This window comes from Actinophytocola sediminis, from assembly GCF_054779715.1.
Genome location: NZ_BAAGXS010000061.1, coordinates 1 through 89,090 on the forward strand (window position 1 = coordinate 1; position 89,090 = coordinate 89,090).

General features: G+C 70.5%; 79 protein-coding genes and 1 pseudogene. 34 read left to right on the forward strand and 46 right to left on the reverse strand.

The genetic code is table 11. The features are described from left to right. Positions 1-288 (reverse strand): hypothetical protein (locus tag ACYVIP_RS29865; RefSeq protein WP_460402313.1); only part of this gene is annotated, 288 nt, incomplete at its 3' end. Between the two features lie 73 nt (positions 289-361). After that, on the reverse strand, positions 362-1,570 hold the full coding sequence (locus tag ACYVIP_RS29870; RefSeq protein ID WP_460402315.1) for a cysteine desulfurase-like protein: 1,209 nt from the start codon (positions 1,568-1,570) through the stop codon (positions 362-364). A 45-nt stretch (positions 1,571-1,615) separates the two neighbouring features. Here ACYVIP_RS29870 and ACYVIP_RS29875 point away from each other — a divergent pair, with 45 nt between their 5' ends. From ACYVIP_RS29875 to ACYVIP_RS29895, 5 genes are all read left to right on the forward strand, one after another. Continuing rightward, positions 1,616-2,356 carry an IclR family transcriptional regulator gene (locus ACYVIP_RS29875; protein ID WP_460402317.1) on the forward strand — a complete coding sequence of 247 codons (741 nt, stop codon included), beginning with the start codon at positions 1,616-1,618 and terminating at the stop codon, positions 2,354-2,356. A 150-nt stretch (positions 2,357-2,506) separates the two neighbouring features. Next, a complete protein-coding gene (locus tag ACYVIP_RS29880) occupies positions 2,507-3,526 on the forward strand; it encodes an Ldh family oxidoreductase (protein WP_460402319.1) in 1,020 nt (339 codons plus the stop codon). Next, positions 3,523-4,857 (forward strand): MFS transporter, encoded by a 1,335-nt coding sequence (locus tag ACYVIP_RS29885; RefSeq protein WP_460402321.1) that lies wholly within the window; start codon positions 3,523-3,525, stop codon positions 4,855-4,857. The genes ACYVIP_RS29880 and ACYVIP_RS29885 overlap by 4 nt, the downstream gene beginning before the upstream one ends. Next, the gene (locus ACYVIP_RS29890) at positions 4,854-6,182 is read left to right on the forward strand and encodes a mannitol dehydrogenase family protein (RefSeq protein WP_460402323.1); all 1,329 of its coding nucleotides are present in this window, start codon (positions 4,854-4,856) and stop codon (positions 6,180-6,182) included. Before ACYVIP_RS29885 ends, ACYVIP_RS29890 begins: the two co-directional genes overlap by 4 nt. Then, entirely contained in the window at positions 6,183-6,947 is a 765-nt protein-coding gene (locus ACYVIP_RS29895; RefSeq protein ID WP_460402325.1) for an SDR family NAD(P)-dependent oxidoreductase, read from the forward strand. It begins immediately after the preceding gene. Here the strand turns inward: ACYVIP_RS29895 and ACYVIP_RS29900 are convergent. Both ACYVIP_RS29900 and ACYVIP_RS29905 read right to left on the reverse strand, forming a co-directional pair. Then, complete coding sequence (locus ACYVIP_RS29900) at positions 6,944-8,098, reverse strand: endonuclease/exonuclease/phosphatase family protein (RefSeq protein WP_460402327.1); 1,155 nt, start codon at positions 8,096-8,098, stop codon at positions 6,944-6,946. The genes ACYVIP_RS29895 and ACYVIP_RS29900 overlap by 4 nt on opposite strands. 57 nt (positions 8,099-8,155) lie before the next feature. After that, entirely contained in the window at positions 8,156-9,331 is a 1,176-nt protein-coding gene (locus ACYVIP_RS29905; protein WP_460402329.1) for an ROK family protein, read from the reverse strand. 80 nt (positions 9,332-9,411) lie between these two features. Between ACYVIP_RS29905 and ggh the strand changes: the two genes are divergently transcribed. After that, on the forward strand, positions 9,412-10,761 hold the full coding sequence (gene ggh / locus ACYVIP_RS29910; protein WP_460402331.1) for a glucosylglycerate hydrolase: 1,350 nt from the start codon (positions 9,412-9,414) through the stop codon (positions 10,759-10,761). 10 nt (positions 10,762-10,771) lie between these two features. On the opposite strand, the gene ACYVIP_RS29915 is transcribed toward ggh, so the two are convergent. The 9 genes from ACYVIP_RS29915 to ACYVIP_RS29955 form a co-directional block, all read right to left on the reverse strand. Beyond that, positions 10,772-11,386: a hypothetical protein gene (locus ACYVIP_RS29915; protein ID WP_460402332.1), complete on the reverse strand. Its 615-nt coding sequence runs from the start codon at positions 11,384-11,386 to the stop codon at positions 10,772-10,774. Continuing rightward, entirely contained in the window at positions 11,383-12,144 is a 762-nt protein-coding gene (locus tag ACYVIP_RS29920; RefSeq protein ID WP_460402334.1) for a bestrophin-like domain, read from the reverse strand. The genes ACYVIP_RS29915 and ACYVIP_RS29920 overlap by 4 nt, the downstream gene beginning before the upstream one ends. After that, entirely contained in the window at positions 12,141-13,271 is a 1,131-nt protein-coding gene (gene ispG / locus ACYVIP_RS29925) for a flavodoxin-dependent (E)-4-hydroxy-3-methylbut-2-enyl-diphosphate synthase (protein ID WP_460402336.1), read from the reverse strand. Before ispG ends, ACYVIP_RS29920 begins: the two co-directional genes overlap by 4 nt. After that, complete coding sequence (locus ACYVIP_RS29930) at positions 13,268-13,489, reverse strand: hypothetical protein (RefSeq protein ID WP_460402338.1); 222 nt, start codon at positions 13,487-13,489, stop codon at positions 13,268-13,270. The genes ispG and ACYVIP_RS29930 overlap by 4 nt, the downstream gene beginning before the upstream one ends. Continuing rightward, positions 13,486-14,418, reverse strand: coding sequence for a 4-hydroxy-3-methylbut-2-enyl diphosphate reductase (gene ispH / locus ACYVIP_RS29935; RefSeq protein WP_460402340.1), 933 nt, complete (start codon positions 14,416-14,418; stop codon positions 13,486-13,488). The genes ACYVIP_RS29930 and ispH overlap by 4 nt, the downstream gene beginning before the upstream one ends. A 38-nt stretch (positions 14,419-14,456) precedes the next feature. After that, positions 14,457-15,494 (reverse strand): family 2 encapsulin nanocompartment cargo protein polyprenyl transferase, encoded by a 1,038-nt coding sequence (locus tag ACYVIP_RS29940; RefSeq protein ID WP_460402342.1) that lies wholly within the window; start codon positions 15,492-15,494, stop codon positions 14,457-14,459. A gap of 1 nt (position 15,495) precedes the next feature. Further along, the gene (locus tag ACYVIP_RS29945) at positions 15,496-16,896 is read right to left on the reverse strand and encodes a family 2B encapsulin nanocompartment shell protein (RefSeq protein WP_460402344.1); all 1,401 of its coding nucleotides are present in this window, start codon (positions 16,894-16,896) and stop codon (positions 15,496-15,498) included. Positions 16,897-16,901: 5 nt separating this feature from the next. Beyond that, on the reverse strand, positions 16,902-18,320 hold the full coding sequence (locus tag ACYVIP_RS29950) for a family 2B encapsulin nanocompartment shell protein (RefSeq protein WP_460402346.1): 1,419 nt from the start codon (positions 18,318-18,320) through the stop codon (positions 16,902-16,904). Between the two features lie 534 nt (positions 18,321-18,854). After that, positions 18,855-19,172 carry a hypothetical protein gene (locus ACYVIP_RS29955; protein ID WP_460402348.1) on the reverse strand — a complete coding sequence of 106 codons (318 nt, stop codon included), beginning with the start codon at positions 19,170-19,172 and terminating at the stop codon, positions 18,855-18,857. Between the two features lie 126 nt (positions 19,173-19,298). Here ACYVIP_RS29955 and ACYVIP_RS29960 point away from each other — a divergent pair, with 126 nt between their 5' ends. Continuing rightward, positions 19,299-20,144, forward strand: a complete 846-nt coding sequence (locus ACYVIP_RS29960; RefSeq protein WP_460402349.1) for a helix-turn-helix domain-containing protein — start codon at positions 19,299-19,301, stop codon at positions 20,142-20,144. On the opposite strand, the gene ACYVIP_RS29965 is transcribed toward ACYVIP_RS29960, so the two are convergent. Further along, positions 20,141-21,121 carry an aldo/keto reductase gene (locus ACYVIP_RS29965; RefSeq protein WP_460402351.1) on the reverse strand — a complete coding sequence of 327 codons (981 nt, stop codon included), beginning with the start codon at positions 21,119-21,121 and terminating at the stop codon, positions 20,141-20,143. The two genes, ACYVIP_RS29960 and ACYVIP_RS29965, sit on opposite strands and share 4 nt — an antisense overlap. An 85-nt stretch (positions 21,122-21,206) precedes the next feature. Here ACYVIP_RS29965 and ACYVIP_RS29970 point away from each other — a divergent pair, with 85 nt between their 5' ends. Genes ACYVIP_RS29970 through ACYVIP_RS29985 form a run of 4 tightly spaced genes read left to right on the forward strand, consistent with a single transcriptional unit; the run spans position 21,207 to position 26,168 of the window. Next, entirely contained in the window at positions 21,207-22,091 is an 885-nt protein-coding gene (locus ACYVIP_RS29970) for a LysR family transcriptional regulator (protein WP_460402353.1), read from the forward strand. Then, positions 22,091-22,957: an NAD-dependent epimerase/dehydratase family protein gene (locus ACYVIP_RS29975; RefSeq protein WP_460402355.1), complete on the forward strand. Its 867-nt coding sequence runs from the start codon at positions 22,091-22,093 to the stop codon at positions 22,955-22,957. The genes ACYVIP_RS29970 and ACYVIP_RS29975 overlap by 1 nt, the downstream gene beginning before the upstream one ends. Then, positions 22,954-25,716: a glycoside hydrolase family 2 TIM barrel-domain containing protein gene (locus ACYVIP_RS29980; RefSeq protein WP_460402357.1), complete on the forward strand. Its 2,763-nt coding sequence runs from the start codon at positions 22,954-22,956 to the stop codon at positions 25,714-25,716. Before ACYVIP_RS29975 ends, ACYVIP_RS29980 begins: the two co-directional genes overlap by 4 nt. A 38-nt stretch (positions 25,717-25,754) precedes the next feature. Then, positions 25,755-26,168 carry a VOC family protein gene (locus ACYVIP_RS29985; RefSeq protein WP_460402359.1) on the forward strand — a complete coding sequence of 138 codons (414 nt, stop codon included), beginning with the start codon at positions 25,755-25,757 and terminating at the stop codon, positions 26,166-26,168. A gap of 81 nt (positions 26,169-26,249) precedes the next feature. Here ACYVIP_RS29985 and ACYVIP_RS29990 read toward each other — a convergent pair whose 3' ends face one another. The 4 genes from ACYVIP_RS29990 to ACYVIP_RS30005 form a co-directional block, all read right to left on the reverse strand. Continuing rightward, on the reverse strand, positions 26,250-28,106 hold the full coding sequence (locus ACYVIP_RS29990; protein ID WP_460402361.1) for a ricin-type beta-trefoil lectin domain protein: 1,857 nt from the start codon (positions 28,104-28,106) through the stop codon (positions 26,250-26,252). Beyond that, positions 28,106-29,320, reverse strand: coding sequence for a family 16 glycosylhydrolase (locus tag ACYVIP_RS29995; protein ID WP_460402363.1), 1,215 nt, complete (start codon positions 29,318-29,320; stop codon positions 28,106-28,108). Before ACYVIP_RS29995 ends, ACYVIP_RS29990 begins: the two co-directional genes overlap by 1 nt. A 114-nt stretch (positions 29,321-29,434) precedes the next feature. Beyond that, positions 29,435-30,811: a hypothetical protein gene (locus ACYVIP_RS30000; protein WP_460402365.1), complete on the reverse strand. Its 1,377-nt coding sequence runs from the start codon at positions 30,809-30,811 to the stop codon at positions 29,435-29,437. Between the two features lie 206 nt (positions 30,812-31,017). After that, a complete protein-coding gene (locus ACYVIP_RS30005) occupies positions 31,018-32,235 on the reverse strand; it encodes an ROK family transcriptional regulator (protein ID WP_460402367.1) in 1,218 nt (405 codons plus the stop codon). A gap of 364 nt (positions 32,236-32,599) precedes the next feature. Here ACYVIP_RS30005 and ACYVIP_RS30010 point away from each other — a divergent pair, with 364 nt between their 5' ends. The 3 genes from ACYVIP_RS30010 to ACYVIP_RS30020 all read left to right on the forward strand — a co-directional run bounded on the left by ACYVIP_RS30010 (position 32,600) and on the right by ACYVIP_RS30020 (position 35,259). Next, positions 32,600-32,752 (forward strand): hypothetical protein, encoded by a 153-nt coding sequence (locus ACYVIP_RS30010; protein ID WP_460402369.1) that lies wholly within the window; start codon positions 32,600-32,602, stop codon positions 32,750-32,752. Between the two features lie 87 nt (positions 32,753-32,839). Continuing rightward, complete coding sequence (locus tag ACYVIP_RS30015; protein ID WP_460402371.1) at positions 32,840-34,546, forward strand: albusnodin/ikarugamycin family macrolactam cyclase; 1,707 nt, start codon at positions 32,840-32,842, stop codon at positions 34,544-34,546. Further along, positions 34,543-35,259, forward strand: coding sequence for a lasso peptide biosynthesis B2 protein (locus tag ACYVIP_RS30020; protein WP_460402373.1), 717 nt, complete (start codon positions 34,543-34,545; stop codon positions 35,257-35,259). The genes ACYVIP_RS30015 and ACYVIP_RS30020 overlap by 4 nt, the downstream gene beginning before the upstream one ends. Positions 35,260-35,395: 136 nt before the next feature. Here the strand turns inward: ACYVIP_RS30020 and ACYVIP_RS30025 are convergent, their stop codons facing one another. The 3 genes from ACYVIP_RS30025 to ACYVIP_RS30035 all read right to left on the reverse strand — a co-directional run bounded on the left by ACYVIP_RS30025 (position 35,396) and on the right by ACYVIP_RS30035 (position 39,664). Continuing rightward, positions 35,396-37,999, reverse strand: coding sequence for an ATP-binding protein (locus ACYVIP_RS30025; protein WP_460402375.1), 2,604 nt, complete (start codon positions 37,997-37,999; stop codon positions 35,396-35,398). A 102-nt stretch (positions 38,000-38,101) separates the two neighbouring features. Continuing rightward, positions 38,102-38,608 carry a YflT domain-containing protein gene (locus tag ACYVIP_RS30030; RefSeq protein ID WP_460402377.1) on the reverse strand — a complete coding sequence of 169 codons (507 nt, stop codon included), beginning with the start codon at positions 38,606-38,608 and terminating at the stop codon, positions 38,102-38,104. Positions 38,609-38,707: 99 nt separating this feature from the next. Beyond that, a complete protein-coding gene (locus ACYVIP_RS30035; RefSeq protein WP_460402379.1) occupies positions 38,708-39,664 on the reverse strand; it encodes an NADPH:quinone oxidoreductase family protein in 957 nt (318 codons plus the stop codon). A gap of 41 nt (positions 39,665-39,705) precedes the next feature. On the opposite strand from ACYVIP_RS30035, the gene ACYVIP_RS30040 reads away from it, so the two are divergent. After that, the gene (locus tag ACYVIP_RS30040; protein WP_460402381.1) at positions 39,706-40,668 is read left to right on the forward strand and encodes a D-2-hydroxyacid dehydrogenase family protein; all 963 of its coding nucleotides are present in this window, start codon (positions 39,706-39,708) and stop codon (positions 40,666-40,668) included. On the opposite strand, the gene ACYVIP_RS30045 is transcribed toward ACYVIP_RS30040, so the two are convergent. The 4 genes from ACYVIP_RS30045 to ACYVIP_RS30060 form a co-directional block, all read right to left on the reverse strand. Continuing rightward, entirely contained in the window at positions 40,632-41,618 is a 987-nt protein-coding gene (locus tag ACYVIP_RS30045; RefSeq protein ID WP_460402383.1) for a pirin family protein, read from the reverse strand. The genes ACYVIP_RS30040 and ACYVIP_RS30045 overlap by 37 nt on opposite strands. A 30-nt stretch (positions 41,619-41,648) precedes the next feature. Then, complete coding sequence (locus tag ACYVIP_RS30050; RefSeq protein ID WP_460402459.1) at positions 41,649-41,969, reverse strand: GNAT family N-acetyltransferase; 321 nt, start codon at positions 41,967-41,969, stop codon at positions 41,649-41,651. 83 nt (positions 41,970-42,052) lie between these two features. Further along, on the reverse strand, positions 42,053-42,469 hold the full coding sequence (locus tag ACYVIP_RS30055) for a hypothetical protein (protein ID WP_460402385.1): 417 nt from the start codon (positions 42,467-42,469) through the stop codon (positions 42,053-42,055). Then, positions 42,462-42,842, reverse strand: a complete 381-nt coding sequence (locus tag ACYVIP_RS30060; protein WP_460402387.1) for a hypothetical protein — start codon at positions 42,840-42,842, stop codon at positions 42,462-42,464. The genes ACYVIP_RS30055 and ACYVIP_RS30060 overlap by 8 nt, the downstream gene beginning before the upstream one ends. A gap of 35 nt (positions 42,843-42,877) precedes the next feature. Here ACYVIP_RS30060 and ACYVIP_RS30065 point away from each other — a divergent pair, with 35 nt between their 5' ends. Continuing rightward, on the forward strand, positions 42,878-43,174 hold the full coding sequence (locus tag ACYVIP_RS30065; protein WP_460402389.1) for a hypothetical protein: 297 nt from the start codon (positions 42,878-42,880) through the stop codon (positions 43,172-43,174). Here ACYVIP_RS30065 and ACYVIP_RS30070 read toward each other — a convergent pair. From ACYVIP_RS30070 to ACYVIP_RS30085, 4 genes are all read right to left on the reverse strand, one after another. Further along, positions 43,111-43,857: a GntR family transcriptional regulator gene (locus tag ACYVIP_RS30070; RefSeq protein WP_460402391.1), complete on the reverse strand. Its 747-nt coding sequence runs from the start codon at positions 43,855-43,857 to the stop codon at positions 43,111-43,113. The genes ACYVIP_RS30065 and ACYVIP_RS30070 overlap by 64 nt on opposite strands. A 63-nt stretch (positions 43,858-43,920) precedes the next feature. Beyond that, positions 43,921-44,430, reverse strand: coding sequence for a hypothetical protein (locus tag ACYVIP_RS30075; protein ID WP_460402393.1), 510 nt, complete (start codon positions 44,428-44,430; stop codon positions 43,921-43,923). A gap of 44 nt (positions 44,431-44,474) precedes the next feature. Beyond that, complete coding sequence (locus ACYVIP_RS30080; RefSeq protein WP_460402395.1) at positions 44,475-45,446, reverse strand: hypothetical protein; 972 nt, start codon at positions 45,444-45,446, stop codon at positions 44,475-44,477. Between the two features lie 278 nt (positions 45,447-45,724). After that, on the reverse strand, positions 45,725-46,297 hold the full coding sequence (locus ACYVIP_RS30085; protein ID WP_460402397.1) for an SPFH domain-containing protein: 573 nt from the start codon (positions 46,295-46,297) through the stop codon (positions 45,725-45,727). Between the two features lie 520 nt (positions 46,298-46,817). On the opposite strand from ACYVIP_RS30085, the gene ACYVIP_RS30090 reads away from it, so the two are divergent. Beyond that, entirely contained in the window at positions 46,818-47,450 is a 633-nt protein-coding gene (locus tag ACYVIP_RS30090; RefSeq protein ID WP_460402461.1) for a GntR family transcriptional regulator, read from the forward strand. 67 nt (positions 47,451-47,517) lie between these two features. Here the strand turns inward: ACYVIP_RS30090 and ACYVIP_RS30095 are convergent, their stop codons facing one another. Continuing rightward, a complete protein-coding gene (locus tag ACYVIP_RS30095; RefSeq protein ID WP_460402399.1) occupies positions 47,518-51,120 on the reverse strand; it encodes a hydantoinase B/oxoprolinase family protein in 3,603 nt (1,200 codons plus the stop codon). A gap of 17 nt (positions 51,121-51,137) precedes the next feature. After that, positions 51,138-52,457: an MFS transporter gene (locus ACYVIP_RS30100; RefSeq protein WP_460402401.1), complete on the reverse strand. Its 1,320-nt coding sequence runs from the start codon at positions 52,455-52,457 to the stop codon at positions 51,138-51,140. A gap of 177 nt (positions 52,458-52,634) precedes the next feature. Between ACYVIP_RS30100 and ACYVIP_RS30105 the strand changes: the two genes are divergently transcribed. From ACYVIP_RS30105 to ACYVIP_RS30120, 4 genes are all read left to right on the forward strand, one after another. Then, positions 52,635-53,006 carry a helix-turn-helix domain-containing protein gene (locus ACYVIP_RS30105; RefSeq protein ID WP_460402403.1) on the forward strand — a complete coding sequence of 124 codons (372 nt, stop codon included), beginning with the start codon at positions 52,635-52,637 and terminating at the stop codon, positions 53,004-53,006. A 179-nt stretch (positions 53,007-53,185) separates the two neighbouring features. Beyond that, positions 53,186-56,431 carry a DUF2961 domain-containing protein gene (locus ACYVIP_RS30110; protein ID WP_460402405.1) on the forward strand — a complete coding sequence of 1,082 codons (3,246 nt, stop codon included), beginning with the start codon at positions 53,186-53,188 and terminating at the stop codon, positions 56,429-56,431. A 38-nt stretch (positions 56,432-56,469) separates the two neighbouring features. Beyond that, complete coding sequence (locus ACYVIP_RS30115; RefSeq protein ID WP_460402407.1) at positions 56,470-57,975, forward strand: FG-GAP repeat domain-containing protein; 1,506 nt, start codon at positions 56,470-56,472, stop codon at positions 57,973-57,975. Between the two features lie 13 nt (positions 57,976-57,988). Continuing rightward, positions 57,989-60,001 carry an N-acetylmuramoyl-L-alanine amidase gene (locus tag ACYVIP_RS30120; RefSeq protein ID WP_460402409.1) on the forward strand — a complete coding sequence of 671 codons (2,013 nt, stop codon included), beginning with the start codon at positions 57,989-57,991 and terminating at the stop codon, positions 59,999-60,001. Between the two features lie 22 nt (positions 60,002-60,023). Here ACYVIP_RS30120 and ACYVIP_RS30125 read toward each other — a convergent pair whose 3' ends face one another. Next, on the reverse strand, positions 60,024-60,632 hold the full coding sequence (locus ACYVIP_RS30125) for an FMN reductase (protein WP_460402411.1): 609 nt from the start codon (positions 60,630-60,632) through the stop codon (positions 60,024-60,026). Beyond that, positions 60,632-61,717: an LLM class flavin-dependent oxidoreductase gene (locus tag ACYVIP_RS30130; RefSeq protein WP_460402413.1), complete on the reverse strand. Its 1,086-nt coding sequence runs from the start codon at positions 61,715-61,717 to the stop codon at positions 60,632-60,634. Before ACYVIP_RS30130 ends, ACYVIP_RS30125 begins: the two co-directional genes overlap by 1 nt. Before the next feature lie 168 nt (positions 61,718-61,885). Here ACYVIP_RS30130 and ACYVIP_RS30135 point away from each other — a divergent pair, with 168 nt between their 5' ends. Further along, a complete protein-coding gene (locus ACYVIP_RS30135; RefSeq protein ID WP_460402415.1) occupies positions 61,886-63,454 on the forward strand; it encodes a chitinase in 1,569 nt (522 codons plus the stop codon). Further along, positions 63,451-64,566, forward strand: coding sequence for a chitinase (locus tag ACYVIP_RS30140; protein WP_460402417.1), 1,116 nt, complete (start codon positions 63,451-63,453; stop codon positions 64,564-64,566). The genes ACYVIP_RS30135 and ACYVIP_RS30140 overlap by 4 nt, the downstream gene beginning before the upstream one ends. Here ACYVIP_RS30140 and ACYVIP_RS30145 read toward each other — a convergent pair whose 3' ends face one another. Beyond that, positions 64,567-66,333, reverse strand: a complete 1,767-nt coding sequence (locus ACYVIP_RS30145; RefSeq protein ID WP_460402419.1) for a DUF2339 domain-containing protein — start codon at positions 66,331-66,333, stop codon at positions 64,567-64,569. A 369-nt stretch (positions 66,334-66,702) separates the two neighbouring features. Here ACYVIP_RS30145 and ACYVIP_RS30150 point away from each other — a divergent pair, with 369 nt between their 5' ends. Genes ACYVIP_RS30150 through ACYVIP_RS30165 form a run of 4 tightly spaced genes read left to right on the forward strand, consistent with a single transcriptional unit; the run spans position 66,703 to position 71,595 of the window. Then, the gene (locus ACYVIP_RS30150; protein WP_460402463.1) at positions 66,703-68,565 is read left to right on the forward strand and encodes a M6 family metalloprotease domain-containing protein; all 1,863 of its coding nucleotides are present in this window, start codon (positions 66,703-66,705) and stop codon (positions 68,563-68,565) included. Next, positions 68,562-70,370, forward strand: a complete 1,809-nt coding sequence (locus ACYVIP_RS30155; protein ID WP_460402420.1) for a M64 family metallopeptidase — start codon at positions 68,562-68,564, stop codon at positions 70,368-70,370. Before ACYVIP_RS30150 ends, ACYVIP_RS30155 begins: the two co-directional genes overlap by 4 nt. Positions 70,371-70,417: 47 nt before the next feature. Next, the gene (locus ACYVIP_RS30160; protein WP_460402422.1) at positions 70,418-70,798 is read left to right on the forward strand and encodes a hypothetical protein; all 381 of its coding nucleotides are present in this window, start codon (positions 70,418-70,420) and stop codon (positions 70,796-70,798) included. Positions 70,799-70,818: 20 nt separating this feature from the next. After that, entirely contained in the window at positions 70,819-71,595 is a 777-nt protein-coding gene (locus ACYVIP_RS30165) for a pentapeptide repeat-containing protein (protein WP_460402424.1), read from the forward strand. On the opposite strand, the gene metH is transcribed toward ACYVIP_RS30165, so the two are convergent. From metH to ACYVIP_RS30185, 4 genes are all read right to left on the reverse strand, one after another. Then, positions 71,580-75,191, reverse strand: coding sequence for a methionine synthase (gene metH / locus ACYVIP_RS30170; protein WP_460402426.1), 3,612 nt, complete (start codon positions 75,189-75,191; stop codon positions 71,580-71,582). The two genes, ACYVIP_RS30165 and metH, sit on opposite strands and share 16 nt — an antisense overlap. Positions 75,192-75,400: 209 nt before the next feature. After that, positions 75,401-77,254: an EAL domain-containing protein gene (locus tag ACYVIP_RS30175; protein WP_460402428.1), complete on the reverse strand. Its 1,854-nt coding sequence runs from the start codon at positions 77,252-77,254 to the stop codon at positions 75,401-75,403. Further along, a complete protein-coding gene (locus tag ACYVIP_RS30180; RefSeq protein WP_460402430.1) occupies positions 77,251-78,264 on the reverse strand; it encodes an alpha/beta hydrolase in 1,014 nt (337 codons plus the stop codon). The genes ACYVIP_RS30175 and ACYVIP_RS30180 overlap by 4 nt, the downstream gene beginning before the upstream one ends. Before the next feature lie 50 nt (positions 78,265-78,314). Next, positions 78,315-79,634: a cytochrome P450 gene (locus ACYVIP_RS30185; protein ID WP_460402432.1), complete on the reverse strand. Its 1,320-nt coding sequence runs from the start codon at positions 79,632-79,634 to the stop codon at positions 78,315-78,317. 188 nt (positions 79,635-79,822) lie between these two features. On the opposite strand from ACYVIP_RS30185, the gene ACYVIP_RS30190 reads away from it, so the two are divergent. Both ACYVIP_RS30190 and ACYVIP_RS30195 read left to right on the forward strand, forming a co-directional pair. Next, positions 79,823-80,614, forward strand: coding sequence for an SAM-dependent methyltransferase (locus tag ACYVIP_RS30190; RefSeq protein ID WP_460402465.1), 792 nt, complete (start codon positions 79,823-79,825; stop codon positions 80,612-80,614). A 46-nt stretch (positions 80,615-80,660) separates the two neighbouring features. After that, on the forward strand, positions 80,661-81,698 hold the full coding sequence (locus ACYVIP_RS30195) for an alpha/beta hydrolase (protein ID WP_460402434.1): 1,038 nt from the start codon (positions 80,661-80,663) through the stop codon (positions 81,696-81,698). 59 nt (positions 81,699-81,757) lie between these two features. Here the strand turns inward: ACYVIP_RS30195 and ACYVIP_RS30200 are convergent, their stop codons facing one another. Next, entirely contained in the window at positions 81,758-82,165 is a 408-nt protein-coding gene (locus ACYVIP_RS30200) for an SRPBCC family protein (RefSeq protein WP_460402436.1), read from the reverse strand. Positions 82,166-82,313: 148 nt separating this feature from the next. Between ACYVIP_RS30200 and ACYVIP_RS30205 the strand changes: the two genes are divergently transcribed. Both ACYVIP_RS30205 and ACYVIP_RS30210 read left to right on the forward strand, forming a co-directional pair. Beyond that, positions 82,314-82,499: a hypothetical protein gene (locus tag ACYVIP_RS30205; protein ID WP_460402438.1), complete on the forward strand. Its 186-nt coding sequence runs from the start codon at positions 82,314-82,316 to the stop codon at positions 82,497-82,499. Positions 82,500-82,568: 69 nt separating this feature from the next. Then, entirely contained in the window at positions 82,569-83,675 is a 1,107-nt protein-coding gene (locus tag ACYVIP_RS30210; RefSeq protein WP_460402440.1) for a phospholipase D-like domain-containing protein, read from the forward strand. A gap of 10 nt (positions 83,676-83,685) precedes the next feature. Here the strand turns inward: ACYVIP_RS30210 and ACYVIP_RS30215 are convergent, their stop codons facing one another. From ACYVIP_RS30215 to ACYVIP_RS30235, 5 genes are read right to left on the reverse strand one after another with little or no spacing between them, the layout of a single operon-like run. Further along, complete coding sequence (locus ACYVIP_RS30215) at positions 83,686-84,096, reverse strand: VOC family protein (protein ID WP_460402441.1); 411 nt, start codon at positions 84,094-84,096, stop codon at positions 83,686-83,688. Next, a complete protein-coding gene (locus ACYVIP_RS30220) occupies positions 84,093-84,953 on the reverse strand; it encodes an AraC family transcriptional regulator (protein ID WP_460402443.1) in 861 nt (286 codons plus the stop codon). The genes ACYVIP_RS30215 and ACYVIP_RS30220 overlap by 4 nt, the downstream gene beginning before the upstream one ends. A 48-nt stretch (positions 84,954-85,001) precedes the next feature. Next, on the reverse strand, positions 85,002-85,355 hold the full coding sequence (locus tag ACYVIP_RS30225; protein ID WP_460402445.1) for a VOC family protein: 354 nt from the start codon (positions 85,353-85,355) through the stop codon (positions 85,002-85,004). Positions 85,356-85,407: 52 nt separating this feature from the next. After that, on the reverse strand, positions 85,408-85,791 hold the full coding sequence (locus ACYVIP_RS30230; RefSeq protein WP_460402447.1) for a VOC family protein: 384 nt from the start codon (positions 85,789-85,791) through the stop codon (positions 85,408-85,410). Between the two features lie 11 nt (positions 85,792-85,802). After that, entirely contained in the window at positions 85,803-86,651 is an 849-nt protein-coding gene (locus tag ACYVIP_RS30235) for an SDR family oxidoreductase (RefSeq protein ID WP_460402449.1), read from the reverse strand. Between the two features lie 112 nt (positions 86,652-86,763). Between ACYVIP_RS30235 and ACYVIP_RS30240 the strand changes: the two genes are divergently transcribed. After that, the gene (locus ACYVIP_RS30240; protein WP_460402451.1) at positions 86,764-87,360 is read left to right on the forward strand and encodes a TetR/AcrR family transcriptional regulator; all 597 of its coding nucleotides are present in this window, start codon (positions 86,764-86,766) and stop codon (positions 87,358-87,360) included. A gap of 90 nt (positions 87,361-87,450) precedes the next feature. Then, a complete protein-coding gene (locus tag ACYVIP_RS30245) occupies positions 87,451-88,137 on the forward strand; it encodes a winged helix-turn-helix transcriptional regulator (protein ID WP_460402453.1) in 687 nt (228 codons plus the stop codon). Positions 88,138-88,144: 7 nt separating this feature from the next. On the opposite strand, the gene ACYVIP_RS30250 is transcribed toward ACYVIP_RS30245, so the two are convergent. Beyond that, positions 88,145-88,270: a hypothetical protein gene (locus tag ACYVIP_RS30250; RefSeq protein WP_460402455.1), complete on the reverse strand. Its 126-nt coding sequence runs from the start codon at positions 88,268-88,270 to the stop codon at positions 88,145-88,147. An 82-nt stretch (positions 88,271-88,352) separates the two neighbouring features. Here ACYVIP_RS30250 and ACYVIP_RS30255 point away from each other — a divergent pair, with 82 nt between their 5' ends. Next, positions 88,353-88,868: a hypothetical protein gene (locus tag ACYVIP_RS30255; RefSeq protein ID WP_460402457.1), complete on the forward strand. Its 516-nt coding sequence runs from the start codon at positions 88,353-88,355 to the stop codon at positions 88,866-88,868. Here ACYVIP_RS30255 and ACYVIP_RS30260 read toward each other — a convergent pair. After that, a pseudogene (locus ACYVIP_RS30260) lies at positions 88,857-89,090 on the reverse strand (MerR family transcriptional regulator); the annotation flags it as partial. The gene ACYVIP_RS30255 and the pseudogene ACYVIP_RS30260 sit on opposite strands and share 12 nt — an antisense overlap.

The window sequence follows — 89,090 nt, forward strand, 5'->3', positions numbered from 1 at the left end:
CGTGGCGGCGGTGAACAGGGTGGCCGGGAGCGTGGCCGGCACGCCGGTGGCGATCGCCTCGGCCAGCGCGGCCGGGGTGGCGCCGGGCGCGCCGGCCGGCTGGGCGTCGGTGAGCCGCAGGCGGGGTCCATCGCAGCGGTAGACCATGGCGAAGGGCAGGCCGGCGGCGGTGAGCGCACCGACCGCCGCGGCGCCGACCTGGTCAGCGTCGGTGATCCCGGCGATCCGGACGGCCAGGTCGCCAAGCGCCAGCACGTGCCGGCGGTCGCGCTCGGGGTCTTCGGTCAAGGTCGACCACCCCCAACCATGCTGGCGCCGTCACGATCATCTCCGTGCCTGGGTTCCCCGGATCGGGCATTTCCTAACGCCCCGTGGCGATGTTGGCGACACCCGTGACCAGGCGGTCGATGTCGGACTCGTCGGTGTAGGGGGCGATGCCGGCGCGGACCGCGCCCTCGGCGCCAAGACCCAGCCAGCGGGCGCACTCCAGCGCGTAGAAGGTGCCCGCCGGGGCGTTCACGTGCTGTTCGGCCAGCCGGCGGTGGACCTGGGCGGGGGTGACGCCCTTGACGGTGAACAGGGTGGTCGGGGTCCGCTCCCGGTTCGGGTCGCCGACGAGGGTGACCCCGGGGATGGCGGCCAGGCCGGCGTCGAGTTGGGACAGTAGCGCGGCCTCGTGCTTGGCCAGCGCGCTCAGCGAGGCGGTCAGGCGTTCGCGGCGGGAGCCGGTGCCGGGGACCAGGTTGGCGAGGAAGTCGATGGCCGCGGTGGTGCCGGCGAGCGACTCGTAGGGCAGCGTGCCGAACTCGAAGCGCTCCGGCACGGCGTCGGTCGCCGGTAGCAGCTTGTCCGGGTGCAACTGGTCGAGCAGATCGGGCGCGGCGTGCAGGAAACCGAGGTGTGGACCGAGGAACTTGTAGGGCGAGCACACGTAGAAGTCGGCCGCGAGGTCGGTCACCGAGACCAGGTCGTGCGGGGTCAGATGCACGCCGTCCACATAGGTCAGCGCGCCGACCGACCTGGCGACGGCGGCGATCTCGGCGATGGCGGGGCGGGTGCCGAGCAGGTTGGACGCCGCGGTCACCGCCACCAGCCGGGTGCGCGGCGTGATCGCCGCGGCGAGGTGGTCGACGGACATGACCCCGGTGGCGCGGTCGAAGCTCGCCCAGTGGGTGGCCGCGCCGGCCGCCGCGGCGACCTGGACCCACGGCCGGATGTTGGCGTCGTGGTCAAGGCGGGTGACCACCACCTCGTCGCCGGCGCGCCAGTTCTTGGCGAGCGTGCGGGCGAGGTCGTAGGTCAGCTGGGTCATGCTGCGGCCGAAGACCACGCCCGCCGGGTCGCCGCCGACCAGGTCGGCGGCCGCCTGCCTGGCGGCGGCCACGATGTTCGCGGCGCGGCGCTCGGCCCTGGTCACGGTGCCCTGGTTGGCCACCGGGGCGCGGAGCACGCCGGCGACCGCGTCGGCGACCACGGCCGGGGACTGGGTCCCGCCGGGGCCGTCGAAGTGGGCGGCGCCTTCGGTCATCGCGGGAAACTCGGACCGCACCGCGGCCACGTCGTAGGTCATCGTTACCTCCAGCACCGGTGATCGCTGCTCACTACATTAGGTCGCATGGGCGAGACCATGTCGGCCGCGGACAAGACGCTGAGCGTGCTCGAGGCACTTGCGGACCATTCCCGGATCGCCGACCTCGCCGCGGCCTCCGGGCTGCCGAAGCCGACCGTGCACCGGATCCTGCAGACGTTGGTACGGCACGGTTTCGCGCGCAGCGACGGGCGGGGCAGCTATGTCGGTGGGCCGAGGATCCTGAGTCTGGCCGGACGTTTCCTGCAGCGGCTGGACATCGCCGAGCTGGTCCGGCCGATCCTGCGTGAGCTGCAGGAACGGACCGGATGGACGGTGCACCTGGCGCTGTTGTCCGGGGACGAGGCGGTGTACGTCGCGAAGGTGGAGGGGGTGGCGCCCTACCATCTGGCCTCCCGGGTCGGGATGAGTCTCAAGCTGCACTGCACGTCGATCGGCAAGGCCGTCCTGGCGGCGATGTCCGATGACGAGGTGCGGGCGCTGATCGGGCGTGCCGGGCTGGCGGCTCGGACCGCGCACACCCTCGTCGACGAGGACGCGCTGCTCACCGATCTGCGAAAGGTACGCGGGCGGGGGTACGCGGAGGACCACGAGGAGAACGAGGCCGGGGTGCACGCGGTCGGCGCGGCGGTGTTCGACCACACCGGTGAGGTGATCGGTGGGGTGTCGGCGGCGGCGTTGGTGGACGTGAGCAAGGCCGACGACGGGCTGCCGGGGCTGGTGACAGCGGCGGCGGGGGCGGTGTCCCGTGCGCTGGGCGCCGGTTAGTCGGTGCGGTCCGACGTGTTTTCGCTGGGTCGCTTGGCCTCCGGTAACCAGCTTATCGGGAGGCACCGACAGTGACGTGCTTCACAGAAAACCGGATCTGTGGCACTATGCGACGGTAGCAATGGAACGCTATTCCGTCAGGTGGAATCCATGCCACGACTGCCAGCTGACGAGGTGCGGGCGTTGGCCGTCCGGATCCTGGTCGCCGCCGGGGCGCCCGCCGGTGCCGCGGAGCGTGTCGCCGGCTCGTTGGTCGAGTCCAATCTGCTCGGTCACGACTCGCACGGCGTGCGCCGGCTCGGGTCCTATCTGCAGAGCATCCACAGTGGACAGATCGACCCTCGGGCCATGCCGAGTTCCGAGGTGGTCCGGCCGGGCAGCGTCGTCGTGCACGGGCGCGGCTCGTTCGGGCAGCTCGCCGCCGGGCACGCGGTGGAGCGGCTGGTCGAGTCGGCGCGTGCCAACGGATCCGGGGTGGCCACCATCCGGGACTGCAACCATGTCGGCCGGCTCGGTGAGTATGCCGGCGGGCTGGCCGAGCACGGCCTGGTCGGCATCGTCCTCGGTAACGCCGATCCCACGGTCGCGGCGCATGGTGGGCGGGAGCGGCTGCTCGGCACCAACCCGTTGGCCATCGCGGTGCCCCGGGCCGGCGGCACCCCGTTGGTCATGGACTGGGCCACGTCCGGGGTCGCCGAGGGGAAGCTCGCGGTGGCCAGGGATCGGGGGGAGCGGATTCCGGAGGGTCTGGTGCTCGACTCCCTGGGGCGGGCGACCACCGATCCCGGTGACTTCTATGCCGGTGGGGTGTTGTTGCCGTTCGGTGGGCACAAGGGATACGGGCTGTCGATGCTCATCGAGATCCTCGGTGGGCTGCTGACGGGCACCGGGATCGGCAGTATGCCCGACTATCGAGGCGGGTTCGGCACTGTTCTGCTGGCCTTCGACATTTCCAACTTCGTTGCAGTGGAACAGTTTCAGGACGGCGTGGCGGAGTTCTGCCTGCGGCTGGCCGGCACGCCGCGCGCCGAGGGTTTCGACGAGGTGCTGGTGCCCGGCCAGATCGAGGAACGCGTCCGCGCCGAGCGGATGCGCGACGGCATCCCCATCACCGACGGCGTGCTGCGCGAACTCCACGCTCTACTGCGGACAGAGGAGGAGCGACGATGACCGATACCGTCAAGGAAACGACCCCCGCCGAGCTCCGCAGAGTGGTCAGTGCCTCCGTGGTCGGCACCGCGCTGGAATGGTACGACTTCTTCATCTACGGCTTCGCCGTCACGCTGGTGTTCAACCAGTTGTTCTTCGTCACCGACGACCCGGCAGTCGGCACCATCGTCGGCTTCGCCACGTTCGGCGTCGGGTTCGCGGTGCGGCCGTTCGGTGGATTCCTCTTCGGACACCTCGGCGACCGGATCGGGCGCCGCGCCACGCTGGTGATCACCACACTGGTGATGGGTGTCTCGACCGGACTCATCGGACTGCTGCCAACCTACGACATGATCGGCGTGGCCGCGCCGATCATCCTGACCCTGCTGCGCATGTGCCAGGGACTCGGCGCGGGTGCGGAGTTCGGCGGCGCGTCGACCCTGCTCGCCGAGCACGCTCCCCAGCGGCGGCGCGGGTTCTTCACCTCCTTCGCCCAGACCGGCGTGCAGATCGGGCTGCTCACCGGCACCGTGGTGTTCCTGCTCGTCGAGTCGCTCGGCGAGCAGACCGTGCTCGCGTGGGCGTGGCGGATCCCGTTCTGGTTCAGCTTCCTGCTGATCGCGGTCGCGCTCTACGTGCGGCTTCGGGTGGCCGAGTCGCCGGTTTTCGTTCGGATGGCGGCGAAGCGCACCACCGTCGCGCTACCGGTGTTCGACGCGCTGCGCCGCTACCCGCGCAACTTCCTGATCGGCATCGGCGCGCACATCTGCGACACCGCCGTGATCTACCTCTACGCCACCTACAGCCTCACCTACATCACCAAGAACCTGGAACAGCCGAGGTGGGTCGGGCTCGCCGGCGTGATCATGTTCAGCGTGCTGGTGATCGCGCTGCAACCGGTCTACGGCAGGCTTTCCGACCGCGTCGGCCGCCGTCCGCTCAACCTGTTCAGCGTGGTGTTCACCGCGGCTTGGGCCTTCCCGTTCTTCCTGCTGATGGACACCAGGGAACCGGTCCTCATCTGGCTCGCGCTGATCATCGCCACCACCATCGGGTTCGCGCCGATGATCGCGGTCCAGCCAGCCTTCTACGCGGAACTGTTCGGCGCGCGGGTGCGCTACACCGGGTTCGCCGCCTCGCGGGAGATCGGTGCCGCGCTCGGCGGGTTCTCCCCGCTCATCGCCGCCGCGCTGGTGGCCAGGGCGGACGGCGATGGCTGGCTGGTCGCGGTCTGGATCATCGGCACCGCGGCCGTCTCGTTCGTGGCGTTCTGGCTGTCGGTGGAGAGCAAGGACGTCGACATCACCGCCGTGGACGTCACCCGCGACGAACCGTCGCCGACGGCCAGGTGACCAGGCTGTCGCTGGCGAGCGCCGGCCGCGGCGCCGACCGGCCAGGCCTCGGTATCGTCCATTTGGGACTCGGTGCGTTCCACCGGGCCCACCAGGCCGTGTTGACCGGGCGCGCGGTGGCCGCCGAACCAGGCGACTGGGCGATCTGCGCGGTGAGCCAACGAAACCCGGCCGTCACCGAGGCGCTCACCGCGCAGGACGGGCTGTTCACGGTGACCGAGCGCGCCGCCGGCCACCAGCGGATCGAGATCGTCGACAGCATCCGGGAGGCGCTGCACGCGCCAGCACTACCGGACCGGCTCACCGCTCTGCTGTCCGAAGTGGACATCGTGACGATCACGGTCACCGAGGCCGGCTACCGGCACGACCCGGCCACCGGCCGGCTGCTTACCGGCGACCGGGAGCTCGCTGCCGACCTGGCCGGTCGCCCGCCCAGGACAGTGATCGGCCAGCTGGTGGCCGGGCTGCGCGCCAGGACCGCGCCGGGGCCGACCGTGCTCTCGTGTGACAACCTGCCGTTCAACGGTCGGCTGGTCGCCGGCCTGGTGCGGGAGTTCTGCCAGCTGCGCGGCGAGTTCGACCTCGCCGACCGGATCGCGGCGACCGTGCGGTTCCCGTCGACCGTGGTCGACCAGATCGTCCCGGCGACCACCGCGTGGGACCGGGCCGTGGTCGCGACCGAGCTCGGCTTCGACGACCGCGCCGCGGTCGTCGGCGAGCCCTACCGGCGATGGGTGATCGAGGACGACTTCGCCGGCCCCCGGCCGGCCTGGGAGCGTGCCGGGGCCGAGCTGGTGGCAGACATCGCGCCCCAGCAGGCGGCGAAACTGCGGCTGCTCAACGGAACCCACTCCGCGCTGGCCTACCTCGGCCTGCTCGCCGGGTGCACCAGTATGGCGCAAACCATTGCCCAGGAAGAGTTCGCCGGCTACGCGGCCCGGCTCGTCCGGGAGGAGACCGGACCGTCGCTCGCCCGCTTCGGCATCACGGTCACCGAGTCCGAACTGGACACTCTGCTCGACCGGCTGGCCAACCCCGAGATCACCCACCTGCTCACCCAGATCGCCGCCGACGGGGAGCGCAAGCTGCCGCAGCGGCTGCTCGAGCCGGCCGCCGAACTGCTCGCCGCCGGCCGGCCACCGCGACTGATCTGCCTGGCGCTGGCGGGTTTTCACCGCTGTCGCGGACTGTCTACGGTGGACTTCTCGCCGCCGGAGCTCGCCGCCGACCCGGTGTTCGCCGAACTGCTCGCGGACGCGGGCAGACGACTGGACCGGGACGGGGTCCGGGTTACCCTACGGCGGCTGGTCGACGAAGGGAGCTAGATGAACCTGCGAGACACCGTCGCCGTGGTGACCGGCGGCGGCACCGGGATCGGCCGGGCGACCGCGTTCGCCATCGCCGAGGCGGGCGCGCGCGGGGTGGTGGTCACCTACTCCCGCTCGGCCGCCGACGCCGAGGAGGTCGCCGCCGAGCTGACCGCCCGCGGCACCGAGGCGATCGCCGAACGCGCCGACATCGCCGACGACGACAGGGTGCGGGACCTCGCGCAGCGGGTGCGCGCGCGGTTCGGCCGGGTCGACGTGCTGGTCAACAACGCCGCCACCACCTACCGGGTCGACCACCACGACCTCGACGGGCTCACCGACGCGGACTTCGCCAACGTGCTGGACGTCAACGTACTTGGCGCGTTCCGGATGGTCCGGGCCTTCGCGCCCGACCTGCGGGCCGCCGGCGGCGCGGTGGTGAACATCGCCTCGATCTCCGGCTACCGCGCGGGCGGCTCGTCGATCGCCTACGGGGTGAGCAAGGCCGCGCTACTGCAGCTGACCCGCAACCTGGCCGTCGCCCTCGCCCCTCGGGTGCGGGTGAACGCGGTCGCGCCCGGGACGGTCGCCACCCGCTGGCAGACCGACCTGCACGGCGTCACCGGGTTCGCCGAACGCGCCAGGATGGAGCGGGAAACGGTGCCACTGCGCCAGACCGCCGGCCCGGAGCACGTCGCGCAGGCGGTGCTCGGCCTGCTCGGCATGGACCTGGTCACCGGCGAGACCGTGATCCTCGACGGCGGCAAACATGTCACGTACTAGACCTCCAGTTCCACCAGTACCGCGGCGTGGTCAGAGGCCTGGTGGGTGTGCTGGGTCAGCTCCGGGTAGACCTCCCACCTGTCCGGTGGGGACTTCCGCGACCCCCACAGTCCCTTGCGGAACAGCCGGCCACCGAGGAACCGGTCCGCGAGCCCACGGGAGAGCAGGATGTAGTCGAGCCGGTTGGCCAGGCCACAGGAGTCGTAGCTACCCGGCCGCCCGGCGGTGTCGAACTTCTCCAGGTCGTAGCAGGAGACCAGCGGACCGTTCCGGTCGAACAGTGGGCTCAGGTTCGGTGCGGGTGCGTTCTCCTGCCGGGGACCCTCGTTGAGGTCACCCAGGACGATCACGTGCTGACCGCGTGCGACCAGCCCGTCGACGATCCGGCGGACCTCGCCTGCCTGCCGCAGTCGCTTCGGCCCACCACCGCCGGACTGGGACTTGAAGTGGTTGACCAGCACGTGTACCCGCTCCCCGGACGGGGTGGCCACCTCGTACTGCGGGCAGTCCCGGCTGAACACCGGACCACCACCGTCCTTGACGTCCACATTGGACCTGATGGACTCGATCGCGAAGCCCCGCTTGGTCATCAGGCCGACGTCGATACCGCGCTCGTCGTTGCCGTCGACCAACATCACGTGCTCGTAGGCGTTGTCGAGCAGCTGGGTGTTGAGCCGGATCAGCGACGGCCGGTCCTCGGCCTCGACGATCCCCAGCACGTCGGCGTCCACGTCCCTGATCACCCGCGCGGTGGTGCGGGTGCCGATCTCGTCGACGGCCTCCTTGGCCAGCTCCACCCAGCCGATCCAACTGTCCCGTCCACTCGCGACGATCTGGACGTCGCGGGTGGGGTCCTTCGGCTCGCTGTCGAAGCTTCCCCGGTTCTTGCGTAACCACGCCCATTTCGGGGCCAGCGTGGGTAACCGCCGGACCGCGCCGTGTTCGTTGACGTGGTAGATCCCGAGGGTCACGAGTAACTCCCGCATCCGCGCGAGGTCGGCGGCCGAGTACCTCGCCTTGCGGATGAGGTCGTTGAACTCCTGGTACGCGCCGAGAACCGGCATCCCCGATTCCCGGTCGACGGTGTCGAACGCCTTCGGCCTGGCGAAGAGGTTCTCCACATTGAACGACGCCACCACCATTGCAGCCATACCAGAAGCAACGTCACCGACCCGCGAGACGTTAGGGCACCCGCCGCCGACCAGGGGTCAGGACGCCGTCAGCCGGTCGACGGCCGATGGCGCGAGCACCGCCGCCGCGGCCAGGCCGGCCATCCCGACCAACTGCGCCCGGTCGCCGAGGACCGCCGGGCCGACGTCCAGGCCCCTGGCCGCCACCTCGTGGGCCTGCTCGCGCAGGGTCTCGCTGAGCCCGTCCAGGAACGGCGGCAGCGCGCCGATCTCGCCGCCGACCCGGACCAGGTGCGGGTTCAGGATCGTCACCACGGTGGCCAGCACGGTGCCGACCAGCCGCCCGGCGTCGGCCACCATGGCCACCGCGCGCGGGTCGTCAACGGCGACCCGGCGGAGCACGTCCGGGAGCGCGCGGGCACCGTCGGCGCGCAGCTGGCGCACCAGGGCCGTGCCGCTGGCGAGCGCGGCCACGCAACCCCGTCGGCCGCAGCCGCAGCGCTCGTCCCGGTCCTCGATGCGGATGTGGCCGATCTCGCCTGCGCAGCCGGTGGCGCCGCGGTGCGGGCGGCCGCCGATCACCACCCCGGCGCCGATGCCCGAGCCGACGGCCACCCCGAGCAGGGTCGAGTCCGGGGCGTCGGCCGCCAGATACTCGCCGTAGGCCAGGGCGTTGGCGTCGTTCTCCAGCAGAACCTCGACCGAGAGGCCGTCGGCGAGCACGTCGCGCAACGGCTGGTCACGCCACGCGGTCATGGTCGGCGGCATGTTCGACACGCCGGTCCGCTGGTCGAGCTGCCCGGGCACCGCGATGCCGGCGGCGGCCAGGTCGGCGTGCCGGCCGAGGGTGCGCAGCTGGCGGCGGGCGGTGTCGAGCATCCACGGCAGCACGTGCGCCGGGGAGTGGCCGATCGGCAGCCGGTCGGTCTGCGCGGCGAGCACGGTGCCGTGCAGGTCGGCGACCCCGACGGTCACCAGGCTCGCGCCGATGGCGCCGACCACCGCGACCCGGCTCGTCTGGTCGACCGCCAGCAACTGGGCCGGGCGGCCACCGCTGGAGGCGCGGTGACCGACCGTGGTGATCAGCCGGTGCCGGTGCAGCACGTCCAACCGTTCCACCAGCGTGGCCCTGGACAACCCGAGGTGTTGTTGCAGTTGTTGGCGGGTCACCGGGCCGACGCTGCGTAACACGGCGACAACATCTCCCGGGGAGGCCGCGCCGCCGGCGCCGGATCGTCGGTTGACGTCGTCCACAGGAGCCACCTAAATTGGTATCCGGTACTTCTGTCCAATTATTAGACATAAGTACGACCCGGGGCAACGTTGGAGGTCACGTGCGACCCGCTGCCGCCAACCACGGACCACGCCGAAGACTCGGCTCGGTGCAGCTCGCCGCCCGCGCTGCCTGGACGCTGGGCGGCAACGACATCGGCACCATGATCACCGCCGCGCCCCGGCTCTACCCGCACATGTGGAGCTGGGACACCGCGTTCATCTCGATCGGCCTGGCCCACCTCAACGTCGACCGCGCGGTGCGCGAGCTGGAGACGTTGTTCGCCGCCCAGTGGCGCAACGGGATGCTGCCGCACATCGTGTTCTCCGAGGGCGGCGGCTACTTCCCCGGCCCGCAACGCTGGGGCGCGGCCGAGCTGAACCAGGACGCCCCGGACTCGCCCCGCACGTCGGGCATCTGCCAGCCGCCGGTGCACGCGATCGCGTTGCGCCGCATCGTGGACATCGGCGCCGGGTCGCCCGCAGTGGCGCGGCTGCTGGCCGACGGCTGGCCGAAGCTCTACCGGTGGCACGAGTGGCTGGTGCGCCACCGCGACCCGCACGGCACCGGCATGCTGGCCATCGTGCACGGCTGGGAGTCCGGTATGGACAACTCGCCGCGCTGGGACATCCCTTACGCGGCCGTGGTTCCCGGGCCGGACCTGCCGCCGTACGTGCGGTTGGACCGGCAGGTCGCCGACTCCGCTGAGCGCCCGAGCGACCTGGAGTACGACCGGTACCTGTGGCTGGTCGAGGAGATGCGCAAGGTCCGCTACGACGCCGCGCAGGTGGTGCGCACGTCGAGCTTCCTGGTCGGCGACGTGTTCGTGACCGCGTTGTTCGCACTGGCCAGTGAGGTGCTCGCGACCCTGGGGGAGGAGAGCGGCCAACCGGCCTGGCAGGTCAGGCAACTGCGCGGCTGGGCAAGGCGTTCGCGCGTGGCGGTCGCCTCGGCCTACGACCCGGCGACCGGGCTGGCCCGCGACTACGACCTGCGCGCCGACCGGTGGCTGTCCACGGCCACCCTCGCCGGGTTCGCCCCGTTGCTGTGCGGCGGGCTGGCCGAGGTGGACGAGCGGCGGATGCTCGCGACGATCCTCGGCAGGGACTGGGCAGGGCACCCGGACCTGTTCGCCGCGATCCCGCCATCGGTGTCGCCGAACGACCCGGCGTTCCGGCCGAGGGAGTACTGGCGCGGTCCGATGTGGCCGGTGATCGCCTGGCTGTTCGGCTGGGCCTTCGAGCACCACGGCTGGACCGGCGAGGCCGGCCGGTTACGCGCGGAGTGCCTGAAGCTGGTCGGGGACGGTACGTTCGGCGAGTACTACCACCCGCTGACCGGTGAACCCCTTGGCAGCAAACAACAGTCGTGGACCGCGACGGTGGTCCTCGACTGGTTGCACTCGGCCTGAGCTAACGCCGTCAGTGGCGCCGCGCACTGCGGGCCGCGGCCGCGCCGGCGGCCAGGACCACGATCGCCACGGTCAGCGCCCACCGGCGTTTCCGCTCGGTCTCCGGCCGGACGCCGAGGGCGACCGGGGCCGCCTGATCGTCCTCTTCGGACCGGTACAGCGGTTCGGTCGTCGGCGGCGGGATCGGCGTTGGGGTCGGTGCCGGTGTCGGCGCCACGGGTGGCGGTTGTGGTGTCTGGACGGGTTGTTGCTGCTGTTCGGTCGGTCGGCGTGGGGCCGGCGCGACGGGTGCCGGCTCCGGCTCCGGTGGCGCTGGTGGTTCCGGTTCTGGCGGCGGTAGCGGCGGCGCCGGGGTGGGTGCCGGCGGCGGCACGGTCGGTGGTTGTGGTGGCGGGCTCGTCGGCTCCGGCCACGGCCATGGCCGGGTCGGCGGCGGCCGCAACTCCACCCCGACCGTCACGACCCCGCCGACCACACAGGCCACTCCGCCCGCCCCGACCACGCAGTCGGCGCCTGGCCGGTCCGGCAGTGCCATCGGCTCCGCGGCCGCCGCCGGCGGCAGTGCGAGCAACCCGGACGCGGCCAGGGTCACGGCGGCGAGGGTGACCGGGACATCGATACTCACCGCAACCGGTCCAGCGCGGCGACGAACGCCGTCGGGTCGACGTCGGCGCTGCCGCCGTACGGGTTCTGCAACTGATAGGTCGCGAACAGCAGCAAGGTCATCGTCGCGGCCAACGTGGCGACGATGACGATGTGCGTCGCCGGCCGGGGACCGCCGAACAGCAGCGGCAGCGCGAGGGACATGATCGTGCCCGCCACCAACGCGAACCACACCACCGCGTTCACCCCACCGTCGGCCGCGGTGTTCAACCGGTCCTGCCGCGCCTGGTAGGCGTTCCAGAGTTGTTCGGAGGCCTCGTTCTTCTGGTCGATGCTCCACTCGTCCGCCGTCGGCGCCGCCGCGACCAGGGTCCGCAGCTGGGAGAGCTCCTGCCAACCCTCGTCGCCCACCTCGCTGCCCTGCTGCATTCTCGGCCACTCCGAGTTGATCACCGTGTCCGCGTAGGCGCGCGCCTGGTCGGCGATCTCGGTATGGGTGTCCCCGGGGAACACCTCCGCCGCCCACACGGCCGCCACGACGGCGTCCGCCTCGCGGTAGGAACCGTCCTCCGCCGCGGCCGCGCCGTCGAACAGGGAGATCAGCACGAACGCGATCAGCACCGCCTGCAGGCCGCCGACGAGCGTGAACACCTGGCCGGCGGCCTCGTTGTTCTCCACCGTCCCCTCGACCGTGCCCGCCCTGCGGATGAGGTACGTGCTCGCCGCGGCCAACAGCGCCGCGCCGGCGACCCACATCAGGCCCATGACGTAGATGTTCATGATTGTCCATCCTGGACGGTCGCGTCGGTCCAGTCCCGCCGCAACGCCTCGTCGAGCAGCGCTTCCACGATCTGGCTTTCCGGTACTGTCCGAACCACCTTGCCACGCACGAAAATCTGTCCTTTGCCGTTGCCCGAGGAGACCCCCAGATCCGCCTCGCGCGCCTCACCTGGTCCGTTCACCACACAACCCATCACCGCGATCCGCAGCGGTGTCTCGAAACCCTCGAACGCGGCGGTCACCTGGTCGGTGAGCCGGTACACGTCGACCTGCGCGCGCCCGCACGACGGGCACGACACGATCTCCAGCCGGCGCGGTCGCAGCCCGAGCGACTCCAGGATCGCCGTGCCGACCTTGACCTCCTCGACCGGCGGCGCCGACAGCGAGACTCGGATCGTGTCGCCGATCCCCTCGGCGAGCAGCACGCCGAACGCGACCGAGGACTTGATGGTGCCCTGGAACAGCGGCCCCGCCTCGGTGACACCGAGGTGCAGCGGGTAGTCGCAGCGCTGCGCGAGCAGCCGGTAGGCGGCGACGGTCACCATCGGGTCGTGGTGTTTCACCGACAGTTTCAGGTTGTCGAACCCGTGCTCGGCGAACAGCGAACACTCCCACAGCGCCGACTCCACGAGCGCCTCCGGCGTCGCCCTGCCGTACTTCGCGAGCAGCCGCGAGTCCAGCGAGCCGGCGTTGACGCCGATCCGGATCGGCACGCCGGCCGCGTGCGCGGCCCGCGCGATCCGCGCGACCTTGTCGTCGAACTTCCTGATGTTCCCCGGGTTCACGCGTACGGCGGCGCAGCCGGCGTCGATGGCGGCGAACACGTAGCGCGGCTGGAAGTGGATGTCGGCGATCACCGGGATGGTCGACCTGGTCACGATCGCCGCCAGCGCGTCGGCGTCGTCGGCCGATGGCACCGCCACCCGCACGATCTGGCAGCCGGCCGCGGTCAGTTCGGCGATCTGGCGCAGGGTCGCGTCCACGTCGGCGGTCACCGTCGTGGTCATCGACTGCACCGACACCGGGGCGTCCCCGCCGACCGGTACCGAGCCGACCATCAGCCGCCTGCTCACGCGTCTTCGCGGATCCGTTCGTGGTGCCGGTATACCGAGGTCGACCAGGGTCATCGCGTTGCCTCCGGGTGGTGGTTCAGTCCTGTGCGGACGGTGGTCGTGATGCGGTCCGCTCGCCGGCGGCGGTCGAGCGCGCCGGTCACCGTCGTGTCCTCCACCGCCAGCACCGGGTGGTGCGCGGCAGACAGCTTGAGCAGGCACGGATTCAACGGAGCTGTCCATTGTGGATCTACGACGGTGACCGGCACGTCATGGGTGGCGAGCTCGGTCATGGCCGGACCGCCAGCGGCAGCGTGAAGTGCACGGTCTCGGTGGCCGCGACGTGCTCGACCACCTCGACCGCGCCGAGCGCGGCGATCACCTCGTCCACCAGTCGGGGAGGCGCTGACGCGCCCGCGGTAAGGCCGACCACCCGCACTCCGGCCATCCATTCAGGACGGATGGCCGACGCGTCGTCCACCAGATAGGCCGGGGTGCCGCCACGGCGCGCGAGTTCCACCAACCGCACTGAGTTCGATGAGTTGGCCGAGCCGACGACGAGCACGAGGTCAGCATCCCGTGCGACCGAGGCCAGCGCATCCTGGCGATTGGTCGTGGCGTAGCAGATATCGTCCGACGCCGGGCCGCGTAGCGTGGGAAAACGCTGGCGCAACACCGCGATGATCGCCGAAGTCTCATCCACCGCAAGAGTGGTCTGGGTCAGATAGGACAGTCGTTCCGGGTCGGGTACCACCACGGTGTTCGCGGCGGCCACGTCCTGCACCAGGATCATGTGCTCCGGTGCCTCCCCGAGCGTGCCGTCGACCTCCTCGTGGCCCGCGTGCCCGATCAGCAGCACCGTGTCGCCCCGCGCGGCGAACCGGCGGGCCTCCGTGTGCACCTTGGTGACCAGCGGACAGGTCGCGTCGATCACGTCGAGGCCTCGGCGCTCGCCCTCGGCGCGAACCGCTGGCGAGACCCCGTGTGCGGAGAACACCACCGTCGCACCGGTCGGCACCTCGGCCAACTCCTCGACGAACACCGCCCCGCGCCGCTCGAGGTCGGCCACCACATGGGTGTTGTGCACGATCTGCCTGCGCACGTAGACCGGCGCGCCGCGCTTGACGAGCGCGTGCTCGACGATCTCGATGGCCCGCTCGACCCCCGCGCAGAACGAGCGCGGGGAGGCGAGCAGAACCTGGTGGGGAACCGGGGGTGGCATGGTGTTTCTCCCTGGACGGTCGCTGGTCGGTGGTCGCGTCAGTGGTCGCGGCGGGTCACCAGGCGGGCGAGCGCGGCCAGTTCGGTGGCCGCGATGCCGTGATCGGTGAGCTCGAGCTGGTCGAGAGCGCGGGTGAGCAGGGTGTCGGCTTCCGCCTGGCTCCATGCCCGCCCGCCGGTCGTGTCCACAAGGGACGCGGCGCGCTCGAGTTCGGTGTCGGTCAGTGGTTCGGTGCGGCCGTAGAGTTCGGTGAGCTCCGCGCCCTCCGGCGTGTCCGACGCCATGGCGAACACGACCGGCAGCGACTTCTTGCGGTTGCGCAGGTCCGAGTACACGGGTTTGCCGGTCGCCGAGGGATCGCCCCAGATGCCGAGCAGGTCGTCGACGTGTTGGAAGGCGAGACCAAGGTGCATGCCGAAGGAGCGCAGCCGTCGCACCCGGGCCTCGTTCGCGCCGCCGAACAACGCGCCGAGCGCGCACGAGCACCCGATCAGGGCGGCGGTCTTGTGCGCGGCCATGGACTGGCACTCGGCGGGCGCGACGGTCGCCCGCTGTTCGAATGCCATGTCCGCGCTCTGCCCGTCGACCAGATCCTGCACGGCCGAGGACAACATCCGCATGCCCCGGTTCGCCGCCTTGTGCTCGCTGGCGGCGATCACGTCCAGCGCCAGCGTGAGCAGCGCGTCCCCGGCCAGGATCGCGGCGCCGGTGCCGAACAGGCGCCAGGCGGTCGGCCGGTGCCGGCGGGTGGCGTCGCCGTCGAGCACGTCGTCGTGCAACAGCGAGAAGTTGTGCACCAACTCCACCGCCACCGCCGCCGGCACCGCCTCGCGCGGTGAGCCACCGGTGACCGCCGCGCTGAGCAGGACCAGGGTCGGGCGCACGGCCTTGCCCGGTGGGGCGGACACCGCCGCCCCGTGCTCGTCGGACCAGCCGAGGTGGTAGCCGGCGATCCGGCGCATCGACTCGGGCAGTGAGTCCACTGCCGCGCGTAGCGCCGGCTCGATCAGCGCCCGGCTCCAGGCAAGGGTTTCCTGCGCGGAGGCGGTGTCCGGCTTGATCTCCTGCGCGACCATCTCAGCGACCGACCTCTACCGACTCGAGCACGCCGAGCGCGTCGGGGACCAGTACCGCACAGGAGAAGTACGCACTGACCAGATAGGACATGATGGCCTTGTCGTCGATGCCCATGAAGCGCACGTTCATGCTCGGCGAGACCTCGTCGTCGATCCCGATCTCGTGCAGACCGATCACGCCCTGCTCCTGTTCGCCGAGGCGCATCGCGATGATCGAGCTGAGGTGGTCGTCGGTGACCGGGATCTTGTCGCACGGCAGCAGCGGCACGCCGCGCCACGACTGCACGGTGGTGCCGGCGACGTCGATGTTGGCCGGGTAGATCGAGCGGGCCGTGCACTCGCGGCGGAACGCGGCGATGGCCCGAGGGTGGGCGAGGAACAGGTCGGACTTGCGGCGCCTGGAGAGCAACTCGTCGAGGTCGTCCGGGGTCGGCGGGCCGGTGCGGGTGAACACCCGTTGTTTGAGGTCGGCGTTGTGCAGCAGACCGAACTCCCGGTTGTTGATCATCTCGTGTTCCTGGCGTTCGCGCAGGGCCTCGACGGTCAGCCGGATCTGTTGCTCGGTCTGGTTCATCGGGTCGTTGTAGAGGTCGGCGACCCTGGTGTGCACCTTGAGCAGGGTCTGCACGAGCGAGAGCTCGTACTCCCTCGGCTTGAGCTCGTAGTCGACGAAGGTGCCTGGCAGGTCGACCTCGCCGGCATGCCCGGAGGAGAGGTCGATCTCGGCCTCGCCGTGCCTGGTCTGCGGGAGCCGTGGTTTGGCGAGCTCGGCCCGGATGTGCGCGCGCAGGCTGTCGGACTGGCCGTCCAACTGCTGGAAGGACTGGGCCGGCAGCACGAGCACGGTGCACGGGGTGAGCGCCTTGACGGAGAAGTCCCATTCGCTGGTCTCGCCGGCGAGCACCTCGTGGCCGAAGTAGGCGCCGTCGGCGAGCACGTCGAGCACGACCGGTTCGCCGAACTCGCTGGTGCCGAGCTTCTGCACTTTTCCGTGCGCCAACAGGATGAGCTGCGAGCGGTTCTGGCCCTTGTGGACTATCAGGTCACCGGGGAGGTACTCCCGCTGTTGGAACTGCTGGGCCAGGGTGGTCAGCGTGTCGTCGTCGGCGAAGTCGCGCAGCAGGGGAAGCTCGCGCAGTTCCGCGGGGATCACCGTCACCCTGCCGCCGACGTTGGCGAACGACAGCCGGCCGTCGCCGATCGTCAGGGTGAGCCGGCGGTTGACCCGGTAGGTGGCGCCCTTGGCCTCGATCCAGGGCAGCATGCGCAGCAGCCAGCGCGGGGTGATGCCGCGCATCTGGGGGACGGACTTGGTGGTCGTGGCGAGGTTGCGGGCGGCCTCGGTGGCGAGGCTGGCGCGGATCGTGTCCTCGGTCCGCGCGTCGGATTCCGTCGTGGTCACGGGGTTCAGTCCTCCCGGCCGAGTTCGACGTTCTCCAGCACGCCGAGCGCGTCGGGCACCAGGATCGCGGCCGAGTAGTACGCGCTGACCAGATAGGACACGATCGCCTTCGGGTTGATGCCCATGAACCGCACGGACAGGCCTGGCTGGTACTCGTCTGGCAGGCCGGTCTGGTGCAGGCCGATGACACCCTGGGTCTGCTCACCGACCCGCATCAGCATGATCGAGCTGGTCCTGGTCGGCGAGATCCCGATCTTGTTGCACGGGAAGACCGGAATGCCGCGCCATCCGGGCACCCGGTGGCCGCCGACGTCCACGGACTCGGGGTAGATGCCGCGTTTGCTGCATTCCCTGCCGAACGCGGCGATCGCGCGCGGGTTGGCGAGGAAGAAGGTCGGGCCCTTCCACACCACGGAAAGCAGCGCGTCGAGGTCGTCCGGGGTTGGCGGGCCGGACCTGGTGTGGATGCGCTGGCCGAGGTCGGCGTTGGCCAGCAGGCCGAACTGCGGGTTGTTGACCATCTCGTGTTCCTGGCGTTCGCGCAGCGCCTCGATGGTCAGCCGGAGCTGTTGCTCGACCTGGTCCATCGGCTCGTTGTAGAGGTCGGCGACCCGGCTGTGGACCCGGAGCACGGTCTGGGCGACGGACAGCTCGTACTCGCGGGGGGCGAGCTCGTAGTCGACGAACGTCGCCGGCAGGTCCGGCTCGCCACTGTGGCCGGAGGCCAGCTCGATCGCGGCCTCGCCGTGGGGGTTGCGCGCGGCGAGCTGTCCACTGTGGAACCGCTCGAGCTGTGCGCGGAGTGACTCGGACTGGTCGAGGAGTTCGTCGAAGGCGCGCTGCGGGAGCACCAGGACCGTGCAGGGAGTGGTCGCCTTGACCGTGTACTCCCACGCGCTCTCCGGGTCGGCAATTGACTCGGCGCCGAAATGGTCACCGTTGGCGAGCGTGTCCAGGACGGTGTCGTTCCCGTAATGTCCAGGACCGATCTTGTCCACTTTTCCGTGGGCGATCAGAAATATCTGGTTCGACTCCCGGCCGAACTCGACGATGACATCTCCGGCGGCGTATTCCTGTTGCTCGAACCGGTCGGCCAGCGCGGTCAGGACGTCGTCGTCGTCATAGTTGCGGAGGATGGACAGTTCGCCGAGTTCTGCCGGAATCACCGAGATGTCGGCGCCGGTGTTGGTGAAGGTCACCCGGCCGTCGCCGACGGCGTAGGTGAGCCGGCGGTTGACCCGGTAGGTGCCGCCGGAAACCTCGGTCCACGGCAGCATGCGAAGCAGCCAGCGGGACGAGATGCCCTGCATCTGCGGCACGGACTTCTTCGTCGTCGCCAGGTTGCGCGCGGCCGTGGTCGCCAGGCTCTGCTGGCTGTGGCCGTTCTGCTCGACGTCGGGCGCCTGAGGTTCGGTCACCGTCACAACGCACACCACCAATCGTTGTCGCCGAAATGGCGTTCGGGGATTTCAAGACGGGGAATTAAGAAATGTGGGGAAAATTCGAGCACGGCAAAACTAACACCGTTGATCATGGATGGAAAAGTCGCCCAACAGAGTGAATGCACCCAGGAGTGGAGTTGGGGCGGAAAGTCCGGAAATCATCACTCGTCACAGTGAGCAGGCGTCGGCGGCGGCGTCGCGGAGCGCAAGGCGTTGCTCCACTTGGGGAATGTTTGCCGGCACTCGGGTGGTCCGCCGCCGAGCGGTCGGGCCAGTCGATCACGAACGTGGCCTAGCCCTTTCGGGTGTGGCTCTACGCTGAGTCTGTCTGTCGGGATTGCCGCCCGACTCACCGGCCGGGACGACACGTCGCCGGTGGGGTCTGCCGATGGTGGCCGCGCGCGGACTCGCACGAGGTGGCCGCGTGCCGCGGGGTCGCGGTGGTTGGCCGGCACGCCGGGTCCCGGTGGGATGGCCGGCGTGCCGGTCGGTTGGTCGGGGGAGCGGCCGGGATACTCAGGGCAACGGGCTGGAGAACACCCGTTCGGCCTTCGGATCGGCGTGTTCCGGCTGGGTCAGCGCCCGGTTGGCCAGCTCGACGAACCGTTGCAGCGCATGCCGTTCGAACACCAGCTCCACCCCGACCTGCCACGTGCCGATGCTGAACTCGAAGTCGTGGTGGGGGTTGATCCGGCATTCCATCGTGGCGTCGATCGGGATGCCGACCCAGGACGACAGCTGTACCGAGTGGTCGACCGGGCCTGGTTCGATCACCTGGTATCCCTCGGCCATCAGCTGCCTTCCTGGTTGACGAGTCAATGGTAGTGCGCTCATTTGTAGGATGCTACATTTGATGATGCTTGAGTCGGAAGTCCTTCGAATGAGTGATGTACAGAAGTAGCGCACTACGGAAGGCTGGCCATCGACGGACCAGGCGCTGCCGGATGGTGAAAGGGGACGATGATGGCGAGGACCGCGTTGAAGCACCAGGTGGCTGCCGGACTGCGAGCGTTGCGGGAAGAGGCCGGGGTCAGCCGGGAGGCGGCCGCCGCGGTCATTCGCGCGAGCGTGCCGACCATCGGGCACATCGAGACCGGGCGCTCGCTGCCAAGCGGGCTCCAGCTCGAGAAGTTGTTGGCGCACTACGGATTTCCCGAGCGGATCCCCACCTACCTCGAGCTGCGCGACCGCGCCCGCGCCGGCCGCGACTGGTGGGCAGCGCTGCCCGGCTCGTTGTCCGCGCACCAGGCCCTGTTCCTCGGCGGCGAGTCGGTGGCCGAGCGCATCGAGTCCTGGGACCCGCTCCAGGTGCCCGACCTCGCCCAGACGCCCGACTACACCCGCGCGCTGCTCACGGCCACCACACCCGCCTGCCCGCCGGCGGAGGTCGACCGGCGCGTCGACCTGCTCGCCGCCCGCCAGCGCGCGGTGCTCGACGAGCGGGCGCCGACCATCGTGTTCCTGCTCGGCGAGACCGCGCTGCGCTGGCCGGTCGGTTCGCCATCGGTCGTCCAGGCCCAGGTCGATCACCTGCTGGAGCTGTCGCGGCGGCCCCGGATCGAGGTCCGGATACTGCCCGTCGACGCCCACCGCCGCCCCGAGGACGGCGGCGCGTTCACCATCCTGTCCCTGCCCGACCTCGGTGGCGACGAACCGAGCGCGGTCTACACCGAGACCCTGGTCTGCGGCTACTACTACGAGGACCCGGTCGACGTCGCGCACTACCGGGCGGCCGTCGCCGACCTGCGGGCGGCCGCGATCGAGCCGAGCGGCCTCCCCGCGTTCCTCCGCGAACTCGGCTACTAGGCCGCGTCGAGGGTCGCCAGTTGCTCGGCGGAGAGCGTGAGGTCGAGTGCGGCGAACGACTCCGCCGCCTGCGCGAAGGTCCTCGGCCCGATCAACGTGACCGGTGCCGGCTCGGTCTGGTGCAGCAGCCAGGCGAGCACCACCTGGTTCGGCGTAACCCCCAGCTCCCCGGCCAACGTCGCGACGGTGGCGAACCGCGCGTCGGCGGCCGGGCCTCGGTAGGCCGACATCACGTGGTGCCCGCGCCTGGCCGGGTTGCCGTACGCGCCCTTGAGCAGCGGCGAGTACGCCACCAACGTCAGCTCCCGGTTGTGCCGCAGGTGATCCAGCTGCTCGGACTCGACGGCGATCCCCCTGGACCCCGTGCCGGCGGTCGGGCGAAGGTACGAGTGCTGCTGTTGCACCGCGACCGGCGCCGGCCAGCCGTGTCGCTCGCACAGCGCCCGGATCCGCTCCAGCCGCCAGGTGCGCACGTTCGACCACCCGAGGTAGCGCGTCTTCCCCGCCGCCACCAGCTCGGCGAGCGCGGACAGGGTCTCCTCCAGCGGGGTGTCCAGGTCGTCGACGTGCACGTAGTAGAGGTCAACGTGGTCGGTGCCCAGCCGGCGCAGGCTGTCCTCCAACTCGCGGCGCAGCGTCTGCCCGCCCGCGCCGGAGTACGGCGCGTTGTTCGGCTGGTCGCGCCAGCGCTCGGGGTCGGCCACCCAGGCCGCGCCCTTCGTCGCCAGGAAAACGTCATCCCGCCGCCGGGAGGACAGCCAGCGGCCGAGCAACTGCTCGCTCTCGCCGCCGGGGTAGCCGGGTGCGTGCCACCAGGCGTAGCCGTTCGCGGTGTCCACAAAGGACCCGCCGAGCTCGAGGTACCGGTCGAGGATGCGGGCCGAGGTCGGTTCGTCGGTCGCGGTACCCATCAGCATGGCGCCGAGGGCGAGCTGGCTGACCCGCTCGCCGGTGCGCCCGAGTTCGATTGACTGCACGGTGCCGACCGTAGGCAGCGACCGACAGATACGTCCAATGCGCGGTATCGACATCATCCATACCGATGACGCATCATCTCTGGTAGTGGAGTTACGACACGTCCGCGCGTTCCTCGCGGTCGCCGACGAGATGCACGTCGGCCGGGCCGCCGAGCGGCTCGCGGTCAACCAGCCGACGCTCAGCCGCCAACTCGCCGCGCTCGAACGCGCCATCGGCGTGCCGCTGTTCGACCGCGCGCGCCGCAGGCTCGAGCTCACCCCGGCTGGCGTGGAGTTTCTCGACGGTGCGCGCGAGCTGCTCCGCCGGGCCGACACCCTGGTCGACGGCCCGCGCCGGGCCCAGCGCGGCGAACTCGGCGTGCTGCGCGTCGGTTTCGTGCAGTCCGCGACCTTCCAGGCACTACCGCGACTGCTCGCCGGGTTCCGCCTGGTGTGCCAGGACGTCGAGGTCGTGGTGAGCGCGATGACCACCTTGCGGCAGAAGGCGGCGCTGCGGGACGGCACGCTCGACGCCGGCCTGCTCCGCCCGACCTTCGACGAGCCGGGCATCGCCACCCGCACGGTCTCCCGCGATCCGTTGGTCGCCGCGTTGCCGGCGGGGCACCGGCTCGCCTGCCGGGACCGGATCGCGCTCGCCGACCTCGCCGGCGAGGAGTTCGTGTGCTACACCCGCGACTCCGGACCCGCGGTCTACGACCGGATCGTCGGATACTGCCTGACCGCGGGCTTCACGCCGACGATCGTGCAGGACGCGTGGGACGTGCAGACGATCGTCGCACTGGTCGCCGCCGGGCTCGGGGTGTCGCTGCTGATCGCGCCGACGCCGCACAGCGACGAGCAGGCGGTGGTCTTCCGGCCGCTGACCGACATCCTGCCGCCGTGGGAGATGGCCATCGCGTGGTCGCCGGCGAACCGATCACCGGTGTTGGCCAGACTCCTCGGCTCGATTCCGAACTATGCTGTCGACTGATGAACAGCCATCAGCCGAGCCGAGTCCTGGTCACCGGGGCGGCCGGCCGGTTCGGCCGGGTGGTGCTCGCCGATCTCGCCGCGCGCGGCGTGCCGGTGGTCGGCATCGACCGCGTGCCCGCCGGCCCCGGCGCCACCGAGAAATTCCTCGTTGGCAACGCTTCGGACGTCGAGCTGGTGCGCGCGGCGCTGGCCGGCGTGGACACCGTGTACCACCTGGCCGCCATCCCGACCCCGACCAACCACCCCGGCGCCGAGGTGTTCACCGGCAACACCGCGGCGACGTTCGTGGTGCTGGCCGAGGCCGCCAGGGCGGGCGTGCGCCGCGCGGTGATCGCCAGCAGCCTGTCGATCACCGGCCTGCCGTTCGGCCCGCGCACGCTGGTGCCGCCCTACCTGCCGATCGACGAGTCGACCCCGTTGCAGGTGGCGGATCCCTACGCACTGTCCAAACAGGCCGATGAGGCGACCGCGGCGATGATCGCCCTGCGCGACGGGATGACCGTCACCCCGCTGCGGTTTCCCTATCTCGTCTTCCCCGACAGCACCGAGCCGGCGGAGCTGGCCGAGCTGTTCACCGTGGACCCGGCGGCGGGGCTGTCGTCCCTGTGGGCCTATCTGGACAGTCGGGACGCGGCCGAGGCGTGCTGGCTCGCGGCCACCGTGCCGCTGGCCGGCTGCCGGCCGATGTACCTCGCCGCACCGGAAACACTGACCCGCCACCGGACCGAGGACCTGCTCGACCGGTTGCTGCCGACCGTGCCTCGGCGCGGACCACTGCCCGGCCGCACCGTGCCGATAGCGCTGACCATGGCGCGCACCCTGTTGGGGTTCGCCGCCGAACACGACTTCCCGGGGGTCACGTGACCTACTTCGCCGACCACGCGCCGTCGTCCGGACTGTGCGCGCCGAGGGCCGCGCTCGACTCCGACGCGCCACGTCTTGACCTGAGCGGTGACTGGCGGTTCCGGCTCTGGCCGACCGCGGAGCTGGCCGAGGACTTCGCCGCGCCGGCGTTCGACGACTCGGACTGGGCGACGTTACCGGTGCCGGCGCACTGGCCGCTGCACGGTTTCGGCGCACCCGCGTACACCAACGTCGTCTACCCCTTCCCCGTCGACCCACCGCATCCGCCGGCGGAGAACCCGACCGGCGACTACCGGTACGCGTTCGACCTGCCGGCGGACTGGGCGGGGGCGGAGGTGTCGCTGCGCTTCGACGGGGTCGACTCGTGCGCGCGGGTGTGGCTCAACGGCGCGGAGCTCGGCTTCTTCACCGGGAGCAGGCTGGCCGCCGAGTTCGACGTCGGCGGGGTGTTGCGGTCGGGGCGCAACCTGCTCGCGGTCCGGGTGCACCAGTGGTCGGCGGCGAGCTACCTCGAGGACCAGGACATGTGGTGGCTGCCCGGCATCTTCCGGCCGGTCACGTTGCTGCGGCGGCCGGCGGCCGGCATCGACGACGTGTTCGTGCACGCCGACTTCGACCACACCACCGGCATGGGCACGCTGCGGGTGGACACCCCGGTGCCCGCGACGGTGGCCGTGCCGGGACTCGGTCTGGCCGCGGTGCCGACCGGGGTCGAGGTGAGCGTGCCGGTGCACCCGTGGTCGGCGGAGTCGCCGACGCTCTACGACGCCACGGTGACCTCGGCGGGGGAGACCGTGCGGCTGCGGCTCGGCTTCCGCACAGTGTCCATTGTGGACGGTGTATTACTGGTGAACGGCGCGCCGCTGGACCTGCGCGGGGTGAACCGGCACGAGTTCCACCCCGACCACGGCCGCGCGGTGCCGGTCGAGACCATGCTGGCCGACGTGCTGCTGATGAAGCGACACAACATCAACGCGGTCCGCACCAGCCACTACCCACCGGACCCCCGCTTCCTCGACCTGTGCGACGAGTACGGCCTGTGGGTGATCGACGAGTGCGACCTGGAGACCCACGGCTTCCACCTCACCGAATGGCGGCGCAACCCGTCGGGTGACGATGCCTGGCTGGCGTCCTATCTGGACCGGATGCGGCGCACGGTCGAGCGGGACAAGAACCATCCGAGCATCGTGCTGTGGTCGCTCGGCAACGAGAGCCACACCGGGCAGAACCTGGCGGCGATGGCGCGCTGGACGCGCGAGCGGGACCCGTCCCGGCCGGTGCACTACGAGGGCGACGCCGACTGTGCCTATGTGGACGTCTACAGCCGGATGTACGCCTCGCACGAGGAGACCGAGCGGATCGGCCTGGCCGGTGGTCCGCTGCCGTTCGTCCAGTGCGAGTACGCGCACGCCATGGGCAACGGGCCGGGTGGGCTGGCCGAGTACGTCGCGCTGTTCGACGAACACCCGCGCTGCGCCGGCGGTTTCGTGTGGGAGTGGATCGACCACGGCCTGCGACACCCGGAGTACGAGTACGCCTACGGCGGTGACTTCGGCGAGCCGGTACACGACGGGAACTTCGTGATCGACGGCCTGCTGTTCCCCGACCGCACGCCGTCGCCCGGGTTGCTGGACGTGCACAAGGCCTACGAGCCGGTGCGGTTCGACTTCGCCGCGGGCGAGGTGACCGTCAGCCCGAAGCGCGGCGACCTGTCCCGTCTCCGGTTCGAGTGGACGCTGCCGGACGGCACCTCCGGCGTGCTGCGCCTGCCGGTCGGCGGCGGGACGGTGGCGTTGCCCAAGCCGCCGGTGTTCCACGACGAGGCCTGGCTGACCGTGCGCGCGCTGTTGTCGGTGGACACCCCGTGGGCGCCGGCCGGGCACGAGGTGGCCTGGGCACAGCACCGGCTGTCCGAGCCGCCCGTGGTGCACGCGCACCCGCCCGGCCTGCCGCCGCGCCCGACCGCCGCCGGCCACATGCTCGGCCAGGCGGAGTTCGACCACAATGGACAGCTGACCGCTTTCGCCGGGATTCCGCTCGGCAGTCCCCGGCTCGACCTGTGGCGGGCGCCGACGGACAACGACCGCGGCGCCCGGCTGGACGAGACCTGGACGGCCATCGGCCTCGACCGGTTGACCCATCGGGTGGACGCCGTGGACGTCGGCGAAGGCCTGGTGACCAGCACCAGGGTCGCCGCGGCGGGCACCGATCGGGGCGTACGGGTCGACTATGACTGGACACCGCTGCGCGACGGCCTGTTACTCGCGGTGCGGGTCGAGCCGGAGGGGGCGTGGCCGGAGCCGATCGCCAGGATCGCGGTGTGCCTGACGCTCCCGCCGTCGTTTGACCGGGTGCGCTGGTTCGGTCGTGGACCCGGTGAGTCCTATCCGGACACCGGCATCGCCAACCGGGTCGGCACCTTCGAGTCCACAGTGGACGACCTGCAGACACCGTATGTCCGCCCGCAGGAGAACGGCCGCCGGGGCGATGTCCGCTGGGCCACGGTGACCGACGCGGCCGGCAGGGGCCTGCGGCTCACCGGGACCTCGACGTTCGGGCTCACGTTGCGCCGCTGGTCGTCGACCGCCATGGCACAGGCCAAGCACCGCAATGAGTTGGCGCCGGGGCAGGCGATCGAGCTGGCCATGGACGTCGGCCACCATGGCATCGGCAGCGCGTCCTGCGGACCGGGGGCGCTGCCCCGGTACGAGCTGTTCCTCCGCAAGAGTCACTTCAGTGTCCTGTTGGAACTGGCGTAGTGTTGTGTTGCGCAGGGCCAGCTCGAGAGGAGCGCATCATGGCATCTCGCCTCAACCCCTATCTCACGTTCGCTGGTGACGCGAAGCAGGCGATGGAGTTCTACCGCACCGTGTTCGGCGGCAACCTGACGGTGAACACGTTCGGCGAGTTCGGGGACGCGGGTTCCCCCAACGCCGACCAGGTCATGCACGCCATGCTGGAGACCGACAACGGGTTCACCCTGATGGCGTCGGACACTCCGCCTGGCGCGACCCACGAGCCGGGCAACGCGATCACCGTCAGCCTCAGCGGCGACGACACCGACGTCCTGCACGCCTACTGGGACCAGCTCTCCGACGGCGCCACCGTCCACATCGCACTGGAGAAGCAGATGTGGGGCGACGAGTTCGGCCAACTGGTCGACCGGTTCGGCGTCCCCTGGATGGTCAACATCGCCCAACCGCAAGGCTGATGGGTTCGAGGGCGGCCCGGGTACGGGCTCCCTGGCCGCCCTCGAAGCCGGATCGCCGGTGCGGTGGCGATCCGGCCGGTCTCACGCCGCCGGCACGGTCCACTTCTGGTTCGCCGCGCCGGTGCACTCCCAGATCTGTAGCCGGGCGCCGTTGGCGGAGTTGTTGTCGCTCACGTCGAGGCACTTGTTCGCCGCGACGTTCACCACGTCCCGCCCAGCGGTCACCGTCCACCGCTGTGCGCCGGAGCCGGTGCAGTCCCAGAGTTGGAGCTTGGCGCCGTTGGCCGTCGAGGCGGCGGTGACGTCAAGGCACTTGCCGAGCGCGCGGATCGAGCCGTCCTGGCCGACGGTCCACTGCTGGGCCGAGGTGCCGTTGCAGTCGTAGAGCTGCACCGGGGTGCCGTTGGCGCTGCTCGCCGAGGCCACGTCGACACACTTGCCGGCCAGTCCGGTGATCGGTCCGGTCACCCCGCCGGGGCCGCCGCTGCCAGGGGCGCCGCTCCAGGTGAACGTCGCCGAGGTCCTGGCCGGCAGCGGGTAGCCGAACGACTGGTCGCCCCAGTTCACCCGCACGTCCTGGGTGGTGCCCGTGGTGTTGTAGGCGATGAGCGCCTTGGACCCGTCGGGGTTGCGCCAGGCGACGTTCTTCACCGAGCCGTTGGCGGTGGAGGAGATCCGCCGCGCGCCCGGCCGCACGAACTTGGTCAGGTGACCCATGGTGTAGTACTCGATCGTGCGGTCGACCTGACCGTGCCGGTCGTCTCCGTTGTGGACGGTCAGCAGCCCGGTACACACGTCGCACCCACCGTTGTGCGGGTTGTGGTTCTGGTCCATCGCCAGGCTCCACTTGGTGAACGTGCGGCCCCAGTTCCTGGTGTAGTCGATGATGTTGTTCAGGTCGTCGGCGTGCTGGTTGCCAACCCACGTGCCGCCGGACATCTCCGTGCCGTACTGGGGAATCCCCGGGTACTGCTGCTGCACCTGGCTCTGCGTCTCGACGTTGCCGCCGTAGCCGTGCCAGGCGATCCCGCCGAAGTTCGGGTGGTCGCGGATGGCCGGGTCGTCGACGGTCGGCGCCCCGAACGACCCGTACTGGTCCCAGTTCCAGTCCAGCGCGAGCACCTTTGTGGACAGTCCCGCCTGCTGCAACGCCGGCAACAGGTTGGTCCTGGTGAAGTACTGCAGACCGGAGCCGTTCCACATCGCCGACGGGTAGGACGCGCAGCAGGTCGGCTCGTTGTTCACCGACACCAGGCTGACCGGGATGCCCTGTGCGGCATAGGCCTGGACATACCGGACGAAGTACTGGGCCAGTGCCGGGTAGTACTGGGCCTCGACCCAGCCGAGCCGGTAGTCGTCGTTGTCCTTCATCCACGGCGGCGGTGACCACGGCGAGCCCATGACCGTGATCGCCGGGTTGAGCTCCAGCGCCCGCCTGGTCAGCGGCACCACGTCGGCCAGGTCGTGCGCGATCGAGAACCGGGTCAGGTTCGGGTCGGTCTGCCCGGCCGGCAGGTCGTTGTAGGTGTAGCTGGACCTGGCCAGGTCCGAGCCGCCCATCGGGTTGCGGATGAACGAGATGCCGATCCCGTCGGTGGGGTCGAACAGCTTGCGCAGCGCGTCCTCGCGGGTGGCGGCGGAGACGATGCCCGAGGAGTTCAGCAGCCAGGCGGCGGAGTCGGTGAACGACGCGCCGCCGCCCTCGAACGGCTGGTACTGGACGTTCTCGTCGACGTCGATCGTCACCTGGCCGGATCCGTTGCCCGGCTGGAAGTTCACCGGGGTCTGCGGTTCCAGGCCACGGGTGACGTTCAGGCCGTCGGCGTCATTGGTGGTGGTGAGCCAGATGCTCACCGGCTCGCCGTCGGCCGCGGCGGGGGCCGCCGGGACAGTGAGCCCGGCGGCCAACACACCCAACACCGCCACCAGGCGGCGCACTAGCCGACCGTCCACTTCTGGTTCGCGGTGCCACCGCATTCCCAGATCTGGAGCCGGGTGCCGTTGGCGGAGTTGTTGCCGGTCACGTCGAGGCACTTGTTCGCCGCGATGTTGACGATGTCCCGCGCGCCGGACACCGCCCAGCGTTGCGCGCCGGAGCCGTTGCAGTCCCAGAGCTGGACCTGCGCGCCGTTGGCCGTCGAGGCGGCCGTGACGTCAAGGCACTTGCCGAGCGCGCGGATGGAGCCGTCGGCGGCGATCGTCCACTGCTGGGCCGAGGTGCCGTTGCAGTCGTAGAGCTNGCCACGGATCGGCCCGCCGGTGCCGCCGCCACCGCTGGTGTCGTTGGTGACCCGGACGTAGTCGATGGTCAGCGTGTTCGGGAACGGCGTGTTGCCGTCCGGGTCGCCAGGCCAGTAGCCGCCGACCGCGAGGTTGAGGATCATGAAGAACGGCTTGTCGAAGACCCACTGCCGGCCTCCGAGATCGGCCGGAGTCCTTGTCTGGTAGACGTTTCCGTCCACCGACCAGACGATCCGGTTCGGCGACCAGTCGACCTTGAAGGTGTGGAAGCCGTCGGCGAACGGGTTACCGATCGAGTATCCGGCGCCGATGCCGTCGGCACCGGAGTATCCGGGGCCGTGCAGCGTGCCGTGCACGGTGTTCGGTTCGAAGCCGACGTTCTCCATGATGTCGATCTCGCCGCTCTGCGGCCAGCCGACGTTGCCGATGTCGTTGCCGAGCATCCAGAACGCTGGCCACATGCCCTGGCCCCGGGACATCTTGATGCGGGCCTCGAACGAGCCGTACGTCTGGGTGAAGCGGCCGGCGGTGTTCAGCCGGGCCGAGGTGTACTCACACCTGCCGTACCAGCACTGGTAGTTGTTCGGGTTCTCCCGCCGCGCGGTGATGACCAGGTTTCCCTGGCCGTCGTGGGCGGCGTTGCTCGTGGAGTTGGTGTAGTACTGCCGCTCGTGGTTGTTGACGTTGTCGCCGGTCTCCAACTGCCATTTGGAGCCGTCGACGGGGGCACCGGCCGCCGCGTTGAACTCATCGGCGAACGTCACGGCGGCGATTCCCGGGTCGGGAGCCGCCGGGGCGCCCTCGGCCGGGGTGCCGGCGGCCACCGTGGTGGCCAGCGCGGCCGAGGCCAGGGCGGTCAGTAGGACGGACAAGCGGGTTGAGAGTCGTCGTGCGCAGGGGCGTGCGGACATCTTTGTCACCACCGACGAACTAGAGTTTGTTGTTCGTGACAACAAAGAATGCCATGGTCTAGACCAGGCGGACAAGAGTCCGGTGAAAATTTTCGTAACCGGTTCCAGGCGGGGTCAGAGCAGCCGGAGGTCCTGGACCACCCTGGGCGCCGGCACCTGCGGCCACGCGGCGGTGATGTCCGGCTCGTCGAGATCGAGCAGTCGGTAGAGGGTTTCCCGCAGGATCATGGCCGATGACCCCGGCACGGCGGAGACCCGCTCGGCGGCCATGACCCACTGCACCGGCCGGGCCAGCCGCGCGTCGGTCAGCTGTTGGTAGAGCGGCTTGGTGTGGTCGAGGATCGGGCTCACCTGCGCGAGCTCGTTCATGACCGAGTTCGGGTCGACCTCGTCGTCGGCGAAGTGGCTCAACAGCAGCGGCACGCCGACCGCCGCGGAGTAGACCGCGACCGAGCTGTGGTCGGCGATCAGCAGGTCGGCCGCGCTCACCAGGCCCCGCCAGTCCTCGCCGACGTCGACCAGGTCGACACCGGCGTCGCGGACGTCCCGCAGCCAGGCGCGGACGCTGCGCGCGCCGTGCTCGGCCCAGACCGCCGGGTGCACCGTGGCGATCACCCGGTGGTTGGCCGGCAGCTCCGCCGGCAGTCGGAGCAGCAGCTCGCGATGGGTCGCGAGCAGCGACTGCGGGCCCCAGGTGGACGCCACCGCGACCAGGATCTGTCCCGGCCGGGTACCGAGCCGCTCCCGGTACCGCTCGCGGTCGGGCAGCGAGGCGCGCAGCCGGTCCAGGCACGGGTCCCCGGCCAGGACCGCGGCCGGCAGCGACTCCGGGCACTGGCGCGCCAGCGTCAGCAGGTGGTCGGGATGGGGCAGGACGAGCGCGTCGAAGACCGGTTCGCCGTTGTGCAGCAGCGATCGCCGGTCGAGGCCGTAGACCGGGCGGTCCTCCTTGTCGCCGAGCCAGTCGAGCAGCGGCCACAGTTTGTTGTAGCCAGCGCCGTGGGGCACGGCCAGCCGGTAGCCGGCCTGGATCCGCTCGATCTGGTGCAGGCTCGCCGCGATCACCAGGTCGAAGGACCACTTGGTGGTGGCCTCCTCCCAGGGGATCACCCGCACCTCGAGGTGGCGCAGCCACTGGGCCACGCCGTCGCCGAGCTCGTCCGGGACCTGGGTGTAGACCAGTTGCACCCGCCGGTCGACCTGGACCAGCGGAATGATGTCCTCCAGCCGCATCAGGCTGGCCATCGTGTGCACCGCGACCAGTACGACCCGGTCGGTGTTGACCGTTCGCCACGGCCTGGCTTCGGACTGAACTCTGGCAGTGTGCAAAAGCGCGGAGCGCCGCAGGAACTGGTTGGCCGTATCGCTGATCATCGTCAACCGCGCGGCCGACTCCCGGACTTTCTGGTTGATGGTCGTCCTGCGCTGGCGATTGGGCAGGACGTCCGGCACGTGTTCGGTCGCGCGTGCGCGTGGCGGTGTCATGTCCATGGCCGCGTGCGCTTTCCTTGGTGCCGCGACTGGTTGTCCGGTGCCGTGGCGTTGTCCGGCACCGACCCGATTCGCCGGACTCGCAGTGTCTTCGACAGTGCCATCGTGCCCCCTCGACATTGCCCCAACCCACAATGAGGTATAGCGAAAGGGTACGACTCTTCGAATCGAAGTCAAGACTCTTCTTGTTCGTATCTGCCGTCGGGTCAAACCGTAACGGTGGAATCCACCCTCAGCGCGAACGCGAGCGCGCCCCGCGCGCCGGCGAGCAGTCCGAGTTCGGAGCCGACGAGTTTGATGGGCGCCGCGTGACTGTGCATGCCGCGCAGCGAGTACAGGCCCATCTCGTAGGAGGCCGGTCCGATCAGCAGATCCGACGCCCGGCCGAGCTCGCCGCCGAGCACCATGATGTCCGGGTTCAGCAGGTTGGCGACCCTGGCCAGCGCGAGGCCGATGTCCCGGCTGGCGTCCTGGAGGATGCGGGTGCAGACCTGGTCGCCTGCCTTCGCCCGCTCGATCATGCCCTCGAGACTGGTCGGCAGGTCCATCCGGTAGCCGGAGTAGGCCTGCCGGACCTGTTCCACCAGGCGGTTGCCACCGACGATGGTGTCCAGGCAGCCACGGTTGCCGCACCGGCAGACGGTGCCCTGGACGTCCATCGTCAGATGGCCGATCTCGCCGGACAGTCCGTGCCGGCCGCGGTAGATGGTGCCGTTGGTGACCAGCCCGGCGCCGAGGCTGGTCGAGGCCTTGACGAAGAACATCGTCTCCACCGTCCGGCCGACGCCGTAGACGTACTCGCCGTAGGCGGCCAGGTTGGCCTCGTTGTCGACGGTCACCGGGACGTGCGGGAAGTGGTCGCGGAAGCGCTGCTTCGGGTCGCCGGCGAGATCCCAGTCGAGGGAGGCGGCGACCTGGGTGACGCCGCCGGTCCTGGGGTCGATGGCGGCCGGGATGCCCAGCCCGATGGACACCACGTGGTCGGTGTCCAGGCCGGTCTTGGTGGCCAGGTCCCTGATCAGCCGGGCGCTCTCCCGCACCCAGGCGTTGCCGCCCTGGTCGGTGCCGAAGGCGGCGGTCTCGTACTCCACCGACGAGTTGTCCACCCGGCGGGCGGCGACGGTGAGCTCGTTGTGGTTGACCTCGATGCCGATCGCGACGCCGCGGACCTTGGCGATTCGGAGGTTCTTGCCGCGCTCGTTGTCGTTGCCGGTGTCCACCCGCAGGATGTTCTCCTGGACGAGCTCGTTCACCAGGCCGGAGACGGTTGCCTGGGACAGGCCGGTGAACCGCGCGACGTTGACCTGGGTCATCGGGTCGACCATCACCGCGCGGATGATCTTGCGGCGGTTGGCGTCCCGGATCGAGTCCGATGGCGTCCACAGCAGCGTCCGGGCATCAAGGGTCGTGCTGCTGGACGTCACGGAGCTGCTCCTCCTTCAAGCTGAACAAGAGTACGCGTCAGCTTACCGGCAACCGATGCTTCACACCGGTCGGACTCGATGGTGGGCGGCGGTCCATGGCTGTGTCGGTCGCCTGGCCACAGGGCGAATTGATCTTAACCGGACGGCGTATGCCTTCAAGCTGAACCGAGATGTACGTCAGCCTACTGGGTGACGCACCTTCGGCAGGATACTCCGATGACGTCGAATTTAAGAACCTGGCCGACCATGATTTTGGTAACCACCATGCTTTCCACCCCTAGCGGGGGCCAGAAGGTCGCCGGTAGGATTGACACACCGTTAAGTGCTTGCGACTGCTTGTAATCGCAGTTATGGGAGGTGGCCGATGGCCGACGATGACATCGATACCGGTCGTGAGTTGGTGTCCGAAAAGTTGGAATATGAGCGGCCGGTGGTATTCGATTTCGGCCCCGTTTTCGACGTCACTCGAGGAAGCGGCAGTCAGAATAGCGACGACAATGGACAGGGATACAGTTAATGTGAGCCAGGCCCGTGTTCATCCGAGGTTTGGATGAATTTTGCCGGCTGGTGGAATGAGCGACGCGCGACGCTGGAGAACGTCACAGTGACCGCCGGGCAGCCGTCCCGCGTGGTCCGTTCCGGCGATGTCACCATGGTTGTTCTCGGGCACTGTCTCGCCTCCGACGCCGAACTGACCGACAGCGTGCGCACGATGTCGGCGACGCGCCGGCTCGACCCGGCGGCCGCCGGTTGGCCGGGATGCTATTCGCTGGCGGTGCTGTTGCCGCACGAGTTGCTGCTGCTGACCGACCCGGTCGGGCAGTTCCCGTGGTATGCCGCCGCCGCGCCGGGCGGGCGCTGGTTCGGCTCGTCGCCGATCGAGCTGGCCGGCCGGGCGCGCGCCGGCGTCGACCGAGGGCAGCTGGCCATGACCATCGCCTGCGACGACGTTCTCGGTTTCGCGGACGGCGGCACAGAATTCTCCGGAGTGCGCGGTCTGGCGCCCGGAGTGCTGCTCACCGGAAATTCGACCGGGATTTCGACGACCACCTACGGCGCGCTCATCGTCGGCGCCGAGACCAGCGTCGCCGACGCCGCCGAGCGGCTCCGATTATCCTTGCTCAGGTCCGTCGAGGCGCGCGCCGGGGTCGGCCGGATGATAACCGGGGACTTCAGTGGCGGGATCGATTCCTCGGCGCTGATGTTTCTCGCGCTGCGGACCGGTGCCGAAGTTTCCGGGTTCACTTTTCAGCATTCAGCAGCCGAGGACGAGGACGACCTTGTCTGGGCTCGACACTTCGCCGGCCACGCACCCGGCCTGGCGCACCGGCTGGTGCCGTCCACCGACGAAGAGCTGCCTTACCAGAAACTTTCGGCGCCGGGAGAACAACCGCATCCGGCGGCCATGGCGGCCGGTCCGCTGCGTGCCCGTCTGCGACTGGCCGCCGAGCACGGCTCGACCCTGCACCTCGTCGGCGAGGGCGGTGACGTCGTGCTCGGCGCGCCGCCCGCCTACCTCGCCGACCTCGCCCGCCAGCACGAGTGGGCCGCGTTGTGGCGCCACTGCCTGCGGTGGGCCAGGATCCGGCAGTGCTCGCCGCTGTTGCTGCTGCGCCGGGCGCTGGCCGTGGCCACCAGCCGCCGGCAGGCGTTGCGCGCGCTGGCGGCGGCGATCCTGCGGGCCGCCCCGGCCGAGGGCCGGCCGCCCTGGGATGTCGGCGCGATCGCCTACTGGGACGCGCCGAGGGGCTGGTGGCTGACCAGAGGGGCCCGGTCCGACCTCGCCGACCACGTGCGCACGATGGCCGACGACTCGCCGGCCGACCCGGCGGACCACGTCGGCGTGGCCGACGCGGTGACCATGAGCCAACTGCGCACCCAGATCCTCACCGAGCGGGCGGTGCGCGCGGTCGGCGGCGAGTTCGGGGTCGAGGTGCACGCGCCGTACCTGGACAGCGAGGTCGTGCGGGCCTGCCTGGCGCTGCCGGCCTGGCGGCGGGCCGATCCCGCGGTGGCCAAGCCGCTGCTGCGCGCCGCGCTGACCGGCCTGGTGCCCGACACCGTGCTCACCCGGCCGACCAAGGGCAACTACGCGCGCAGCGCCTTCGTCGGCGTCCGGCGGGCGGCCCCCGCGTTGCGCGCGCTGCTGGCCGACTCGACGGCCGCCGACCACGGCCTGCTCGACCCCGTCCCGGTGCGCGCCGTCCTCGAGCGGGCGATCCAGGGCCTGCCGACGCCGTGGCGGGCGCTGAACCAGGTGTTCGCGGTCGAGCTGTGGCTGCGGGACGTGTCCGCGAAGGTGGTCGGGTGACCGGGTTCGCCGTGCCAGCGACCGTGCACGCCGCCGCCGACGGCCACGGTGACCTCGTGCTGCTCAACCGGGCCACCGGCCGCTGGCACAAGCTCAACCGCACCGGCAGCGCGTTCTTCCAGGTGCTGCGCGCCGGCGCGGATCTCGAGCAGGCGGTGACCGCGCTGACCGAGCGGCACCCCGACGTCCCGGCCGACCGGATCCGCGCCGACCTCGAGGACCTGGTGGCCACCCTGGTCGAACGCGGACTGCTGGTGCCGGCGCAGGGCGGTGGGCGGCGCAGCCCGGCCGCGGTGCTGATGACCTCGCCGACCGCCAGCCGGGCGCCGGGTGGCGCGCACCGGGTGGCGGTGGTGGCCGCGTTCCTGCTGGCGCTGGTCCTGCTGCGGCTGCCGTTCCGGACCAGCACGGCCGCGGTCGCCCGGTTCCGCGGCCGGTTCGCCAGCCGGAACGCCACCACCGACGAGGCGCACGCGGCGCTGTCGGCCGCGTACTGGGTCAGCCGGTTCTACCCCGGCCGGGCGGCCTGTCTGGAGGTGTCGCTGACCGCCGTGCTGACGGCCGCGCTGTGGGGACTGCGGGTCGACTGGTGTTTCGGCACGGCCGTGGACCCGCAGACCTTCCACGCGTGGATCGAGGTGGCCGGTGAGCCGGTCACCGACGACACCGAGGACCCGATCCCCCCGACCTACCGCCGCGTCCTGCTGGTGTGAGCCACCTCCGGTCAACCCCAGGATCGAAGTCGCCGAGGCCGAGTGCTTCCCAACCGCACCTCAGGGGAACGTGACGCAACCCAACCACAAGTACGTGCCCAACCAGCACCTTTCATCCCCAACGCGACCAACACATTTAATCCCGGGGAGGCGGATCAGCCAGGCGGGCGCGGACTGTGGTTACGCCGGGGTTGCCGAGTTCGGTGAGCATGGCTTCGGTGCGTTGGTAGAACTCTCTGGCCAGGGTGAGCTCGCCGGACTGCTCGTACAGCTCGGCCAGCGCCCAGTGCGCGTCCGCCTCGCCGAGCGGGGACTTCACCGCCCGCATCGCGGCCAGCGTCTCCGTCAGGTGCTCACGGGCGACGTCCCAGTCGCCGGTGCCGGTCTCCGCCCGGCCGAGCACCAGCACCGCCCTGGCCAGGTTGTACGGATCCGGCGGGGTGAGCCCCGCGAGCTCCTGGCGCGCCTGCAGCGCGTGCCCGACCGCCTCCGCCGGCCGGCCGGCCTCGACCAGCGCGCGGGCGATGCTGATCAACGCTAGGCCCACGCTGCGCCGTTCGCCGACCGCGCGGTAGCCGGTGAGCGCGCGGTGGAAGTGCTCGATCGCCAGCTCGACGCGGCCCTGGTCGAGGTAGGCGAAGCCGAACCGCTCGGTCGAGCCGGCGACCCGGTGGCGGTCGCCGAGGTCCTGCCACAGCTGCGCTGCCCGGCGCATGTGCTCGAGGGCCTCGTCGTTGCGGCCGAGGGCGTGGAACAGCAGGCCCAGCCGGTCCTGGGCCTCGGCCTCGGCCGCGGTGTCCGGCCCGTCCCTGGTCGCCTCGACCGCGAGCAGGTCGAACTGCATCCAGTCGTGGTAGTGCGTGCGGAACAGGAACAGGCCCCACATGGCGTCCGCGAGCTGCCAGGTGGTGGCCGCCAGCCCGTGCTCGAACGCGGTCCGCGCGGCCGCGAGCAGGTTGCGCCGCTGGCGGTCCAGCCAGTCCAGTGCCGCGGTGTGGTCGGCGAACCGGACCTCGTCGACCGGGCCGTGCGCGATGTCGCGGCGCAGGACCCGCCGGTGCGGGGTGACCACCTTGCCGGCCTCGGTGGCCGCGGCGAGGTACCAGTCCAGCATCCGGCGCACCGCCAGCGCCCGGTCGGCCGAGGACTCCTGTTGCTGGACAAGGGACAGCGCGTGCAGCCGGATCAGGTCGTGGAACCGGTAGCAGTCCTGCCCGGTCTCCTCGACCAGGCTGGCCGTGAGCAGTTCGTCCACGAGATGCTCCGCGTCCGGGAGCGAGGTGTGCAGCGCGGCCGCCGCGACCCCGGTGTCGAAGTCGGGGCCGGGATGCAGGCCGAGCAACCGGTAGAGCCGGGCCGCGGGGGAGGAGAGCGCTTGGTAGGACACGTCGAACACCGCCTTGACCGACAGGTCGTCACTGAAGCTGAGCCGAGCGAGCCTGCGCTGCTCGTCGACCAGGTCGGCGACGACTTTCTCCAATGTCCACTTCGGACGGGACACCAGCCGGGCGGCCGCGACGCACAACGCGATCGGCAACCCGCCGCACAACGTGACCAGCTCCCGCGCCGGACCCGGCTCGGCCGCGACCCGCGTCGAGCCGACCGTCCTGGCCAGCAGCTCCACTCCGGCCGCCGACGTGAGCCGGTCGACCTGGACGAACCGCGCGCCGTCGGCGATCAGCGCACCGAGGTGGGACCGGCTGGTGGCCACCGTGACACTGGCGGCCGACGATGGCAGCAGCGCGCGCACCTGCTCGGCCGAGGCCGCGTTGTCCAGCAGCAGCAGAAACCGCCTACCGGCGGTGAGCGAACGGAACATCGTCGCCTGTTCGGCCTGGTCGAGCGGCACCTGCTGGGGTGCGACGCCCAGCGCGCGCAGGAACCGGCCGAGCACCTCGGCCAGCTCGACCGGCCTGCCCGGCCCGCCGAGGTCGGCGTAGAGCTGCCCGTCCTCGTACTGGTCGCGCACCCGGTGCGCCCAGTGCAGCGCGAACGCCGTCTTGCCCACCCCCGGCGGGCCGACCAGCACGACCAGCCGGGCGCTCTGGTAGGCGTGGTCGAGTTCCCTCAGTTCGTGCACGCGGTTGACGAACGTCGGCACGTCGGCCCGCAGCTGGCGGGGGGCGTCCCGGGTGTCGCGCTGGATGATGACCGGCGGCGTGCGGGTGCCCGGCAGATGGATCCAGGCCGGCAGCCTGCTGCGTTTCACCTCGACCGTGGCCGGGTGATAGGTCGCCGGGTCGATGGTGCGGTGCCGGTGGCGCACGATGCCGTCGTAGACCGTGCCGGAGACGATGACCGCGAGCGGCACCGGCGAGTGCCGCAACGCCCCGCGCAGCTCGTCCGCGTCGAGCATCCGGCACGCCTCGACCAGGTCGGCGCCCGACAGCCCGTGCTGGTCGACGCTGATCTCGCCGGCGTGCACCGCGAGCCGCAGCCGAATGCGCCTGGCCAGCGGCGCGTCCCGGTTGTGGTCGGTCAGCGCGGCCGAGAGATGGCCGAGCAACGGGTCGAGCAGCAGCACCTTGGAGATCTCCGCCGGCACCAGCACGATCGCGCCGTCGCCCCGGTCCTCGTGGGTGCACGCGGTCCACGGCACCCCGGCGGAGTCGAACGCCTCGCGCACCAGCTCGTAGACCCTGGCCCGGACCGCGGTCTGCGCGCCGTCGTCGCGGTGGGGATCACTGAAGCCCTCGACGTCGAACGCGACCACGGACCGGTGCGTCGGGTACTGGGGCATCGCGTCCTCCGAAGGGCGGGCACCTCAGATCTACCACCGCACCGGCCAGTTGGGACGTCAGATGACCAGGAGAACTCGTGGATCACGTGGACGGGCGACTGCTCAGCGCGTCGGCAGCGGCATCATCGACAGCTTGGCCAGCAGGTCACGACCCGTCTCGGCGTGCTTGGGCTTGGTGAGCACGTCGTAGCGGCGGGCCACCAGCTGGCTGTGCGAGACGAAGTCCCGCTGTCCCCTGGTCGCCCCGTAGCGCACGGCCGAGGACGCGAGCCCGAACACCACACCGGAGACCAGCCCGATCAGGATCGGCGTGATGCCGGCGCCCGCGGTGAACAGGCTCAGCAGCAGGCCGACGAACAGCCCGAGCCAGGCGCCGGACGCCGCACCCGCGCCGAGCACGCGGCCCCAGGTCAGCCGGGCGGCCACCCGCTCGACGACCATCGGCTCAATCCCGACGATGGTTACTTCCTGGACGGGAAACTCGTTGTCGGCCAAGTGGTCGACGGCTCGCTGGGCCTGCTGGTACGTGTCGTAGGAACCGATCGGCCAACCATCCGGCAAGGTCGGCAGGTTCATCGTCGACTGTTTCGGCGTGAAGGCTGTCGTCATGTCGGAATCACCTCCTGGATAAGGGAGTCCTACTCGGCTCAACGCCCTGCCATGCCCGGCTGTGCCCCCGACGTCGACTTCACAGCGACTTCTCAGCTCTCAGGTGACGGCCACCACGAGTTTGCCCACGGTGTCGCCGGCGTGCAGGCGGCGCAGCCCGTCGGGGACCTGCGCCATGGTCAGCACCTCGGACACCAGCGGGCGCACCGCCCCGCCGGCGTACAGGGCCATCAGCTCGGCGTGGGCCAGCGCCAGCGCCGCCGGCGCGCGCGTGCGGTAGGTCCCGAGGTTGAGCCCGAGCACGGCGTAGGTCTTGACCAGCGTGTGGTTGGTCGGCAGGTCGGCGGCCCGGCCGCCACCGAAGCCGGCCACCACGATCCTGCCCTCGAACGCGACCGCCCGCCGGGACCGGTCGAACGTGTCGCCGCCGACCGGGTCGACGATCACGTCCGCGCCCCGACCGTCGGTGAAGTCCTTGACCGGGTCGACGAAGTCCGTCTCCCGGTAGTCGATCGCCAGGTCGGCGCCGAGTTCCCGGCAGCGGGCGACCTTGTCCGCGCCGCCGGCGGTGGCGACCACCCGCGCGCCGGCCGCCTTCGCCAGCTGGATGGTCGCGCTGCCCACCCCACCCGCGCCGGCGTGCACCAGCACGGTCTCTCCGGCCGCCAGCGCGGCGCGGCGGTGCAGGGACAGGTGCGCGGTCAGATAGGTGACCAGCATCGCCGCCGCCGACGTGGCGCTCATCGAGTCCGGGATCGGCAGCGGGTCGGCCAGCACGGTGCGGGTGGCCAGACCGCCCGCCGGTAGGCGGCACAGCCCGGCGACCCGCTGACCGGTGCCTACGACCCGCCCGGCCACCTCGAACCCGGGCACGAACGGCAACGGCGGTCGCTCCTGGTAGCGGCCCTGGCACAGCAGCGTGTCGCTGAAGTTCAGCGCGGCCGCGTCCACGTCGACCAGCACCTCGTCCGGTCCGGGCACCGGTTCGGGGACCGCGTCGGCCAACTCAAGCACGTGCTCCGGCTCACCCAGCTCGTGCACCCGCCATGCGCGCATCCGGCTACCTCCGCCTCGTGGATGGCGTTAGTGTCCCCCGCGTGAACGTCGCCATCCTCGATGACTACCAGCACGTCGCACTGTCCTATGTGTACTGGTCGGGGCTGCCGGCCGAGGTGGCGGTCGTCCCGTTCCACGACCTGGTCACCGATCCCGACGAACTGGTCGCCCGGCTCGAGCCGTTCGAGGTCGTGGTCGCGATGCGCGAACGCACCCCGCTGCCGCGATCGGTGCTCGAGCGGCTGCCGAGGCTGCGGCTGCTGGTGACCACCGGCATGGCCAACGCGGTCATCGACCTGGACGCCGCCACCGACCTGGGCGTCACGGTGTGTGGCACCCGGGTGCTCACCACCTCGACCGTCGAGCTGACCTGGGCACTGATCCTGGCCGCGGTGCGCGGACTGCCCGCGCGGGAACAGGGTTTCCGCGCAGAGGGCTGGCACACCGGGCGCGGCCAGGCAGCGCTCGGCGGCGACCTGGCCGGCGCGACCCTCGGGGTGGTCGGGCTCGGCCGGATCGGCGCGAAGGTGGCCGCGATCGGGGCGGCGTTCGGCATGCGGGTGGTGGCCTGGAGCCAGAACCTGACCTCGGTGGCGGCGGCGCGGCATGGCGTGCCGGCGGTCAGCAAGGAGGAGCTGCTGCGGTCGGCCGACGTGGTGACCCTGCACCTGCGGCTGAGCGAGCGCACCAGGGGGCTGCTCGGCGCGGCCGAGCTGGCCATGATGAAACCGACCGCCTACCTGGTGAACACCTCGCGCGGACCGCTGGTGGACGAGGCGGCGCTGGTCGCGGCGGTGTCCGCTGGCCGGCTGGGCGGCGTCGGCCTTGATGTCTACGACACCGAGCCGCTGCCGCCGGACCACCCGCTGCGCGACCTGCCGAACGCGGTACTGCTGCCTCACCTCGGGTATGTCTCCCAGCGCACCTTCGACGTGTTCTACCGGGACATCGTCGAGGCCATCGCCGCCTACCGGTCCGGGTCGCCGGTCCGGGTGCTCGGCTGAGCCCGCCTGCGTGGGGTGAGTCGGACGTTGGGCAGCTCGGGGGCCGGCACCCGCTGCCCGTCGTGCCCGGCCACCACGCCGAAGCGGGTCCGGTCGTCGGCCTCCCAGTCGGCCCTGGCGGCGGCGATCTCGTCGTGCGAGCGGCCGACGAAGTTCCACCACATGACCAGCTCGTCGGGGAACGGCTCGCCGCCGAGCAGCACCGCGCGCACCGGCTGGCTGGTGGCGATGGCCAGCTCGGCGCGGCCGGTGCCGAGGTAGAGCAGCTGGCCCTGCGGGACGGTGACCCCGGCGACCATCGGTGAACCGGTGACCGCCAGCAGCGCGTGCTCGAAGTCGGCGCGCAGCGGCAGCCGGGCGCCGGTGCCGGCGGCGATCTTCAGGTCGGCGCCGACCAGGGGGGAGTGCACGGTGGCCGGCGAGGTGGCCTCCCCGAGCGCGCCGACGAACACCGTGGCGGAGATGCTGTTGTGGGAGTACCTCGGCAGGTCGGTGTGCTGCTCGAAGGCGGGCTCGCCGCTCGCCTGCCCGGCGGGCAGCGCGATCCACATCTGCAGTCCGTGCAGGGTCGGGTTGCCAGCGGGGGTGAACTCCGAGTGCGCCACGCCCCGGCCGCTGGTCATCAGGTTCAGCTGGCCCGGCCGGACCAGGACGTCGCTGCCGACGCTGTCCCGGTGGTGGATCTCGCCGACCAGCGGCCAGGTCACCGTCTGTAGCCCGATGTGGGGATGGGGCAACACCCGCATGGGTTCGGGGTGTGGGCCGAAGGAGTCGATGAAGCACCACGCGCCGACCGTCGGCAGGCCGCGCTGGGGCAGCACCCGGTCGACCCGCATGCCGCGGACGCCCCCGAGCGGGACCGCCCGGGGGGCGAACAGCTCGGTGACCGCGTGGTCGTCGGCCGCGCTGTGGCTGACGGTCAGGTCGGGGTGGATGTCCAGGTTACTCACGGCTTTCCCCTGCGGGCCCGGCCGAGCCGCTCACGACTCGGTGGCCTCGGGCGGCGTCTGCACGTGACCCTCGTAGCGGTCGAGGTTCTTGCGCAGGTAGCCGGCGATGAACGGGCACAACGGCACGATCACCTTCTCGCGGGCCACCGCGTCGTCCAGCGCCCCGCCGGCCAGCACCTTGCCAAGGCCCTGACCGGAGAACGCGCTGTCGATCTCGCTGTGGGTGAACACGATCCGGTTGCCGCTGTCGTGGTACTGGGCGAAGCCGGCCAGCTGGTCGCCGACGAACAGCTCGTAGCGGTACTTCTCCTGGTTGAGCTCAACCCTGGCGGCGGGGGCGTCCGCTGGCATGGGCACCTTCTCTCCTGGCGGGTACCCCTCAGATCGTTCCAGAGTTTCGGCCGGGGCGCGTGGTCGAGTTTCCGTTCGGCCACTCAGGATTCGCGGGCGCTGGCGCGCAGCCACCACAGACCGAGTATCGGCAGTACGACCGGGATGAACAGGTACCCCCGGCCGAAGTCCGACCACACCGTCGCGTCCGGAAACGCTTGCGGGTCAACGAGACTGAACGTGCCGACGGCCAGCACACCGACCAGCTCGACCACAATGGACACCATGGCCACCGCCCGGGAGGTGGCGCTGCCGCGCACCAGGCACACGGTGGCCACCACGTACACCACCGCCGCGAACGCGGACAGCAGGTAGGCCACCGGCGCCAGGTCGAACCGGGTGCCCAACTGCACCGCGGAGCGGGCGGTCGCCGCGAGCGCGAACACCGCGTAGACCGCGATCAGCAGCCGGCCGGGGCCGGAACGGGTCCTGGTGGCCAGATCAGGCTGGGCGTCAGGCATGTGCTTCCCACACCTGCTGGAGCCGCAGCAGCATCACCGGCACCGCGAGGCAGCCGATCACCAGCACGGCGGGCCCCCACCGGGATCGCTCGGCCAGCGCCCAGAACACCGCGAGCGGCACGACCAGCACCGGCCCGATCAGGTACCCGACGAAGGAGAGGCCGGCCAACTCCCGTTCGGTGACGAACAGCGCCACGATCCCACCGACGGCCTGCACGACCAGCCCCAGCTCCAACAGCACCACCACCCCGAGCGCGCCGAGGCCGTACCACCGGTCGGTGCGCACCGGCTGCCCGGCGATCACCAGCACCGCCGCCCACACCGCCGCCCCCAGCGCGACGTAGAGCAGCGTCGTCGAGAGCACCAGATTCACGTGCCGATCCTAGATCGCGCGCGTAACCTGAACTCGTGGACGTCTTACTTCCGTTCCTGCTGTTGGCTGCGGGGTTCGGTGTGGTGGTGTTCGGACTGTCCCGGCTGGCGGTCCGGGCGAGGCGCAACGGGGTCAGCGGCGTCGGCAGCTCGTCCATGACGATCATCGACGAGATCTTCCACCCGATCGCGCACGAGGCGCGCCAGGAGATCCAGGAGTTCGAGGAGCGGGTGGCGGGCAAGGAGCTGCCCGGCGACCCGCCCGACGCTCAGGATCGGCCCGTCCAGCCGGAGATCTCGATGGCCTCCATGCCGCGCCGCAGGATCGACTGACTCAGCGCCGCGGCGAGGTTGGCGTCGCGTTCCTCGTAGGCGCGCAGCAACCGCCGGTGGTCGAGCACCGAGCTGGTCAGCCGGTCGGGCACCGACAGGCTCAGGTGGCGCAGTTGCAGGGTCCGCACGCCGAGGCCGTCCAGCACGCGGCGCACCGTGGTGTTCCCGGCGATCGTCGCCTCATTGTTTCGGAATCCGACATTGAGCCAGAAGTACCGGTCGATGTCGCCCTCGGTCGCCGCCCGTTCCTGCTTCCGGTGAATCTGGCGGAGCAGCTCAAGATCGGATTCTGTGGCGCTTTCGGCAATACGCCTGCTCACCAATGCGTACAGGGTCGCCCGCAGCTCGTAGATTTCCCGGACCTCGTCCAGCAGCAGTCGCCGGACCCGCGGTCGCCGGTGCGCGGCGATCTCCACCAGACCTTCCCGCTCCAGGGTCAGCAGTGCTTCCCGGACAGGCGTTCGGCTACTCCGGAACGTCCGTGCCAACTCGACGGAGTTCAGATCGTCACCCGGCCGCAGCCGAGCCTCCACAATAGCCGTGCCGACCGACACCAGGATCTGGTCGACCACACTGTCCGCGCTCTCCGATCTGCCGAGCACCCGCAGTATCTCGAGATGGCCGGCGGACGGCTCCGCGCCCACCGGTCGAACCGCCAATTTCCCGTCGACTTTGGCGCCCATGGGCGGAGATAATAGCGGCAACAATGTGGCCCGTCAGGGATCCGGGTGGCTATCGGAAAAGCGTCAGAACCAGCCGACGTCCCGCACGGACACCCAGCTGACCTCAGGTGGGGGCAGGGTGTCGCCGAACGCCCACTGGGTGAGCACGGTTCGTAACTGCGCCACGGTGATGAACGACTCCGGCGGCAGCGCGGTCTCGTCCGGATGCCAGGTGTCGTGGGCGAGCAGGACCCCCGCGCGGGCCTTGCCGCCATTGGTCATCCACGAGTGGCTGCGCCCGTCGGCGTCCATGGCGATCAGCACGGCCGCGGCGACCTGGTTGGCCAGGTTGAGCTGGAAGCGCAGGTTCGCGGCCGGCAGCCCGGTGCCCTGCGGGGTCAGGTGCAGCCGGGCGACCTTGGTGTCGTCGGCATTGGCCAGATACAGGTCAAGGAACGTGGCCAGTGCCTGCTCGCTGTCGAAGGTCACTGTGTACAGCGCCGCACGCAGGTGAAACACGCCGGTGGCGGCCAGTCGCCGGCCGCCGGGCGCGGCGAGTTCGGTGCGGTGCAGCCCGTCCTGCGGTGCGGTCATCGCGCGCCTCCCCGGTGTCCCTGTCCAGTTTGACAGGGATCGGGTCAGTCGCCGAAGGTCCAGCGCACGCCGTAGGCAAGTCCGGGGGTGAGGTTGCTGAACCGCGTCGCCACCTCCCCGCACGAGTCGATGCCGGCCGGCTCGGCCGCGCCTCTCGGGTCGACGATGTCCCGCTGGAACACTCCGTCGAGCTGCTCGACGCTGGTCGGCCTGCGGTCCGGTGGGAAGCGCACCCGCACCTCGCACCGGTCGCAGCGGTGGCGGGGGAGGCACACGAAGTGCGGTGCCAACTCCCGGCCGGGCAGCATGCGCAGCGCGAACTCGTGCTCGTCGCCAAGGTTCAGCGGGTGGGGCAGCAGCAGCCGGTAGCCGATCCGGTCGGTCGACTCCATCCGCTGCGCCAGCAGCCGGCCGCCGTAGACCACCTCGATGGCCAGTTCCAGTGGCGGGTCGGGATCGAGGGTGGCGTCGGGCGCGGGGACGGTCAGCGAGAGGTCCAGCTCGACCAGGCCGTCCTCGTCGGACACGATCCGGCGCTGTTCGAGCGCGTAGGGCGCCGCCGCGTCGAGTACGAGCGCCTGGCGGACCTCGGCGTTGTACCAGCGGCTGTTGGGCAGCGGGTGGTTCGCCTTCCCGTTGGGTGCCAGCCGGTGCACGGCGAGCTCCGCCAACTGGACGATGGCGTCGTCGATGCGCCGGCGAACGGTGCGGGTGTTGCGTTCCAGTTCGCCCTCCGCCCAGCGGAGCCGATCCTTGTAGAACGGGGTGTGCAGTGCCTCGTCGAGGCCGAAGGCGGCGGTCACGCCGATCTGCAGATCCGGCGACAGTCTGGCGGCCAGATCGCGCAGCCGGGCGGCCACCTTCTGGCGCACCGAGGCCGGGTCGTCGTTTTCGGCTATCGCACAGATCGCCCGGATGCCCGGCCCGATTCGGTCGACGACATGCGGCGCCTGAATCCCCCGACCCTTGCGCAGGGTTTTCAGCTCAACGACCAGATCGGTGACGCTGACGGTCATTTCGCGCATCTCCCCACAGAGTGCGAGCCCCGAACTGATGATCCTGGTGAACTCGTGGGTGGTTTGTCCAGCCGCCGCCCGAGTGAACGGCACCGGCGGTGGCTGGACCTGGCCGGCGGCCACGTCCGCGTTTCCGGACCTGGCTGGAAACGGGAAACCGGTTGTGTCCCGTGTCGGCCGGCTTGATGCTGGTTCGCAGAGCGCGAATTAATCTCCGAAGGGAAATCCGATGCAGGTTCTGGTCTCCTTTTCCACGATCGTCAAGTTCGTCTGTTGGCTCACCGTGGTGGGAATACTGGTGGGCACTCTGCTGGTTCACTGACCGGCACGAGCCAGCGGGTGAGCCGGCGCAGCTCGTGCAGTGCGCTGAGGTCACCGGTCTCCAACTCGACGAGGAACTGGCCGAGCCGCACCGCGGAGTTGCCGTAGTAGCGGTCCAGTGCGGAGTTCAGCGCGGCCTCGGCCACCGCCACGTCCAGCACGTCGTAGCGCTGGGCGACCGCGCGCAGGATCTTGACCAGCCGCGGTTGGATCGCCGAGGTGAGGTCGCGGATGCCGGCGGCGGCCACCATCGCCGGGTTGGTCACCTGGCAGGTGAACGTCACCGTGGCGGCGAACACGAAGGACCTGTCCTGGCTGGGGAGTTCGGCCTCGAGTGACAGTCGGTGCAGGGTCAGGTCGACCAGGTGGGAGCGGCGGTAGGCGGCGGTGTCGGGGTCGGGGAGGTGCTCGCCGGGCAGCACGACGAGGGTGCCGCCGGGGGTGGTCTCGAGCACGAGCGCGGTGCCCGTTGGTGGGTTGGTGAGCGGTACGGCGGTTTTCAGAATCGGGTCGTAGGTGATCGTCGGCATGTTTGTCGTCCCTCTGGCCCTTGGCAAGCTGGTGGAAATCGAGCAGTGCCGCACCGGACGGGTTCGAGAATCCCCCCAGACTTCTCGGTTTCCGTCCGGTGCGGCAGGTCCGGACGCAACTGTCCTCATCGGACAATCCACCCAATCATGGTCACAAATTCGTGCTCGGCTGTGGCTTCTTCGATGGGGTGTCCGTATGACGAATGTCAGTCGCGTTTCGTGTGGCGCACCTTGCCAACCACACGGGATTCTGTCTAGCCCTTACTCGGAAGTAAGGGAATTAGGTCCCGCAACTGTCCAATCCGGGCGGCCGGCGACCGGTTTGCCGAATGTGACAGATAGTGGACAGAAAGCGGTCGCGTCGACCTTGTCGGGCGCCCCGGGCCCGGCACCCCGGTCGGTGCGCGGCGGCTAGCGATACAATCGAACGCGGACGATATCGCAGGTCAGAGACGGTTGGAGTGTCGTGAACCCGGACGTGGAGCTGGCTGCTGAGCGTGACCTGCTCGGCCGGACCAGCATGGTCGAGCAACTGGCCGACCTGCTGCGTCGACGGATCACCGAGGGCCACTACACCCCCGGCGAGCGGCTGGCCGAGGACGCCATCGGCTCAACGCTGCGGGTTTCGCGCAACACGGTGCGTGAGGCGTTCCGGCTGCTGTCCCATGAACGCCTGCTGGTGCACGAGCTCAACCGCGGGGTGTTCGTCCGCAAGCTGACCGTCGAGGACCTGGTCGACCTGTACCGGGTGCGCAAGCTGCTGGAGTGCGGCGCGGTGCGCGGCCTGTCCGGCCAGCAGCGGACCGATGGCATGGCGGCCGCCGTCGAGCAGGGCGAACAGGCGGTCCGCGAGCACGACTGGCGTGCGCTGGGCACCGCGAACATGCTGTTCCACCAGGGCATCACCGCGCTGGCCGGCAGCCAGCGGATGGACGAGATGATGCGCGGCGTGCTCGCCGAATTGCGCCTGCACTTCCACTCCATGAACGACCCGCGGCGCCTGCACGCGCCCTACCTGGAGCGCAACCGCGAGATCCTCGCGGTCATCCAGACCGGCGACGGCCCGGCCGCCGAGCGCCTACTCCGCAAGTACCTCGACGACTCCGAACACCAACTCGTCGAGGCCTACGAAGCGGTCGCCCCCGCCCGCTGACCGCGTCCGGCCGGGTCAACTGCCCTGAATGCCTCATTCGGGACGTTGAGCGTCGCCAATGCCTCATTCAGGGCATCGCCGCTGACGGTTGGCCGTAGCCGCCGCCGCCCGGGGTCTCGATCACCAGTACGTCGTCGGTCTGCACGTCGAGTGAGTCGGCGCTGGCCATGGCCACCGTGGTGCCGTCCGCGCGGTGTACTCGGTTGGCTCCCAGCGCGCCCGGGGAGCCCCCGGCCATCCCGTACGGCGGCACTCGCCGGTGTCCGGTCAGCGTGCTCACCGTCATCGGCTCGAGGAACCGCAGCCGGCGCACCGCACCGTCGCCGCCGCGCCACCGGCCGTCGCCGCCGCTGCCAGGACGGATCGCGAACTCCTCGAGCAGCACCGGGAACCGCCACTCGAGCACCTCGGGGTCGGTCAGCCGCGAGTTCGTCATGTGGGTCTGCACCACCGACGCCCCGGCGAAGCCGTCGCCCGCCCCGGAACCCGAGCCGAGCGTCTCGTAGTACTGGTGCCGCTCGTTGCCGAAGGTGACGTTGTTCATCGTCCCGGACCCCTCCGCCTGCACGTGCAACGCCCCGTACAGCGCGCCGGTGATCGCCTGGGAGGTCTCCACGTTCCCGGCGACCACGGCCGCCGGATAGCTCGGCGCGAGCATCGACCCCGGCGGAATGATCATCCGCAACGGGCGCAGACAGCCGTCGTTGAGCGGGATCTCGTCGGCGACCAGCGTCCGGAACACGTACAGCACGGCCGCGGTGGCCACCGACGACGGCGCGTTGAAGTTCGTGTCCAGCTGTGGCGACGTGCCGGTGAAGTCGATCGTCGCCGCGCGCGCGTCGCGGTCGACGGTGATCCGGACGGCGATCACCGCGCCGGAGTCCAGCTCGTAGGAGAACTCGCCGTCGTCCAGGGCGTCGATCACCCGGCGGACGGCCTCCTCGGCGTTGTCCTGCACGTGGCGCATGTAGGCCTGCACGGCGTCCAGGCCGAAGCCGTCGATCATCTTGGCGACCTCGTGCACGCCCTTGTTGTTGGCCGCGACCTGAGCGCGCAGGTCGGTGAGGTTGGTGTCCGGGTTGCGTGACGGGTACCGCGAGCCGGTGAGCAGCTCGCGGGTCTGCTCCTCGCGGAACCGGCCGTTCTCGACCAGCAGCCAGTTGTCGAACAGCACCCCCTCCTCGTGCACCTCACGGCTGCCGGCCGGCATGGAACCGGGGGTGATCCCGCCGATCTCCGCGTGGTGGCCCCTGGACGCGACGAAGAACAGGATCCGGTCGCCGTCGAACACCGGCGTGACGACGGTGACGTCCGGCAGGTGCGTGCCGCCGTGGTAGGGGTCGTTGACCGCGTAGACGTCGCCCGGTTTCAGCGCGCCCGCCCGCCGCCGCAACACCTCCTTGACCGTGGCGCCCATCGACCCGAGGTGCACCGGGATGTGCGGGGCGTTCGCGATCAGGTCACCGTCCGGGTCGAACAGCGCGCAGGAGAAGTCCAGCCGCTCCCGGATGTTCACCGACTGCGCGGTCGACTCCAGCGCGGCGCCCATCTGCTCGGCGATCGACATGAACAGGTTGTTGAAGATCTCCAGCATCACCGGGTCGGCCTCGGTGCCGACACTGGCCTCCGCGCGCGCCACCACCCGCTCGACGACCAGGTTCCCGGTCGGGGTCATGGTCGCCTGCCAGCCGTCCTCGACCACGGTGGTCGCGTTGGCCTCGGCGATGATCGCCGGCCCGGTCACCGCGCGTCCCGGCGCCAGCCGCTCCCGCTGGTGCAGCGGCGCCTGCCGCCACGCGCCGCCGGCGTACAGCGCCACGGTGTCGACCTCCCCGGTCTCCTCGGTCGCCTGCTGGTCGCCGAGGTTGGCCAGGCTCGGCTCCTCGGTCAGCCCGGTGGCCTCCACCGAGACCGCCTCGACGATCAGCGGCCGGTCCATCAGGAACGAGTACGTGCGGCGGTAGCCCTCCTCGAACGCGGCGACCATCGCCGCCGGCTCGGTCAGCGCCACCACGACCGTGGTGTCCGTGCCGTCGTAGCGCAGGTGGGCGCGCCGGGCGATCCGGACCCGCCCCGCCGGCACGTCCTCCTCGGCCAGCTCGGTCCTGGTCGCCGTCTCCAGCGTGTCGGCCACCCCGTGCAGCCTGGGCATGAGCGCCTGGTCGAGCCTGGCCTCCACCGACTGCTCCCGCATGGCCGTGATGTCGGCCAGGCCGATGCCCAGCGCGGACAGCACGCCGGCCATCGGCGGCACGAGCACCGTGCGGATGCCGAGCGAGTCGGCGACCGCGCAGGCGTGCTGGCCGCCGGCGCCGCCGAAGGTGGTGAGCACGTACTCGGTGACGTCGTGGCCCTTCTCCACCGAGATCTTCTTGACCGCGTTGGCCATGTTCGCCACCGCGATCCGCAGGTAGCCCTCGGCGACCTGTTCCGGCGTGCGGTCATCGCCGGTGCGCGCGGCGATGTCGGTGGCCAGCTCGGCGAACCGCGCCCGGACGACCGCGTCGTCCAGCGGCTGGTCGCCGGCCGGCCCGAACACCGACGGGAAGTGCGCGGGCTGGATGCGGCCGAGCATGACGTTGGCGTCGGTCACCGTCAGCGGGCCGCCGTTGCGGTAGCCGGCCGGGCCGGGGTTGGCCCCGGCCGAGTCGGGGCCGACCCGGTAGCGGCTGCCGTCGAAGTGCAGGATCGACCCGCCGCCGGCGGCCACGGTGTGGATGTCCATCATCGGCGCGCGCAGCCGGACCCCGGCGACCTGCGCCTGGAACACCCGTTCGTACTCGCCGGCGAAGTGCGACACGTCGGTGGACGTGCCGCCCATGTCGAACCCGATGACCTTGTCGAAGCCGGCGAGCTGGGAAACCCGTGCCATACCGACGATGCCGCCCGCCGGGCCGGACAGGATCGCGTCCTTGCCCCGGAAATGGCCGGCCTCGGTGAGCCCGCCGTTGGACTGCATGAACATCAGCCGCACGCCCCGCAGCTGTTCGGCGACCTGGTCGACGTAGCGGCGCAGCACCGGCGAGAGGTAGGCGTCGACCACGGCGGTGTCGCCGCGGGGGACCAGCTTCATCAGCGGGCTGACCTCACTGGACAGTGAGATCTGCGGGAAACCGAGCTGTTCGGCGAGTTTGCCGACCGCCTGCTCGTGCGCGGGGTGCAGGTGGCTGTGCAGGCACACCACGGCGACCGCGCGCAGCCCGTCGCGCCGGGCGCGGGCGAGGTCGTCGGCCAGCCGGTCCAGCTCGGGGGCGCGCAGGACCGTGCCGTCGGCCTGGATGCGCTCGTCGACCTCGATCACCCGCTCGTAGAGCAGGTCGGGCAGCACGATGTCGCGGTCGAAGATCCGCGGCCGGTTCTGGTTGCCGATCCGCAGCGCGTCGCCGAAGCCCTTGGTGATGACCAGCACCGTCGGCTCGCCGGTGCGTTCGAGCAGGGCGTTGGTGGCCACCGTGGTGCCCATCCGCACCTGCTCGATCGACTCGGCCGGCACCGGGTCGTCCGCGCCGAGACGCAGCAGCGCCCGGATGCCGGCGACCGCGGCGTCGGCGTAGCGCGTCGGGTTCTCCGAGAGCACCTTGTGGGTGACCAGCTCACCGTCCGGCCCGCGGGCGACGATGTCGGTGAACGTGCCACCCCGGTCGACCCAGAACTGCCAACCCCGACTCACGACTTCTCCTTCCGACATCATGCCGTCACCACCGGAACCGATTCCTCCACTTCGGACTCCACGACCGGGTCGCGGGCCAGCAGCAGCCCGATGCCGGTGAGTACCGCGCTGAGCACCAGGTACACCCCCAGGATCCACCAGTTGTCGAGCCAGGCGAGCAGCGCGGTCATGATCAGCGGGGCCGGCGCGCCACCGATCACCCCGGCGAGGGTGTAGGCCAGCGACGAGCCGGTGTAGCGCAGCCGGGGCGAGAACTGCTCGGTGATCAGCGCCGCCTGCGGCCCGTACAGCGAGGCGTGGATCATCAGCGCGATGGTGGTGCCGATGATCAGCAGCAGGAACGAGCCGCCGCCGATCATCGGGAAGAACACGAACGGCCAGATCGCCGCCGCCACCGTGCCGATCAGGTAGAGCCGGCGGCGGTTCATCCGGTCCGACAGCGCGCCGAAGGCCGGCATCAGCAACAGTTGGCAGGCCGAGCCGATCATCACCGCGGTCGAGCCCTGGCCGCGGGACATGCCGAGCTCCTGGGTGATGTAGGTCAGCGTGAACACGGTGAACAGCGAGTACAGCACGTCCGGGCAGACCCGGACGAGGATGCCGGCGAGCAGCGCGCGGCGTTCCACCTCGACCACTTCGGACACTGGCGCGCTCGGGCGCTCGCCGCGTTCGGCGATCTGTTTGAACACCGGGGTTTCCTCCAGGCGGAGGCGGATCCACAGTCCGAACAGGACAAGCACGGCCGACAGCAGGAACGCGATCCGCCAACCCCACGAGGTGAAGCTGTCCTCGCTCATGAGGCCGGCCAGCAGCGCGAGCACGCCGTTGGCCAGCAACGTGCCGGCCGGTGGGCCGATCTGCGCGGCCGAGGCCCAGAACCCGCGCCGGCGAGGGTCGCCGTACTCGCTGGAGAGCAGGACCGCGCCGCCCCACTCGCCGCCGACCGCGACGCCCTGGCAGAAACGCAGCAACACCAACAGGACCGCGGCCATGCCGCCGATCGCCGCGTGCGTCGGCAACAGTCCGATGAGGAAGGTCGCGATGCCGGCCAGCAGCAACGTGTACACCAGGACCTTCTTGCGGCCGACCCGATCGCCGAGCCTGCCGAAGACGACGCCGCCAAGCGGGCGGGCGAGGTAGCCGACCGCGTAGGTGGAGAACGCGCTCATGGTGCCGACCAGGCTGTCGCCCGACGGGAAGAACAGGTCGCCGAACAGGGTCGCGGCGGCGACCGAATAGGCGGCGAAGTCGTAGTACTCGAGTGCGGTTCCGGAAAGGCTGGCGGCGTAGGCGCGGCGCAGCGCGCGGGGTTCCACGGCGCGGTGAGCGGAGGTCATGGGGGATCACATCCCATCTCGGCCGGGTGGTTCACCTGTTGAGGCTAGAATTCGTAGGACAATCCTGCAATACTCTTGTTCTACATTCGGAACGAGGGCTGGCGGCTGACACGGTCGCGACCAACAAACACGGGGGTGCGCGTGAACACTCTTGCTGGGCAGGAGTCCTGCCCTTCGGTGCGTAACGCGTTTCGTCTGCTGGAGTCGTTGGCCGGCAGCCCGGACGGGATGCGCCTCACCCGGCTGGCCGACGCCACCGGGTTGCCCAAGTCGTCCGTGCACCGGATTCTCGGCACGTTGGCGGATCTGGAGATCGTCTGCCGGGAGGAGGGCAGCGGGATCTATCACCTCACCGCGAGCTGGCGGCGGGTGGTCTCGCCGCCGCGGCTGACGGAGTTCTCCGCGCCGGTGGTCGGCCAGGACGGGAAAGCGGTGGCGGGGCTGACCCTGCGCCTGCGCGGTCAGGTCTCGCCCGGTGCGCCGTCCGAGCGGCTCACCCGGTTGGTCTCCGATCTCGCGCACGCGGTGTCCCGGCGGATCCGGAGCTGAGCGCGGCTCTTCCCAGATCGGCGGTCTGAATCGGCCGGTTGTGCCTGGCCGGACCGATTCAGCACGGCCGGCCGCGACGGTTCGTCGTGAATCGATGCCACCATCCGGTCTATTGACGTCAGGAAGGAACGAAAAGGACACTCGGCTGGGTAATCGTTTACCCACCGGAAGGTGTCTCGATGAGGAGCCCCCTGCTCACTCTCCTCTGCGCCACCGTCATCGCGGTGACCGGCGTGGCCGCCGCCCCCGCTGTCGCCGAACCGCCCCCCGACCCCTCAGCCACCGCCGGCAACGGCCCGGTCGGCTGGGACACCTACCGCCGGCTGGATCTCCTGCCGGACCTGGCTTCCGGCTCACAGACCAAACAGTTCTCCAGCTTCGCCCGCAACGGCAGCAACGACGACGGCTTCGTCGGCCGCTACTCCTGCCTGCGGACCAACGGACCCGGCTGCGTGCTCGCCGAGGACCGTGGTCCCGGTGAGCTGCAGTCGATCTGGTTCACCAGGGACAACGGCACGGTCACCGCCACCGGCACCATCCGCGTGGTGCTCGACGGCGTCACCGTGCTCAACGCCAACCTGCAGGACGTGGTCGACGGCGACCTCGGCGCGCCGTTCACCTGGCCGCTGGTGACCAACGCCGACCAGACCTCCGGTGGCGTCACGATCAAGATCCCGATGCCCTACCGGGACTCGATGCTCGTCACCACGACGAACAACCCGCTGTTCCACCACGTCGGCTACCGCGAGTTCGCCAGCGCCGACGGCGTGACCCGCTTCGACCCAACCGACCCGGCGACCGACGTGGTCAACAAGCTGCGCCAGGCGGGCCGGCTCGACCCGAAACCCGCCCAGCCGGGCGCCACCACGACCACCGCGACCGTCTCACCGGGGCCGGGAGCCGGTGTCGCGCTGGCGAACCTGACCGGTCCAGCCGCGATCACCGGGCTGCGCCTGCGGATCCCGGACGCGGCGGCCACCGAGGCCAACCTGAATGGGCTGCGGCTGCGCATCACCTTCGACGGTAGGTCCACAGTGGACTCTCCGGTCGGTGAGTTCTTCGGCTCCGGGTTCGGCGAACGGGACGTGCGCTCGCTGATGTTCGGCATGGACCCGGCGGCCGGCGGCTGGTACAGCGCGTGGTGGATGATGCCGTTCGCGACCGGCGCCTCGGTGTCGCTGGTCAACACCACCGGCGCGACGATCTCCGGGATCGGCGCGGAGATCGTCCACGCGCCCGACGACCGGTGGGCCACCGAGCTCGGGCCGACCGGCGGCTCCGGGCACTTCACCACCCAGTCCCGCGGCGGCACCACTACCCAGACCCGCGACTGGGTGGCCGTCGACCAGGCTGGCCGGGGCCGGTTCGTCGGCCTCACCCAGGTGGTGCGCAACGCGGTGGCCGGCGGCAACGAGCGTGGCTACCTCGAGGGCGACGAGCGCATCCACGTGGACGGCGCGCGCAGTCCGGCGTTCCACGGCACCGGCACCGAGGACTACTACGAGTCCGGCTGGTACTTCAACCGGGGCGAGTACTCCGGGGTGTTCACCGGCAACCCCGGCCACCTGGTGCGGGCCGGCTCGTGCGTGGTCGAGTGCGACTCGATGTACCGGCTGCAGCTCGGCGACGCCGTGCCCTACACGGCCGGGCTGCGCTTCGGCATCGAGCACGGGCCGCAGAACGACGTCCCGGTGACCGAGTCGACCACGGCTTTCCTGTACACCAGGACGAATGTGGCCAGCAGGACCACCGACACGATCGTCGTCGGCGATGCCGGCAGCCGGACCGCGCACGGCTACACCGAGTCCGGGGCAGCCGACCAGTACGGGCTGACGGCCGTCCACGAGGGCGACGACGACCATGACGCGGTGACCGCGCAGGTGCGCGCCACCGGTGGCGCGGTCAGCTTCCGGATCGCGGTCGACCCCGGCAACCAGGGGGTTCGGCTGCGCCGGACCAGCGACCAGAACACCGGCTACCAGTCGGCGGCGGTCAGCGTCGACGGCGCGTCGGCCGGCACCTGGACCCAGGCGTTGGGCAACACCTTCCAGCGCTGGCTCGACGACGACTTCACCCTGCCGGCCGCGCTGACCGCCGGCAAGTCGACGATCACCGTCCGGCTGACCCCGTCAGGTCCACAGTGGACCGCCGGGCGGTACGATGCGTTGAGCCTGGTGGCGCCGTTCACCGACACGGCCGCGCCGGGCGCGGTCGGCGGCCTGGCGGTCGGGCGGGGGCGGGCGCACGCGATCCCGTTGTCCTGGAACCCGGCCACCGACAACGTCGGCGTCGCCGGGTACCGGGTGTACGCCTCGACCGATCCGGGGTCGACCGGCACCCTGGTGGCCACCACGACCTCGACCACGTTCCGGCACGGTCCGCTGCCCCCGGGGGCCCAGCGGTTCTACCGGGTGGTCGCGGTGGACCGCGCCGGCAACGCCGGGCCGGTGTCGGCGGTGGTCGACGCCCGCGCCGAGGCGCGGAACCCGACCGATGTCAACGGCGACAACCGGGACGACGTGGTGGTGTTCACCCAGGGTGCGGCGGCCGACGTGCGGGTGTCGACGTCCACCGGCTCGGCGTTCGGCGATCCGGTGCTCGGGCACGACTTCTTCTCCCCCGACGGTGAGGTGCCGAGGACCGGTGACGTGAACGGCGACGGCCGCGCGGACATCGTCACCTTCACCAGGGGCGCGGCCGCGGACGTGTATGTCGCGCTGTCGACCGGCACCGGCTTCGGCCCGTCAGCCAAGTGGCACGACCGCTTCGCGGTCGGCGCCGAGTACCCGGAGTTGGGCGATGTCAACGGGGACGGGCTGACCGACCTGATCACCTTCACCCGGGGCGACGCCGGCGACGTGTACGTCGCGTTGTCCACAGGGGACGGTTTCGGGCCGGGGGTGAAGTGGCAGGACAACTTCGGCTACCGGGACGAGCGGCCGGCGGTCGGCGACTTCGACGGCGACGGCCGCGACGACGTCGCGGTGTTCACCGGCGGCGCCCAGGGTGACGTGTTCGTGTCGCTGTCCAACGGGGTGGCGTTCGTGCAGGAGGCGTGGTTGTGGCACGACAATTTCGCGATCGGCACCGAGCTCGCCGGCACCGGTGACGTGAACGGTGACGGCCGCGACGACGTGGTCACCTTCACCAGGGGGACGACGGCCGATGTCTACGTGTCCCTTTCCGACGGTGGCCGGTTCGTGCAGAACGCCTGGCTCTGGCACGACTTCTTCGCGCAGAACGCGGAGTTGCCGGGGCTCGGTGACGTCAACGGTGACGGGCGGACCGACATCCTCGCCTTCACCAGGGGGACCGCCGCCGACGTGTGGGTGGCGACCTCGACCGCGTCGGCGTTCGGTGCCTCGGCGATCTGGCACGGCCAACTCGCCGCCGGTGCCGAGCTGCCGAGGCCCAGCCTCGGTTGATCGTTCTGTAATCGTTTTCCCGGAAGGACTCCCTGCAGATGTCCAGACACGCATCGATCCGTGGGCTGGTGAGCGCCGTGGCAGCGGCGGCACTGGTGCTCGGCGCGTTCACCACCCCCGCGACGGCTGTGCCACCCGAGCAGCCACCCGAGCAGCCACCGGTCGGCGACCATGTGCCGTTGACCGTGGATCCCTTGGCCTGTCCCAGTATTCCGCCCAGTCACGACCCGAACGTGATCCGGATCGTCTACCAGGTCGGGCTGGACCGGAACGTCTCGCCCAAGGTCATGCTTGCCGCGTTCGAGGCGGGGTGGGTGGAGTCCCACATGCACAACCTGCCGTGCGGGGACAAGGACTCCCTCGGCGTGTTCCAGCAGCGGCCGAGCCAGGGCTGGGGCACGCCGGAGCAGATCATGGACGTCGCCTACGCGGCGACCCAGTTCTTCGTGCAGGCACAACGCAACGAGCCGCTGTACCCGAACTACACCGCGGGGCTGCTCGCGCAGAGCGTGCAGCGGTCGTGTTGTCCGGAGCGGTACGACCAGGCGGAGGGCCGGGCCAGATCGATGATGGCCGAGGCGGCGGCGATGATCAGCCCACGGGCGTTCACCGGGTCGTCGACGGACTTCAACGGTGATGGCCTGGACGACGTCGTGACGTTCACCCATGGTCCGCTGGACGACGTGTATGTGGCGCTGTCGAACGGTTCCGGCTTCGCGGGGACGACGGTGAAGTGGCACGACCGGTTCGCGTTGTCCGGTGAGACGCCGTTGACGGGTGATTTCAACGGTGACGGCATGGATGACATCGTGACGTTCACGCACGGTTCGTTGGCCGATGTGTATGTCGCGTTGTCGAACGGGTCGTCGTTCGGTGCCGGGATCAAGTGGAACGACTACTTCTCCCTCAATGGCGAGGTGCCGGCGGTCGGCGACGTGAACGGCGACGGTCTGGACGACATCGTCACCTTTACCCGCAACAACCTCGCGGACGTGTTCGTGGCCCTGTCCAATGGGTCGTCGTTCGCCCCGAGCCAGAAGTGGCACGACTTCTTCGGTATCGCCGGCGAGTATCCGGGCGTGGCGGACGTGAACGGTGATGGCCGCGACGACATCGTGGTGTTCACTCGGGGGTCGCTGGCCGACGTGTATGTCGCGCTGTCCACGGGCTCCGGGTTCGGCGCGAGCGTGAAGTGGCACGACTTCTTCGCCGTTGGCGGGGAACTGCCGAGGATCGGGGACTTCGACGGCGACGGTAAGGCCGACATCGCGACCTTCACCACCAACGCGGCAGCGGATGTGTATGTGGCGCTGTCGAACGGCTCGGCGTTCACCGGCACGACGGTGAAGTGGAACGACTTCTTCGGCATCGCGGGCGAGTTCCCCTACACCGGGGACTTCAACGGCGACGGCAGGGACGACGTCGTCACCTTCACCCACAACACCCTGGCCGACGTGTACACCGCGTTGTCCACCGGCACCGGCTTCGCCGGCGGCGCGAAGTGGCACGACTACTTCGGCCTGGCCGGCGAGACCAGCTTCTGACGGGGAGAGGGACATGAGTAAACGACTGCTCGCACTCGGCGCGGCCACCCTGACCGCCATCGGACTGGCCGCCTGGCCGGCGAACGCCGCTGTCGACAATGGACTGGACGCCGCGTTCGCGGAGGCGGCCGCGGCCTACGACGTACCCAGAGACCTGCTCGTCGCGGTCGGCTACGGCGAGACCCACCTCGACGGTCATCGGGGAGAACCGAGCCAGGACAACGGCTTCGGCGTCATGCACCTGGTGAGCAATCCGAAGCGCCAGACCCTGGAACAGGCCGCCGACCTCACCGGCGCGCCGGTCGAGTCATTGAGATCCGACGGACCGACCAACGTCCTCGGCGGCGCGGCCGTGCTTCGCGCGCTGGCCGACGACGCCGGCCTGTCCGCCACGGACCGCGACCGGCTGGACGCCTGGTACTCCATTGTGGAGTCCTACAGCGGCGCCGCCGCCGAGGTCGCCGCGCTGTACGCGGACAACGTGTACGACCTCCTGCGCACCGGCCTGCAGACACGCACCCCCGAGGGCGAGCCGATCGCGGTGCCCGCGCACCGTGGCCTGCTGGTTCGGTCGTCGGGTGATGACGTGTCCGCGCAGGGCCCGGACTACCCGGACTCGCGGTGGATCCCCGCGCACGGCGCGAACTACGGCGCCGGCCGGTCCGCGGCGATCAACCAGATCGTGATCCACGTGACCCAGGGTTCCTACGCCGGCACGATCAGCTGGTTCCAGAATCCGGCGTCCGGGGTGAGTGCCCATTATGTGGTGAAGTCGGCCAACGGCGAGGTCACCCAGATGGTCCGGGACGGCGACACCGCCTACCACGCGCGGTCGGCGAACCCGAGGACGCTGGGCATCGAGCACGAGGGCTTCGTCGACAACCCGTCGTGGTTCACCGACTCGATGTACCGCTCCTCGGCGGCGCTGACCCGCTGGCTCGCCGACCGGCACGGCATCCCCAAGACCCGTCAGGGAATCGTCGGCCACAACGAGGTGCCGGGCAACGACCACACCGACCCCGGCCCGCACTGGAACTGGGGCTACTACCTGGATCTGGTCAACGGCGGCAGCTCGTCGGCCGGTGTCTACACCGGATCGTCGACCGACTTCAACGGCGACGGTCTGGACGACGTCGTCACCGTCACCCATGGTCCGCTCGACGACGTGTACGTCGCGCTGTCGAACGGTTCCGGTTTCACCGGGACGACGGTGAAGTGGCACGACCGGTTCGCGTTGTCCGGCGAGACCCCGCTGACGGGTGACTTCAACGGTGACGGCATGGACGACATCGTGACGTTCACCCACGGCTCGCTGGCCGACGTCTATGTCGCGTTGTCGAACGGCTCGTCGTTCGGCCCCGGGATCAAGTGGAACGACTACTTCTCCCTCAACGGCGAAGTACCCTCGGTCGGCGACGTGAACGGCGACGGCCTCGACGACATCATCACCTTCACCCGCAACAACCTCGCGGACGTGTTCGTGGCCCTGTCCAACGGCTCGTCCTTCGCCCCGAGCCAGAAGTGGCACGACTTCTTCGGTATCGCCGGCGAGTATCCGGGCGTGGCCGATGTCAACGGTGACGGCCGCGACGACATCGTGGTCTTCACCCGAGGCGAGCTGGCCGACGTGTACGTCGCGCTGTCCACCGGCACCGGGTTCGGCGCCAGCGTGAAGTGGCACGACTTCTTCGCCGTCGGCGGTGAGCTGCCCCGGATCGGCGACTTCGACGGCGACGGCAAGGCCGACATCGCGACCTTCACCACCAACGCCGCCGCCGACGTCTACGTCGCCCTGTCCAACGGCTCCGCCTTCACCGGCACGACGGTGAAGTGGAACGACTTCTTCGGCATCGCGGGCGAGTTCCCCTACACCGGGGACTTCAACGGCGACGGCAAGGACGACGTCATCACCTTCACCCGCAACAGCCTGGCCGACGTGTACACCGCCCTGTCCATCGGCACCGCCTTCGCCGGCGGCGCCAAGTGGCACGACTACTTCGGCCTACCAGGCGAAACCACCCTGTGACCGCGGGCGGCCCGCCGCTCTCCTACGGTTGCTTCGGTGGCATGCGGAGAGCGGCGAGCTGCTGTTCGAACGGGATGACCTGTTCCTCCTGCGGCGCCACGGCGGCCGGCCTGCCCGACATCAGCTCGGCCAGCTCACCGGCCGCCCTGGCGATGCGGTGTGCCAGATCGTCGCCGCCGGCCGACGCCCAGTCCTCCGACGCCGCGTACACCGCGGTCGGCACGACGACCGCCCGCAGGTAAGTGAACATCGGCCGCAACGCGTGCTCCAGCGCCAACGAGTGCCGCGCCGTGCCGCCGGTCGCCGCGATCAGCACCGGCTTGCCGGCCAACGCCTCCTGGTCGACCACGTCGAAGAACGACTTGAACAGCCCGGAGTAGGACGCGGTGAAGATCGGCGTCGCGGCGATCACGCCGTCCGCGCCGGTCACCGTCTCGATGGCGGCGGCGAGGCGCGGGCTCGGGAAGCCGGTCACCACGTTGTTGGCGATGTCGCCCGCCAGCTCCCGCAACTCGACCATCTCGACCGACACCTCGGTCTGCCCGCCGACCGCCGACGCGAGCCGGTCGGCGAGCAATCTGGTCGAGGACGGTACGGTCACCCCGGCCGACACGACCGCGAGCCTGCGCATCACGCACTCACCTTCTCCGCCTTGGCCTTGAGCGTCGCGTGCGTCGGCGCGTCGGGCACCTCGGCCGGCCGGCCGATGGCGAACTCCTTGCGCAGCACCGGAACGACCTCCTCGCCAAGCAGGTCCAGCTGCTCCAACACCGTCTTGAGCGGCAGCCCGGCATGGTCCATGAGGAACAGCTGACGCTGGTAGTCGCCGAAGTACTCGCGGAACGCCAGCGTCCGGTCGATCACCTGCTGCGGGCTGCCGACGGTCAGCGGCGTCTGCGCCGTGAAGTCCTCAAGGGACGGTCCGTGTCCGTACACCGGCGCGTTGTCGAAGTAGGGCCGGAACTCGTTCACCGCGTCCTGGGAGTTCTTGCGCATGAACACCTGCCCACCGAGCCCGACGATCGCCTGCTCCGGCGTGCCGTGGCCGTAGTGCGCCCACCGCTGCCGGTAAAGCCGGATCAGCTGCATGTAGTGCTCCTTGGGCCAGAAGATGTTGTTCGCGAAGAACCCGTCGCCGTAGTAGGCGGCCTGTTCGGCGATCTCCGGGCTGCGGATCGACCCGTGCCACACGAACGGCGGCACGCCGTCCAGCGGGCGCGGGGTGGAGGTGAACCCCTGCAGTGGTGTGCGGAACTTGCCCTGCCAGTCCACCACGTCGGTCCGCCACAACTCGTGCAGCAGCGCGTAGTTCTCGATCGCCAGCGGGATGCCCTGCCGGATGTCCTGCCCGAACCACGGGTAGACCGGCCCGGTGTTGCCCCGGCCCATCATCAGGTCGACCCGGCCGTCGGCGAGGTGCTGCAACATCGCGTAGTCCTCGGCGATCTTCACCGGGTCGTTCGTGGTGATCAGCGTCGTCGACGTGGACAGGATCAGCCGCTCGGTCCTGGCGGCGACGTAGCCCAACAAGGTGGTCGGCGAGGACGGCACGAACGGCGGGTTGTGGTGCTCACCGGTGGCGAACACGTCCAGCCCGACCTCCTCCGCCTTGAGCGCGATCGTGACCATCGACCTGATCCGCTCGTACTCACTGACCGTCTGCCCGGTGGTCGGATCCGTGGTCACGTCGCCGACGGTGAAGATCCCGAACTGCATCACTGTCATCATCCTCAACTAGTTGCCAGCTCAACTACCTGCCTGAACGGCCGCGCGCAGCCGTCTATTCCCGACGAAGTGGACTGGACAATGCCTGGCGATTGGTCTAGACATCTAGGTGACGTCTGGTGCACCCCTGCTCACCGCGCGTCCACGCTGGAGGCCGTCATGAAGCGTTCCTTCGTACTCCTCATCGCCGTCATTCTCGGCTGTCTCGGCACGGTCGCGCCGGTCGCCACCGCGGCGGGTGAGCGGGCGACCTTCGTCAAGGTCGCCGACTGGGGGTCGGGCTGGGAGGGCCGGGTCACCGTCACCAACGGCGGGACCAGCACGATCACCAACTGGCGGGTCGAGTTCGACCTGCCGGCCGGCACCGGGCTCGGCACGTTCTGGGACGCCCTGTTGACCTCAAGCGGTTCCCATCACACGTTCGTGAACCGCGAGTACAACGGCACCCTCGCCCCCGGCGCAAGCACGAGCTTCGGCTTCGTCGGCACCGGGCCGGGCAGCCCGGTCAACTGCCGGGTCAACGGCCTGGACTGCGGCGGCGGCACCGACCCGGAACCCGGCGTGCCGGCCACCCCGGGCAACGTGCGGGTGACCGCCACCACGGCCTCGGCCATCACCCTCGGCTGGACCGCCGCCCCCGGCACGGTCACCGGCTACCGCGTCTACGAGGGCACCACGGCGCGCACCACGGTCACCGGCACCACCGCGACCATCACCGGCCTGCCAGCCTGCACCAGCCGCACCTACACCGTGGCCGCCTACAACGCGATCGGCGAGTCCACCCGCAGCGCCCCGGTGACCGCCACCACCGCCGGCTGCCCGCAGGCCGACCTGCCGCGCCACTTCCTCACCGGCTACTGGCACAACTTCGTCAACCCGGCCACCGAGCTGCGACTGTCCGATGTGCCCGGTGAGTACGACCTGATCGCCGTCGCCTTCGCCGAGGCGACCAGCACCCCCGGACAGGTCACCTTCGGTGTCGACTCCGGACTGTCCAGCGCGCTCGGCGGCTACACCGACGCCCAGTTCAAGGCCGACGTGGCCGCGCTCAGGTCCCAGGGCAAGAAGGTCATCCTCTCGGTCGGCGGCGAGACCGGCCGGGTGGCGGTCAGCGACTCGGCCTCGGCCACGAACTTCGCCAACAGCGTGCGCTCGATCATGGCCGAGTACGGCTTCGACGGCGTGGACATCGACCTGGAGAACGGTCTCAACCCGACCTACATGGCCCAGGCACTGCACAACCTGCGCGGCCAGGTCGGCGCCGGCCTGATCATCACGATGGCCCCGCAGACGATCGACATGCAGTCGACCAGTGGCGCCTACTTCGCGCTCGCGCTGGAGATCCGGGACATCCTCACCGTCGTGCACACCCAGTTCTACAACTCGGGCTCCATGCTGGGCTGTGACCAGTCGCAGGCCTACGGTCAGGGCACGGTCAACTTCATCACCGCGCTCACCTGCATCCAGCTGGAGAACGGCCTGCGCCCGGACCAGGTCGCGGTCGGCCTGCCGGCCGGACCGGGCGCCGCGGGCGGCGGCGTGGTCGCGCCGTCGGTGGTGACCAACGCGCTGGACTGCCTCGCCAAGGGCACCAACTGCGGCTCGTTCGTGCCACCGAGAACCTATCCGGACATCCGCGGCGCGATGACCTGGTCGATCAACTGGGACGTGAGCAACGGCAACAGCTTCGCCCGCACGGTCGCGCCGCACCTGGACACGCTGCCATGAGGCGGGCGCTCGCGGCACTGGCCGCGCTGACCGTCCTCATCGGACTCGCCCCGGGCGCCGCGGCGAACCCGGCTGACACCGGTTCTGCCGCGGACCTGCCGAGGCACGCGCTGATCGGCTACCTGCACACCAGTTTCGCCAACGGCTCGGGCTATGTGCGGCTGGCCGACGTGCCGGCCGACTGGGACGTGATCAACCTGGCCTTCGGCGAGCCGAGCACGCCGACCTCCGGGGACATCCGGTTCCAGCTGTGTCCGGTCGCCGAGTGCCCGAACGTCGAGTCCGAGACGGAGTTCATCGCGGCGCTGCGGGCCAAACAGGAGCAGGGCAAGAAGGTGCTGATCTCCATCGGCGGCGCCAACGGCCAGGTCCAGCTGACCACCACGGCCGCCAGGGACCAGTTCGTCTCCTCGGTGTCGGCGATCATCGACCGCTACGGCCTGGACGGCCTGGACATCGACTTCGAGGGCCACTCGCTGTACCTGGACCCTGGCGACACCGACTTCGCCAACCCGACCACGCCGGTGATCGTCAACCTGATCGCCGCGCTGCGTACGCTGAAATCCCGCTACGGCGACGACTTCGTGCTGACGATGGCGCCGGAGACGTTCTTCGTCCAGGTGGGGTACCAGTTCTACGGCGGCGCGGGCGGCGGTGACAACCGGACCGGTTCGTACCTGCCGGTGATCCACGCCCTGCGCGACGCGCTGACCGTGCTGCACGTCCAGGACTACAACTCCGGTCCGGTGATGGGCCTGGACAACCAGTACCACAACATGGGCGGCGCGGAGTTCCACATCGCGATGACCGACATGGTCAAGGCGGGCTTCCCGGTCGCCAGCACCGGGCACACCTTCCCCGGCCTGCGCGAGGACCAGATCGCCTTCGGCCTGCCGGCGGCGGTCAGCGCGGGCAACGGCCACACCGCACCGGCCCAGGTACACCAGGCGCTGAACTGCCTTGCCCGCGAACAGGACTGCGGCGGCTACACCCTGCGCGGTGGCGCGTCCCCGGGGATCCGCGGGCTGATGACCTGGTCGATCAACTGGGACCGCTACTACGGCTGGGAGTTCGCCAACAGCCATCGGCCGTTCCTCGACGCGTTGCCCTGATCACGGGTTCCTTGGCGGCCGGGTGGCGAGCAGCTTGGCGTACCGGGTGCCGGCGGCCAGCAGCACCAGCCCGGCCACCAGGAACACCGCCACCCGCGCCATGCCGTCCAAAGAGGACATGTCGAACACCACGAGCTTCACCAGTGCGGCGCCCACCAGGGACATCCCGGCGGTGCGGACGAACGCCGAGTCGATGCCACGCACGAGCAGCACCAGCGCGCCGACCGTCCAGGACACCGTCACCAGCACGTGCCCGAGCAGGAAACCCGTGCGGTCAGGGGAGATCAGCAACACCGAGGACAGCACGGTGGCCGCCGCGCCGTAGAGCGCGATCACGCCCGCGGCCGCCATGCCACGCCGGGCCACCACGCACATCGCCACGGCGGTCGCCGCGAGCAGCAGGCCGGTGAGCCCGGCGGTGGCCGCGACGTGCGCCGGCACCGGCTGCCTGGGCGCGGTCATCAGCAGTTGGAGCGGTGCCGCGAACACCAGCGTCGCGCCGAGGCCGGTGGCCGCGAACAGTCCGGCGCCCGCCAACGCGGCCGGGTACCGCGTGCTGTGCGCGACCAGCGTCAGCAGCAATGCCTGTGCCAGCAACACGATCGCCACCACCGAACCGTCGAGTGCGGTCAGCGTCGCCTGCAGCACCGCCACCGACCCCGCGCCGCCGGCGGCCAGCGTGAAGCCGGTCGTCAGCCTGCGCAAACCCAGTGCCCACACCAGGATCAGCAGCGCGCCGACCGTCCCCGGCAGCACGATCGCGGCGAGCTGGGGCAGCAGCAACGCCGACAGCATCGCCGGCACCGGTGCGAGCAGTACCAACCCGATCAGGGTGCCGTCCTCCGGCCGCCTGGCCGCGCCCGCCGTGGCCACTCCGATCTGCGCCACGCTGGTCACCAGCCCCAGATAGGCGACGGTCGTCGAGTCGGCGTTGGTCGTGCCAACGACACCGAGCACGATCGCGACCATCGAGCCGAGAATCGCCGGCACCGCGGTGGCCATGGACAGCCAGCGCCACTGCCGTCCCAGATGGACCGGCGTCGCGCCCAACTGGAGCATCAGCAGGAACCCCAGCAGCAGCGGGACGAACCCGCCGGTGAGCACCGGTGCGGACACCGCGCAGCACAGCACGACGAACACCGCCAGCGTCTCGCTGTGCCACCGGTCGGCGAGCAGTACGCCCAGGGCGGCCACCGCCAGCCCGACCGCGAGCCCGGCGGCGGCCGGGAGGAACTCGAACAGCGTGGTCGCGGCCACGATGTCCAGGTACAGCACGGTGATCCCGGTCGCCGCGCAGGCCATGGCACCGGTGTGCCCGGCCGGGTTGCGGCGCAGCCGCAGGCCGATGCCCAGCAGTACCAGGCCGAAACCGGCGCCGAGGAGCACCCGGGGCAGCGGGCCGAGGTAGCCGCGCTGCACGGCGAGCACCAGCAGCAGTACCACCCCGGCGAGGGTGACCGCGCCGCCGGCCAGCGCGAGCACCCGCGCGCGGAAGCCCTCTTCTCGTTGCCAGCGCGGGGGTTTCGGCGGTTCCGGCGGCCGGTATGGGGGATAGACCATGGGCGGCGGATCGGCGGCGGCCGCGGGTGGCATGGCGATGGTCGGTTGGTGCGTCGCGCCGGCGACCGGTGCGGATCGGCCGATCGGCACCGGCGGTGGTGGGGTGACCGCCGGCCGCAGGACGCGCAGCTCGGCGGAGATCTCGTCGATCCGGTGACCGACGTCGACCAGCGCGTCGGCCAACTGGGCGATCCGGTCAGCAGTCATGGGACACAGTGTCGCGATCCGGCGCGCCGTTGTGATGCGTAACATTACGCAATGCGAGGGTCCGCACGCTGAGTAGCGGCTCTTGTCCGAAGGGCGATCGCGCGGCTAGCGTTCAGTGTCGTGACTCGCCACTTCCCGCTGGTGACGGCGTTGTTCTCGGCCGCGGCACTCGTCGCCGGGACTTCCGCCGGCCCCGCTGTCGCCGCGCCACCCACCGTGCCAGCGCATCCATGGCAGTACGACCACTGGCCACAACAGCAGCCATGGCAGCAGTCCGGGCCGGGCGCCACCCCGTCGGCGGCCAGCCGCGCCGTCGAGGCCGGGTTCCCCGCGCCGATCGACCAGCAGGACTGGCAGAACCCCGACCACATGACCTGGGCGGACTACCGCAAGCCGCCGAACACCGACTGGGCCGACCCGGACGCCGACGGCTCGGTGCGCGACTTCAAGGGCGCGCTGGTCCTGGTGGACTACCCGAACCAGCCGTTCGCGGTGACCCAGCCGCAGGGGTCGACGGTGTTCGGCAACCCGAGCGCCGAGGCGCACGACATCCCGCGCGCGGACGTCGCGCGCTGGTACCACGACTTCCTCAACGTGCCGGGCACGCTCAACCGCGGCCACACCATCCACGAGTGGTGGATGGAGGACTCCGGTGGCCGCTACGGCGTCGACCTGACCGCGTTCGGCGCGTACCAGTTGCCCGGCAAGGCACACGAGTACGCGATGGAGCCGGACTTCCAGCACGGCAACGGCTGCCCGGCGGGCGACACCTGCACCCGCGACCTGCGTACCGACGCGCGGGCCGCGTGGGTCGCCGATGTCGGCGCCGAGATCCCGGCCGGCTTCGACTTCGTGTTCTTCCTCTCCGCCGGGCAGGACGAGTCCGCCACCTGGCAGGAGTTCGGGATGATGAAGTTCCCGACCGAACAGGACGTGACCGACGAGTTCGGCCCGCCGGACGACACCCTGCCCAACTCGCTGGACACCCGGTACGTCGACTGGACCTCCTGGGCGTCGGCCGCGACCATCTGGCCCAACGCCCGTTCCGGCTCCTCGACCCAGGCGGAGAGCTCCGGGATGAGCACCTACGCCCACGAGCTGAGCCACATCCTCGGCATCGCGGACAACTACAACAACCCGTACGGCATCCCGCCGCGCCGGGCCTACTCCGGCATCTGGGAGATGCTCTCCCGGGGCACGTTCAACGGCCCTGGCGGGCCGCACAGCCGCTGGGCGATCCCGGCGACCGGCGGCTCGTCCATGGGCGCGCAACACATGCTGCGCAACAAGATCGCCCTCGAGATGGTCGACGAGGCCAACGTGCTGCGGCTGTCGCGCGCTGCCTTGGCCGACTCCGGGCTGGTGGTCGCCACGGTCACCGCGCGGGTCGTCCAACCTGGACAGAACGGGCTGTCCGGGATCAACGTGGTGCTCGACGCCGGTGACCTCAGCCCGGCGTGCGCGCCGGCCACCGATCCGTTCTGCGACGGCGGCGGCTACGACAACTACACCGTCGAGGTCGTCGACCGGATGGGCGCCGACTCGTTCACCCCGGACTCCGGGGTGTTGCTGGCCAAGACCAAGGACCTGGACCGGCCGCCGTTCGAGTGGGTGATCGACGCCAACCCGCAGGACATCGGCATGACCGACTACGTGCTGCCCGACGGCACCGAGGTGCCGATCACCATCGGCGACTACCGGCAGTTGGCCGACGCGCTGTTCCACGCCGGCGCGGACTCCGGCAGTGAGTACGAGTTCGTCGACGAGGCGAACCGGCTGCACTTCTACGTGTTGGGGCTCAAGCGAAACGCCGCCGGTGAGCTGACCTACACGGTCGCGGTCCGGTCGCTGGACGGTGCCGGCCCGCAGCGGCGCGGCGTGCGGGTCCAGCCCACGATCGCGGTGCCCAACCGCACCGGCCTCGCGAAGTGCGCGTTCCCGCTGGTCAACAGTGGCGCCGGCACCGCGACCGCCGGCGAGCACCCGGAGGACGTCCGCCGCTACCTCAACCGCGACGTGTTCCGGCTCAGCGCCACTGTGGACGGTGCGGGCTGGGCGGCCAAGGTGCCCAACGCGTTGGCCACCGCGGAGTTCGGCCGCTACGTCGACATCCCGGTGTACGCCAAGCGCACCGGCGCCGGTGCGAGGTCGGCGACGGTGACGTTGACCGCGACGTCGGAGAGCGACCCCACCAAGTCCTCGACGGCCACCTGCACGGTGGTCGAACGATGAGCAGCCGGTTCGTCGCGGCCATGGCACTCGCCGTGGTCGCGGCGGCCGGCCTGCCGGCCACCGCGCAGGCGGCGCCGGGGGACCCGGCGGTGGTGCCGATCCAGGTCACCGGCGACCCGGCGCAGCGGTTCAACCTGGTGATCGTCGGCGACGGCTACACCGAGGACGAGCTCGGCGAGTTCCGCGCGCACGTGGACAAACACCTGAACGTGCTGTGGACCCTCGAGCCGTTCAAGTCCTACCGCAGCTACGTCAACGTGTACACCGTCGAGCTCACCTCCGCCGAGTCCGGTGTGGACTGTGACCCGTCGCTCACCGCGCCGCGCCGGGACACCCCGCTGAACATGGGCTTCTGGGGTGGCTGCGACGAGAACAGCGTGCAGCGGCTGCTGACCGTGGACGGCGTCGAGGCCAACCGGTACGCAGACCTGGTGCCCGGCACCTCGCGGGCCAACCGGCAGCTGCTCGCCATCGGCAACAGCGACACCTACGGTGGCGCGGGCGGGGCGAACGCGACCGCCTCCGGCGGGAACGCGTTGTCCGCGCTGATCACCCCGCACGAGCTCGGCCACTCGCTCGGCGGCCTGGACGACGAGTACGACTACCTCCAGCGCGGCGTGCGGGGCGCGCCGTACACCGGCGGCGAGCCGCGCTCCACCCACCACACGCTGTTGACCGAGGAGCAACTGCTCAGCCAGCAACGGAAGTGGTGGCGCTGGCTGGGCGAGCGGTCGGAGTCCGGCGGGGTGATCGGCCGGTACGAGGGCGGGCTGTACGCCGACGCCGGGGTGTGGAAACCGAGCGCGCACTCGATGATGCGCTCGCTCGGCTACTACTTCGACCAGGTGAGCCGGGAACAGCTGACCCAGCGGATCTCGGCCAAGACCGCCATCCTGCAGGCCGCCACCCCGGCGACCGAGCCGATCGGCGCCGACCGGGTGGTGTGGGTGGAGACCATGTACCCGGTCAGCCACCAGCTCGAGGTCACCTGGGCCGTGGACGGCACCCCGCTGCCGACCGAGGGCGCCCGTGCCGTCGACCTGTCCACTGTGGAGCTGTCGCCCGGCCGGCACACGCTGACCGTGACCGTCACCGACCCGACGGACTTCGTGCGCGACCCGGCCATCCGCGCCTCGGCGGCGCTCACCCAGAGTCGCACGTGGACGGTCGACACCGCGGTGCGCACCCCGGCCGAGCCGGCGCCGCCCGCCTTCACCGTGACCACGCCGACCACCCGCCCGGTCGGCGGCACCGACGTGGTGTTCGCCGAGACCACCCAGCCGGCCGGCACCCGGCACGCGGTGACCTGGACGCTGGACGATACCCCGCTCGCGGCCGGCGGCAACGACCGTGCGGTGGACCTCGAACCGCTCGCGCTGACCGGGACGCACACGCTCACCGCGGCCGTCGGCGAGGCCACGCTGACCTGGACCGTGGACGCCACCGGGCCGGACACGTCCTACCAGCTGTCCGAGCCGTTGCTGCGCGCTGGCGACCACTATGTCTACAACGGACCGTTCGAGATGCGCCTCGACGGAGTCGACGACACCCAGGGCCACCTGGTGCACGAGTTCCGCACCGACGGCGACGGCTGGTACAACTACTTCGGCTGGCCGACCGACCAGGACGCGCCGTTCCGCTTCACGCCGAGCGGGGTGAACATCGACGACCTGGTGTACGGCAAGCTCGGCACGCCCAGACTGTCCCCTTGGGACGACCCGACGCCCGACTACGGCCGGCACACCATCGAGTACCGGACCATCGACCCGAGCGGCAACCTCGGGCACGCCGACGAGTTCGCCTGACCCTGCTGCCGGCGCCGCCGGCGTGCACCCGCACGGTCACCGGCCGCGTGCCGGGACCGCTCACCGTCACCGGCGGCGTCACCTGCCTGACCGGCGCGACCGTGTCCGGCCCGGTGACCGTGGCGCCGGGCGCCGGTCTGGTGGCCACCGGCTCGACGATCGCCGGCCCGGTGACCGCGACCGGCGCGCACGTGGTGGAGTTGTTGGGTACCAGTACCTCCGGCCCGGTGACGGTGACCGGAACGGCCCGCGTGACGCTCGTCGGCGGCACGGTGGCCGGCCCGCTCACGCTGACCGGCAACCACGCGCCGGTGGCCGCCGGGGTCCAGGTGCGTGGACCGGTCACCTGCACCGGCAACGAACCGGCGCCGGCCGACCTCGGCGTGCCCAACGTCGTGAGTGGACCGACCAACGGAGAGTGCGCCTGACCCAGGGGTAGCCTGGCCGGATGACCGAGCTGCGAGCGGACTGCGCCAGGTGCGTCGGGCTGTGCTGCGTCGCGCCCGCGTTCACCGCGTCGGCCGACTTCGCCATCACCAAGCCGGCCGGCACCCCGTGCCCCAACCTGCTCGCCGACCACCGCTGCGGCATCCACGACTCGTTGCGGCAGCGGGGTTTCCCCGGCTGCACGGTGTACGACTGCTTCGGCGCAGGCCAGCGAGTCGCCACCGACACCCTCGCCGGTCGGGACTGGCGGTCGGACAAGGATGTCGCCAGGGAGATGTTCGCCGTCTTCGGCCGGATGCGGGAGCTGCACGAACTGCTCTGGTACCTCACCGAGGCGGTCGAGCGGGCACCGGCCGAGCGCACCGAGCTGGCCGCCGCCCTCGCGGACACCGAGGACCTCGCCGGCCGGCTAACGTCCACATCGGACATCCGAGGGCACTGGGAGCGGGTGAGCGCGCTGCTGCTGCGCGCGTCGGCCGCCATCCGCGGCCGAGGGCCGGAACACCGAGGCGCCGACCTCGTCGGCGCCAACCTGGCCACCCGGGACCTCCGCCGGGCCAACCTGCGCGGCGCGCAGCTGATCGGCGCCAACCTCACCGGCGCCGACCTGCGGCTCGCCGACCTGATCGGCGCCGACCTGCGTGGCGCGCGGCTCGCCGGTGCCGACCTGTCGACGACGCTGTTCCTCACCCAGTTCCAGGCCAACGCCGCCACCGGCGACGCGGCCACCCGCCTGCCGCGCCGTCTGGCGAGGCCCGCGCACTACTCCGGGTCGTAGGCCAGGTTCGGCCGCAGCCAACGCTCCACTTCGGACTGGTCGAGCCCGCGCCTCGGCACGTAGTCCTCGATCTGGTCGCGGTTGATCCGGCCGACGGTGAAGTACTTGGCCGCCGGGTTGGCGAAGATCAGGCCGCTGACGCTCGCCGCCGGGGTCATCGCGTACGACTCGGTCAGGTCAAGGCCGAGTTCCTTGGCCTGCAACAGGTCGAACAGCATGTCCTTCTCGCTGTGGTCCGGGCTCGCCGGGTAGCCAAGCGCCGGGCGGATGCCGCGGAAGCGCTCCGCGTGCAGGTCGGCCAGGTCCGGCTGGACGTCCGGCTCGAACCACGCCCGCCTGGCGGCCAGGTGGATGTACTCGGCGAACGCCTCCGCCAACCGGTCGGCCAACGCCTTCACCATGATCGACTTGTAGTCGTCGTTGGCCGCCTCGTAGGTGCCGGCCAGGTCCTCCGCGCCGTGGATGGCCACCGCGAACCCGCCGAGGTGGTCGCCATCGGGGGCGATGTAGTCGGCGAGACACCGGTTCGGCCTGCCGGTCGGCTTCTCCGTCTGCTGGCGCAGCATGGCGAACCGGGTGCCGTCGGCGAGCACGATGTCATCGCCCTCCGAGTGCGCCGGCCAGAAGCCGTACACGCCGTGGGCCTGGAAGCTCTTGTTGGCGATGATCTCGTCGAGCAGCGTGTTCGCGTCGTCGAACAGCTCGCGGGCAACCGGCTGCTCCAGGATCGCCGGGTACTTGCCGCGCATCTCCCAGGCCAGGAACAGGAACTGCCAGTCGATCATCTCGCGCAGCTCGGTCAGCGACGGCGACACCGTGCGCAGCCCGACGAACTCCGGCACCGGCAGGTCCACAAAGGGCACCTGCTCGCGGTTCGCGCGGGCCTGCTCGATGGTCAGCATCGGGCGGCGCTGCTTTTTCTCATGCGCTTCCCGCAGTTCGGCCTGCTCGGCCCGGTTTGCGACCGCGAGCCCCTCGGCGCGGTCGGGGTCGAGCAGCTTGGACACCACGCCGACCACCCGCGAGGCGTCCAGCACGTGCACCGAGGTCTCCTCGTAGGCGGGCGCGATGCGCACCGCCGTGTGCTGGCGGGAGGTCGTGGCGCCACCGATCAGCAGCGGCAGCTTCAGCCCGCGCCGCTGCATCTCGGTCGCCACGGTGACCATCTCGTCCAGCGACGGGGTGATCAGCCCGGACAGGCCGACCGCGTCCGCGCCCTCGGCGATCGCGGTGTCCAGGATGACCGCCGCCGGCACCATCACGCCGAGGTCGATCACCTCGTAGTTGTTGCAGCCGAGCACCACCCCGACGATGTTCTTGCCGATGTCGTGCACGTCGCCCTTGACCGTGGCGAGCACGATCTTTCCCTGCCCGCGCACGGTCTCCGCCCTGCCGGCGGCCCGCGCGGCCTCCTTCTCCGCCTCCATGAACGGCTCAAGGTAGGCCACCGAGCGCTTCATCACCCGCGCGCTCTTCACCACCTGCGGCAGGAACATCTTGCCGGCGCCGAACAGGTCACCGACGATCTTCATGCCGTCCATCAGCGGACCCTCGATGACCTCCAGCGGCCGGGGGAACAGCTGCCGGGCCTCCTCGGTGTCGTCCTCGATGAAGTCCACGATGCCGTGCACCAGCGCGTAGGACAGTCGCTCCTGGACCGAGCCCTCCCGCCAGGTCAGGTCGACCGTGCGCTTGGTGCCGGAGCCCTTCACGTTCTCGGCGAAGGTGACCAGCCGGTCGGTCGCGTCCTCGCGCCGGTCGAACAGCACGTCCTCGACCAGCTCGAGCAGGTCCTTGGGGATGTCCTCGTAGACCGCGAGCTGGCCGGCGTTCACGATGCCCATGTCCAGGCCCGCGCGCACCGCGTACAGCAGGAAGGCCGAGTGCATGGCCTCACGGACGACGTTGTTGCCGCGGAAGGAGAACGACAGGTTCGAGATGCCACCGGAGATGTGCGCGCCCGGACAGCGCTGCTTGATCAGCGGCAGCGCGTCGATGAACGCCTTGGCGTAGCCGTTGTGCTCGGCGATGCCGGTGGCCACGGCCAACACGTTGGGGTCGAAGATGATGTCCTCGGCCGGGAAGCCGATCTTCTCGGTCAGCAGGTCATAGGCGCGACCGCAGATCGCCACCTTGCGCTCGGTCGAGTCGGCCTGGCCCTGCTCGTCGAAGGCCATCACCACCACGCCCGCGCCGTAGTCGCGGACCTTGCTGGCCTGGGCGAGGAACTGCTCCTCGCCCTCCTTGAGGCTGATCGAGTTGACCACGCCCTTGCCCTGCACGCACTTCAGTCCCGCCTCCAGGACAGTCCACTTGGAACTGTCCACCATGATCGGGATCCGGGCGACCTCCGGCTCGGTGGCGACCAGGTTCAGGAACGTGGTCATCGCCTGCTCGCTGTCGAGCAGGTCGGCGTCCATGTTGACGTCCAACAGGTTCGCCCCGCCGCGCACCTGCTCCAGCGCGACGTCGAGCGCGGCCTGGTGGTCGTCGCCCTCGATCAGCCTGCGGAACTTGGCCGAGCCGGTCACGTTGGTCCGCTCGCCGATCATCACGAACCCGGTGTCCTGGCTGATCGCGAAGGGCTCCAGCCCGGAGAAGCGCGTGGTCGGCGCCGGCGCGGGCACCTGCCGGGGCTCGCGGCCGCGGACCACGTCGGCGATCTTGGCGATGTGCGCCGGGCCGGTGCCACAGCAGCCGCCGACGGCGTTGAGCAGGTTGGCGTCCGCGAAACTGGCCAGCAGCGCGCTGGTCTCGTCCGGTGTCTCGTCGTAGCCGCCGAAGGCGTTGGGCAGGCCGGCGTTGGGGTGGCAGGCGGTGTAGGTGTTGGCCATCCGCGCGAGCTCGGTGACGTGCGGGCGCATCTCCTCGGCGCCAAGCGAGCAGTTCACGCCGACGACCAGGGGGTTGGCGTGGGCGATCGAGCGCCAGAACGCCTCCACCGTCTGCCCGGACAGCGTGCGGCCGGACAGGTCGACGATGGTGACCGAGATCCACAGCGGCAGGTCGGGCGCGACGTCGCGGGCGGCGGCGATCGCGGCCTTGGCGTTGAGCGTGTCGAAGATCGTCTCGATCAGCAGCAGGTCGACGCCGCCCTCGGCGAGCGCGGCGATCTGCTCGGCGTAGGCCTCGCGCACCTGGTCGAAGGTGACCGCGCGGTAGGCGGGGTCCTCGACCTTGGGCGAGAGCGACAGCGTGACGTTGAGCGGGCCGATGGAGCCGGCGACGAACCGGCCGCCGAACTCGTCGGCGACCTCGCGGGCCAGCCGGGCGCCCTCGACGTTCATCTCGCGCACCAGGTGGGCCAGGCCGTAGTCGGACTGGCCGATGGAGGTGGCGGTGAAGGTGTTGGTGGTGGTGATGTCCGCGCCGGCCTCGAGGTACTGGCGGTGCACGTCGCGGATGACATCGGGACGCACGATGTTCAGCAGGTCGGGGTCGCCGGTGACGTCGTGGGTGTGGTTGGTGAACCGGTCACCCTGGTAGTCCTCGGGAGTCAGGCCAGCGCCCTGGAGCATGGTGCCCCAGGCGCCGTCGAGGACGGCGATCCGCTGGTCGAGCACGTCCCGCAAGGCCTGGTGACGTTCGCTGTTCATGCGCTACCTCCCAAGAGTCTCATCATGGGAGGCGCCCTTACAGTCGTGCTGGACTACGGATCGAGCGTGGCGGACCCTGGTGGTCCGTTGCAGCGCCTCTCGACCTCCCCCCAACGATATCGGACCGTGACAAGTGGGCGAGCGCACGCTCACATTCCGGAACCCCCACCAGGCAAAATGTAAATGTGACGAACATCTCGTTTGGTCACTCAGGGCTTGGCCGCGTCCGTGAACAGCGTGGCGATGTCGGCGGCGTCGTCGGTTCCCGGGGAGGAGAACGCCGGGCCGGTCGCGATGTCCGCGTTGGCCGCCTGCCACCAGGCCACCTCCCGCCGGCTGCGCACGCCGTCGACCCACACCGGCAGCCCGGCCAGGTGGGTGAGCGCGACCAGCCCGGTCAACGCCCTGGCCGCCACCGAGTCCGTGGCGCTGCCGACCGCCCTGGACACCAGCCGTGGGCTCAGGCGGACCGCGTGCAGCGGGAGATCCTCCAGGTGCACCGCGTCGCCAGCCCCGCCACCGAAGTCGTGCACGCCGGTGCGCACGCCGGCGGCCGCGAGCGAGGTCAGGTTCGCCGCCGCCCGCTCGCGCCCGGTGAACACCTCGGCCGCCGGCATCGCGACCAGCAGCCGCTCGCCGGGCAGCGCGGTGTCGTCGAGCACGCCGAGCACGGTGTCGACCAGGTCGGGCCTGCTCGCCTGGTTGGGTGAGAGGTTGACCGCGAGCGGCAGGTCGGAGCCGGACGCCGTGCTCCACGAGCGCAGCTGCGCACTCGCGTTGTGCAACAGCCACGGACCGAGCTGCTGGCTCAGCCCGGTCCGTTCGGCGAGGTCGACGCACTGGTGGCGTGGTTGGCCGGCGCGCTCGGCGGCCCGCCAGCTGACGAACGCGTCGACCCCGACCGGGTTGCCGTCGGATAACCCGATCCGCAGCCGGTAGCCGACCTTGACCTGCCCGGACTCCCAGGCGCCTGGCATGGTCGCGGCCAGGCGCAGCAGCCCGCGGTCCGCCGCGTGCTCGTCCGGGGCGTGCAGCACCCACTGACCAGGGCCATTGCGTTTCGCGTTGCGCAGCGCGAGCTCCGCGGCGTGCAGCAGCTCGGCCGGCTCCGCGCCGTGCGGCGGGCGCTGGACAACCCCGATGTTGGCGGTGGTCGCCAGCCCGGTCTCCTCCTCGACGTAGGTCGGTTCGGCCAGCGCGCGCTCGATCTCGCCGACCACCGCCGCCGGCTCGGCCGTGCCCTCGCGCAGGATGGCGAACTGCGCGCCGTCGAACCGGGCGACCATCGCCGCCTCCCCGGCCGCCACGCGGATCCTGGCCGCGGCCGCGCGCAGCAGCAGCTCGCCGCGCTCCCGGCCGACGCCGGCGGTGATCAGCGGGAAACCGTTGAGCGCCAATCGGTACAGCGTGATCGGGTCACCGGAGTTGAGCACCTCCTCCAGCCGGGTGGTGAAGAACTGCCGGTTGGGCAGGCCGGTGAGCGGGTCGTGCAGCAGTTGGTGGCCGAGCTGGCGTTGGAGCAGGGACAGTTCGGTGGACACCTCGTCCAGCGAGCTGGCGCGGGCCTCGGCGTCGGCGGTCGCCTTGCGGGCCACCGCGAGCAGCGCGCGGCACATGCTGTCCTGCTGCTCGGTGGTCCGGCGCCGGATCGCCTCGGCGAAGCCACCCGAGACCGCGCCGAGCACCCGGACCACCCGCTCGGCCAGCCGGTCGAGGCGGCGCAGGTCCTGGTCGGCCAGCAGCGCGGGGGCGAGCACGTCGACCGTGCACTGCAGGCTCTTGCGGTCGACGCAGTTCAGCTTGACCAGCCGGGTGCCGACCTCGGCCGCGGTCTCGGCGGCGTCCTCGGTGTCGCCGGCCACCGCGGCGAACACGGTGTCGACCAGCTCGCGCAACGGCCGTTCGAGATCGGTTGGCACCAGCGGGATGTAGGCGGTCATGCTGATCAGGTAGGCCCACTTGCGGGTGAGCTTGACCCGGGCGCGGTCGCGCTCGGCCGGCGACCGGCCAGGACGGTCCGCCGCGAACGGATCGTCTGGTCGCGGCGCCGGCAGCGGGGTCATGCCGGGCTACCGACCACGCGGTCCGCCCAGCGCACGACCGCGGCGTGGTAGCCGGGCGCGTTCGGCGCGTAGTTGAGCGAATGGCCGTAGCCGTCGACCACATGGGCCGACAGTCGCGCCGCCGGCGCGTAGAACGGTTGCTCCGAGCGGAGAAGCCGGGCCGTCGACGCGCAGTCGGTGGCCAGCGGGCCGCAGAAGGTCGGGTCGCCGGCGGCCATCACGGTGAGCACCGGGACGTCGACCAGCCGGGTGTAGGGCAGCACCGTGCCCAGCAGCGCGCCGTCGACCAGCTCGCCGGCCGCCACGACGTCCTTTGTGGACTCGTCGGCGGCCTCGACCGCCGGGTCGTAGGGGCCAGGTCGGTGCAGTGAGGAGAACCGGGTGCCGGGGCTGGTGGTCAGGTAGCCGGGATCCGGGGTGCGGCCGGCGAAGGCGGGGTCGAGCGCGGCCGGGATGAAGGTGGCGAAGATCGGCACCAGGCCGAGCACGTTGAGCCGGTGTCCCATCGCGGTGACCAGCACGCCGTCGACGTCGCGGTAGTTGGCCGCCACGACGATCGCGATGGCCGAGCCGAGCGAGTGGCCGCCGATGAGCACCCGGTCGAACCGGGGACTCCGCTCGCCGGCGCGCAGTGCCTGGACCACCTGGTGTACCGCCGCCGCCTGGGTGAGCACGGTCAGCAGCACGCTCGGCGGGGTGGAGCTCTGCCCGGTGCCCAGCCGGTCGATGGCCAGCGTGGCGTACCCGGCGCGGTTCATCGCCTGCCGGAACGAGCGGGTCTGCTGGTGTACGCCGATGTCCCAGTAGTCGCGGTTGTACAGCCCGCCGGGCACCAGCACCTGGACGGTGCGCGCGCCGCCCGCCGGGGTGCACAGCGTGCCGGACACTGTCTGCGCCAGTCCGGCGACCGACACGGGGAAGCGCAGTTCCCGGCAGGAGGTCTGTTGTTGGGCCTGCGCGGTGGCCGGGACGAGCAGCAGCCCGACGAGCAGCGCGACGAGCGTCGGCACGCCGAGACGTGTTGGTCCACAGTGGATCCGGAGCAAGATGAGCCGGCCCTTCAGGTTCGCGGCACGGCGGCCAGCGACAGCCGTGCGGGATAGGCGGTTGAGGTGTACTTCACTTTGGTCGGCCGGCTGGGAACCGGGACCAGCCGCCAGTTGGCGGCGACCGTGGCGACGGTGATCACCATCTCGGTCATGGCGAACGCGCTGCCGACGCACTGCCGGTTGCCGGCGCCGAACGGGAGGAAAGCGCCGCGCGGCACGTCGTCCGCACGCTCCGGGGACCAGCGGTCCGGGTCGAACCGGCTGGGCTCGGGGAACGACCGCGGGTCGAAGTGCAGCGCGTGCGGGCTGATGGTCACCTCGGTGCCCGGCGGGATCGCGCTGCCGGCGAGGTCGACGGTGTCGGTGGTGCGGCGCATCAGGATCCAGATGGGGTACATCCGCAGGGTCTCGTTGATCACCTGGCGGGTGTAGGTCAGCTCGGCGACGTGATCGCTGGTCGCCGGTCCGCCGGCGAGCACCGTGTCGATCTCGGTGTGCAGCCTGGTCTCCACGTCCGGGTGCCGGGCGATCTCGTGGAACAGCCAGGCCATGGCCAGCGCGCTGGTCTCGATGCCGGCACTGAGCAGGGTGACGACCTCGTCGTAGGCCTGCTCGTCGGTCATGCCGTCGCCGCCGTCGTCGCGGGCCAGCAGCAGCATCGACAGCAGGTCGCCCCGGTCGGTGCCGGCGGCCCGCCAGTCGGCGATGAGCCCGAGCACGACGGCCCGCATGCCGGACACCGCGCGGTCGAACCGCCGGTTGCCCAACACCAGCAGCTTCTCCACGAACGCCGGCGACAGCGCGCGGACCATGCCGTGCCGGACGACGACCGGCAGGGACACGCGGGCCTGCTCGATCGCCGCGCGGCCGAACTCGGTGCCGAACAGCGCCTCGCCGACGATGGTCACCGCGAGGGCCTGCATGTCCTCGTTGATCTCCCGGATCTCGCCCGGTCGCCAGCTGTCGGTGAGTCGGGAGACCGCGTGCCGCATGGTGTCTGCATAGCGGGCTATCCGCTGGTGGTGAAAAGCGGGTTGGATCAACCGGCGTTGTCGCAGGTGAAAGGCACCGCTCGAGATCACGATTCCGTTTCCGACGAACGGTCGGAATTTGTCAAACATGGCGCCCTTCTCGAAAGCGCCACCATCTGTTACCAGTACCTGATGGGTCAACTCCGGGGTGGTGACGAAGTAGACCGGCAGCGAGCCGAGGTAGATCCGCACCAGCTCGCCGTTGGCGCGCAACGCGGAGGTGAACTCGAAGCGGCGGCGCAGCATCGCCGGGGTATGGCCGAGAACGGGCCACCGCCCCGGTGCCGTCGGAACCACCATCAGTACTCCTCGGCCAGCGTGGGGAGACAACAGTAGAGGTCAGCTGGTAGTAACCAACAGCGGCCAATCGGGTGGCAGATGATGACACTTTCGGGTTATTAAGGCATGCTCCACCGTGGTTCCCCCTCCCCATCACAAAACGGAAAAGCAGGTGTTTCGCAGTGACATCGCAGGACTGGGTTCCGCGCATGGTCGACACCACCGCGCCGAGCGGCGCGCGTACTTATGACTTCCTGCTCGGTGGCAGCCACAACTTCGCCGCCGACCGCGAGATGGCCGACAAGGTGGAGCGCGCGGTGCCCGGAATCCGGGACGCGGCCAGGTTGAACAGGGCTTTTCTCGCCCGCGCTGTCCGGTTCATGGTCGGCAGTGGGGTGCGCCAGTTCCTGGACATCGGCTCGGGCATCCCGACCGTTGGCAACGTGCACGAGATCGCCCAGCAGGCGGATCCGCGGTGCCGGGTGGTGTACGTCGACATCGATCCCATCGCGGTGGCGCACAGCGAGTTGATGCTGGTCGACAACGAGCGCGCGACGATCGTGCAGGCGGACATGCGGGCGCCGGAGAGCGTGCTCGCCGAGCGGACGCGCCAGTTGCTGAACTTCGACGAACCGGTCGGCCTGCTGTTCCTGTTGGTGCTGCACTGGGTGCCCGACGAGGCGGATCTGCCGGCGCTGGTCGCGCGGTACCGCGAGGCGCTCGCGCCCGGCAGCTACCTGGCGATCACGCACATGACCGACGACCTGCAGCGGGACAAGATCGGTGCGGTGGCGGGGATCGTGGCCAGCAGCCGGGGCGACGGCCAGGTCTTTCCCCGGACCAGGGCCGAGATCGGCACGATGTTCGGCGACCTGGAACTGGTCGAGCCGGGTCTGGTGCCCACCGGGACCTGGCGTCCCGGTGGCGCCGGCGACATCACCGACGACCCGGAGATGAACGAGTTGTCCTTCGCCGGCGTGGCCGCCAAGTCCGCTTACTGAGCGAATTCCGGGCCACGCCGCGAGGGTCGTGCGCTAACTTCCGGCCATGGCCAAGAATATCGCCAGCGGGCGATTACTCAGTGCTCTTTGCGTGCTCCCACTTCTCGCGGTCCTCGGCGGCACCTCGGCCGCCGAGGCGACCGAGGAAATCAGCTGTACGAACGTGACCCTGCCGGTGGCCAGCGTGGTGGACGGGCCGGCGGACGTCGCGGTCTCGGCGACGCTGTGCCGCCCGACCTGGCAGACGCCGACCACGGTGCAACTGCTCGTGCACGGCGGTACCTACACCAGGGCTTTCTGGGACTGGCCCCAACAACCGGACACCTACTCGTACATGCGCGCCGCGGTGCGCGCCGGCTACGCCACGCTGGCCGTCGACCGGATCGGGCACGGCACGAGCACGAGGCCGCCGAGCGCGGAGGTCACCATTCCGCGCGGCAACACCGCATTGCACGGGGTGGTCACCCACCTGCGCGCGGGCATTGTCGGCGGTATCCCGTTCCAGCGGGTGGTGTGGGTCGGGCACAGCATCGGCGCGGTGCACGGTTACGAGTACGGCGGCCGGTTCGACGACGTCGACGCCTATGTCTTCACCGGCAGCGCGCACTTCATGAAACCGTCTTTTCTCGGCCTGATGACCAACAACCTGGTGCCGCCGGGTGCCGACGCCGGTTATCTGACGACGGTGCCCGGTTCCCGCGACGACCTGTTCTACCGCGCGGCCGTCGCCGATCCCGCGGTCATCGCCCAGGACGAGTCGCTGAAGGACACGCTGACCAACGGCGAGGTGGTGTCGGGTCTGGCGCTGCTCAACGTGGCGCCCGCGCAGTCGCCGACCCAGCGGATCGACGAGCCGGTGTCGGTGTTCATGGGGGAGTTCGACAACCTCGTCTGCGGCGGGCCGGACGGGATCACCTGTACCAAGGCCGCCGTCGAGGCGATGGAGGCGCCGTACTTCACCAACGCCGCCCGCCTCGACGTGGCGACGATATCCGGTGCCGGGCACGCACACCTGCACCTCAACGCGCCCGCGCTGTACTCGGCGATGCTGAACTGGACCAGGACGGTCGCCCCGCCGGTATGACGCGCGACCGCTGACTGTCCACCTGAACCGTCTGTTGTGGACAGTCAGCGGCAGGCTGCTCACGCGGTGACAAAGGCGGCGAGGCCGTCCAGGAGCATGCCGCTGCCCTGCTCGGACTGGTCGCGGTCCGCCGCGTTGTCGAAGGTCTGGGAGATGGTGATCGTGGTGCGGTCGCCGTCGGGGCGCAGCTCGACGTTCATCAGGGAGAGGTCGTCGCGGCCGGGGGCGTGCATGCCGATCACCAGCCGCTGGTGCTCGACGACCTCGGTGTAGCTGCCGGACAGGGGGATGCGCGCGCCACCGGGGATGACCATCACCGAACTCCAGGCGCCGCCGGGGCGGACGTCGAGGGCGACCTCCTCGGCGCTGGCCCAGGTGCCGTAGTCGGCCGCGTCGGTCCAGGCGCGCCAGACGGTGTCGACGGGGGCGTCCAGTTCGCGGGTGAGGGTGTAGTCGAAGCCGGTCATGGTGGATCTCCTTCGTCGAGCGGGTTCGTTGGGGAAATCATATGGTAATGATTCGTGACAGTCAAGATTCGTGACTATTTCACCGCTCCTCGGTCCGCGATGCAACCCACCTGTGGTCCGCGCGCGTTTGTAGTGATGTGAGGCGGAAGTGAGTGTCGAGGAACTGCTCGCTCGAGCGCGCGCCGAGCTCGCGCGGGTCCACGTGCGCGATGTCGACCAGCAGCGGCAGGGGGGTGCGCTGCTGGTCGACATCCGTCCCTACCGCGTCCGGATGGCCGAGGGGGAGATCGCCGACCTGCCGAGTGTTCTCGGCGGCTCGACGGCCATCAGCTGAGTCCCGCGAGGTCTCGCCCTACGCGGCCGGCCGGCGGTAGGCTCGCTGCCGGCATGGGAGGAATTCACCATGAGGCTTCGGGTTCTGTTGGTGAGCGCCCTGGCGCTCGTCACGCTGATCGTCCCCAGTTCGCCGGCATCGGCCGCGGTCACCCAGGGCGCGGTGTTCAACGACCCGACGACGCCGGGCAGGCAATATGCCATCCGCGACCACCTGCGGTCACTGATCCAGGGCGCGGCAAGCGGTTCGCGCATCCGCGTCGCGATCTACCACTTCAACGACGCGCTGATCGCCGCCGACCTGGTGGCCGCGGCCGACCGCGGGGTGGACGTGCGGATGGTGCTGGACCACTCCACCTCGACCACCGGCCCGGCACTGTCGGTGATCCAGGCACTGGGCGGGAAAGCCGTGGTGTGCACGCAGAACGCCGCGTGCATCGGCAACAAGGGCACGCCGATCATGCACAACAAGTTCTTCCTGTTCTCCGACACCGCCGGCTCGACGAACGTCGTCGTGCAGTCGTCGGCCAACCTGACCAGCGGCAACGCCGAGACCTACTGGAACAACGCGGTCACGCTGGTCGGCAACACCGCGCTGTACAACGGCTATCTGTCCTACTTCGACGACCTGGCGGCCAAGGCCAAGAACGGCGACTACTACCGGACGGTGTCCGCCGGCGCGGTGAAGGCGTACTACTTCCCGCGCGCGGGCACGAACGAGTCGACCGACACCGTCTACAACATGCTGACCGAGAACGTGACCTGCGAGGGCAACACCTCCACCGGCACCGCGACCGGTCGCACCATCATCCGGATCGCCATGTGGTACTTCAGCCGGGACGACATCGCACGGCGACTGCGCGCGCTGGCCGACCAGAAGTGCTGGATCGAGGTCGTCTACACCACGCTGGACGCCGGCAGCCGCGGCCACCTCACCGGCCACGACCGGATCGTGCTGTACCAGCTCGACGGCGACCACATCGTGCACTCGAAGTACCTGCTCATCGAGGGCACCTACGCCGGCGAGCAGGACACCAGGTGGGTGGTGACCGGCAGCCACAACTACACCAACGCCGCGTTGCGCGAGAACGACGAAGCCATGATCAGGATCAGGTCCGACCCGATCCATGACCAGTACCGGAGCAACTTCCTGGCACTGCGCGCCGCGGCGTCGTGATGGCCGGGCGTCAGGCCGACGGCTCGCCGCGGTAGGTCCCGAAGGACCAGAGGTTGCCCTCCGGGTCGGCGATGGTGAACTCGCGGTTTCCGTAGTCCTGGTCGGCGAGCTCGCGGACGATCGTGGCGCCCGCGCCCCGCACGCGTTCGTACAGCGCGTCGACCTGGTCGGTGACCACGTACATGCCGGCCGAGCCGATCTCCCGCATCCACGCGTTGTTCGGCCGGTGGGAGCCGAGCATGACCCCGCCGCCCTCCGGCCAGTCGAGCTGGGCGTGCGCCACCAGGTCGCCGTCGGCGTAGACCGCGGTGCGGACGAAACCGACGGTGTCGACCAGGAAGTCGATCAGCGCGGGCGCGTCCTTGGCCTGCAGTGTCGGCCAGACGGTCGGTGGCGGTGTGTTGTTCGGTGTGGTGTTCATGATTCCCATTCTTGGCCGACCTGGCCCGCGCCGGCTTGGATGTTCTGGCGTTCCTCGGCCAGCCAACCGGTCGGACTGGTGCCGACGAACTGCTGGAAGTCGCGCACCAGATGGGAATGGTCGAAGTAGCCGCACGCGGCGGCGACGCTCGCGATGTCCGGCGCCACGCCGCTCCTGACCGCGCGCGCCAGGTGCTGGCGCGCGTTCTCGAAGCGCATCAGCCTGGACGCCGTCTTGGGTGAGACGCCGAGCTCGGCGCGGAACAGCGTGGTCAACTGGCGTTGGCTCAACAACACGTGCTGGGCCAGGCCCGTCATCGACCCGGTGCCCCGGTGCCAGGCGATCCACTTCCAGGCCGCCATCACCTCGGCGCGGGCCGGCCTCGGCCGGCTCGCGGCCTGCCGGGCACGCAGGTAGCGCTCCAGGGCGGCGAACCGCTCCGGCCAGGTGGCCAGCTCGGTGAGCTGGGCCCGCAACCGGGTCGCCGACTCGCCGAGCACGTCGGCGCCCTCGGTGGTCAGCAGGCGCAGCTCGGCCGCCGGCAGGCCGAACAGGGCGCGGGCGGCGAGCGGCCGGACGGCCAGCTGGATGCCGGACTGCACCACCGGTTGCGCGATGTAGGCCGGGCTGGTGTGCAGTCCACCGAGGACGATCTGGTTGCGGTAGGCGTCCTGGCTACGCGCGTGTGCTGGCGACAGCCCGGTCACGATCGGATCGTCCAGACTGAACACCACGGTCAGCGCGGGCGAAGGCAACCCCCGGTGCAGCACCGGTTCTCCCTGCGTCCGGTAACCCACCGCCGACACCACCGCGTCGCGCACCAGGGGCACGCTGACGAACTCCTGCTCGACGTCCATCGACATCCACGGTATCCCCGGCGGCGCGCCGCCGCACCGATCCGCTGGTCAGGCCAGGTGCGCGAGCACGTTGACCACGGTGCCGCCCGGATCCTCCACAAAGAACCGCCGCACGCCCCACGGCTCGTCGGTGAGCGGGTAGACCACCCGCAGCCCGCGCCGGCCGGCCTCGGCGTGCGCCGCGTCGACCAGTGCCGGCTCGCCGAGGTCGATCCCGAAGTGCGGCTGCGGGTGCTCCATCCCCGCCGGCGGGATGAGCACCTGTGCCGCCGGGTTGTCCGGCGAGCGCAGGCCGAGGACCGGGTCGGTCATCGCCACCTCGAGCCCGAGCACCTCGACGTAGAAGTCCCGGGAGGCATTGAGGTCGGCGCCGCCGGCGTAGGGCACGATTCTGCTGATCATCGGTCCACCATCGCAGCCACCGGCCCGGCCGGCTTGGACGAATCGGCGCCGGTCAGTCCCCGGTCGCCCATTCGACGAGCTGGAACACGACCCCGTTGGGGTCGGTGACCTGGAGCAGCCGTTCACCCCACGGCTCCTCCCGCAGCGGCATGGTGATGTTGGCGCCTTCGGCTCGCAGGCGTTCCTGTTCGGCGCCGATCCCGGTCACGGTGAAGGCCACGATCAGGCCACCGGCCGGCTGGTCGCGTTGCTCGGCCGGCAGGACCTCGGTGCCGCGCTGGAGCAGGACCAGGTCGGCCGCGGCGTCGTCCCGGCTCATGGCGACGAAACCGTCGGCGGCGTGTGTCTGCCGGTAGCCGAGGTGGGTGGTGAGGAAGTCGCTGGACGCGGCGATGTCCTCGACGGTGAGCGAGATGGTGGTGGCGGTGATGTTCATGATCGGCTCCGTCACTGGTTGGGGGCGGGTACGGCGTGCTCGGCGGCGCGGCTGACCTTTTCCCAGCCTGACCAGGTGCGCATGCGCTGCTCGGACAGGTCGAAGGCCAGGTCGTAGACCATGCTGCCCAGTAGGAGCCGCAGCGGCGGGTCGTCGCTGTCGACCAGCGTCAGCATCGCGTCGGCGGCCAGCCGGGGCTCGCTGTCGATCGAGTCCTCGGCCCACTGCCGCGCCAGCTCCGCGCGCAGCGGGTCGTAGTCGGGGTTCGGGGTGGTGGCGGTGGCGCTGGTGTAGAGGTCGGTCCAGTAGCCGCCTGGCTGGACGATGGTGACCTTGACGCCGAAGGGCGCCGCCTCGGCGGCCAGGGCCTCGCTCATGCCCTCCAGCGCGAACTTGCTCGCGCTGTAGAGCCCGGTGCTGGGGAATCCGCCGAGCGCGCCGATGCTGGAGATCTGCACGATGTGCCCGCCGCCCCTGGCGCGCAGCGCGGGCAGCACGGCCTGGCTGACCCACAGTGCGCCGAAGAAGTTGACCTCCAGCTGCGCGCGGGCCTCGGCCTCGGTGAACTCCTCCACCATGCCGCCGACGAGGATCCCGGCGTTGTTCACCACGATGTCGAGCCGGCCGAAGCGCTCGAGTGCCTCGGCGACGACGGCGAAGACCGCCGCGCGGTCGGTGACGTCCAGGCGCAGGGCCAGCAGGTGGTCGGGGTGGCTGGTGATGAGTTCGTCGAGGGGTGAGAGGTCGCGGGCGGTGGCGACGACCCGGTCGCCCCTGGCGAGCGCGGCCGAGGTGAACGCCCGGCCGAGTCCTCGGCTGGCCCCGGTGATGAACCAGACGCGCGGTCCTGAGGTGGTCATGAGAGTCCTTCCGTTACGAGACGAACCGTTGCGTCTCGTTAGGGACTGTAAGCCGGATCGACCGATCCGTCAAGACGGACCGTTTCGTCTTGTTGTTTGCTAGGTTGACCGGGTGTCGACGAAGGCCTCCCCGAACCCCGGCCGCCGCAGCGAGACCGCGCGCCGAGCCATCCTCACCGCCGCGCTCGACCTGGTCGGCGAGGTGGGGTACACGAAGCTGAGCATCGAGGGCATCGCCACCGCCGCCGGCGTCGGCAAACAGACCATCTACCGGTGGTGGCCGTCGAAGGGCTCGCTGCTGTTCGACGCCTTCCTCACCCTGGCCGGCGACGGCGAGGCCGCCGCCCTACCGGACACCGGCGACCTCGCGGCCGACCTGAAGCTGGTCCTGCGGGCCACCGTCGACGAGCTGAACGACCCGCGCTACGACCAGCCCATGCGCGCCCTGCACACCGAGATCGTGCACAACCCCGCCCTGGCCGCCGACTACCTGGATCGGCTGGACGGACCGATGCGGGAGCTGAAGAAGCAACGCCTGCTGGCCGCGCGCCGAGCCGGGCAACTGGCCGAGGACATCGACCTCGAGGTGGCCGTCGACCTGCTGTTCGGCCCGGTGCTCAACCGCTGGCTCCAGCGCACCGGGCCGCTGACCGGCGAGTACGTCGACCAGCTCGTGGACACCGTGCTGCACGGGCTCCGGCCCCGCTAGCGGCGGATTGTCAGCTACCTGTCAGGTGGATCGGCCGGGAAACCGCAGAGGATGACGGGAGGCCGATCGACCAGGGGAGCGACACGTTCGATGCACCGCTACGAACAGCACTGTCCGATCGCCAGGGCGGCGGAGGTGCTGACCGAACCGTGGACCCTGCTCGTCGTCCGGGAGCTGCTGCGGGGGAGTACGCGGCGCGCCGACCTCGCGCGAGGACTGCCGAAGATGTCCGCGTCGCTGCTGCGCTCGCGGCTGCGCGTCCTGGAGCACCACGGGGTGATCACCCACGACGCGGGCGAGCGCGGCGAGCGGAGCTACCGGCTGACCAGCGCGGGCCACGAGCTCCGGCCGATCGTGGAGCACCTCGGCCAGTGGGGCCGGCGGTGGCTGGACCGGCCGAGGATCGGCGACCTCGACCCGGAGTTGCTCGTGTTCGACATCTGCCGGGAGATCGACAGCGCCCGGCTGCCGGTCGACCCGCTCACCGTCGAGGTCGACTTCGCCGACGCGCCGCAGCCGCGCCGGTGGTGGCTGAGCCTGTCGGCCGCCGGGGTGCTCGCCGACCAGAACGTCCAGCCCGACGCGGCGGTGCGGGTCAGCTGCACGCTCGGCGCGCTCGCCGGCGTGTGGCTCGGGCATGTCAGCTGGCTGCAGGCGGTCCGCGAACGGATCATCATGCTCACCGGCGACCGGGCCGCGGTCCGGGTGCTGATCGACTGCCTCGGCGTCAGTCGCTACGCGCCGGGTCCGGTCATGGACGGGACGTCGCGTACATGATCCGCTGCTAGGCGCTGGTCGCGCGCCACCGCCCGTCGGCGTCGGTCTGCGGCAGGCCGGTCGCGCCGTCCATCGGCCACCGGGCCACCCGGCCGTTGAGGTCCGTACTGCCCTGGTCGCCGTTCGCATACATCGCTGGTCAGCGGGGGTGTTGGCAGTCACGTCCGCCCGGTTCCGGTGCGGTGGACGGCACGTACCTGGAATTCTCGGTGCCCATGAACACCTACCGACGGCCGCCGCGGTGGATCAGCTGGTGTGCCTACGGCGCGTTTCTCGCTGCCCTGCCAACGGCTCTGTGGCGGATCGTGCTCGCCGCCGGACCGTCGCTCGGGACCCCCGACCGGTGGCGTGCGGCCCAGGACATCCCCGGCACCGGCACCTGGTACGTGCTCGGCCTGTCCGTCTTCCAGCTCATCGCGGCCGCGTGTTCGTTCGCGTTCGTCGTCGACGCCCGCCGGCTCACGCCGCGCTGGGCACCCGGGTGGGCCCGCCGCCGGGCCGAGACCCTGATCGGTGTCTTCGGGCTCGTCGGCGCGGCGCTGCTCACGATGATCGTCGGCATGTCGGTCGTCGCGTGGGACAAGGTGGACCCGTTCGCCGGCCAGGCCTACGACGGCTGGGCCTGGCTGTGCCTTGGCGCCTACCTGTGCGCCGCGCTCTGGCCGGTCCTCCTCGCCGCCGCGTCCGTCGGCCACCTCGGTCGGCTCCGCCGACGGGTGTCAGCCGACTGAGCTGTCGAGCGCGTCCAGCAGCCAGGTGTGCGTGCGGCCCAGCGGCGCCGGCTCGCCGGTGATCTCGCCGGCCAGCTGCCAGTAGCGGCGCAGCCGGGGGTGCCGGTCGGCGGCGGTGCGCCGGTTCAGCGCGTGCCGGAACCGCGGGCTGTCGTGGGTGTTGAGCGCGGCCGCGTGCGCGGCGACGAACCCGTCGAGCGCCGGCCCCGGCGTCGGCCAGGA

Coding starts and splice junctions, on each gene's coding strand:
- ACYVIP_RS29955 (WP_460402348.1), bottom strand. CDS start 19,172: ATGAGCGCACTACCATTGACTCGTCAACCAGGAAGGCAGCTGATGGCC.
- ACYVIP_RS30215 (WP_460402441.1), bottom strand. CDS start 84,096: ATGAACACCACACCGAACAACACACCGCCACCGACCGTCTGGCCGACA.
- ACYVIP_RS30075 (WP_460402393.1), bottom strand. CDS start 44,430: ATGACCGCACCGCAGGACGGGCTGCACCGCACCGAACTCGCCGCGCCC.
- ACYVIP_RS30220 (WP_460402443.1), bottom strand. CDS start 84,953: ATGGACGTCGAGCAGGAGTTCGTCAGCGTGCCCCTGGTGCGCGACGCG.
- ACYVIP_RS29930 (WP_460402338.1), bottom strand. CDS start 13,489: ATGACCGAGCTCGCCACCCATGACGTGCCGGTCACCGTCGTAGATCCA.
- ACYVIP_RS30140 (WP_460402417.1), top strand. CDS start 63,451: ATGAGGCGGGCGCTCGCGGCACTGGCCGCGCTGACCGTCCTCATCGGA.
- ACYVIP_RS30110 (WP_460402405.1), top strand. CDS start 53,186: ATGAGGAGCCCCCTGCTCACTCTCCTCTGCGCCACCGTCATCGCGGTG.
- ACYVIP_RS30035 (WP_460402379.1), bottom strand. CDS start 39,664: ATGCGCGCATGGCGGGTGCACGAGCTGGGTGAGCCGGAGCACGTGCTT.
- ACYVIP_RS30200 (WP_460402436.1), bottom strand. CDS start 82,165: ATGACCGGCTTCGACTACACCCTCACCCGCGAACTGGACGCCCCCGTC.
- ACYVIP_RS30120 (WP_460402409.1), top strand. CDS start 57,989: ATGAGTAAACGACTGCTCGCACTCGGCGCGGCCACCCTGACCGCCATC.
- ACYVIP_RS29885 (WP_460402321.1), top strand. CDS start 3,523: ATGACCGATACCGTCAAGGAAACGACCCCCGCCGAGCTCCGCAGAGTG.
- ACYVIP_RS30255 (WP_460402457.1), top strand. CDS start 88,353: ATGAACACCTACCGACGGCCGCCGCGGTGGATCAGCTGGTGTGCCTAC.
- ACYVIP_RS30235 (WP_460402449.1), bottom strand. CDS start 86,651: ATGACCACCTCAGGACCGCGCGTCTGGTTCATCACCGGGGCCAGCCGA.
- ACYVIP_RS29920 (WP_460402334.1), bottom strand. CDS start 12,144: ATGAACATCTACGTCATGGGCCTGATGTGGGTCGCCGGCGCGGCGCTG.
- ACYVIP_RS30130 (WP_460402413.1), bottom strand. CDS start 61,717: ATGCAGTTCGGGATCTTCACCGTCGGCGACGTGACCACGGATCCGACC.
- ACYVIP_RS30195 (WP_460402434.1), top strand. CDS start 80,661: ATGGCCAAGAATATCGCCAGCGGGCGATTACTCAGTGCTCTTTGCGTG.
- ACYVIP_RS29940 (WP_460402342.1), bottom strand. CDS start 15,494: ATGGTCGCGCAGGAGATCAAGCCGGACACCGCCTCCGCGCAGGAAACC.
- ACYVIP_RS29875 (WP_460402317.1), top strand. CDS start 1,616: ATGGGCGAGACCATGTCGGCCGCGGACAAGACGCTGAGCGTGCTCGAG.
- ACYVIP_RS29975 (WP_460402355.1), top strand. CDS start 22,091: ATGAACAGCCATCAGCCGAGCCGAGTCCTGGTCACCGGGGCGGCCGGC.
- ACYVIP_RS30155 (WP_460402420.1), top strand. CDS start 68,562: ATGAGCAGCCGGTTCGTCGCGGCCATGGCACTCGCCGTGGTCGCGGCG.
- ACYVIP_RS30145 (WP_460402419.1), bottom strand. CDS start 66,333: ATGACTGCTGACCGGATCGCCCAGTTGGCCGACGCGCTGGTCGACGTC.
- ACYVIP_RS30115 (WP_460402407.1), top strand. CDS start 56,470: ATGTCCAGACACGCATCGATCCGTGGGCTGGTGAGCGCCGTGGCAGCG.
- ACYVIP_RS29870 (WP_460402315.1), bottom strand. CDS start 1,570: ATGACCTACGACGTGGCCGCGGTGCGGTCCGAGTTTCCCGCGATGACC.
- ACYVIP_RS29895 (WP_460402325.1), top strand. CDS start 6,183: ATGAACCTGCGAGACACCGTCGCCGTGGTGACCGGCGGCGGCACCGGG.
- ispG (WP_460402336.1), bottom strand. CDS start 13,271: ATGACCCTGGTCGACCTCGGTATACCGGCACCACGAACGGATCCGCGA.
- metH (WP_460402426.1), bottom strand. CDS start 75,191: ATGAACAGCGAACGTCACCAGGCCTTGCGGGACGTGCTCGACCAGCGG.
- ACYVIP_RS30080 (WP_460402395.1), bottom strand. CDS start 45,446: ATGACCGTCAGCGTCACCGATCTGGTCGTTGAGCTGAAAACCCTGCGC.
- ACYVIP_RS30100 (WP_460402401.1), bottom strand. CDS start 52,457: ATGACCTCCGCTCACCGCGCCGTGGAACCCCGCGCGCTGCGCCGCGCC.
- ACYVIP_RS30150 (WP_460402463.1), top strand. CDS start 66,703: ATGACCTGGGCGGACTACCGCAAGCCGCCGAACACCGACTGGGCCGAC.
- ACYVIP_RS29960 (WP_460402349.1), top strand. CDS start 19,299: ATGATGGCGAGGACCGCGTTGAAGCACCAGGTGGCTGCCGGACTGCGA.
- ACYVIP_RS30055 (WP_460402385.1), bottom strand. CDS start 42,469: ATGCCTGACGCCCAGCCTGATCTGGCCACCAGGACCCGTTCCGGCCCC.
- ACYVIP_RS30175 (WP_460402428.1), bottom strand. CDS start 77,254: ATGACCCCGCTGCCGGCGCCGCGACCAGACGATCCGTTCGCGGCGGAC.
- ACYVIP_RS29985 (WP_460402359.1), top strand. CDS start 25,755: ATGGCATCTCGCCTCAACCCCTATCTCACGTTCGCTGGTGACGCGAAG.
- ACYVIP_RS30245 (WP_460402453.1), top strand. CDS start 87,451: ATGCACCGCTACGAACAGCACTGTCCGATCGCCAGGGCGGCGGAGGTG.
- ACYVIP_RS30185 (WP_460402432.1), bottom strand. CDS start 79,634: ATGGTGGTTCCGACGGCACCGGGGCGGTGGCCCGTTCTCGGCCATACC.
- ACYVIP_RS30210 (WP_460402440.1), top strand. CDS start 82,569: ATGAGGCTTCGGGTTCTGTTGGTGAGCGCCCTGGCGCTCGTCACGCTG.
- ACYVIP_RS30050 (WP_460402459.1), bottom strand. CDS start 41,969: ATGCCAGCGGACGCCCCCGCCGCCAGGGTTGAGCTCAACCAGGAGAAG.
- ACYVIP_RS30225 (WP_460402445.1), bottom strand. CDS start 85,355: ATGATCAGCAGAATCGTGCCCTACGCCGGCGGCGCCGACCTCAATGCC.
- ACYVIP_RS30070 (WP_460402391.1), bottom strand. CDS start 43,857: ATGGGCGCCAAAGTCGACGGGAAATTGGCGGTTCGACCGGTGGGCGCG.
- ACYVIP_RS30090 (WP_460402461.1), top strand. CDS start 46,818: ATGGTCGAGCAACTGGCCGACCTGCTGCGTCGACGGATCACCGAGGGC.
- ACYVIP_RS30250 (WP_460402455.1), bottom strand. CDS start 88,270: ATGTATGCGAACGGCGACCAGGGCAGTACGGACCTCAACGGCCGGGTG.
- ACYVIP_RS30190 (WP_460402465.1), top strand. CDS start 79,823: ATGGTCGACACCACCGCGCCGAGCGGCGCGCGTACTTATGACTTCCTG.
- ACYVIP_RS29880 (WP_460402319.1), top strand. CDS start 2,507: ATGCCACGACTGCCAGCTGACGAGGTGCGGGCGTTGGCCGTCCGGATC.
- ACYVIP_RS30030 (WP_460402377.1), bottom strand. CDS start 38,608: ATGACGACAGCCTTCACGCCGAAACAGTCGACGATGAACCTGCCGACC.
- ACYVIP_RS30230 (WP_460402447.1), bottom strand. CDS start 85,791: ATGAACATCACCGCCACCACCATCTCGCTCACCGTCGAGGACATCGCC.
- ACYVIP_RS30000 (WP_460402365.1), bottom strand. CDS start 30,811: ATGGACATGACACCGCCACGCGCACGCGCGACCGAACACGTGCCGGAC.
- ACYVIP_RS30125 (WP_460402411.1), bottom strand. CDS start 60,632: ATGCGCAGGCTCGCGGTCGTGTCGGCCGGGGTGACCGTACCGTCCTCG.
- ACYVIP_RS30010 (WP_460402369.1), top strand. CDS start 32,600: ATGGCCGACGATGACATCGATACCGGTCGTGAGTTGGTGTCCGAAAAG.
- ACYVIP_RS30025 (WP_460402375.1), bottom strand. CDS start 37,999: ATGCCCCAGTACCCGACGCACCGGTCCGTGGTCGCGTTCGACGTCGAG.
- ACYVIP_RS30135 (WP_460402415.1), top strand. CDS start 61,886: ATGAAGCGTTCCTTCGTACTCCTCATCGCCGTCATTCTCGGCTGTCTC.
- ACYVIP_RS29900 (WP_460402327.1), bottom strand. CDS start 8,098: ATGGCTGCAATGGTGGTGGCGTCGTTCAATGTGGAGAACCTCTTCGCC.
- ispH (WP_460402340.1), bottom strand. CDS start 14,418: ATGCCACCCCCGGTTCCCCACCAGGTTCTGCTCGCCTCCCCGCGCTCG.
- ACYVIP_RS30085 (WP_460402397.1), bottom strand. CDS start 46,297: ATGCCGACGATCACCTACGACCCGATTCTGAAAACCGCCGTACCGCTC.
- ACYVIP_RS30165 (WP_460402424.1), top strand. CDS start 70,819: ATGACCGAGCTGCGAGCGGACTGCGCCAGGTGCGTCGGGCTGTGCTGC.